This is a genomic window from Xanthomonas sacchari (assembly GCF_024266585.1).
Classification (GTDB): domain Bacteria; phylum Pseudomonadota; class Gammaproteobacteria; order Xanthomonadales; family Xanthomonadaceae; genus Xanthomonas_A; species Xanthomonas_A sacchari_C.
This window is the reverse complement of sequence record NZ_CP100647.1, coordinates 4,484,546-4,594,369: the sequence shown is the minus strand read 5'-3', so window position 1 is coordinate 4,594,369 and position 109,824 is coordinate 4,484,546. Positions and strand designations below refer to the sequence as shown.

General features: G+C 70.9%; 109 protein-coding genes (2 of these 109 only partly in view). 66 read left to right on the top strand and 43 right to left on the bottom strand.

The features are described 5' to 3' along the window. The 3 genes from NKJ47_RS19365 to NKJ47_RS19355 form a co-directional block, all read right to left on the bottom strand. On the bottom strand, positions 1-600 hold the 5' portion of the coding sequence (locus NKJ47_RS19365; protein ID WP_254459354.1) for a M16 family metallopeptidase. It extends 2,274 nt beyond the left edge of the window; only the first 600 of its 2,874 coding nucleotides appear in the window; the start codon lies at positions 598-600; its stop codon lies beyond the left edge, outside the window. 163 nt (positions 601-763) lie between these two features. Next, positions 764-2,215, bottom strand: coding sequence for a cellulase family glycosylhydrolase (locus NKJ47_RS19360; protein WP_254459353.1), 1,452 nt, complete (start codon positions 2,213-2,215; stop codon positions 764-766). A 269-nt stretch (positions 2,216-2,484) separates the two neighbouring features. Next, entirely contained in the window at positions 2,485-3,942 is a 1,458-nt protein-coding gene (locus NKJ47_RS19355; RefSeq protein ID WP_254459352.1) for a cellulase family glycosylhydrolase, read from the bottom strand. A gap of 312 nt (positions 3,943-4,254) precedes the next feature. On the opposite strand from NKJ47_RS19355, the gene NKJ47_RS19350 reads away from it, so the two are divergent. Continuing rightward, a complete protein-coding gene (locus NKJ47_RS19350) occupies positions 4,255-5,928 on the top strand; it encodes a M28 family metallopeptidase (RefSeq protein WP_254459351.1) in 1,674 nt (557 codons plus the stop codon). Next, positions 5,925-6,473: a hypothetical protein gene (locus NKJ47_RS19345; protein ID WP_254459350.1), complete on the top strand. Its 549-nt coding sequence runs from the start codon at positions 5,925-5,927 to the stop codon at positions 6,471-6,473. Before NKJ47_RS19350 ends, NKJ47_RS19345 begins: the two co-directional genes overlap by 4 nt. Positions 6,474-6,486: 13 nt before the next feature. Here NKJ47_RS19345 and NKJ47_RS19340 read toward each other — a convergent pair whose 3' ends face one another. Next, positions 6,487-8,079 carry an APC family permease gene (locus tag NKJ47_RS19340; RefSeq protein ID WP_254459349.1) on the bottom strand — a complete coding sequence of 531 codons (1,593 nt, stop codon included), beginning with the start codon at positions 8,077-8,079 and terminating at the stop codon, positions 6,487-6,489. A 249-nt stretch (positions 8,080-8,328) separates the two neighbouring features. Between NKJ47_RS19340 and NKJ47_RS19335 the strand changes: the two genes are divergently transcribed. From NKJ47_RS19335 to NKJ47_RS19260, 16 genes are all read left to right on the top strand, one after another. Continuing rightward, positions 8,329-8,751 carry a hypothetical protein gene (locus NKJ47_RS19335; RefSeq protein ID WP_254459348.1) on the top strand — a complete coding sequence of 141 codons (423 nt, stop codon included), beginning with the start codon at positions 8,329-8,331 and terminating at the stop codon, positions 8,749-8,751. Positions 8,752-8,761: 10 nt separating this feature from the next. Further along, the gene (locus NKJ47_RS19330; RefSeq protein WP_017908518.1) at positions 8,762-9,211 is read left to right on the top strand and encodes a type II 3-dehydroquinate dehydratase; all 450 of its coding nucleotides are present in this window, start codon (positions 8,762-8,764) and stop codon (positions 9,209-9,211) included. After that, positions 9,192-9,410, top strand: coding sequence for a hypothetical protein (locus tag NKJ47_RS19325; protein ID WP_152235729.1), 219 nt, complete (start codon positions 9,192-9,194; stop codon positions 9,408-9,410). Before NKJ47_RS19330 ends, NKJ47_RS19325 begins: the two co-directional genes overlap by 20 nt. Before the next feature lie 277 nt (positions 9,411-9,687). Further along, a complete protein-coding gene (locus tag NKJ47_RS19320; RefSeq protein WP_254459347.1) occupies positions 9,688-10,155 on the top strand; it encodes a lasso peptide biosynthesis B2 protein in 468 nt (155 codons plus the stop codon). Beyond that, on the top strand, positions 10,152-11,903 hold the full coding sequence (locus NKJ47_RS19315; protein WP_254459346.1) for an ABC transporter ATP-binding protein: 1,752 nt from the start codon (positions 10,152-10,154) through the stop codon (positions 11,901-11,903). Before NKJ47_RS19320 ends, NKJ47_RS19315 begins: the two co-directional genes overlap by 4 nt. Positions 11,904-11,973: 70 nt before the next feature. After that, the gene (locus tag NKJ47_RS19310; RefSeq protein WP_254459345.1) at positions 11,974-13,161 is read left to right on the top strand and encodes a lipopolysaccharide biosynthesis protein; all 1,188 of its coding nucleotides are present in this window, start codon (positions 11,974-11,976) and stop codon (positions 13,159-13,161) included. A gap of 165 nt (positions 13,162-13,326) precedes the next feature. After that, positions 13,327-14,586 carry a hypothetical protein gene (locus tag NKJ47_RS19305; protein WP_254459344.1) on the top strand — a complete coding sequence of 420 codons (1,260 nt, stop codon included), beginning with the start codon at positions 13,327-13,329 and terminating at the stop codon, positions 14,584-14,586. Next, positions 14,583-15,575, top strand: coding sequence for an NAD-dependent epimerase/dehydratase family protein (locus NKJ47_RS19300; RefSeq protein ID WP_254459343.1), 993 nt, complete (start codon positions 14,583-14,585; stop codon positions 15,573-15,575). Before NKJ47_RS19305 ends, NKJ47_RS19300 begins: the two co-directional genes overlap by 4 nt. Further along, on the top strand, positions 15,572-16,918 hold the full coding sequence (locus NKJ47_RS19295; RefSeq protein WP_254459342.1) for a hypothetical protein: 1,347 nt from the start codon (positions 15,572-15,574) through the stop codon (positions 16,916-16,918). Before NKJ47_RS19300 ends, NKJ47_RS19295 begins: the two co-directional genes overlap by 4 nt. A 58-nt stretch (positions 16,919-16,976) precedes the next feature. Continuing rightward, a complete protein-coding gene (gene asnB, locus NKJ47_RS19290; RefSeq protein WP_254459341.1) occupies positions 16,977-18,818 on the top strand; it encodes an asparagine synthase (glutamine-hydrolyzing) in 1,842 nt (613 codons plus the stop codon). Then, positions 18,811-19,824, top strand: coding sequence for a class I SAM-dependent methyltransferase (locus tag NKJ47_RS19285; protein ID WP_254459340.1), 1,014 nt, complete (start codon positions 18,811-18,813; stop codon positions 19,822-19,824). Before asnB ends, NKJ47_RS19285 begins: the two co-directional genes overlap by 8 nt. After that, positions 19,811-21,088: a hypothetical protein gene (locus NKJ47_RS19280; protein WP_254459339.1), complete on the top strand. Its 1,278-nt coding sequence runs from the start codon at positions 19,811-19,813 to the stop codon at positions 21,086-21,088. The genes NKJ47_RS19285 and NKJ47_RS19280 overlap by 14 nt, the downstream gene beginning before the upstream one ends. After that, positions 21,085-22,404, top strand: a complete 1,320-nt coding sequence (locus NKJ47_RS19275; RefSeq protein WP_254459338.1) for an O-antigen ligase family protein — start codon at positions 21,085-21,087, stop codon at positions 22,402-22,404. The genes NKJ47_RS19280 and NKJ47_RS19275 overlap by 4 nt, the downstream gene beginning before the upstream one ends. A 3-nt stretch (positions 22,405-22,407) precedes the next feature. Further along, positions 22,408-23,484, top strand: coding sequence for a glycosyltransferase family 4 protein (locus tag NKJ47_RS19270; protein ID WP_254459337.1), 1,077 nt, complete (start codon positions 22,408-22,410; stop codon positions 23,482-23,484). Next, positions 23,481-24,263 (top strand): WecB/TagA/CpsF family glycosyltransferase, encoded by a 783-nt coding sequence (locus NKJ47_RS19265; protein WP_254459336.1) that lies wholly within the window; start codon positions 23,481-23,483, stop codon positions 24,261-24,263. The genes NKJ47_RS19270 and NKJ47_RS19265 overlap by 4 nt, the downstream gene beginning before the upstream one ends. Next, positions 24,260-25,567: an O-antigen ligase family protein gene (locus tag NKJ47_RS19260; protein WP_254459335.1), complete on the top strand. Its 1,308-nt coding sequence runs from the start codon at positions 24,260-24,262 to the stop codon at positions 25,565-25,567. The genes NKJ47_RS19265 and NKJ47_RS19260 overlap by 4 nt, the downstream gene beginning before the upstream one ends. Positions 25,568-25,666: 99 nt before the next feature. Here NKJ47_RS19260 and wecB read toward each other — a convergent pair whose 3' ends face one another. The 4 genes from wecB to NKJ47_RS19240 form a co-directional block, all read right to left on the bottom strand. Beyond that, entirely contained in the window at positions 25,667-26,782 is a 1,116-nt protein-coding gene (wecB, locus tag NKJ47_RS19255) for a non-hydrolyzing UDP-N-acetylglucosamine 2-epimerase (protein WP_254459334.1), read from the bottom strand. A gap of 27 nt (positions 26,783-26,809) precedes the next feature. Continuing rightward, on the bottom strand, positions 26,810-28,216 hold the full coding sequence (locus NKJ47_RS19250; protein ID WP_254459333.1) for an undecaprenyl-phosphate glucose phosphotransferase: 1,407 nt from the start codon (positions 28,214-28,216) through the stop codon (positions 26,810-26,812). Between the two features lie 70 nt (positions 28,217-28,286). Continuing rightward, on the bottom strand, positions 28,287-29,423 hold the full coding sequence (locus NKJ47_RS19245; RefSeq protein ID WP_254459332.1) for a glycosyltransferase: 1,137 nt from the start codon (positions 29,421-29,423) through the stop codon (positions 28,287-28,289). A 19-nt stretch (positions 29,424-29,442) separates the two neighbouring features. Then, positions 29,443-30,585: a glycosyltransferase family 4 protein gene (locus NKJ47_RS19240; RefSeq protein WP_254459331.1), complete on the bottom strand. Its 1,143-nt coding sequence runs from the start codon at positions 30,583-30,585 to the stop codon at positions 29,443-29,445. Positions 30,586-31,085: 500 nt separating this feature from the next. Here NKJ47_RS19240 and NKJ47_RS19235 point away from each other — a divergent pair, with 500 nt between their 5' ends. The 3 genes from NKJ47_RS19235 to NKJ47_RS19225 are packed head-to-tail and all read left to right on the top strand — an operon-like array spanning position 31,086 to position 33,586. Beyond that, on the top strand, positions 31,086-32,384 hold the full coding sequence (locus NKJ47_RS19235) for a sensor histidine kinase (protein WP_254459330.1): 1,299 nt from the start codon (positions 31,086-31,088) through the stop codon (positions 32,382-32,384). Continuing rightward, positions 32,377-33,144, top strand: a complete 768-nt coding sequence (locus tag NKJ47_RS19230) for a LytR/AlgR family response regulator transcription factor (RefSeq protein WP_254459329.1) — start codon at positions 32,377-32,379, stop codon at positions 33,142-33,144. Before NKJ47_RS19235 ends, NKJ47_RS19230 begins: the two co-directional genes overlap by 8 nt. Before the next feature lie 46 nt (positions 33,145-33,190). Next, positions 33,191-33,586, top strand: coding sequence for a hypothetical protein (locus tag NKJ47_RS19225; protein ID WP_254459328.1), 396 nt, complete (start codon positions 33,191-33,193; stop codon positions 33,584-33,586). 642 nt (positions 33,587-34,228) lie between these two features. Here NKJ47_RS19225 and NKJ47_RS19220 read toward each other — a convergent pair. After that, a complete protein-coding gene (locus tag NKJ47_RS19220) occupies positions 34,229-34,846 on the bottom strand; it encodes a hypothetical protein (protein WP_343237520.1) in 618 nt (205 codons plus the stop codon). A 292-nt stretch (positions 34,847-35,138) separates the two neighbouring features. On the opposite strand from NKJ47_RS19220, the gene NKJ47_RS19215 reads away from it, so the two are divergent. Further along, complete coding sequence (locus NKJ47_RS19215) at positions 35,139-38,114, top strand: bifunctional diguanylate cyclase/phosphodiesterase (protein ID WP_254459327.1); 2,976 nt, start codon at positions 35,139-35,141, stop codon at positions 38,112-38,114. On the opposite strand, the gene NKJ47_RS19210 is transcribed toward NKJ47_RS19215, so the two are convergent. From NKJ47_RS19210 to NKJ47_RS19160, 11 genes are all read right to left on the bottom strand, one after another. Next, positions 38,104-39,117 (bottom strand): Rieske 2Fe-2S domain-containing protein, encoded by a 1,014-nt coding sequence (locus NKJ47_RS19210; protein ID WP_254459326.1) that lies wholly within the window; start codon positions 39,115-39,117, stop codon positions 38,104-38,106. The two genes, NKJ47_RS19215 and NKJ47_RS19210, sit on opposite strands and share 11 nt — an antisense overlap. A 43-nt stretch (positions 39,118-39,160) precedes the next feature. Further along, complete coding sequence (locus tag NKJ47_RS19205; RefSeq protein WP_254459325.1) at positions 39,161-40,348, bottom strand: GGDEF domain-containing protein; 1,188 nt, start codon at positions 40,346-40,348, stop codon at positions 39,161-39,163. 143 nt (positions 40,349-40,491) lie between these two features. Continuing rightward, on the bottom strand, positions 40,492-41,604 hold the full coding sequence (locus NKJ47_RS19200) for a hypothetical protein (protein ID WP_254459324.1): 1,113 nt from the start codon (positions 41,602-41,604) through the stop codon (positions 40,492-40,494). After that, entirely contained in the window at positions 41,601-42,782 is a 1,182-nt protein-coding gene (locus NKJ47_RS19195; RefSeq protein WP_254459323.1) for an ATP-grasp domain-containing protein, read from the bottom strand. Before NKJ47_RS19195 ends, NKJ47_RS19200 begins: the two co-directional genes overlap by 4 nt. Next, positions 42,775-43,623: an MBL fold metallo-hydrolase gene (locus tag NKJ47_RS19190; protein ID WP_254459322.1), complete on the bottom strand. Its 849-nt coding sequence runs from the start codon at positions 43,621-43,623 to the stop codon at positions 42,775-42,777. The genes NKJ47_RS19195 and NKJ47_RS19190 overlap by 8 nt, the downstream gene beginning before the upstream one ends. Then, the gene (locus NKJ47_RS19185) at positions 43,620-44,597 is read right to left on the bottom strand and encodes an NAD-dependent epimerase/dehydratase family protein (protein WP_254459321.1); all 978 of its coding nucleotides are present in this window, start codon (positions 44,595-44,597) and stop codon (positions 43,620-43,622) included. Before NKJ47_RS19185 ends, NKJ47_RS19190 begins: the two co-directional genes overlap by 4 nt. Position 44,598: 1 nt before the next feature. Next, positions 44,599-45,621 carry a 3-oxoacyl-[acyl-carrier-protein] synthase III C-terminal domain-containing protein gene (locus tag NKJ47_RS19180; RefSeq protein ID WP_254459320.1) on the bottom strand — a complete coding sequence of 341 codons (1,023 nt, stop codon included), beginning with the start codon at positions 45,619-45,621 and terminating at the stop codon, positions 44,599-44,601. A gap of 70 nt (positions 45,622-45,691) precedes the next feature. After that, positions 45,692-46,393 carry a glycosyltransferase gene (locus tag NKJ47_RS19175; protein ID WP_254459319.1) on the bottom strand — a complete coding sequence of 234 codons (702 nt, stop codon included), beginning with the start codon at positions 46,391-46,393 and terminating at the stop codon, positions 45,692-45,694. Positions 46,394-46,457: 64 nt separating this feature from the next. Beyond that, positions 46,458-47,453 carry an aldo/keto reductase gene (locus NKJ47_RS19170; RefSeq protein ID WP_254459318.1) on the bottom strand — a complete coding sequence of 332 codons (996 nt, stop codon included), beginning with the start codon at positions 47,451-47,453 and terminating at the stop codon, positions 46,458-46,460. Positions 47,454-47,508: 55 nt separating this feature from the next. Next, entirely contained in the window at positions 47,509-48,030 is a 522-nt protein-coding gene (locus tag NKJ47_RS19165; RefSeq protein ID WP_254459317.1) for a carboxymuconolactone decarboxylase family protein, read from the bottom strand. Positions 48,031-48,061: 31 nt separating this feature from the next. After that, on the bottom strand, positions 48,062-49,129 hold the full coding sequence (locus NKJ47_RS19160; RefSeq protein ID WP_254459316.1) for an aldo/keto reductase: 1,068 nt from the start codon (positions 49,127-49,129) through the stop codon (positions 48,062-48,064). A gap of 144 nt (positions 49,130-49,273) precedes the next feature. Here NKJ47_RS19160 and NKJ47_RS19155 point away from each other — a divergent pair, with 144 nt between their 5' ends. Continuing rightward, positions 49,274-50,194 (top strand): LysR family transcriptional regulator, encoded by a 921-nt coding sequence (locus NKJ47_RS19155; RefSeq protein WP_254459315.1) that lies wholly within the window; start codon positions 49,274-49,276, stop codon positions 50,192-50,194. A gap of 45 nt (positions 50,195-50,239) precedes the next feature. Here the strand turns inward: NKJ47_RS19155 and NKJ47_RS19150 are convergent, their stop codons facing one another. The 4 genes from NKJ47_RS19150 to NKJ47_RS19135 all read right to left on the bottom strand — a co-directional run bounded on the left by NKJ47_RS19150 (position 50,240) and on the right by NKJ47_RS19135 (position 53,809). Then, positions 50,240-51,082 carry a DJ-1/PfpI family protein gene (locus NKJ47_RS19150; protein WP_254459314.1) on the bottom strand — a complete coding sequence of 281 codons (843 nt, stop codon included), beginning with the start codon at positions 51,080-51,082 and terminating at the stop codon, positions 50,240-50,242. A gap of 110 nt (positions 51,083-51,192) precedes the next feature. Further along, the gene (locus NKJ47_RS19145; protein ID WP_254459313.1) at positions 51,193-51,741 is read right to left on the bottom strand and encodes a 5' nucleotidase, NT5C type; all 549 of its coding nucleotides are present in this window, start codon (positions 51,739-51,741) and stop codon (positions 51,193-51,195) included. A 485-nt stretch (positions 51,742-52,226) separates the two neighbouring features. Continuing rightward, positions 52,227-52,796 carry a flavodoxin family protein gene (locus tag NKJ47_RS19140; protein ID WP_254459312.1) on the bottom strand — a complete coding sequence of 190 codons (570 nt, stop codon included), beginning with the start codon at positions 52,794-52,796 and terminating at the stop codon, positions 52,227-52,229. A 107-nt stretch (positions 52,797-52,903) separates the two neighbouring features. Continuing rightward, positions 52,904-53,809 carry a LysR family transcriptional regulator gene (locus NKJ47_RS19135; RefSeq protein ID WP_254459311.1) on the bottom strand — a complete coding sequence of 302 codons (906 nt, stop codon included), beginning with the start codon at positions 53,807-53,809 and terminating at the stop codon, positions 52,904-52,906. Positions 53,810-53,918: 109 nt separating this feature from the next. Here NKJ47_RS19135 and NKJ47_RS19130 point away from each other — a divergent pair, with 109 nt between their 5' ends. The 4 genes from NKJ47_RS19130 to NKJ47_RS19115 all read left to right on the top strand — a co-directional run bounded on the left by NKJ47_RS19130 (position 53,919) and on the right by NKJ47_RS19115 (position 58,128). Then, positions 53,919-54,320 carry a DoxX family protein gene (locus tag NKJ47_RS19130; RefSeq protein ID WP_254459310.1) on the top strand — a complete coding sequence of 134 codons (402 nt, stop codon included), beginning with the start codon at positions 53,919-53,921 and terminating at the stop codon, positions 54,318-54,320. A 34-nt stretch (positions 54,321-54,354) separates the two neighbouring features. After that, a complete protein-coding gene (locus NKJ47_RS19125; RefSeq protein WP_254459309.1) occupies positions 54,355-55,161 on the top strand; it encodes a DODA-type extradiol aromatic ring-opening family dioxygenase in 807 nt (268 codons plus the stop codon). A 109-nt stretch (positions 55,162-55,270) separates the two neighbouring features. Continuing rightward, positions 55,271-56,515 (top strand): putative DNA modification/repair radical SAM protein, encoded by a 1,245-nt coding sequence (locus NKJ47_RS19120; protein ID WP_254459308.1) that lies wholly within the window; start codon positions 55,271-55,273, stop codon positions 56,513-56,515. A 170-nt stretch (positions 56,516-56,685) separates the two neighbouring features. Further along, positions 56,686-58,128: a UdgX family uracil-DNA binding protein gene (locus tag NKJ47_RS19115; protein WP_254459307.1), complete on the top strand. Its 1,443-nt coding sequence runs from the start codon at positions 56,686-56,688 to the stop codon at positions 58,126-58,128. Positions 58,129-58,249: 121 nt separating this feature from the next. Here NKJ47_RS19115 and NKJ47_RS19110 read toward each other — a convergent pair whose 3' ends face one another. Further along, on the bottom strand, positions 58,250-58,786 hold the full coding sequence (locus tag NKJ47_RS19110; RefSeq protein WP_429002552.1) for a fasciclin domain-containing protein: 537 nt from the start codon (positions 58,784-58,786) through the stop codon (positions 58,250-58,252). Between the two features lie 395 nt (positions 58,787-59,181). Next, a complete protein-coding gene (locus NKJ47_RS19105; RefSeq protein WP_254459305.1) occupies positions 59,182-59,508 on the bottom strand; it encodes a hypothetical protein in 327 nt (108 codons plus the stop codon). Between the two features lie 39 nt (positions 59,509-59,547). Here NKJ47_RS19105 and NKJ47_RS19100 point away from each other — a divergent pair, with 39 nt between their 5' ends. Then, positions 59,548-61,185: a Na+/H+ antiporter gene (locus NKJ47_RS19100; protein WP_254459304.1), complete on the top strand. Its 1,638-nt coding sequence runs from the start codon at positions 59,548-59,550 to the stop codon at positions 61,183-61,185. Between the two features lie 206 nt (positions 61,186-61,391). Here NKJ47_RS19100 and NKJ47_RS19095 read toward each other — a convergent pair whose 3' ends face one another. Next, on the bottom strand, positions 61,392-61,871 hold the full coding sequence (locus tag NKJ47_RS19095) for an Lrp/AsnC family transcriptional regulator (RefSeq protein WP_254459303.1): 480 nt from the start codon (positions 61,869-61,871) through the stop codon (positions 61,392-61,394). 111 nt (positions 61,872-61,982) lie between these two features. On the opposite strand from NKJ47_RS19095, the gene NKJ47_RS19090 reads away from it, so the two are divergent. The 3 genes from NKJ47_RS19090 to NKJ47_RS19080 all read left to right on the top strand — a co-directional run bounded on the left by NKJ47_RS19090 (position 61,983) and on the right by NKJ47_RS19080 (position 64,786). Beyond that, positions 61,983-62,912, top strand: coding sequence for a DMT family transporter (locus NKJ47_RS19090; protein WP_254459302.1), 930 nt, complete (start codon positions 61,983-61,985; stop codon positions 62,910-62,912). Positions 62,913-63,089: 177 nt separating this feature from the next. Next, positions 63,090-64,028 carry an ABC transporter ATP-binding protein gene (locus NKJ47_RS19085; RefSeq protein ID WP_254459301.1) on the top strand — a complete coding sequence of 313 codons (939 nt, stop codon included), beginning with the start codon at positions 63,090-63,092 and terminating at the stop codon, positions 64,026-64,028. Next, positions 64,025-64,786 (top strand): ABC transporter permease, encoded by a 762-nt coding sequence (locus NKJ47_RS19080; RefSeq protein ID WP_254459300.1) that lies wholly within the window; start codon positions 64,025-64,027, stop codon positions 64,784-64,786. Before NKJ47_RS19085 ends, NKJ47_RS19080 begins: the two co-directional genes overlap by 4 nt. Before the next feature lie 76 nt (positions 64,787-64,862). Here NKJ47_RS19080 and NKJ47_RS19075 read toward each other — a convergent pair whose 3' ends face one another. Continuing rightward, positions 64,863-65,105, bottom strand: a complete 243-nt coding sequence (locus NKJ47_RS19075; RefSeq protein ID WP_048492240.1) for a DUF3297 family protein — start codon at positions 65,103-65,105, stop codon at positions 64,863-64,865. 148 nt (positions 65,106-65,253) lie between these two features. On the opposite strand from NKJ47_RS19075, the gene NKJ47_RS19070 reads away from it, so the two are divergent. After that, positions 65,254-65,790, top strand: a complete 537-nt coding sequence (locus NKJ47_RS19070; RefSeq protein ID WP_254459299.1) for a DUF6630 family protein — start codon at positions 65,254-65,256, stop codon at positions 65,788-65,790. 640 nt (positions 65,791-66,430) lie between these two features. Here NKJ47_RS19070 and NKJ47_RS19065 read toward each other — a convergent pair. From NKJ47_RS19065 to msrB, 6 genes are all read right to left on the bottom strand, one after another. Beyond that, a complete protein-coding gene (locus tag NKJ47_RS19065) occupies positions 66,431-66,715 on the bottom strand; it encodes a DUF4031 domain-containing protein (protein ID WP_254459298.1) in 285 nt (94 codons plus the stop codon). A gap of 9 nt (positions 66,716-66,724) precedes the next feature. Next, the gene (locus NKJ47_RS19060) at positions 66,725-67,237 is read right to left on the bottom strand and encodes a hypothetical protein (protein WP_254459297.1); all 513 of its coding nucleotides are present in this window, start codon (positions 67,235-67,237) and stop codon (positions 66,725-66,727) included. 107 nt (positions 67,238-67,344) lie between these two features. Next, the gene (gene motB / locus NKJ47_RS19055; protein WP_254459296.1) at positions 67,345-68,538 is read right to left on the bottom strand and encodes a flagellar motor protein MotB; all 1,194 of its coding nucleotides are present in this window, start codon (positions 68,536-68,538) and stop codon (positions 67,345-67,347) included. Between the two features lie 7 nt (positions 68,539-68,545). After that, entirely contained in the window at positions 68,546-69,400 is an 855-nt protein-coding gene (motA, locus tag NKJ47_RS19050) for a flagellar motor stator protein MotA (RefSeq protein ID WP_254459295.1), read from the bottom strand. A 115-nt stretch (positions 69,401-69,515) separates the two neighbouring features. Continuing rightward, the gene (locus NKJ47_RS19045; protein WP_254459294.1) at positions 69,516-69,914 is read right to left on the bottom strand and encodes an MliC family protein; all 399 of its coding nucleotides are present in this window, start codon (positions 69,912-69,914) and stop codon (positions 69,516-69,518) included. 37 nt (positions 69,915-69,951) lie between these two features. Next, a complete protein-coding gene (gene msrB / locus NKJ47_RS19040) occupies positions 69,952-70,416 on the bottom strand; it encodes a peptide-methionine (R)-S-oxide reductase MsrB (RefSeq protein ID WP_254459293.1) in 465 nt (154 codons plus the stop codon). Between the two features lie 137 nt (positions 70,417-70,553). On the opposite strand from msrB, the gene NKJ47_RS19035 reads away from it, so the two are divergent. Beyond that, a complete protein-coding gene (locus NKJ47_RS19035; RefSeq protein ID WP_254459292.1) occupies positions 70,554-71,003 on the top strand; it encodes a hypothetical protein in 450 nt (149 codons plus the stop codon). A 122-nt stretch (positions 71,004-71,125) separates the two neighbouring features. Further along, complete coding sequence (locus tag NKJ47_RS19030; protein WP_048492458.1) at positions 71,126-71,506, top strand: host attachment protein; 381 nt, start codon at positions 71,126-71,128, stop codon at positions 71,504-71,506. 21 nt (positions 71,507-71,527) lie between these two features. Here the strand turns inward: NKJ47_RS19030 and NKJ47_RS19025 are convergent, their stop codons facing one another. Beyond that, positions 71,528-72,007, bottom strand: a complete 480-nt coding sequence (locus tag NKJ47_RS19025) for an Lrp/AsnC ligand binding domain-containing protein (protein ID WP_017908762.1) — start codon at positions 72,005-72,007, stop codon at positions 71,528-71,530. A 136-nt stretch (positions 72,008-72,143) separates the two neighbouring features. Between NKJ47_RS19025 and NKJ47_RS19020 the strand changes: the two genes are divergently transcribed. Further along, positions 72,144-73,451, top strand: coding sequence for a D-amino acid dehydrogenase (locus NKJ47_RS19020; protein ID WP_254459291.1), 1,308 nt, complete (start codon positions 72,144-72,146; stop codon positions 73,449-73,451). Beyond that, positions 73,430-74,503, top strand: coding sequence for an alanine racemase (alr, locus tag NKJ47_RS19015; protein ID WP_254459290.1), 1,074 nt, complete (start codon positions 73,430-73,432; stop codon positions 74,501-74,503). The genes NKJ47_RS19020 and alr overlap by 22 nt, the downstream gene beginning before the upstream one ends. A 47-nt stretch (positions 74,504-74,550) precedes the next feature. On the opposite strand, the gene NKJ47_RS19010 is transcribed toward alr, so the two are convergent. Further along, complete coding sequence (locus NKJ47_RS19010; protein WP_254459289.1) at positions 74,551-75,120, bottom strand: DUF3016 domain-containing protein; 570 nt, start codon at positions 75,118-75,120, stop codon at positions 74,551-74,553. 191 nt (positions 75,121-75,311) lie between these two features. On the opposite strand from NKJ47_RS19010, the gene NKJ47_RS19005 reads away from it, so the two are divergent. The 5 genes from NKJ47_RS19005 (at position 75,312) to NKJ47_RS18985 (ending at position 80,027) form a co-directional block, all read left to right on the top strand. Continuing rightward, positions 75,312-75,782 carry a hypothetical protein gene (locus NKJ47_RS19005; protein WP_254459288.1) on the top strand — a complete coding sequence of 157 codons (471 nt, stop codon included), beginning with the start codon at positions 75,312-75,314 and terminating at the stop codon, positions 75,780-75,782. 19 nt (positions 75,783-75,801) lie between these two features. Then, on the top strand, positions 75,802-76,050 hold the full coding sequence (locus tag NKJ47_RS19000) for a hypothetical protein (RefSeq protein WP_254459287.1): 249 nt from the start codon (positions 75,802-75,804) through the stop codon (positions 76,048-76,050). 166 nt (positions 76,051-76,216) lie between these two features. After that, positions 76,217-78,220, top strand: a complete 2,004-nt coding sequence (locus NKJ47_RS18995) for a hybrid sensor histidine kinase/response regulator (protein WP_254459286.1) — start codon at positions 76,217-76,219, stop codon at positions 78,218-78,220. A gap of 76 nt (positions 78,221-78,296) precedes the next feature. Continuing rightward, a complete protein-coding gene (locus NKJ47_RS18990; RefSeq protein WP_254459285.1) occupies positions 78,297-78,617 on the top strand; it encodes a DUF3247 family protein in 321 nt (106 codons plus the stop codon). A gap of 75 nt (positions 78,618-78,692) precedes the next feature. Then, positions 78,693-80,027: a PQQ-dependent sugar dehydrogenase gene (locus NKJ47_RS18985; protein WP_254459284.1), complete on the top strand. Its 1,335-nt coding sequence runs from the start codon at positions 78,693-78,695 to the stop codon at positions 80,025-80,027. 438 nt (positions 80,028-80,465) lie between these two features. On the opposite strand, the gene NKJ47_RS18980 is transcribed toward NKJ47_RS18985, so the two are convergent. Then, positions 80,466-80,729, bottom strand: a complete 264-nt coding sequence (locus NKJ47_RS18980; RefSeq protein ID WP_017908770.1) for a hypothetical protein — start codon at positions 80,727-80,729, stop codon at positions 80,466-80,468. Positions 80,730-80,872: 143 nt separating this feature from the next. Between NKJ47_RS18980 and NKJ47_RS18975 the strand changes: the two genes are divergently transcribed. After that, a complete protein-coding gene (locus tag NKJ47_RS18975) occupies positions 80,873-81,946 on the top strand; it encodes a class I SAM-dependent methyltransferase (RefSeq protein ID WP_254459283.1) in 1,074 nt (357 codons plus the stop codon). Then, positions 81,943-82,650 carry a pseudouridine synthase gene (locus NKJ47_RS18970; RefSeq protein WP_254459282.1) on the top strand — a complete coding sequence of 236 codons (708 nt, stop codon included), beginning with the start codon at positions 81,943-81,945 and terminating at the stop codon, positions 82,648-82,650. The genes NKJ47_RS18975 and NKJ47_RS18970 overlap by 4 nt, the downstream gene beginning before the upstream one ends. A 130-nt stretch (positions 82,651-82,780) precedes the next feature. On the opposite strand, the gene NKJ47_RS18965 is transcribed toward NKJ47_RS18970, so the two are convergent. After that, positions 82,781-83,347 carry a DUF1415 domain-containing protein gene (locus NKJ47_RS18965; RefSeq protein WP_254459281.1) on the bottom strand — a complete coding sequence of 189 codons (567 nt, stop codon included), beginning with the start codon at positions 83,345-83,347 and terminating at the stop codon, positions 82,781-82,783. 16 nt (positions 83,348-83,363) lie between these two features. Further along, on the bottom strand, positions 83,364-84,293 hold the full coding sequence (locus NKJ47_RS18960) for a LysR family transcriptional regulator (protein WP_254459280.1): 930 nt from the start codon (positions 84,291-84,293) through the stop codon (positions 83,364-83,366). 143 nt (positions 84,294-84,436) lie between these two features. Here NKJ47_RS18960 and NKJ47_RS18955 point away from each other — a divergent pair, with 143 nt between their 5' ends. The 6 genes from NKJ47_RS18955 (at position 84,437) to salA (ending at position 90,333) form a co-directional block, all read left to right on the top strand. Continuing rightward, on the top strand, positions 84,437-85,621 hold the full coding sequence (locus tag NKJ47_RS18955) for a muconate/chloromuconate family cycloisomerase (RefSeq protein ID WP_254459279.1): 1,185 nt from the start codon (positions 84,437-84,439) through the stop codon (positions 85,619-85,621). A 3-nt stretch (positions 85,622-85,624) separates the two neighbouring features. After that, positions 85,625-85,915, top strand: a complete 291-nt coding sequence (gene catC, locus NKJ47_RS18950; protein ID WP_254459278.1) for a muconolactone Delta-isomerase — start codon at positions 85,625-85,627, stop codon at positions 85,913-85,915. Positions 85,916-85,991: 76 nt separating this feature from the next. Then, positions 85,992-86,930 carry a catechol 1,2-dioxygenase gene (gene catA, locus NKJ47_RS18945; protein WP_254459277.1) on the top strand — a complete coding sequence of 313 codons (939 nt, stop codon included), beginning with the start codon at positions 85,992-85,994 and terminating at the stop codon, positions 86,928-86,930. A 162-nt stretch (positions 86,931-87,092) separates the two neighbouring features. Next, the gene (locus tag NKJ47_RS18940; protein WP_254459276.1) at positions 87,093-88,286 is read left to right on the top strand and encodes an OmpP1/FadL family transporter; all 1,194 of its coding nucleotides are present in this window, start codon (positions 87,093-87,095) and stop codon (positions 88,284-88,286) included. Positions 88,287-88,304: 18 nt separating this feature from the next. Further along, the gene (locus NKJ47_RS18935) at positions 88,305-89,024 is read left to right on the top strand and encodes an alpha/beta fold hydrolase (protein ID WP_254459275.1); all 720 of its coding nucleotides are present in this window, start codon (positions 88,305-88,307) and stop codon (positions 89,022-89,024) included. A 22-nt stretch (positions 89,025-89,046) separates the two neighbouring features. Next, complete coding sequence (salA, locus tag NKJ47_RS18930) at positions 89,047-90,333, top strand: salicylate 1-monooxygenase (protein ID WP_254459274.1); 1,287 nt, start codon at positions 89,047-89,049, stop codon at positions 90,331-90,333. A gap of 345 nt (positions 90,334-90,678) precedes the next feature. On the opposite strand, the gene NKJ47_RS18925 is transcribed toward salA, so the two are convergent. Then, entirely contained in the window at positions 90,679-91,161 is a 483-nt protein-coding gene (locus NKJ47_RS18925; protein WP_254459273.1) for a YajQ family cyclic di-GMP-binding protein, read from the bottom strand. 556 nt (positions 91,162-91,717) lie between these two features. Between NKJ47_RS18925 and NKJ47_RS18920 the strand changes: the two genes are divergently transcribed. The 5 genes from NKJ47_RS18920 to NKJ47_RS18900 all read left to right on the top strand — a co-directional run bounded on the left by NKJ47_RS18920 (position 91,718) and on the right by NKJ47_RS18900 (position 96,008). After that, positions 91,718-92,614 (top strand): DMT family transporter, encoded by an 897-nt coding sequence (locus tag NKJ47_RS18920; RefSeq protein WP_254459272.1) that lies wholly within the window; start codon positions 91,718-91,720, stop codon positions 92,612-92,614. A 99-nt stretch (positions 92,615-92,713) separates the two neighbouring features. Further along, the gene (locus tag NKJ47_RS18915; protein ID WP_254459271.1) at positions 92,714-93,721 is read left to right on the top strand and encodes a methionine ABC transporter ATP-binding protein; all 1,008 of its coding nucleotides are present in this window, start codon (positions 92,714-92,716) and stop codon (positions 93,719-93,721) included. Further along, entirely contained in the window at positions 93,718-94,413 is a 696-nt protein-coding gene (locus tag NKJ47_RS18910) for a methionine ABC transporter permease (protein WP_254459270.1), read from the top strand. The genes NKJ47_RS18915 and NKJ47_RS18910 overlap by 4 nt, the downstream gene beginning before the upstream one ends. Positions 94,414-94,627: 214 nt before the next feature. After that, complete coding sequence (locus NKJ47_RS18905) at positions 94,628-95,431, top strand: MetQ/NlpA family ABC transporter substrate-binding protein (protein WP_254459269.1); 804 nt, start codon at positions 94,628-94,630, stop codon at positions 95,429-95,431. A 13-nt stretch (positions 95,432-95,444) separates the two neighbouring features. Further along, positions 95,445-96,008: a DUF1453 domain-containing protein gene (locus tag NKJ47_RS18900; RefSeq protein ID WP_254459268.1), complete on the top strand. Its 564-nt coding sequence runs from the start codon at positions 95,445-95,447 to the stop codon at positions 96,006-96,008. Positions 96,009-96,155: 147 nt separating this feature from the next. Here NKJ47_RS18900 and NKJ47_RS18895 read toward each other — a convergent pair whose 3' ends face one another. Then, complete coding sequence (locus NKJ47_RS18895) at positions 96,156-96,785, bottom strand: OmpW/AlkL family protein (protein WP_254459267.1); 630 nt, start codon at positions 96,783-96,785, stop codon at positions 96,156-96,158. 182 nt (positions 96,786-96,967) lie between these two features. On the opposite strand from NKJ47_RS18895, the gene NKJ47_RS18890 reads away from it, so the two are divergent. Next, on the top strand, positions 96,968-97,507 hold the full coding sequence (locus NKJ47_RS18890; protein WP_254459266.1) for a DNA-deoxyinosine glycosylase: 540 nt from the start codon (positions 96,968-96,970) through the stop codon (positions 97,505-97,507). 15 nt (positions 97,508-97,522) lie between these two features. Here NKJ47_RS18890 and NKJ47_RS18885 read toward each other — a convergent pair whose 3' ends face one another. Beyond that, complete coding sequence (locus NKJ47_RS18885) at positions 97,523-98,266, bottom strand: hypothetical protein (RefSeq protein ID WP_254459265.1); 744 nt, start codon at positions 98,264-98,266, stop codon at positions 97,523-97,525. A 220-nt stretch (positions 98,267-98,486) separates the two neighbouring features. Between NKJ47_RS18885 and aceF the strand changes: the two genes are divergently transcribed. The 3 genes from aceF (at position 98,487) to NKJ47_RS18870 (ending at position 102,507) form a co-directional block, all read left to right on the top strand. Then, the gene (gene aceF / locus NKJ47_RS18880) at positions 98,487-100,226 is read left to right on the top strand and encodes a dihydrolipoyllysine-residue acetyltransferase (RefSeq protein WP_254459264.1); all 1,740 of its coding nucleotides are present in this window, start codon (positions 98,487-98,489) and stop codon (positions 100,224-100,226) included. Positions 100,227-100,358: 132 nt separating this feature from the next. Then, positions 100,359-102,158, top strand: a complete 1,800-nt coding sequence (lpdA, locus tag NKJ47_RS18875; RefSeq protein ID WP_254459263.1) for a dihydrolipoyl dehydrogenase — start codon at positions 100,359-100,361, stop codon at positions 102,156-102,158. Positions 102,159-102,219: 61 nt separating this feature from the next. Then, the gene (locus NKJ47_RS18870; RefSeq protein ID WP_254461475.1) at positions 102,220-102,507 is read left to right on the top strand and encodes a hypothetical protein; all 288 of its coding nucleotides are present in this window, start codon (positions 102,220-102,222) and stop codon (positions 102,505-102,507) included. 120 nt (positions 102,508-102,627) lie between these two features. Here NKJ47_RS18870 and NKJ47_RS18865 read toward each other — a convergent pair whose 3' ends face one another. Further along, positions 102,628-103,440 (bottom strand): hypothetical protein, encoded by an 813-nt coding sequence (locus NKJ47_RS18865; RefSeq protein WP_254459262.1) that lies wholly within the window; start codon positions 103,438-103,440, stop codon positions 102,628-102,630. Positions 103,441-103,886: 446 nt separating this feature from the next. On the opposite strand from NKJ47_RS18865, the gene NKJ47_RS18860 reads away from it, so the two are divergent. The 8 genes from NKJ47_RS18860 to atpD all read left to right on the top strand — a co-directional run. After that, the gene (locus NKJ47_RS18860; RefSeq protein ID WP_026143249.1) at positions 103,887-104,252 is read left to right on the top strand and encodes an ATP synthase subunit I; all 366 of its coding nucleotides are present in this window, start codon (positions 103,887-103,889) and stop codon (positions 104,250-104,252) included. Positions 104,253-104,278: 26 nt separating this feature from the next. Next, positions 104,279-105,073, top strand: coding sequence for a F0F1 ATP synthase subunit A (atpB, locus tag NKJ47_RS18855; protein WP_254459261.1), 795 nt, complete (start codon positions 104,279-104,281; stop codon positions 105,071-105,073). 77 nt (positions 105,074-105,150) lie between these two features. Continuing rightward, on the top strand, positions 105,151-105,450 hold the full coding sequence (gene atpE / locus NKJ47_RS18850; RefSeq protein WP_010340497.1) for a F0F1 ATP synthase subunit C: 300 nt from the start codon (positions 105,151-105,153) through the stop codon (positions 105,448-105,450). Between the two features lie 114 nt (positions 105,451-105,564). Beyond that, a complete protein-coding gene (locus NKJ47_RS18845; protein WP_017910291.1) occupies positions 105,565-106,035 on the top strand; it encodes a F0F1 ATP synthase subunit B in 471 nt (156 codons plus the stop codon). 1 nt (position 106,036) lies between these two features. Continuing rightward, positions 106,037-106,564, top strand: coding sequence for a F0F1 ATP synthase subunit delta (locus NKJ47_RS18840; protein ID WP_254459260.1), 528 nt, complete (start codon positions 106,037-106,039; stop codon positions 106,562-106,564). A gap of 147 nt (positions 106,565-106,711) precedes the next feature. Continuing rightward, positions 106,712-108,259 carry a F0F1 ATP synthase subunit alpha gene (gene atpA / locus NKJ47_RS18835; protein WP_254459259.1) on the top strand — a complete coding sequence of 516 codons (1,548 nt, stop codon included), beginning with the start codon at positions 106,712-106,714 and terminating at the stop codon, positions 108,257-108,259. 117 nt (positions 108,260-108,376) lie between these two features. Continuing rightward, positions 108,377-109,240 carry a F0F1 ATP synthase subunit gamma gene (gene atpG, locus NKJ47_RS18830; RefSeq protein ID WP_254459258.1) on the top strand — a complete coding sequence of 288 codons (864 nt, stop codon included), beginning with the start codon at positions 108,377-108,379 and terminating at the stop codon, positions 109,238-109,240. Between the two features lie 119 nt (positions 109,241-109,359). Then, on the top strand, positions 109,360-109,824 hold the beginning of the coding sequence (gene atpD, locus NKJ47_RS18825) for a F0F1 ATP synthase subunit beta (RefSeq protein ID WP_254459257.1). It continues 942 nt past the right edge of the window; the window shows 465 of its 1,407 coding nt (coding positions 1-465); the start codon lies at positions 109,360-109,362; its stop codon lies beyond the right edge, outside the window.

Here is a 109,824-nt window from a genome sequence, read left to right as displayed (position 1 = left end):
GGTGTCGTGCTGGTAGGGATGGTTGGCCGGGAAGATGTTGGCCAGGATGTTTTCGTCGACGCGGCCGTAGGGGCGGTTCTGGCCCTGGCGCTTCTCGTTCTGGACCACGCCGCGCTGGGTGTCCAGTTCCTTCTGGCCGATCGCGCCGAGCAGGTGGCCCATGCGGTCGGACTCCATCCACAGCGCGGTGTCCAGCGCGGTGGTCGGCACGGTCTCGAAGTAGTTGGTGCGGTCGAACCAGGTGGTGCCGTTCATGTCGGTGGCGCCGACCTTCTCGAACGGCTGGAAGTAGGTGCCCTTGTGGTTCTCCGAGCCGGAGAACATCAGGTGCTCGAACAGGTGCGCGAAGCCGGTCTTGCCGGCCGGCTCGTCGCCCGAGCCGATGTGGTACCAGATGCTCACCGCCACCACCGGCGCCTTGTGGTCCTCGTGCACCACCACGGTCAGGCCGTTGGGCAGGGTGAAGCGGGTGTAGGCGATCTCCGGCGCGGTCGCCTGGCTCGGCGCGGCCGCGGCCAGGGCCGGCGGCGCGGCCACCAGGGCGGCGCCGGTGCCGAGGGTGAGGATGCTGGAGATCAACAGCGACAAGGGTCGGAGCATGGGCCGGGCCTGAGTGTGGGACAGTGCGCCAGCATAGAGGCGCGGCGGCGGCCGCGGGAACGTGACTGATGGCACACCGTGGGGCGTGCCGGGTGGGCGGCATGGCGCGCGGCCATTCCCGGGAAATGGCCGCGCGCGTGACGTCAGCGCCGCAGCGGAGCGCTCAGCGTGCGGCGCAGAAGCCGAACTCGGCGGTCGCGCCGGGGGCCAGGGTCTTGTTCCAGTCCACGCCGCTGGCGCTGAGGGTGGTGCCCGATTGGGTCCAGGTGGCGTTCCACAGGTTGCTGACGGTGCCGCTGATCGACAGGGTGGCGCTCCAGTCGCCGCTGCTGCCGCCGGTGTTGGTCACCTGCACGCGGTTGCAGTAGCCGGCGCTCCAGTCGCTGTCCACCAGCACCTTGGTGCTGAAGCTGCTGCCGGACGGCGGCGGCGTGGGCGTTCCGCCGCCACCGTTGTCACCGCCACCGCCACCGCCACCGCCAGCATTGCCGCTGCCGGCGCCGTCCCACAGCTGCTTCAGCAGGGTCACCTTGTCGGTGCGCACCGTGCTCCAGTCGTCGTTGAGGATGCCGCCGGTGTCGCCGCTGTTCGGGTTCCACGACCAGTAGAAGCCGCTGTGGATGCCCTTGCCGATCAGGTAGTCGACCAGCGCGTTCTGCCACTGCACGTCCAGCGGGTTGCCCTGGCCGTACTTGCCGCCGAACTCGCCCAGCAGCAGCGCATGGCCGGCCTGGACGAACCGGCCGAAGTGCTGCTCCCAGATCGCCGGCATGTTGGCCGGGAAGTTGGCCGCGCTGAAGTAGGACTGCATGGACACGTCCGGCCCGTATACGTGCGGGGCCAGCAGCAGGCGGTTGGCGGGGATGGCCAGCGGGGTGCAGGCCAGCGGCTCCAGGTTCTCGCCCCAGAAGTGCGCGGTGCCGCTGGAACAGGTCGACGTGTCGGCGATGCCCTCGACCACGATCAGCCAGTTCGGCGCCAGCTTCAGCACCGCCGCCGCCGCGCGTTCGGCGGCCTTGTTCCAGTCGGTGGCGGCGTTGCCGCTGCCCCAGGTGGCGGCGCCGTGCGGCTCGTTCTTCAGGTCCAGGCCGATCACCCCCGGGACCGACGCGTAGCGCTTGGCGACGAAGCTCAGATCGTCCAGCCATTGCTGTTCGCTGTAGCTGCCGGTGTACCAGAGTTCGGAGATGGCGTTGCAGTCCGGCGTGTGGTGGTCGAGCAGCACGTACATGCCGCGGCTGCTGAGTTCGTTGATCACCTTGTCGAGGATCTGCAGCGAGTTCAGGCCTTGCAGATCCGGGTTGCGGCTGTAGTCGATGCTGCCGGGCGACACCGCCCGCAGCGTCTGCGGGCAGAACGGCAGGCGCACGGCGTTGAAGCCCAGGCCCTGCATCTGCGTGATCATGTCCTTCCAGTTGCGCGCCCACAGGCCGTGCACGATGTGCTGGGAGGTTTCGAAACCGAACCAGTTGACGCCGCGCAGCTGCACCGCGTTGCCGGCGTCGTCCACCACCTTGCCCTGCTGGATGGCGTAGCTCCAGGCCGAGCCGCTGGCGAGCACGAGCGTCGCGGCCAGCAGGCAGCGGGTGAGGCGGGAATGCAGGGACCGATTCATCGCGTTGGCTCCGATGGCGGCCGGTGCGGAATGCGCCAGCCAAAGGGGGCGGATGCTGGCGGCCATGATCGGCAGTGGTGGCCGCGGCGATCGTGATCGCCATTTCAGAAGACGCGCTTGTCCACCGATTGCGTGCGGCAGGCGCGGCGCAGGCGCCGCCTTGGCCCGAGTTTGCGCGAGCGCGCGCGACAGAAACGCCAACGGCAGCGTCGCGGGACGCTGCCGTTGGCAGGGTCACGGCGCGAAGCGCGCCGTGCGCGGGTGCCGCCTCAGCGGGCCGCGCAGAACCCGAACTCGGCGGTGGCGCCGGGGGCCAGGGTCTTGTTCCAGTCCACGCCGCTGGCGCTGAGCGTGGTGCCCGACTGCGTCCAGGTGGCGTTCCACAGGTTGTTGACGGTGCCGCTGATGGACAGGGTGACCGCCCAGTTGCCGGTGGCGCTGCCGCTGTTGGTCACCTGCACGCGTTCGCAGTAGCCGGCGTTCCAGTCGCTGTCGACGATGATCTTGGTGCTGAAGCTGGCGCTGCCCGGGGCCGGCGTGGGCGTCGGGGTCGGCTCCGGCGTCGGCTCCGGGGTGGGCGACGGCGTCGGAGTGGGCGTCGGCGTGGTGCCGCTGGTGTCGCCCCACAGCCGCTTCAGCCCGACCATCTTCTCGGTGCGCACGGTGGTCCAGTCGTCGTCGAGCACGCCGCCGGTGTCGCGGCTGTTGGGGTTCCATGCCCAGTAGAAGCCGCTGCGGATGTTCTTCTTGATCAGGTAGTCGATCAGCGCCTTCTGCAGCACCGGATCCTGCGCCTGGTTGCGGCCTTCGTTGCCGCCGAACTCGCCGATCATCATGGCGTAGCCGCGCTGGGTCAGCTGGCCGAACTGGCGCTCCCAGATCGCCGGCATGTTGGCCGGGAAGCTGCCGTCGCCGAAGTAGGGCTGCCAGTTCACGTCTGGGCCATACACGTGCGGCGACAGCAGCAGGCGGTTGGCCGGCACGTTGAGCTTGGTGCAGGTCAGCGGTTCCAGGTTGCCGCCCCACCAGTAGCCGTAGCTGCTGGAGCAGGTCGGGTTGTCGGTGATGCCCTCGACCACGATCAGCCACTTCGGCGCCACCTTCAGCACCGCCGCCGAGGCGCGCTCGACCGCCTTGTTCCAGTCGGTCTTGAGGTTGCCGGTGCCCCAGGTGTTGCGCCCGTTCGGCTCGTTCTTCAGGTCGATGCCGATCACGCCCGGCACCGACGCGTAGCGCTTGGCCACGAACGTCAGGTCGCTGAGCCACTGCTGCTCGCTGTAGGAGTCGGTGTACCAGAGCTCGGAGATGCCCTGGCAATCGGGCGAGTGGTGGTCCAGCAGCACGTACATGCCGCGGCTGCTGAACTCGTTGACCACCTTGTCCAGCACCTGCAGCGAGCTCAGGCCCTGCAGGTCCGGGTTGCGGCCGTAGTCGATGCTGGTCGGGGCGACGCCGCGCAGGGTCTGCGGGCAGAACGGCAGGCGCACGGCGTTGAAGCCCAGGCCCTGCATCTGCGTGATCATGTCCTTCCAGTTGCGCGCCCACAGGCCGTGCACGGTGTGCGCGCTGCCTTCGAAGCCGAACCAGTTGACGCCGCGCAGCTGCACCGCGTTGCCGCGGTCGTCCACCACCGTGCCTTTGCTGACCGCGTAACTCCAGGCCGAACCGCTGGCGGCCAGCAGCGCGGCGGCCAGCGCGCAGCGGGTGATGCGGGTGAGGGGGGACATCGCCATTTCTGCAGGTCTCCGGAAGCGAGCCGGCCCCGCAGTCGGAGCGGCCCAGGATGAGGGTGGGGGCAACGGACTCCAGGCCCGGCTCGGGTGGAAGCCGGGGCGGGCACGCGGATCGGCGGGGGCCACCGGATCGGCTCGGCCCCGCGATACGCGAGCGCCGCATTAGAGCATGTTCAGCTTCATATTTGAGCGGTTTATCACAATAAATTTTTGCGACAGCGCACGCATGGGGGTCGTTCGACCCATCCCGGCCCGGTGTGGGCGCCGCTACACTCGGTCCTCTTTGTGTCTACCGAGGGGAACTCCGTGAAACACCCGACCGTGAGCCTGCTGGCCCTGGCGCTGTCCGGCGCCTGCCTGGCGGCGCCGCCGCCCGCACCGACCTTCGACACCCAGCGCCTGTCCAGCGACGTCAAGACGCTGGCCTCCGACGCCTACGAGGGCCGCGCCCCGGGCTCGGCGGGCGAGGAGAAGACCGTGGCCTACCTCAGCGCGCAGTTCCAGGCGGCCGGGCTGCAGCCCGGCGGCGACCTGCGCGACGGCAAGCGCCTGTGGACCCAGGCGGTGCCGCTGCGCCGCGCCGACATCGTCGGCACCCCGCAGCTGGCGATCGCCAGCGGCGACCAGCGCCAGGCCCTGACCCAGGGCCAGCAGATCGCCGTGCGCGCCGCGCTCGACGGCAGCAGCCAGGTGACCCTGGACGGCGCGCCGCTGGTGTTCGTCGGCTACGGCGTCAAGGCGCCCGAGCGCGGCTGGGACGACTTCAAGGGCGTGGACCTGAAGGGCAAGATCGCGGTGGTGCTGATCAACGATCCCGACTTCGAGACCGGCAAGGGCGCGTTCGACGGCAAGGGCATGACCTACTACGGCCGCTGGACCTACAAGTTCGAAGAGGGCGCGCGGCAGGGCGCGGCCGGCGTGCTGATCGTGCACGAGACCGCGCCGGCGTCCTACGGCTGGGCCACCGTCGCCAACTCCAACACCAACAGCATGTTCGACGTGGTCCGCGACGATCCCAAGGCCGTGCACCCGGAGCTGGAGGGCTGGATCCAGCGCGATCTGGCGGTGGAGCTGTTCAAGCGCGCCGGGCTGGATTTCGATGCGCTGAAGAAGCAGGCGCAGTCGCGCGACTTCAAGCCGGTGGAACTGAAGGGCGAGCGCCTGTACGCCGACTACGCGGTGAAGTCGGAAGTGATCACCTCGCACAACGTGGTCGCGCGGCTGCCCGGCAAGACCCGGCCGGACGAGACCCTCATCTACACCGCGCACTGGGATCACCTGGGCGTGGGCGCGCCCGACGCCAAGGGCGACCGCATCTTCAACGGCGCGCTGGACAACGCCAGCGGCGTCGCCGCGCTGCTGGAACTGGCCCGCGCCTTCGCCAAGGGGCCGGCGCCGCAGCGCTCGGTGGTGTTCATGGCGGTCACCGCCGAGGAGAAGGGCTTGCTCGGCTCGGAGTACTACGCCTCCAAGCCGCTGTATCCGCTGGCGCGCACGGTGGCGGTGATCAATATGGACGGCATGAGCCCGTTCGGGCCCTCGCGCGATTTCGGCATCTACGGCACCGCCAAGCTGGAACTGCTCGACGATCTCAAGCGCGTGGCCAAGGGCTGGGATCTGCGCTACACGCCCGATCCGAAGCCGGAAGCCGGCTACTTCTTCCGCTCCGACCACTTCTCCTTCGCCAAGCGCGGCGTGCCGGCGCTGTCCTTCGCCGCCGGCCAGGACTGGGTGGACGGCGGCGTGGCGGCCGGCAAGGCGGCCTCGGACGACTACACCGCCAAGCGCTACCACCAGCCCGGCGACGAATGGCAGCCGAACTGGACCTTCGCCGGTGCCGCGCGCGACATGCAGGTGCTGTATACGCTGGGCGAGGAACTGGCCAATTCGACGCAGTGGCCGAACTGGAGCCGCGACTCCGAGTTCCGCGCCACCCGCGACGCCAGCGCCACGCAGCGCCAAGCCGCGTCCGCCAAGTGAGCCACGGCCCGTTGCCGCCTGCCTCGCAGGCGGCCTCGGACCCGCTGCCGAGCGCGCTCGCGGAAGGGGCCGATCCGGTCGAGGCGGACGCCGGCAACGATCCGCTGCCGCGCTGGCTGGTCGGCGTTGGCGTGGCGGTGGCGTTCCCGCTTGTCGGGCCGCCGCTGGGGACCGTGGTGGTCTGCCTGCCGATGATGGCGGTCGCGTCGATCTGGGGTGGTGCCCACTCCGGAGACCTTGGCGTCGGGCTGCTGTTGCTCCTGGGGATCGCGCTGTATTCCTACCTGTTCGGCGTTTTGCCGGCCTTGCTGACCGGTCTGGTCGCCGTCCGCGCCTGGCCGCGCCTGCGCGGCTGGCGCGCGCATCTGCGCATCGGCCTGGTCGGCGCGGGGTTCTCGGCGGCGTGCATCGGGGTGGCGATCGCGCTGCTCGACGGTTACGCAGGCATGGCGGCGATCGCCGGTGCGATAGGCCTGTGTGCGCTGGCCGGCTTCAGCGGCGCGACGCTGCTGTCGCGGGCGCTGGAAGCCTTGCGCCGCGGCTGAGCGCCGCCGCGGCTCAGGCGGCGCTGGCCTGCTGCAGCGACGGGGTGCGCCAGCCGGCGCGCACGCCCCAGAAGTAGAAGCCCAGCGCGACCACGCCGACCACCACCAGGTCCGGCCCGTAGGACAGGTAGCCGTGGCCGCCGAAGGTGGTGCTGCCGGCCCATGACAGCAGGGCGATGGTCGGCAGGTAGGCGATCAGCCAGCTGGCGCCGCGCAGGTGCCGGCGGAAATCCTTCCAGCCGTCGCGCTGCTGGTAGTAGGCGTACACCGGCAAGGCCACCAGCATCAGCAGGATGATCTCGCCGGTCAGCGGCCAGCGCGCCCAGTACAGCAGTTCGGTGGCCAGCACGAAAGCCGCCGCGGCCAGCACCGGCAGGCCGGCGATGCGCAGCGGACGGTGCATGTCCGGCGCGTGCTTGCGCAGCGCCATCGCGCTGATCGGGCCGGTCAGGTAGGAAATGATGGTCGCCACCGAGATCACCGCCGCCAGCGTGCCCCAGCCGCGGAAGAAGAACAGGAACAGGTAGGACACCAGCAGGTTGAAGAACATCGCCGGGCGCGGCACGCCCCAGGTCGGATGCACCCGGCCCAGCACCTTGGGCATGGTGCCGTTGCGCTCCATGCCGTAGATCATCCGCGCGGTGGTGGCGGTGTAGGTGATGCCGGTGCCGCTGGGGCTGACGAAGGCGTCCACGTACAGCAGCATCGCCAGCCAGTGCAGGTTGACGATGATCGCCAGCTGCGCGAACGGCGAGCGGAAGTCGATACCGTGCCAGCCGGCCTTGGCCAGCAGGTCCGGGGGCACCGCGCCCAGGTAGGCGACCTGCAGCAGCACGTAGATCACCGTGGCCAGCGCGATCGAGCCGAGCACTGCGAACGGGATGCTGCGCCCGGGATTGCGCGCCTCGCCGGCCAGGTTCACCGGGCTCTGGAAGCCGTTGAAGCTGAACACGATGCCGGCGGTGGCCACCGCGGTGAGCACCGCGGCGAAGTCGATGGTGTGGCTGCCGCCGTGCAGGCCGACGCTGAAGTTCTCGCTGTGGAAGCCGCTGGCGATCAGCGCCACGCCGGTCAGCGCCGGCACCACCAGCTTGAACACGGTGATCAGGCTGTTGGAGCGCGCGAACAGCTTCACGCTCCAGAAGTTCAGCAGGAAGTACACCAGCACCAGCACCGCGGCGATGCACAGGCCGGGGACCGACAGCTCGCCGGCGCCGCCGGGCTGCTGCACGTACAGGTCCTGCGCCCACTGCCACGGCCAGGACGCCATGTACTGCACCGAGGCCTCGGCCTCCACCGGGATTACCGACACGATCGCGATCCAGTTGGCCCAGCCGGCGATGAAGCCGACCAGCGAGCCGTGCGAATAGTGGCTGTAGCGGACCATGCCGCCGGACTCGGGGAACATCGCGCCCAGTTCGGCATAGGCCAGGGCGATGGTGGTGACGATCGCCGCGCCCAGCACCCAGGCCCAGATCGCGCCCGGGCCGGCCAGCCCGGCGGCGCGCCAGGCGCCGAACAGCCAACCGGAGCCGATGATCGAGCCCAGGCCGGTCAGCATCAGGGCGAACGGGCCGACATCGCGGCGCAGGGCGGAGTGGGTCATGGGCGAGTCCGGGCGGCGGCGGGAAGCGGGGGATGATCGCATAAAGCCGGGAATCGGGATTGGGGAATGGGGAATCGGAAAAGCGGCGCACCGTTGGCCGAACCTTCCTGGCTTGCGCTCCTCGATTCTCCATTCCCGATTCCCGATTCCCCCTTACGCAAGCTTTACGCCCCAGGCCCACTTCTGCCATGGAACGCTTATGCGGCGCGCGCGCAGACTGCGCCCCGTCCTCTCCATTGGATGTGTTCCATGTCGATTCTGCTGATCCAGGGCCCGCATCGCGATGCGTCGGCCACCGCCGCGGCGCAGTGTCTGGCCGCGTCCCATGCCGCGCAGGTGGTCCCGGTGGCCTGCGCCGATGCCGCGCAGATCGTGGCGCGGCTGCGGCAAGGCGCGTGCGACGGCACCGAACTGGTGCTGCTGGATTCCGGCGAGTTGCCGGCGTCGGAGCTGGCCGATCACGGCGCGCAGCTGTGCGCGGCGCTGGAGGCGCTGGGCCACCCGTACATCGAGGTGCACGATGCCAGCGCGCAGGCGCTGGAGCCGCTGCTGCACCCGCGGCACGCGCCGTTGCTGACGGTGATCGCCAACGGCGCGCTCGCCGACAGCTACGCGATCGCCCTGGGCGTGGCGCAGCGCCGGCTCGGCGCGCGCGCGGCGCTGGCCAACTGAGGGCGCCGCCATGTCGATCCTGTTGCTCCGTGGTCCGGACTGCGTGGCCGGCCATCGCGGCCGCCCGGCGCGCATCGCTCCGCCGGTGATGCGGCAATTGCTCGCCCATGCCGGGCGCGCCGGCAAGACCCTGGCCGTGCGCGGCTGCGCCAGCGAGCGCGAACTGCTGCAGGCGCTGGCCCAGGCCGACCAGGCCGGCGTGGAGATGCTGCTGCTGGATCCGGGCGCGTGTTCGGACAGCGCCGTCACCGCCGACGCGGTGGCGCACCTGCGTCGGCCCTACGTGGAAGTGCACGACGATGCCAGCGATCGCCGCGAAGCCTGCCTGTGCGCCGCATCGGGGCAGCGCCTGGGCCAGGTCGGCGGCTACTGCGCGCAGGGCTACGCGCTGGCGCTGTCGATCGCGCTTGAACACCTGGGCTGCAACGGCTACGAAGGCGATGTCCACGTCGGCACCTGAGCGCGCGCGCCACTACCTGGCCGACTACGAGGCCTACAGCTTCGGCCAGCGCGTGGCCTGGGGCACCCTGGCCCACACCTGGGCCGAGCCGGCGCCGCTGGACCCGGAGCGGCTGCTGTGCCGCCTGCGCGCGCAGGCGGCGCAACGCCACGGCGTGGACAGCAGCGAGATCCGCATCCGCAGCGTGAGCCGGCTGTAGCGCAGGCCCCTCGCGCGCCACGGCGCCGGCGTGCCAGGCGCGGGACACATTTGCTAGGCTGGCGCGTCCGCGCTTGCGCCATGGCCGCTCGGCAACGCGCCGCGGCGTCGATTGCGCCGGTTCCCGCGGTCGTCCTCTCTGCGCAGGTATCGCCCATGTCCGTCGTGTCGCCGCTTCTGCGTTCGCGCCTGCCGACAGTACACCGCGTCGGTTCGGTGGGCGTCGCCGCGCAGGGCGCTGCTGTGCGCGCCGCGCGCCTGCGGCAGCGGGAAGATGCATGCCTGGCGGCCTGAGCGGCTTCCTGCGCCTGCCCCGGTTCGAACGCTGCCTGCTGCTGCCGGCCTGGGCGCTGTTGGGCGTGGCGCGTGCGGCGGTGCTGGCGCTGGGATTTCGCCGTCTGGCGCCATGGCTGGGACGCGCCGTGGCGGAGCCGCCGCCGGCGCCGACGCTGGACGCGCGCGCGCACCGCCGTGCCATCCAGATCGGGCGGACCTTGCGTCTGGCGGCGCGGCATACGCCGTGGCAGTCCAATTGCCTGGCGCAGGCGCTGAGCGCGCGTTGCCTGCTCGGCCTGTTCCGGGTGCCGCACATGCTGTGTTTCGGCGTGGCGCGGGCGTCGGGAACGGCGTCGCTGCAGGCGCATGCCTGGGTGCTGGCGGGGGCCGTGCGGGTCACCGGCGGTGGCGGCGTGGAACGCTTTGCCCGGGTCGGTTGCTTCGTGGTGCCGGCGGAGACGCGGCGATGACGGCATGGCGGGCCTTGTCGCGGCTGCTGGGATGGGCGCCGCGCGGTCGTCTGTTCGGCGTGTGCATGCTGATGCTGCTGGCCGGTGCCAGCGAAGGCATCGGCGTCTTGTTGCTGGTGCCCTTGCTCGGCGCGCTGCAGGGCGGGGAGGCGACCCGTGGCGGTCCGGTCGCGCATGCCGTCGGCGACGCCGTGGGCGCGCTCGGGTTGTCACCCGGTGCGCCGCTGCCGCTGCTGGCGCTGTTCTGCGCGCTGGTGCTGTTGCGCACTGCCATCCAGTACGCCCGCGAGCGCGCCGCCGCGCACTTGCAGCAGGACGTGGCCGAGCGCCTGCGCGAGGCCAGTTTCGCCGCATTGCTGGAGGCACAATGGCGCTGGCTGGTGGCCCAGCGCAGCAGCGACCATGCCAGCCTGATGTTGACCGAAGTGGAGCGGGTCGGGGTCGGGCTCGGCCATGCACTGCTCATGCTCGCATCCCTCGCCACGGCCGTCGTCTATCTGCTGGCGGCCTTCGTGTTGGCCGGGACGCTGGCGCTGGCGACGGTCGTCGCGGGTGCGCTGCTGCTGGTGCTGCTGCTCGGTCGCCGCCGCCGCGTGTTGCGGCTGGGAGGCGCGCTGACCCAGGCACGACAGCGCCTGCATGCCGGCCTGCACGACAGCCTGGCCGGACTGCGCCTGGCCAAGATCCTGGGGGCCGAGCCGCGTTATCGCGCTGTCGTGCAACGCGATGCGACGGCGGTGCGCGACCTGCAGGTGGGCTTCGCTTCGGGCCTGGCGCTGTCCAAGGCCCTGCTGCACAGTGCCGCCGCGGTCCTGCTGGCCGCTTACGTGCTGCTGGGTCTGCAGGTCTGGCATCTGCCGCTGACCGAGTTACTGATCCTGGTGGTGATGTTCGCGCGCTTGCTGCCATTGCTGAACGTGGTGCAGCAGCAGCACCAGTACTGGTTGCACACGGTGCCTGCGTTCCTGGAAGTGGAGCGGCAACTGGCGCAGGCGCGCGAGTGGTCCGAGCCGGCGCTGCCGCCGCGTGCCATCGACTGGCAGGTCCAGGTGCAGATCGCCTTGCGCGATGTGCAGGTGCGCTATGCCGGGCGCGAGGCGCCGGCCTTGCAGCAGATCTCGCTGGTCTTGCCGGCGCGCACCACCACCGCCATCGTCGGCGCCTCCGGCGCGGGCAAGAGTACGCTGGCCGATGTGCTGTGCGGTTTGCTTGGCCCGGACCAGGGCGCACTGGAGATCGACGGGGTGGCCCTGGATGCGCATGCGCGCCGCAGCTGGCGGCACGCGGTGGCGTACGTGTCGCAGGACACCTTCCTGTTCAACGACAGCATCCGCAACAACCTGCTGCTGGCCGCGCCGCACGCCGATGCGGCAGCGCTGCACCTGGCCCTGGAGCGGGCCTCGGCGCAGTTCGTGCACGCGCTGCCGCAGGGATGGGACACCGTGATCGGCGATCGCGGCACGCGCCTGTCCGGCGGCGAGCGGCAGCGCCTGGCGCTGGCGCGCGCGCTGTTGCAACGGCCGGCGTTGCTGATTCTGGACGAAGCCACCAGCGCGCTGGATCACGACAACGAAGCGCGCATCCGTGCCGCGATCGAGCGCTTGCACGGCGATCTGACCGTGGTGGTGATCGGTCATCGGCTCGCCTTGCTTGAACGCGCGGACCAGGTGGTGGTGCTCGAGCAGGGCCGGGTGCGTGCGCAAGGGCGCTGGCACGAGGTGGCCGCGGCATGGACCGGCGCGGCATGAGCGGCCACGCTGCCGGCCGCTGCGGATGAGCGGGCTCCGCCGGTCTGCCTGGCGCACGGGCGCCGGTGCGTTGTCCGCGCAATGGGGCGCGATCCTGTGCGTGGCGGCGGTCTCGCTGGGGCTGTCGGTGTGGCTGGCGCGCAGCATGCAACCGGACGGATTCGGCCGTTACGCCTATCTGCTCAACCTGGCGACCTTGCTGGCGCTGGCCCAGGATGCGGGCATGCGGACCCTGGTGCTGCGCGAGCGCGTGGCGCCCAGTGCGGCGCTGGCCGGGGCCGCGGCGGCGTTGCCGGGCCTGGCGCGCGGGCATCTGCTGCTGGCGACGCTGTCGCTGGTGGGCGCGGTGCTGCTGCTGCCGCGCGGCAGCGGCGATCCGGCATTGGGTTGGGCGGTGCTGTGCTTCGCCGCGGTGACCCTGTCGCAACTGGTCTCGGCGCAACTGAAGGGCGCCGGGCAGTGGCGCCGCGAGGCACGCTGGCAGGTCGGCGCCCGCGCGCTCAGCGCGCTGTCGATCGTCCTGGCGGTGCTGCTGCTGGGCGCCCGTCCCGAGGTGGTGTTCGCGGCCTGGACCGTGGGGCTGCTGCTGGCGTACGCGCTGCTGGGCCGGGACCTGCACGAGCGGCCGCGCTGGCGGCCGCAGGTTGCGGTGTATCGCGCCGCGGCCGGCTTCCTGTGGATCGATCTGGCGACCTGCCTGTATCGACGCAGCGACATCGTCATCCTGCACCGCGCGGTGTCGCCGGCCGAGGTCGGCCAGTATGCCGCGGCCTATCGCCTGTTCGATGGCGTGCTGTTGCTGGCTGCGCCGGTGGCGCTGCTGTTCTTCCGGCGCCTGCGCCTGACCCGTGCCGATCCCGCGGCCGCGCAGCGTCTGCAGCGCCGTAGCCTGGCCGCCGCGGCGCTGGCCGGTATCGTCCTGGCGATCGCCGGCGTCGCGCTCGGCAGCTGGGTGGTCGGGCTCCTGTACGGGCAGGCGTACCGGTCTACGGCCGGACCGCTGGTGGGGTGGCTGTTCGTCGCCTTCGTCTTCGTGTTGCCCAACTACGTGCTGACGCAAACGGCGATCGCGCTCGAGCGCCAGCGCGGCTACATGATCGGCGCCGGTCTGGCGGCCGCGACCAACCTGGCGCTCAACCTGCTGCTGACGCCGCACTACGGCGCGCGCGGCGCAGCGATGGCGACGATCGCCACCGAGGCGGTGCTGGCGGCGACGTTGTGGCTGGGACTGCGCCGCGGCTCGGCAGCGCAGGCCTGACGTGCGTGCGCATTGCCGCCATCGCGACCCGTGTGGCACAGTGCCTGCCCATCCAGCCGCAGGCCGACCGGGGAGGCCTTGCCATGTCGCTCGCGGCTCCGTGCCGGGCTGGTGCCCACCTTGTATCCGAACACGGCGATGGATCCGATGCCTGGCAGAGACGATGTGCGTGACCGTGGCGACGATGCGTCCCTGGGCGACCTGGTGCTGGAGTTGCTGCGGTTCTATCGGCAGTTCGGCCGCCTGCTGATTCCCGTGGCCGTGCTGCTGGCGTTGGCCGCCGCCGTGCTGGTCGCGCTGCGACCGCTCTACAGCGTCAGCGCGTTGCTGGACACGCCGCAAATGACCCTGGAACAGTGGCGGCGCCTGCAGCCGATGCTCTCGGACCGGCAACTGGTCGCCGATTCGGTGGCGGCTGCCGCATTGCCGGCGGAACTGCGCCAACGCGTGCAGCGGCAGTTCCAGCAGCCGCGCTACTGGCAGACGCACGTGCAGTACCGCAGCGCGGTCGAACGCGACGATATCCGCCAGCAGGTCAATATCGATCCGAAGACGGTCGGTGCGTTAGGCCTGGAAGTGACGCTGATTGCACGCGACGATGCGTCCGCCACGCGGCAGTTGCAGGCGATCGCCCAACACGTGCGCCAGGCGATGCTGTGGGGTGGCCTGCGCGATGCGCTGGACGGCATGCGCCAGCAAACCCGGGAAAAACGGCCGGAATTGCAGATCGCGCAGATCCAGCAACAGTTCGCCATCCAGCAGAGCACCCAACAGGCCGCGGACATGCAGGCCCTGCTGGAGCGCTATCCGGAACTGCGGCGCAGCGAGGTCAACACGGTCGTCTCGGTCGGCGATGGCGGCGGCAAGTATCTCTCGCCGCTGGCGCAGATCGTGGCGCTGCAGGCCACCATCACCGAAACCCGGGCCAATCTGCGGCAGGGGCAGCGCGAACTCGAGCAACTCGACTGGAAGCAGCGGTTCCTCGTGTGCGCCGATCGGCGCGCACCCACGCTGTATTCGGGCCAGGCGCTCGCGTCCTGGCTGCAGGCATGCCGCACGGCGGTCTTTGCCGATGGCGCGGAGACGGAGACGGACTCGGTACGCCGGCAGGTGGCGCGCGAGATCGACCTGACCCTGGCGCAGCAACTGGGCCGGTCGCAACAGGTGCGTTACCGGGCCCTGCCTGCGCTGTCGACGGTACCGGTGCCGGCGCGGCGACCGCTGCTGGTCGCCGCCGTGGTGTTCGCTGGTTCGTTGCTGGCGATGTCGTTGGGGCTTGGCATCTATGTCGCGGCCCGGCGCCTGCGCGATCCGTCCGCACCCTGGTCGGCGCAACGCGATCCGCTGTTTGCGTGGCTGCCGGCCGGAGTGCGCCGCCGCCTGCTGCCCGAGGATGCGCCGCCGCGCGTGCAGGAGCGGCTGTGAAACGGGTGCTGGTGACCGGTGCCGCCGGCATGATCGGTCGCCGGTTGGTCGCCGCGTTGTTACAGCGTGGCGATGCGGTGGCCGGACTGGACGATCTGTCCAGCGGGATGGCATTTCCCGACGGCTTGCACCTCGCCGCGGTCGCCGACGTCCGCGAGACCGCGGCGGTGCTGGCGTGCCTGCGCGACTTCCGCGCCGAGGCCGTGGTGCATCTGGCCGCGGTCCACCATATCCCGACCTGCGAACTGCAGCGCATGCATTGCCTGCAGGTGAACGTGGTCGGGACCGAAAGCGTGCTGCACGCTGCCGCCGAGGCCGAGGTGCAGCAGGTGCTGATCGCCTCCAGCGGGGCGGTGTACGCCTGGGGCCAGGAGGCGCTGGACGAAGCCGGCAGCCCCACCGAGGCGCGCGACAACTACGCGCTGTCCAAGCTCTGCAACGAAGGCCAGTTGCGCCTGTGGTGCGCGCGCGGCAGCGGGCGCCGCGGCCGGGTGGCGCGCCTGTTCAACTGCATCGCCCACGACGACCCGAACGCGCACCTGATTCCCGACATCCTGGCGCAACTGGCTGCCGATCCGTCGCCGGCGCCGCAGGTGCGGCTGGGCAACCTGCAGCCGCGGCGCGACTATCTGCATGCCGACGATGCCGCGGCGGGACTGCTGGCGCTGCTCGACGACGCGCGGGCGGAGCCGGCCTACGATGTCTTCAACCTGTGTTCCGGCGTGGAGCACTCGGTCGGCGAACTGGTGGCGGAACTCGGCACCTTGCTTGGCCGCGTCCCGCACGTGGAGGTGGATCCGCAACGGCAGCGTCCGCACGATCGTGCACACCAGCTCGGCAACCCGGCCAAGGCGGGAGCGGTGCTGGGCTGGCGCACGCGCTGGACCCTGCGCGAGGCGTTGCGACGGACCCTGGCAGCGGAGCAGGCCGTTGCCACCGGCGTCACTGCAGACCATGCGCCGGTTGCCGGATCGTCCGCCCTGCCATGAGCGCGGCCGCACGCATGCGCGCGGGCTTCGTCTCCGGCGCGCTGCTGTACGCGCTCGGGCAGGGCTGCGCGCTGCTGTTCCAATGGCTGCTGTTGCGCCAGTTCGGCCTGCACGGCTATGGCGAGGTGGGACTGGCGCATCTGGGATTGACGACGGTGCTGTTCCTGGCCGATCTGGGATATGCCTCGCTGTTCCTGCGCGAGGATCCGGCGACGCCGGGCTGGGAAACGCGGTGGCGGCAGGCGCTGCGCCACCGGCTGCTGGCCACCGTGGTGCTGGACCTGGCCTGGGTCGTCGCGGCCGGCTGGTCCTGGCAGTGGCATGGCCCAGGCTTCGGCTATGTGCTGGCGGTGCTGCCGGCCACCGTCTTCGGCCTGGTCGGCTACTCGGCGCCGTTGCTGGCGCAGGGGCGGCGGCTGGCGGGATTCGCCGTGCAGCAGGTGGCGATGCCGGTGGCGATCCTGGCCTGGCTGCTGCTGCGGCCATTGCCGGGCGGTGGCGGCGCCGCCGGTGCCGGCATCGCCGTAAGCATCGGCTATCTGGCGCAGGCGCTGCTCAACCTGGCGGTGTTCGCCGCGTCGCTGCGCCTGCTGTGGCCGCAGCGCGGCCAGGGCCGCCACCTGCTGGGCACGGCGGTGCAGCTGTCGCTGATGGGGATCGTCGGCATCCTGCACGATCGCCTGACGCCGCTGCTGCTGGCAGCGGTGGCGCCGGGGTTCCTGCCGGTGTATCTGTTCCTGGGGTATCTGCTGAACGGGGCCAGCGGCGTGTTCAACCAGTTCAACCGCCTGCTCCTGGCCGAGGCCGCCAGCGAGGCCGGCCAGCGCTGGGCGCAGTCGCTGATCTCGCTGGTGCTGGGCGGCGCGGCGCTGGGCGCGCTGCTGCTGCCGCTGGCGACCGCGGCATGGGGCACCGCCGCGCAACGCGCCTGGTTGCCGTGGGCGACGCCGGTGTTGGCCGGCGGCGCCACCGTGCTGCTCAGCAGCGTGCTGGCGGCGCTGCTGATCGGGCGCCATCGCGAACGTGCGCTGTTGCGCCTGCTGCTGATCGGGGTGCTGTGCAGCGTCTTGCTGCAATTGGCCGCTGCGGCATGGCCGGCACCGCAGCTGCTGTTGTGGGGGCGGTTGCTGTGCCTGCTGGGCATCGCTGCCGCGAGCCTGCATCTGTGCGGCCTGCGTCTCAACGGCGGCGGCGTTGCGGCGCTGCTCGCGGCCTTGCTGGCGGCCTCGCTCTGCGGCGGACGCAGCGGCTGGACGTTGGCGGCGGCGCTGCTGCTGCCGGCGCTGTGGACGGCGTGGCGCCAGCGCAGCCTGTTCGCGCCCGCGCCGGAGCGTGCGGCGTGACGCCGTCATCGAGGGACGCTGTCGTGCCGCGCCGCGGCGTACGTTCAAGGAGCTGCGCATGTGCGGGATAGTCGCGTTGCGCCGCTTCGGCGACGGCGCAGCGCTGCAGGCGCAGGCCGAACGCGCGCTGGCCGCCTTGGCCCGGCGTGGGCCGGATGCGCAGGGATTGGTCTGCGCGCTGCAGCCGGTACCGACCGCGCTGGGGCACCGCCGCCTGGCCATCCTCGACCTGAGCGAAGCGGCGACGCAGCCGATGCGCTGCGCCGAGACCGGCAACGTGGTGGTGTTCAACGGCGAGATCTACAACTTCCTGGAACTGCGCTGCGAGCTGGAAGCGCTCGGCCATCGCTTCCGCACCGACAGCGACACCGAGGTGCTCCTGCATGGCTGGCGCGCCTGGGGCGAAGACCTGTTCGCGCGCTGCAACGGCATGTGGGCGATCGTGCTGCTGGAGCAGGCGAGCGGCGAGCTGATCTACTGCCGCGACCGGCTCGGGGTGAAGCCGCTGTACCTGCACCACGACGGCCGGCAACTGCTGCTGGCCAGCGAGATCCGCGCCATCGCCGCGGCGCTGGGCGGTTACCCGCCGCCCAATCCCGGCGCGATCTTCGATTTCCTGGTCGCCGGCCTGTCCGATCACCGCGGCGAGACGTTCTATGCCGGCATCCGCGCGGTGCCGCCCGGCTGGGTGTACCGCGTCTCCGCGGACGGGCACAGCCGCCGCCATCGCTACCACCGCTGGCCGCTGCCGGGCGAGGTGGCGTCGCTCGATGCCGAGGCGACGCAGGCGCTGCTCGAGGACGCCACGCGGCTGCGCCTGCGCTCGGACGTGCCCACGGTGACGCTGCTGTCGGGCGGGCTGGACAGCGCGATCCTGACCCGGCTCAGCCTGAGCGCCGCCGATGCGCCGCGCACCTGCTTCGCCGGCGCCTACACCTACGGCTACCGCGATGCCGAGCAGGCGCGCTTCGACGAGGTCGTGGCCGCGTCGGGGCTGATGGCCGAGTGGGGCGAGGCGGCGCGCCACCGCGTGCACCGCGCGCACGCGATCCCGGCGGAAGACGAGTTGCTGGAGCTGGTACGCGCGCAGGAGGAGCCGTTCTGCACCCCGTCGATCCTGGCCAGCTTCCGCATGTACCGGGCGATCCGCGACGCCGGCTACACGGTCGTGCTCAATGGCGAGGGCGCCGACGAGCTGTTCGGCGGCTACGTCCGCCTGTACCTGGCGTTGAGCGCGCGCAGCGCGCTGCGCGGCCTGCGCCTGCCGACCCTGGCGCGCCTGCTCGGCAGCGGCGCGGTGGATCCGCGGTTGCTGCTCAATCGCCTGGCCTGGGATCTGCCGGCGGGTCCGCTCGGGGCGCTGCTGCGCCGGCACCGGCCCAGCGTGGCCAGCATGTCGGCGGCGCTGTGGCACGACCAGGCGCCACGCTTGCGGGCGCTGCAGACCGATCGCCGCGGCGACGTGCAGGCGCGCCTGCGCGCCGACGTGCTGGCGACCAATCTGCCGATGATCCTGCGCATGACCGATCGCAACAGCATGCATTCGGGGGTGGAGGTGCGCGCGCCGTTCCTGGACTACCGCGTGGTGGAGCGCGCACTGGCCACGCCGGCGGACCGGCGCATGGGCGATTACCACGGCAAGGCGCTGCTGCGGCAGGCCTTCGCCGGCGTCCTGCCGCAACGCCTGGTCGGCCAGCGCAAGAGCACCGGGTTCGGCCATGCCGAGCAGTTCCTGGTCGACCGCATGCCGCTGCAGCCGATCCTGGCGGCCTTGCCGCCGGAACTGGGCGAATTCCTCGACCTGGCGGCGTTGCGCCGCCAGTGGCAGCGTGGCGAGGCGCACAGCACGCTGTGGTTCGCCGTGTCGGTCGCGCTGTGGTATCGGAGCATCTATGGCTAGGCTCGGACCTGCGCCGATGGAGCTGGCGGCCGACGATGGCGCCTGCCGCTGCTGCGGCGCCACCACGCGGCAGCGCGCGGTGTGGCCGGAGGTCTATGCCGGCACCGGCCAGGAATTGCGTCGCTGCGGCCATTGCGCGGCGGCCTATCTGGCACCGGATTTCACCGAGGAGACGCTGGCGCGGTTCTATGCGCACGATTACCGTCGGTTGTTCCCGGCCGAAGCGCCATGGCGCAGCGAAGCGCGCTTCTTCGCCTGGCGCGGCGACCTGCCGATCGCGCAGCGGCGGCTGCAGTGGATTTCGCCGCAGCTGGCGACCGGCGCCCGGCTGCTGGAAATGGGCTCGGGCTTCGGCGCCTTCCTCGGCGCCGCCGCGGCGGCGCGTCCGGACCTGGACCTGTGGGCGATCGAACCCGATCTCGACCACCGTGCGCGGCTGCTCGGCGACGCGCGCGTGACGTTCGTGCCGGACCTGCAGGCGGTGCCCGATGCCAGCGTCGATGCGGTGGTGGCGTTCCACGTGCTGGAGCATCTGCCCGATCCGCGCGGTTTCCTGCAGACCCTGGTGCGGATCCTGGCGCCCGGCGGCCGCGCCTGGATCGAGGTGCCCGACGTGATGAGCGACTGGCGCTCGCGCAACTACGTGCAACCGGCGCATCTGAGCTATTTCTCCGATTCGGTGCTGCAGCGGCTGGCGCTGAGCGCCGGGCTGGAGGCGGTGCAGTGCGGTGCGCATCCGGCCGGCGGCGTGCTGGCCGACAATCTGTGGATGGAGGTGCGGCGTCCCGCGCAGCCCTGCGTCAGCCCACTGGCGATCGCCAGCACCGAGGACGTGAGGCGGCTCGATGCGCGGCTGGACAGCGTGCGCTGGGGCCTGCGCGATCGGCTGCGGCGCGCGCTCAAGCGTGCGATCGTGCGCGCGTTCGGTCCCGGCCTGCCTGGCGAGGTGCAACGCTGGCGCGGACGCCGGCAGGTGCGGGAGGCGATGCGCGATGCGCTTCGCTGAGTTCCAACAGGCGCTGCAAGCGCACTACGGCGAAGAGGCCGCGGCGGCGCGCCACGAGCTCTACTTCCTGGCCCGGCGTGGGCGTGGCGCGTTGCTGCGGGGATTCCTGGCCGCGCTGCGCGACGCCTGGCTGTGCTGGCGCCTGCCACGCGCGCCGGCACCGCTGGCCGCCTGGGTGGCGCTGGCGACGCTGCCCGGCGCCAACGGCTGGGGGGCGCTGGCGCCGTGCGTGGCCGATCTGGCGCAGCGCGGGATCGCCTGCAGCGTGCTGATCCATCCGCGCCTGCGCGGCCGCGTCGCCGGCGACCTGCCCGCACGCCCGGCCGCGGTCGCCTGGCGCCACGCCGCCGGCGCCTGGCGATTGCGGCGGGCATCGGCAGGCACGGCGCCGCTGTCGCCCTGGCTGGTGCGCTGCTGCGTGTTCCGGCAGCGCCTGTGGCGCGGCGCCTGGGCGCGCACGCTGGCCGCGCATGGGCAGGCCACGTTGCTGCTGCACAACGACTTCGATCTGTACGCGGTGGCCGCGCAACAGGCGGCAGGGCCCGGCTGGCGTCGCGTGTGCGTGCAGCATGGCCTGCCCACCGACGAGTTCTTCCCGGTGCGCGCGCAGCGGCATCTGGTGTGGGGGCCGAGCAGCGCACAGGCGTTCGCGCGGCATGGGGTGGCGCCGCAGGCGCTGGCCTATGGCCCCGCGCAGGCGCAGGCCGATGCGGCCGCAGCGGCCGGGACCGACACCGAGGTACCGGTGCCGGCGGCGCTGTACCTGGTCTCGCAGACGCACACGCCGATCTACGGCCGCGCGCTGGCGGCGGACTTCCTGGCATTGGCGCAGGCGCTGGCCGGTCGCGACCGGCCGGCGCTGCAGATCCTGCTGCATCCGGAAGAAGTGCGTGGCGGCCATCCCTATGCCGTGCCCGGTTTGGCCGGCTGTTGCCGGCATCCGCCGCATGCGCTGCTGGACGCGGCCGCGGCCGCGGCGCCGACGATCGTGGTCGGTTTCTGTTCCACCGCGCTGCTGCAGGCCGCCTGCCGCGGCCATTACGTGATCGGCCTGGCCTGGCCGGCGACGGCCTCGCTGGACGCGTTGGCGGTCGGGCGTCCACCAACGCAGGTGGACGATGCGTCTGCACTATGTGCGTTGATCGACCAGTTGTGCACGGATTCGTCGGCGCGCCGCCGCCTGCTGGCGGCGCAGGCGCAGTGGCTGCGCCAGACCTTCGCCAGCGACCCGCACTGGCCGCAGCGCGTGGAGGAGGCCGCATGAGGCGGCTGGGACTGCTGCTGCTGATCCTGTGGATCCATCTCGGCGACCTGTTGGTGGCCTGGCTGTACGCCGGCGGCGCGGTGCCGCAGGCGACCTGGCTGCGGCCGCTGCGCGATGCCACGGTGCTGGGGCTGGCCGCGCTGTGCCTGCTGACCGTGCGCATGCCGCGGCCGATGCTGCTGTCGGTGCTGGCCTTCGGCGCGTTGGCGGCGGCCTATGCGCCGCTCGGCTACATGCACGGATTGCCCGCCGGCATCGTGCTCGGATCGTTCGGTGTCGTGCTGGTGCCGGTGCTGTTCGTGCTGGCCGGGTATGGCGGCATGCCGCGGCCGCGCGACCTGCGCACCGCCACCCGCACCCTGGTCTGGCTGGGCGTGGCCAGTGCGTTGTTCGGCGCCTGGGATCTGACCCATACCGACTTCTGGGTGCGGCAGGTGCGTTTGCCGGACTACATGCAGCAGGTCAAGGGCGTGCTGCCGCAGGACACCGAACCGGACACCGGCCTGCCGTGGAATTTCTTCGGTGGCGAAGACTATGCGCGCCGCGCTGGCGGGCTGCTCGCCGCGCCATTGGCGCAGGGCCAGTTCCTGGTGACCGCCGCGCTGGCGGCGCTGGCGCTGTGGCAGCGCCGCTGGCCGTGGCGGGCGGCGCTGGCCTGTGTCGGGTTGTTCGTGGCGATCTGGATGTCCGGCACCCGCGGGGCGATGCTGGCCGGCATCGTCGCGGTGCTCGGCTATCTGCTGACCGCACGCGGCGTGGTGCGTTCGGCGCCGGCGCGGATCGCGCTGGCTGGCGTCGTGCTGCTGGCCATCGTCGCCGCCTCCTACGGCATCGTGGTGCAGTCGATCCAGTTCCGCGACGGCTCCACCATCGGCCATTGGTGGGCGCTGCAGCGCAATCTGGCCGACCTGCATCAGGTCGCGCTGTTCGGCGGCGGCCTGGGGCGCCAGGGCGCGTTCGCCGCGCGGCAGGGGCTGACCGATCTCGGCGGCGGCGAAGGCGCCGTGTTCAGCATCGCCTACCAGATGGGCGTGCCGGCAGCGCTGCTGTTCCTGGGCTTCATCGGCTGGTGCCTGCGCACCCTGTGGCGCGCCTACCGCCAGCACGACGACCGCCTGGCGCTGGCCACGTTCTGGTTGCTGTGCGGCATGACCACCACGCTGGTGTCCTCGGACAACGCCCTGACCGTGTCCGGCGCGGGCGGCTTCTGGCTGTTGCTCGGCGGCGTGCTGCGGCAGTGCCAGGCGCGGGCGCGTCGGCCGCAGGCACAGGGCGCCGTGCTGCGTCCGCTGCCGGGCGTGCCGGCGGAGGCCTGAGCCGTGCGCATCCTGCACGTGTACAAGGATTTCGCGCCGCACCGCGGCGGCGGCGGGGTGGCCCGGCACATCCATGGCCTGGCGGTGCTGGCCGCGCAGGCCGGGCACGCGGTGCGGGTGGCGGCGCCGGCGGCGCAAGACCCGGGCAGGTCCGACTATGCCGCGGTCGCGGTCGCCGCGTCCGGGTTGTGGCCGCACGTCGGGTGGGCCGACGTGGTGCACGTGCACGGCGCGCGCACCCCGATCGCGGCGCTGGCGGCGCTGCTGGCGCGCTGCCGCGGCAAGCGCGTGGTGTATACGCCGCACTGCTACTACGACGATGCCCGCGGCCTCGGCAAGCGGCTGCGCAAGCGCGTCTGGGATGCGCTGGTGGAGCGCCCGCTGCTGCGCGGCGCCGCGCGCGTGGTGCTGTTGTCGGCCTACTGGCGCGACTACCTGCAGGCGCGGCGAATGCCGGCCACGCGCGCGCTGCTGTTGCCCAACGCGGTGCTGGCGGCGGAGCTGGCGCCGGCCCCGGCTACCGCGGCGGCGCTGGACGGGGCGCCGGCGCTGCTCTCGGTGGGCCGGCTGGATGCGGTGAAGCGCCTGCATGACGCGATCGCGCTGCTGGCGTTGCCGGGCATGGAGCAGGCCGTGCTGCACCTGGTCGGGCGCGGGCCGGACCGTGCGCGTCTGGAGGCGTTCGCGCAGACGCACGGCGTGGCCGCACGCGTGCGCTTCCATGGTTTCGTCGGCGATGCCGAGGTCGCGGCGATGGCCGCAGGTGCCGAGGCGTTCGTGCTGCCCTCGGCGGTGGAAGGCATGCCGACGGTGCTGATCGAGATGCTGCTGCTCGGCTGCCCGGTGGTGGCCAGCGACATCCCCGGCAATCGCGCGGTCCTGCAGCCGTTGGGGTTGCATGCGGCGCTGTACCCGTTGGGCGACACCACGGCGTTGGCCGCGCGCGTGGCGGCGTTGCGGCAGCAGCGCGTCGCGCCGCAGGTGGTGGCAGCGGTGCAGGCCGGCTTCACCTGGGAGGGCATTCGGCCGCAGGTGCTGGCGCTGTACGATGCGCTGATCGTCCAGGAGCCTGCCCCTTGAATCCCACGCCCCCGCGTCTGCGCTTCTTCGATTGCCCGCTGGATCTGCTCGCGCCTGCCGACCTGCTGCAACGGGCGCAGGCCGCGGCCGCCGGCGGCACGCCGCTGCGGATCGAGGGCCTGAACGTGGCCAAGCTGATCGATGCGCGCGCGCAGGCGTCGCTGCGCGCGGCGCTGGACGAGGCCGAGCTGGTGCATATCGACGGCAGCGGCATCAGCATCGGCCTGCGCTGGATGGGCGTGGCGCCGCCGCCGCGGCGCGCCGGCATCGACCTGATGCAGGACCTGTGCGCGCAGGCCGCGCAGTCCGGGGATGGGGTGTATCTGCTGGGCGCGCGGCCGGCGGTGGTGGCGGGCGCGGCCGAGCGCCTGCGTGCGGCCGCGCCGGGGCTGCGCATCGTCGGCGCCCGCGACGGCTATTTCGGCGAGGCCGAGGTACCGCAGGTGGTGGCGGCGATTCGCGCCTCCGGCGCGCGCTACCTGTTCGTCGGCATCAGCTCGCCGAAGAAGGAACTGTTCCTGCAGCGGCACTGGTCCGAGCTGGGCGTGGCGGTGGCGATGGGTGTCGGCGGATCGTTCGATGTGCTCTCCGGCATGCTGCCGCGCGCGCCGCTGCTGATGCAGCGCTTCGGCATGGAATGGCTGTTCCGGCTGGCGCTGGAGCCGCGGCGCCTGGGCTGGCGCTACGTCCGCACCAACTTCCTGTATCTGCTCCTGCTGCTGCGTGCGCGGCTGAGCCGCCGCTATCGCGCGCGCGCGGCGATCCGCGAACCGGCATGAGCCCACCGGCGACGGGCGCGTCCGCCGCCGGCGCGCGCGCGCCGCAGCCGCTGGCGGTCGCGGCGTGCCTATGCGTGTACCTGCTGTTCTGCCTGCAGCAGGTGGTGCTGACCGGCCGCTACTTCGGCGGGGGCCTGTCGCTGGGCTCGATGGCGATCCGCGCGTTCGCGCTGGGCGTGTCGCTGTGGGCGCTGTGGCGGCACGGGCTGCCGCCGATCCTGCGTCGGCCATTGCTGGCGATCCTGGCATGCCTGGCGGCGCTGGGCGTGTCGGTGCTGGCGTCCGCACACCCCGCGCTGGCCTTCAGGTTCGCCGTGCGCTACGCCACCGCCTTGCTGGCGCTGTGGGCGATGCTCAATCTCGCGTTCGCCTGCCCGCGCTGGCCGCGCGCGGCGACGCTGGCGGCGCTGATCGCGCTGTGGTGGAACCTGGCGCTGGGAGTTGCGGTGCGCCTGCACTGGCCGCCGGCGCTGCGCGGGTCGCTGGTCTTCCATGCCGAGGACAGCTTCAAGTACCTGCCGCGGATCTCCGGCATGTACGAACATCCGGCGCTGCTGGCGGCGAGCGCGGTACTGGTGGCCGCGCTGGTGCTGCAGGGCTGGCGCAACGGCGCGTTGGGGCGCTTTGCGCTGGGCTTGGCCCTGCTGGGCGCGGTGCTGGCGCTGGCGCTGACCCAGGTCCGCAACCCGCTGTTGCCGGTCGGCGCACTGCTGCTGTGGTGGGCGTGGCCATGGCGCGGCGCCACGCGGCCGCGCCGCCGCGCGGCTGCCGGCGCGCTGCTGGTGCTGCTGGCGCTGGTCGGATTCGTGCTGTGGCAGCGCTACGCGGACATGACCAGCGCGGTGCACGAAAGCACGCTCACCGCGGTGTCGCTGGGGCGCACCTACCTGTGGGCCGGCGCGCTCGAGGCCTGGCGCAGCCACCCCTGGTTCGGGCTGGGGCCGGGCGTGTTCCAGTTCCTGGTGCCGGACTACACCGGCGGCCGCTTCGATCGCGGCGAACTGCATGCGCACAATGCGCTGCTGGCGGTGCTGTCGGAAACCGGGCTGTGCGGGCTGCTGGCGTGCCTGGGCCTGCTGTATGCGCTGTGGGCGCCGTTGCTGCGCAGTACCAGCGTGCGTGGCTGGGCGTCGATGTGGCTGCTGTTGCTGTTGGGCCTGGGCGTGTTCGACTTCTACCTGCCGTTCTACGCGTTCTCGCTGCACGCGGCACTGGCGATGGCCGCGCTGTATGCCGGCTTGCCCGCGCGCGACGCCACGCTGCCCGCATCGCTCCGCGACGCACCGCGCTCCGCGATTGGGTAAGCCCGCACAGGCGCTCGCCGACGAGCGTGTTGTCCGCGAGTGCTGAGCGAGCGTGAATCGGTGTAGTGGCCTGTGCGCGCAGTCCTTTGGATGTGCCGATCAGGCCTGGCGCAGGCGCTGCGGCGCGTGCTGCTCGACCGCAGTGCCCAGCAGCGCTCCCAGGATGTCGCGGTAGGCATGGCCGTCGCCGAACGGATTGTGCCAGGCCACCGCGCGCGCCAGCAGCGTGTCGGCCGCCGTGCGCAAGCCGCGCATGTCCAGGCTCAGCGGCAACTCCGCGCCGCCGACCTGCAGGGTTTCCGGCCGCTCGGTATTGGTGCGCAGCACCAGGCACTTGCGCTGCAGGATGCACGCTTCCTCCTGGATGCCGCCGCTGTCGGTCATGATCAGCGACGCGCCTTGCTGCAGCGCCAGCATGTCCAGGTAGCCGACCGGCCCGATCGCGCGCAGGCAGCGATGCCGCGCGGATGCGGCATTGCCCATGCTCGCCAGGCGCGGATGCATCGGGAAGATCAACGGCACGCCGGCGTCCTCGGAGATCGCGGCCACCGCCTGCATCAGCGCGGCGAAATGCTGCGGGTCGTCGGTGTTGGAGCGGCGGTGGCAGGTCAGCAGGTGATAGCCGCCCTGGTGCAGTCCCAGCCGCTGCAGGATGTCCGAACGCCGCAGCGCGGTGCGCGCATGCGCCAGCGTCGCATCCGCCACGGTGTTGCCGGTGATGCGGATGCTGGCCGGCGCCAGGCCTTCCTCGCGCAGGATCTGCGCCTGCAGTGCGGTCGGGCAGAACAGGTGATCGGACATGTGGTCGATCAGCACCCGGTTCACTTCCTCCGGCATGCTGCGGTCGCGGCTGCGCAGGCCCGCCTCCACGTGGGCGACCGCGATGCCGCGCTTGTTGGCGGCCATGGCGCCGGCCAGTGCGCTGTTGGTATCGCCCTGCACCACCACCACGTCCGGCTGGGTGCGTTCCAGCACCGGCTCGATGCCGCACAGCATGCGGCCGATCTGGGTGGCGTGCGGCGCCGAGCCGACTCCGAGGTTGTAGTGCGCGCGCGGCAACTCCAGTTCGTCGAAGAAGATGCGGTCCATCGTCTCGGCATAGTGCTGATTGGTATGCACGATCGAGAAGCGCAGGCCGTCGCGCATGCTGGCGGCGATCAGCGAGGCCAGTTTGATGATTTCCGGGCGGGTGCCGAGAACGTAGCTGATGTGCATCGGATTCGGACTCCCCAAGCCCTGCGGTCAATACGCGTCGCGGTCGAACAGCACGATCGCGGCGGTCTGCGCGATGATGCTCAGGTCCAGCCACAGCGACCAGTGCTGGATGTAGTACAGGTCGTAGTCGATGCGCTTGCGCATCTTCTCCACCGTGTCGGTCTCGCCGCGCAGTCCGTTCACCTGCGCCCAGCCGGTGATGCCGGGCTTGACCCGGTGGCGTTGCAGGTAGTTCGGCACCAGATCCTGGTATTGCGCGTTGTGCGCCAGCGCGTGCGGACGCGGCCCGACAATGGACATGCGCCCCTGCAGCACGTTGAAGAACTGCGGCAGCTCGTCCAGGCTGGTGCGGCGCATGAAGGCGCCGAAGCGGGTCACCCGCGGGTCGCCGCGCGGCGTCTGCGGCGCGGCATCGCCACTGTCGTGCAGGCGCATGCTGCGGAATTTCCACAGTTCGAATGGCTGCCCATCCCAGCCGTGGCGGATCTGCCGGAACAATACCGGCCCCGGCCCGGACAGCCTGACGCCCAGCGCCAGCGCCAGCAGCAAGGGGCTGCTCAGCAGCAGGATCAGCGCGGCCAGCAACTTGTCGGTGACATCCTTGAGCCAGTGCGCGGTGCGCGACAGCGGCCGCACCGACAGTTCCAGCAGCGGCATCCCCGCCACCTCGGCGATGCCGTGGTGGATCATGCCGAAGGCGAAAATGTCCGGGACCCAGCGCACGTCGACGCTGCTGGCGTCGAGGCGGCGCATGCTCTCGCGGATCAGCGCCTCCTCGCGCATCGGCCAGGTCAACCAGACTTCGGCGATGCCGTGCAGGTCCAGCCACTGCGGCAGGGCGGCGAGGTCGCCGCCGCGGATCGCCGCCGGCGCCGGCACCCACTGCAGCCCCGACCACGGGCCCTGGCAGATCCGCGCGCCGACCTGCTCGACCCGCTCCGGCGGTCCCAGCACCGCGATCCGGCGCGTGCCCACGCCATGCCGGTGCAGCCAGCGCAGCAACCGGTCCGCGGCCACGCGCACGCCCACCAGGCCGAACGCACCGATCACCGCCCAGTACAGGAACCACAGGCGCGAGAAGCTGGGGCCGGTCTTGCTGAGGAAACTCAGCGAGGCGAGCACGCCCAGCACCACGCCCCAGCCCAGCAGCAGCCGGCCCAGCATCATCGTCGGCAGCGCCAGGCGCCAGCTGCGGTACAGCGCCAGTTGCGAGAACACCAGCAGTGCCAGCGCGGCACCGGCCAGCAGCGCGTACGGATAGCGCGGCGCGTCGGGCAGGCTCGCCTGGCCCGCGCGCACGGCATAGGCGAGCAGGCCGCTGCCCGCCACCACTGCGGCATCGGCCACCTTCAGCAGCGTCGCCGCCAGTGCCATCGCATCGCCGACCCGGCCCGATGCCGCTGCCCGTGGCAGCGGTCCGCCCAGCAGTCTCATGCGCGTTCGCTCCGCGCGCGGCGCGCTCGCCGTGCGTTGCTCCCGTGCGTCCCCAAGCTGCCCCTCATCCCTATTCCCCGTCTGCCGTCCCTCGCGTGCCGCAGATCCTGCGATACAGCGCAAGATAGGCGTCGACCATGCCATCGGCGGCGAACAACCGTCGGTAGCGCGCTTCCGCGTGCCCCCCGAAGGCCGCGGCGATGGGGGGATGGTCCCACAGATAGCGCATCGCGTCGCGCAGGGCCGCCGGATCGGCCGGCGGCACCACCAGGCCGGTCTCGCCGTCGACGTTGACGAAGCTGGTCCCGGTGCCGAGCTCGCAGGAGATCATCGGCTTGGCATGCATCGCCGCCTCCAGCAGGGAAATGCCGAACGCCTCGGCGCGCAGATGGGACGGGAGCACCAGCGCTTCGCAGGCAGCGAGCAGGGCGTGCTTGTCGGTCTCGTCCACGCGGCCGAGGAAGTGCACGTGGGACAGGCCCAGCGCCTGCGCCTGCGCGCGCAAGGCGGCCGCCTCCGGGCCGTCGCCGGCGATCGCGATCGGGATCTGCAGCCCTTGCGCGGCCTGCAGCAGGAAGCGCACTCCCTTGTAGTAGCGCAGCACGCCGACGAACAGCAGGAAGCGCGGGCCCAGCCGCGCGCGCCAGGCCGCGACCCGCTGCGGCGACGCCGCGTGCTGCGGGGCCGCATCCAGGCCGATCGGGATGACGCTGACCTTGGCGCGGTGTTCCGCCAGGACCGGGCTTGTGGCCAGGTAGTTCGGCGAGGTGGCGACGATGCGGTCGACGCTGCGCAGGAAGCGCCGCTGCAGCGGCCGGTACAGGCGCAGCAACTGGCGTTGCCGCACGATGTCCGAGTGGTAGGTCAGCACCGAGGGCATCCCCGCCGAGGCGGCGAAGTGCAGGGCGTCCATGAACGGCCACGGGAAGTGGTAATGGATCAGGTCGGCGCGGCGCGCCAGTTGCGCGTAGCGCCGCACCAGGCCGAGCGAGACCGGCATCGAGGCAACCTCGGCGATGCGCTGCAGCCGATGCAGCGTATAGCCGGCATGGATCCGGGTGCCGGCCTGCGCGGCATCGCCGCACAGCGCCAGCACTTCGCTGTGCACCCCGCGTGCCTGGGCATGCTGCGCCAGCGTATGCACCACCTGCTCGATCCCGCCGATGGAGTCGGGCAGGGCGGTCTTGTAGACATGCAGCACGCGCATCAGGCGGACAATCCGGGGTTCATGCGCGCATCGCGTCGCGGTAGGCCGCGGCGGTACGCTCGGCGCAGGTGCGCCAATCGAACTCCGCCGCGCGACGGCGCCCGGCCGCGCTCAGCGCCGCGCGCCACGCCGCATCCTCAAGGCCGCGCGCGAGCAGGCCGACCAGGGCATCCATGTCGCCGGGATCGAACAGGGCGGCCGCGTCGCCGGCGACCTCGGGCAGCGCCGCGGCATTGGAACACAGCACCGGCGTGCCGCTGCCCATCGCTTCCAGCACCGGCAGGCCGAACCCCTCGTAGCGCGACGGGAACACGAACAGCCGCGCCCCGGCGACCAGCGCCGGCAGCCGCGTCTCGTCCACGTAGCCCAGGTAGCGCAGCCAGCCGTCGCCTTGCGCCTGCGCCATGCGCTGGTGCAGCGCCTCGCTGTGCCAGCCGGGGTGGCCGGCCACCACCAGCGGCCAGCGCGTGCGCAGCGCCGCCGGCAACGCGGCATAGGCCTGCAGCAGCGTCTGCAGGTTCTTGCGCGGCTCGATCGTGCCCAGGAACAGCGTATAGCCATCGGCCTGCAGGCCCAGCGCCTGCAGCGGCGCCTGCAGCTCCTGCGCGCGGTGCGGGCGGAAGGCCGCATTGCCGGCCAGCGGGATGGCGCGGATGCGTGCCAGCGGCCAGTCGAACTGCGCGGCGATCTCGCGCCGCGAGAATTCCGAAACCGTCAGGATCAGCTGCGCGCGGCGCAGCGACAGCGCCAGTTCCTTGCGCATGTAGCGCACCCGGTCGGCGCGATGGCACTCGGCCCAGCGATAGATCGAGACGTCGTGGAAGGTGGCGACGCAGGGACCGTCGAATGCCGGCAGATAGTAGTTGCAGCCATGGAACAGCGCCGGGGCCTGGCCGCGCAGCGCACGCGATCTGGCCGCGTTGTGCAACCGTCGGTACACGTCGACGGCCGGCTGCACGCCCGACAGCCGCTCGCGCAGCCACGGCACCAGCGTCGGCGCCGGTCCCGGCGCCGGCAGGTCCTGGCGCAGGCGCCGGCCGTGCAGGAAGCGCAGCGACTGGATCTGCGGCAACGCCGCCAGCTGCGTGGCCAGTTCCTGCGTGTAGCGGCCGACGCCGGTCAGCGGATACCGGATCGACTCGGTCGCCAGGATCACATGCATCGGCGCACCGCTCGCGCACGCAGTGCGCCGTGCCTCGCAACGCCGTGCATTTCCTGCGCGCGTGCGGCGTGGTGGCAGGGCGTCGCCGGGGAGGATGCCGCGCATGGGGCATGCGTCGGCGCGGCGCTGCATGGGAAGAGGGGCCGGCGCATTCTGGTTCCCGCTGATCGAGGTCAGAGTCTAGAGCGTGCGCTGCCCGGCGGCGAGCCGTCCTGGCCGGCGGCGCAGAGCCACGGGACGATGCGCCCGTGGCGGGCGGCGCGGCACCCGGTCGCTGGCGCCGACGCCACCGCGAAGCGCGCGCCATTGCCGCTGCGGGTGCGGCGTCACGGCACGCCATGCCGGCGTTGCGCGGGCAGCGGCCGCGTCGCCCGCGCCGCCGTCGGTTTGCACCGCCGATCCCGGTGCCCGCTCCGCGATTTCCCGGTTTCGTCGCAACCGGCTGGCAGCGCAGGCCGCGGCCGCTATGCTCGCCGGCATCTCCTCCAGCCCCGGCCGCCATGCTCGCCAGCCTGTTCTTCCTCGTCCGTCTGTTGTGCGCCTGGGCCGCGGCGGTGGTCGTGTCGGCCTTTGTCTGGGCCGGGCTGTTCTACGGCATGGAGTCCGGGCCGGGCTGGTTCTTCGGCCTGCTGGCGATGCTGCTGATGCTGTCGGCGCTGATCGCCGGCATCACCCACCTGCGCAAGGTCTGGCTGATCGCCGGGCGCCTGGACTGGGGCACCCTGGCCAGCCGCCAGCGGCGCCAGATCGAGATCCCGCTGGACACCCGCGAGGCGTTCGCGCTGCTGGATGCGGCGGTGCGGGAACTGCCGCGGGTGGAAGAGGTCGAGAGTACGCTGGACAGCCTGCAGGTACGCGCCAAGGTGCGCCGCATCGATCCGTACAACGGCCGCCCGCCGTCGCGCTGGAACCTGGCCGCGCGTTTTGCGGTCAAGCGCAACCAGGTGCTGGCGACGGTGACCCCGGGCACCGGCACCAGCAGCCTGACCCTGTTGCTGGAGCCGGACGCCAGCGCCTGGATCGACCTGTTCGCGGTCGACGAAGGCAGCAACTACGAGAACGCCGAGGCGCTGGGCCGGGCGCTGGCGCGGCGCGTGGCCGAGCTGCGCCGCGACGAACAGGCCGCCGCCGCGCAGGCCGCCACCGAGCAGGAACTGACCGTGGCGCGGCTGAACCTGCTGCACGCGCAGGTCGAACCGCATTTCCTCTACAACACGCTGGCCAGCGCGCAGGTACTGGCGCGCACCGACCCGCCGCGCGCCGACCTGATGCTCGGCTATCTGATCCAGTACCTGCGGCGCTCGCTGCCCAGTGCCGAGGATGCGATGAGTTCGCTCGGCGACGAACTGGAGCGGACCCAGGCGTACCTGGAGATCCTGCGCATCCGCATGGGCGCACGCCTGCAGCTGCAGGTGCAGGTGCCGGAGACGATGAAGACGCTGCCGTTGCCGTCGATGATGCTGCAGACGCTGGTGGAGAACGCGATCAAGCATGGCCTGGAACCCAAGCCCGGCGGCGGCACCATCTGGATCCTGGCGCGTGCGGTCGACGACCACGTCACCCTGACCGTGGCCGACGACGGCCTTGGCTTCAACAGCCAGTCCAGCGGCACCGGCATCGGCCTGAAGAACCTGCGCGAGCGGCTGCGCCTGACCTATGCGGGCGCGGCGAGCTTCGCCATCGTCTCCAACTTCCCCAGCGGCGTGGCCGCCACCATTACCCTGCCGTTGCCGGCGGGGATGCCGCCGTCGCCGCCACCGCTGCCGGCGGCAGTGCCCACGGGAGCGCAGCATGACTGACGCGATCGTCGCCGAAGACGAGACCCTGCTGCGCGACGCGCTGGTCGCGCTGCTCGGCGAAGTGTGGCCGCAGCTGCGCATCGTCGCCGAGTGCGAGGACGGCGCCAGCGCGCTGGAGCGGCTGGCCGAGCTGCGCCCGGAGGTGGCGTTCCTGGACATCCGCATGCCCGGCCTGAGCGGCATCGAGGTGGCACGCGCGCTGGGCGAACTGAGCCCGCGCACGCAGGTGGTGTTCGTCACCGCGTACGACCAGTACGCCATCGACGCCTTCGAGCACGGTGCGGTGGACTACCTGCTCAAGCCGATCGTGCGCGAGCGTCTGCAGGCCACGGTGCAGCGGCTGCAGGCGCGCGCGGCGCAAGGGCCGGACCCGGCGGTGCTCGACGCGCTGCTGCAGCACCTGCAGCAGCGACCGGCCGCGCCGTCGGCACCGCCGCCGCTGGCCTGGGTCACCGCCAGCAGCGGCCGCGAGACGCGGCTGATCCTGCTCGACGACGTGCTGTATTTCCAGGCCGACAGCAAGTACACCACGGTGCTCACCCGCGATGGCGAGGCGGTGCTGCGCACCTCCCTGCGCGAGCTGCTGGACGTACTCGACCCGGCCGCGTTCCGGCAGATCCACCGCTCCACCATCGTCAACCTCAAGGCGGTGGCCTCGGTGGTGCGAGACGACACCGGCAAGGGCCGGCTGAAGTTGCGCCACCGCGACGAGGTCCTGACCGTCAGCCAGCCGTACATGAGCCTGTTCCGCGGCATGTAGCCGCGCCAGGTCCGTTCGCTTCGCACTGGAACAAGGAATCTCCGCCATGCGCCTGCTCTCCTTGCTGTGGTCGTGCCTGCTCGGCCTGCTCGGCTGCCAGGGACACGCCGATCTCGACCTGTCCGTCGGCGCCAGCCGCGAGACCGTGGTGCAGGCCAGCGAACGCGGCGTGCCCCTGCTCCTCAGTCGGACCACGTATCGCCGCGGCCTGGCCACGTTCCGCTGCATCGACAGCCGCAGCGGGCGCTGCCATTACCAGGTCTATGCCGACTGCGCGGCATCGCCGGCGGCGCGCGGCGGCGCCGGCGCCGCCTGTGCCCCGCGCCTGCTGCAGGCGTTCGACCTGCCGGTCGGCCAACGCCGCGCGATCGCCGGGCTGCCGCGCGATTTCCGGCAGTGCGTGGTGTCGGATGCGTCGGCCTCGGCATGCGGGCGCGAGTGAGTGGCGATGGCCAACGGCTGGCTGCAGCGATCCTCCACCGTGTCTAAGACCTCGCCATGATCGCGGCCGTTGTGGGAGGGACTTCAGTCCCGACAGCATGTGCAGCGAAGCTGCCGGACGACGCCCCTCGTCGCGACTGAAGTCGCTCCCACAGGAGGCGTTGCCGCGATCCGGCGCGCGAGATGTAGGAGCGGCTTCAGCCGCCACCATGCATACGACGTCTACGGATGCGGCGCATCGCACCGTCCACTCCGTCTTCGCATCCGAAATGTCGCGATCTGATCGCGGCTATTGTGGGAGGGACTTCAGTCCCGACAGCGTGTGCAACGAGCTGCCGGATGACGCGTCGCGATTAAAGAGCACCTTTAATAACCTGCTTCTGCCGCGCATGACGTTGTCGCGTAGGAGCGGCTTCAGCCGCGACGGGCTTACCGGTAACGCCCGTCGCGGCTGAAGCCGCTCCTACAGGAAGCTCTACTGCGACATCATCGCCTCGACGGGAACAGCCGCGTGCGCGCAATCGCCGGTGGCGATCGTGCGCTGCCGGTCGCCGGCAAGGCCGCTGTGGTCGAAGGCGTTGTTCCGGTGACGCGCTGGCCGCCGTCGTCGGTGACCAACGCGTCGGTGCGGGCGTCGCGCTGCTCAGCCGGCGACGCGGAACACGCCGGGCTGGCCTCCCGGCGGCGTGCCTTCGAACTGGATCAGCGAGGCGACCAGTTCGGCATGCAGGCGGATGCGGCCCATCTCGCGCATGATCCGGATGTCCTCGTGGCGCAGTTCGCGATTGGCCACCACCTCGCGCTTGTAGGCGAGGATCTCCGGGTACTTGCGCGCCATGTTCAGCGCGTCGGCCACGCATTCCACAGTGTCGGCATCGGCCGAGAGCGGCTCGCGGCTGTTGAACGCGGTGAGCCAGCGCTCGAAGCCGGCGGTGCGGTCGAACATGTTGGCGATGAACCAGATCACGAACAGGATCGCCACCCACGAGGTGACCACGATGACGATGCGCGAGAACGTCAGGTGGTAGTCGTGCTGCCACAACTGCGCGGTGATCACGCCGAGCAGGATCAGCGAGATCGCCTGCCAGCCGATGATCGAGGCCACCAGCCACTGCTGCTTGGCCTTGGCCAGCAACGCCACCTCGTCGCGGATCTGCGCCTCGCTCTTGTGCTGCCAGTGCGCGACCTGTTCGGGAAACGAGCGCTGGTGCAGCGCGTTGTCCTCGAGCAGCAATCCCAACCCCTTGAACAAAGCGATCATGACGGGCTCCTTGCAGATGCGGTGACGAACGCGGAACGTCGGCGGGCGATCTTGAGGCAGCTTCTTTCTAGCACAGCGGCCGCAAAGTGCACGCTGCAGTCGCACATGCCGCGCGGCCCGCGTCCGCCATCGCACGGCGCGCTTGGGCCTGACGACGCAGCAACTGGCGCAATGGCCGGTACTGGACTGAATCGTTTATCCGGATCGCTGAACGCAACAACGCGTCACGGATGGTCAAGATCGCCGGTCTCGGGCCGCTGTATCCAGCACCTCCGCCGCACTCCCCCTCTCGATGTCGCTGAACCCGCTCGCCGACAGGAAGCGTGACCGTCGCTTCCGGCACAGCCTGCGGCGCGTCACGCGCGCGCCGCTGCGGGCGATCGCGACCTGGGGCCTGGCCTTGGCGGTGCTGCTGGCCGCCGGCCTGGTGCTGGTGCTGGCGCAGGACCGCCACACCCGCCTGGCCGCGGCGCAGCGGCAGAGCCTGGCGCTGGCCACCGGCGTCGACCGCCTGCTGCAGTTGCAACTGGACAATCTTGGCCATGCCCTGCATGGCGAAGGACAGGGCGCGCAGGCGCTGCTGGCGCAGACGCCGGCGCGTGCGCCCGAGCTGATCGCCGCCTCGCTGCGCGGCCTGCAGGCGCGGCGCCCGGAATTGCGCGAGGTGGCCTTGCTGGATGCGCAGGGCCAACGCCGTTTCGGCGGCGCCGGCGATCCGCAACTGCGCGCGTGGCTGCCGCGGGCGCGCTGCAGCGGGCGGGTGTGCGTGAGCCCGCCGCTGCGCCTGGCCGACGGCGAGGCGGTGGTGCGCGTGGCCGTGCCCTGGGGGACGGACGGCTGGGTCGAGGCGCAGTGGCGGGTGGCCGCCCTGCAGCGCATCGTGCGGGGCACCGACAGCGGGCGCGACGGCATCGTCGCCCTGACCGATGCGCAGGGCGTGCTGCTGGCCGCCAGCCGCCCGCTCGTGGCCGGCCAGCCGCGTCTGCCGATGGCGCTGGCGCAGCCGATGCCGCACGGTGGCGCGCTGGGCCTGCGCCGCGACGTCTTCGACGGCACGCCGCGGATCCTGGCGTTGAGCGGCGGCGGCGCGGATCCGTTGCTGGTGGTGGCCGGCGTGGGGCTGCGCGAGACGCTGTCGGGCTGGTGGTGGTTCGCCACGGCGGCGGCGCTGGTGTACATGCTGTACCTGCTCGGCCTGGCCTATCTGCTCGGCAGCCTGCGCCGCGCCGAGCGTCGCCAGCGCCACCTGCTGCAACGGCTGCGCCGCGGCGACGAGGACCTGCGCCTGGCCCACGGCATGGGCGGCATCGGCACCTGGCGCATCGACATCGCGCAGCGCGTGCTGCGCCTGTCCGAGCCGACCGGGGCGATGTTCGGCCTGCAGCGCATGCAGATGCCGATCGAGGCCTTCCTGGGGCGGATCGACGAGGCCGATCGCGCGCGGGTGGCGCAGCTGTACGAGGACGCCGCGCAGGGGCGCGCGGACTACAACACCGTCTACCGCATGCACCTGCCCGACGGGCGCCTGCGCTGGCTGGCCGCGCGCGGCGCGCTGGTGCGCACGCGTGAGGGCATGTGCATGACCGGCGCGGTGCAGGACGTCAGCGACCGGGTGATGGCGCAGGCGCGCCTGCTCGACGCCGAGCGGCAGTTCCGGCTGATGTTCGACCGCAATCCGCTGCCGTATTGGGTGTTCGCCGTCGACAGCCTGCGCTTTCTGGAAGTGAACCAGGCCGCGATGCGCCAGTACGGCTACAGCCGCGAGGAATTCCTGGCGATGGACCTGCGCGATCTGCGCCCGTCGGAGGATGCCGAGCGCTTGCTGCAGGACGTGCGCAAACCGCGCGAGGGCTTCGACCTGCCGAGCGTGTTGACCCACCGGCGCAAGGACGGCAGCCTGCTGTCGGTGTGCGTCCACAGTGCCGACCTGGAATTCGGCGGCGTACCGGCGCGGTTGATCCTGGCCGAGGACGTCACCGAGCGGCTGGCCCACGAACGCGAACTGGCGTACCTGGCGCGCCACGAGTTCAGCACCGGCCTGCTCAAGCCGCGGGCCCTGGCCGACGCCCTGCGCGCGCAGCGCGGTGGCTATGCCATCGCCTACGTGCAGGTGCGCGGCCTGGCCCTGATCGGCGACACCCTGGGCCGCGCCGCCGGCGACGCGGTGCGCGGCGCGGTGGCCGGGCGCATCCGCGTGCTCGGCGAGCGCTTCGGCCTGAGCGCGCACCAGCCGGCGCAGGATTTCGTGCTGGCGATCCTGGATCCGCAGGCGTTGCCGCAGGCCTTGCAGGCGCTGCAGGAGGCGCTGTATGCGCCGGTGCAGGGCGGCGGGTTCGCCCAGCAATTGCAGGCGCACATCGGCGTGGCGCTGTGTCCGGACGATGCCGCCGACGCCGACGAGGCCATCGGCAGCGCCGCACAGGCCGCGCACGCGGCGCAGGCCGAGGGCCGCAGCCTGGTGCGCTTCGACCGCGCCATGGCGGCGCGGACCGGAGAGCGCCTGCGCCTGGCCGGACGCATCCAGCAGGCGATCGCGCGGCAGGAGTTCGAATTGCATTTCCAGCCGATCATGGACGCCGCCAGCGGCGCCCCGCGCGAACTGGAAGCGCTGATCCGCTGGCCGCAGGCCGATGGCAGTTTCATTGCGCCCGATGCGTTCATCCAGTTGTGCGAGGACACCGGGCTGATCCTGTCGCTGGGACGCTGGGTGATGCGCGCGGCGGCGCACGCGCGCCGCGCATTGGCCGACCACGGGTGGCCGGACCTGGCGGTGGCGGTGAATGTGTCGGCGCTGCAGTTCTTCGATGGCGATCTGGTCGCCGACCTGGTGCAGGCCTGCGCCGAGGCCGGGCTGCCCGCCGACGGCCTGCACCTGGAACTGACCGAGAGCAGCCTGATGCGGCAGCCGCAGCAGGCCGGCGACGTGCTGCGGCAACTGCGCGCGCTGGGCGTGCGGGTGGCGCTGGACGACGTCGGGACCGGCTTCTCGAGCATGGCGTATCTGCGCGACCTGCCGCTGGATGCGCTGAAGATCGACCGCAGCTTCGTCGCCGAGGTGGACCGCGATCCGCGCAACGCTTCGATCTGCCAGGCGCTGCTGACCCTGGGCCATTGCCTGGGGCTGGAGGTGGTCGCCGAGGGCGTGGAAACCGAGGCGCAGTTGCGCTGGCTGCGCGCGCACGGCTGCGGCCGGGTGCAGGGCTATCTGCTCGGGCGTCCGCTGCCGCTGGCGGAGGTGCTGCAGCAGCTCGGCGCGGTCACAGCATGAGGTCCACGTCGTGGCCGCTGCCGGGTGTCGGCAGCGCCTCGCCTTCCCAGTAGCGGCGCAGCGGGTCGCGCACCAGGTCCAGCGCGGTGGAGGCGCCGCGCGCGCCCGGGTAGCGTTGCAGGTTGCGCGACTGCAGGGCGAGCATGCGCCGGTCCTGCTCGCCGACCCGGCGCAGCAGCGGCCACACCAGCAGGCGCACCGCCCACGCCGGCGCCCAGCGTCCCTCCACGTGCAGGCTGGCGAAGACATCGGTGCTGCGCACATCGCGCGGGGTGAAGTGCAGGCTGATCCGCACGCGGCCGCCGCGCGCGTAGCGGTATTCGATCTGCGCGCTGCCGGGAGCGGCGAAATGCGCGCGTTCCAGGATGCGCGGCGACTCGAACAGCCGGTACAGCCAGCCGCTCTGCGCCGCGGTGCCGCGGTAGTCCACGTGGAAGCCCTCGTCGGTGTGGCGCAGTTCGGCGCGCATGGCGGTGCGCGCGCCGCCGCGCCGCACCAGCCCCGGATGCAGCAGGTGGGTGTGCAGCGGGTCCAGGAAGTTTTCCAGCGCATCGACCACGTGCGCGTCCCAGCGCGTGCGCCACAGGAACCGCCGCGCCGACGGCTGCAACGCCTGCACCAGCTGCGACGGCGCGTCCGCGCCCTCGGGATCGGGACGCAGCCAGATCAGCCCGTCGCGCTCGCGCGCGGCGAAGGCGCGCACCCGGACCGCCGGCGGCGCCTGTCCGGGCGGCAGGCCGGGAATCTCGCGCAGCGCGCCGGTGCGGTCGAAGCGCCAGCCGTGGTACGGACAGGACAGGCCGTCGCCGGTGGCGCAGCCGGCCGACAGCGGCGCATGCCGGTGCGGGCACCGGTCTTCCAGCGCCAGCAGGCCGCCGTCGGCGCAGCGCGCGATCGCCGCATGCCGGTCCATCACCGACACCGCCAGCGGCCGCCGTCGCAGCGCCGCCGCGGGGGCGACGGCGAACCATTGCCGGTATAGGGACGGATGCCAGGCGTTCATGTCGCCCGCATCGCGCGCATGGCGTGTCGCCGGCCGCGGGCGATCATGCGACGGTGGTGCCGGCGATCCGGTTGCGGCCGGCACGCTTGGCCGCGTACAGCGCCTGGTCGGCGGCCAGCACCAGGGTCTGCCAGGACGCCTGCGCGCCTGGTGACAGGCAGTAGCCGATGCTCACCGTGCATACCAGCGGCGCCTCCGCCGCGGCGTCGATCTGCTGTTGCGCGATGCGCCGGCGCAGGCGCTCGGCGAGGTCGCGCACGCCCGCTTCGTCGCCCTGCGGCACCAGCACCATGAACTCCTCGCCGCCGATGCGTGCCAACAGGTCGGGCAGGCGGACGTCCTGCGCCAGCGTCTGCGCGATGGCGACCAGCACCTGGTCGCCGATCGCATGGCCGAAGCGGTCGTTGATCGCCTTGAAATGGTCCACGTCGATCATCAGCACCGCGATCGACGCCTGCTTGCGCCCGGCATCGAGCATCGCCGCCTCGCCGCGCTCCCACATCACCCGGCGGTTGGTCACCCCGGTGAGCGGATCCTGCGACGCGTGCCGCGCCAGTTCCGCGTTCATTTCGCGGCTCAGCATCCACAGGATGCCGGGAGCGATGCTGGCGGTCAGCACGATGCGCGAGAGCAGGCCGAAGGTGGTGGTCGGGTCGTAGTTGAAACCGATGTCGGGATGGAAGGCCCACCAGGCGATCCGCAGCCCGATCATGCCAGCCCACAGGAAGTGGAGGACGGCGGTGAAGCGCGCCGCCGTGCGCATCACGCTGGCGGCATGGCGCCACAGCGCCACCGCCGTGGCCACGGTCAGCATGCCGCGCACCAGGCCGCCGAAGATCACCATGATCCGGTGATCGTGGCCGGCGTAGTGCAGGCTGTACAGTTCCAGCGCGCAGAGCAGCGCGACCGGCACCAACAGCGTCCATTGCAGCAGCGGGCGTTGCAGGTAGGCGTTCACCGCCACCAGCGTCAACGCGGTGGCCACGTCCAGGGTGACGTTGCCGGTGTGGTTGACCCAGGGCGCGGTGACGTTCCAGACCGGCGCCAGCAGGATGCCGAAGCCCAGGGCGAAGACGCCGTAGCTCAGCGCCAGCAGCAACAGGCTGCGCGCGTGCCGTTCCTTGCGGCCGGTGATGGACAGCGCCAGGAACATCGCCGAGGACAGCGCCGCGAGCAACGCATTGACGATCAGCAAGGTGCCGGCATGGGTCAGATGCGCAATCCATTCCACAGATGTCCCGGGCCGCAGCGGCGATAGGATGTTGCAGGTGCGGAAAAGTATAAGGCAGCGGCATTGCCCGCGACCTTGCGCGCACCTCAGGATCGGTGCTGGAAACGGTTACGGAGCGTGTCCCGGCGTGGCGCGGGCGCCATTCACAGCCGATACCTGCGCATCAGCGGCACGCCGATGCGCCGGGTCAGTGCGCCGAGTGCGGCGATCGGCTGGCGCCGCCGCAACGGCAGGTGCCGCGCATCGACCGCACTGTATTCGATGACCGGCATGCCGCCGCGTTGGCGCTTGAAGCTGGCCGCGCCGGCGCTCTGGTTGAGGCGCTGGCCATGCCGCCGCGCATGGTCGATGCCGCAGGCGGTGAGGGTGCGGTACAGCGCCAGCCGCTGCGGCAGGCGCAGGTCGTAGCCGACGATCGGCGCGGTGACGGTACCGCCGATGCCGAACAGGCCGGTGATGCACACCAGCTGCCCGGCGTCGTCGCGGAAGCCGTCCAAGCGCAGCAGCCCGGCGCGGTGCCAGGCACGCAGGAAGCCGGCGTGGTAGGCCGGATTGCAGCGCGAATATTTTTCCAGATACAGCTGCGCATACAGCGCGGCGATGCGCGGGTAGTCGGCCTCGCCGATGGCGTCGTTGCCGCAGCGCTGCAGGTCGCGCCGATCGACCAGCTTGAGGTCGCGGGCCAGGTCGCGGTGGCGCAGCAACCGCGGCCAGTCCTCGTACAGGTACACCTGGCGGCTGGCGATCAGGGTGAAGCCTTCGGCCTGCAGCGCCTGCAGCCACTGCGGCGTGTCCACCGCATTGAGCGAACGGAACCACAGCGCGTGGTCGGGCCAGCGCGCACGCGCGGCGTCCAGCAGCGCGCGCAGCCCGGTCGGCGGCAGCGGCGGGTACAGGTTGGTGGACAGCAGCCAGTTGTTGAGGGTGACCGCGCGGTCGATCCGCGCCCAGTCCAGCCACGCGCCGATGCCACCGCACAGGCCGCGCACCGGCGCGGCCAGCGCGCCCGGCAGCAGCCGCGTGGCCTCCTCGGCGGCGTAGTCGGCATAGGTGGTGCGCGGCGAGCACACCCAGGCATTGCCCGGGTGGCGCTCGGCCACTGTCACCGGCAGCGCCAGTGCGTCGGCCTGCAGCACTTCGATGCGCGCATGCGCGTTGTCGGCCAGCTGCTGCGCGTCGCCGCCGGCATGCAGCGCGGCGAATCGCTGGAGTTGCGCGGCGAAGTCGGCGGCCGCGGCGTCGGCGTCGGCGCTCATGGCGGCGGCAGCGCCTCGCCGTCCCATTCGGTATCGCGGGTGGCGGCCTCGCGCACGCTGCAGCGCCGCGCCAGCGCCAGCCGCGCATGGCTGCCCAGGTCGCGCAGCGCGCCGGCCAACGGCCAGCGGTCGCCGCGCGGCGCCAGCACGTCCTCGGCGCGCGCATAGTCCTGGCGCCACTGTCGCAGCCGGCCATGGCCCAGTGCCGCCGGCAGCGCCACGCTCAGCATCAGCACGCCCAGCATCGCCGCGCGGTCCGCGGCCGGGCGCAGCGGCGCCTGTGCCGCGCCCGCGTCGCCGCACAGCAACGGCACCAGCGGATCGGTCGCGGCGAACAGGTGCAGGCCGCTGGTCGCACGCGGATTGCATTCGATCACGCTGCAGCGCCCTTGCGCGGACACCATCCAGTCGAAGGAGATCTGCCCGCTGAAGCGCAGCGCCTGCACCAGCTGCGCGGTGAAGCGTTCGATCCGCGGGTCCGGCGCGGCGTCGAAGTAGTAGCTGGAACTGCGCCGCAGCCGGTAGCGCGGGCGGTACACCGCATGCGCCAGCAGCACGCCGTCGCGCGCCAGCGCGTACGAGCAGCGCTCTTCGCCGGGGCAGTAGCGCTGCGCGACCCAGTCGCCCTGATTGGACAGCGGCGTGGCATCGGCAGGCACGCCGTGCGGGTACAGCCGCACATGCACGCCGAAGCGGGAGAACTCCGGCTTCAGCACAAGCGATCCGGCACCGGCCCAGGCGCGCGCCTGTTCCAGGCTGCGCACGCGCACGCTGGCGGGGACCTCGATCCCGCTGTCCAGCCCGCGCGCCAGTTCCATGAAGTGGTACTTGCTGTGCAAGCTGCGCAGCGTGTCGAAGTCGTGCAGCGGCATTTGCAACTGCGTGGGCAGCGCGCTGCGGTAGCGGGCCAGGTAGAACACCTCCTCGCAGGTCGGCACCAGCAGGTCGATCCGTTCGCGCAGCAGCAGCGCGTTCAGATCGGCCAGCCAGGCGCGCGCGGCATCGCGCGCCGGCGCGATGCGGTGATGCGCGGCGACCGCGCGCGACCAGCCGGAGATGCGGCTGGCGACGCTGTCGGCCAGGTGCACGCGCCAGCCCTGCGCGGCGAAGCGGCGCGCCAGGTCCAGCGCGACCGGCGCGCGCGCGCCGGTGATCAGCACGCCGGGCGCCTCAGCCATCGGCGTGCGCCTGCGGCGCCGGCCGCCATTGCCGGCAATGCGAGGGCACCAGGCGCAATCCTGGCTCGGCCTGGCGCAGCGCATGCAGCCGCGCCAGCGTGTCGCGGTACACACGATGCTCGCCGAGCAGGCGGGTGACCAGCGCCGGCGGCGGCGTGCCGTCGGCGAGCGCGGCGCTGGACCAGGCCGCATCGGCGATCAGGAACACCGGACCCTGCGCGTCCTCGAACCACAGCCCGTACTGGCCCGGCGCATGTCCGGGCAGCGGCACCAGCAGCACGCTGCCGTCGCCGAACAGGTCGCGCGGCGTGCCGAAGTCGTGCAGTGCGGTGGGGCGCGGCGCCGCCGGCAGCGACTCGATCCAGTGCATGCGCGGGCGCGCGCCGTGCAGCAGCGCCGGCAGGAAGCCTTCGCGCAGCGCGCCCAGCCGGCCGCGGCGCTGCAGGTCGTCCCAGGCCTGTTGCGCGCAGGCCAGGCGTGCGTGCGGAAACTCGGCGACGCCGCCGACGTGATCGCCATGGAAGTGCGACAGCACGATCCAGCCGATGCCATCCGGCTCCACGCCGTCGCGGACCAGCTGTTCGCGCAGCGATTGTCCGGCTGCCAGCCGCACCGGGGTCAGCCAGCGGTACAGGCGTTCGGGAAAGCGCGCGGTCGCGTCGAAGAAGGGGCGGGCATAGCCGGTGTCGAACAGCAGCTCGCCGTGCTGCGGATGCTGCAGCAGTGCCGCCAGCGCCGGGAACGGGCAGGGCGCCAGTGGCGCGCCGCGGCGCGTGGCGCGCTCCGGATGTGTGCAGTGGCCGGCCTCGTACAGCCGCCAGCGCAGCCGCGGCGCGCTCATGGCCGCCCCAGCGCGGCCAGCCCGGCCTCGGTCGACAGCACCGGCGCATAGCCGAGTTCGCGGCGCGCGCGGCCGATGTCCAGCGTCTGCGAATAACCGAGCACGCCGATGCCGTAGCGGCTGAGCCGCGGCTCCGGCTGGCCGCGCCGGCGCAGCGCGATCTGTTCGCCGAGCGCGGCCAAGGCCAGCGCCGGCCCGCGTGGCACCGGCAGCAGCCGCACGCGCAGGCGCAGCGCCGCGAACAGCTGGGTCAGCAGGTCGCGCACCGCGATCGGCGTGCCGTTGCTGATGTTGTAGGCGCGGCCGTCGCCGATGTGCTCGGCGCGCAGCGCGGCCAGCGCCGCGGCCACCGCGTTCTCCACGCAGCACACGTCGATCATCGCGCGGCCGCCATGGACCAGCGGGAACCAGCCGCGCTGCGCCACCGCCAGCAACCGCGGCACGATCGCGTTGTCGCCATGGCCGAACACCGCGCGCGGGCGCAGCACCACCGCCGGCAGCCCGGCCGCCGCGGCCGCGCGCACCTTCTCCTCGGCTTCCCACTTGGTCTGCGGATAGCCGCCGATCCAGCGCGCCGGCGGGGTGAATTCCTCGCGCACCTGGTACTGGTCGGCGAAGCGGAAGTAGATGCTGGGCGAACTGAAGTGCACGAAGCGGCGCACGCGCGTGGCCAACGCGGCGGCGAGCAGGCGTTCGGTGGCGACCACGTTGGCCAGGTGGAAGGTTTCGGCGCTGGCCCACGGTACCGACAGCGCGGCGCAGTGGATCGCCGCGTCGCAGCCGTGCAGCAGCGGCGCCAGGTCGTCGCGGCAGAGGTCGGCGCGCAGCACCTCGATGCGCGGATCGCCGGCGAAGGCCGCCAGCTTGGCGGCGTCGCGGCCGCTGGCGCGCACCGGCACGCCGGCGTCGGCCAGGGCGCGCACGAGGTAGGCGCCGATGAAGCCGGACGCACCGGTGACGAGAACGCGCGCCATGTCAGTAGCGCAGCACCGCGCCGCCGAACGCCAGCCCGGCGCCGGAGCCGACCAGGCCGATCAGGTCGCCGCGGACGATGCGGCCGCTGTGGATCGCCTGGTGCAGCGCACTGGGAATCGACGCGGCCATCTGGTTGCCGTGGTCGCCGATGATCTCAACCAGCGCGTCTGGTGCCAGCCCCAGCGCGACGCGCAGGTGGCGCAGCGCCTTGGCGCTGGCCTGGTGGGGCACGATCCGCCGCACCTGCGCCAGCTCGACCCCGGCCTGCGCCAGCAGCCGCTGCAGGAAGCCGGGCAGCTTCGCCGCGGCGAGGCGGTAGGTGGCGCGGCCGTTCATTTCGAACTGCGAGCCGGCGCGCAGCGCCTCGACGCCGTGATCCAGGCGCAGGCGGGTGCCGCCGGCACGCACGCGGCAGTGGTCGATGCCTTCGGAATAGGTTTCCAGGCGCGCGCTCAGCAACTGCGAGCCGCTGTCGGCGTCGCCGGCGCCGAGCACCACGGCGGCGGCGCCGTCGCCGAACAGCGGTGCGGTATCCGCATCGTCCGGGTTGAGGCCGACGCTGGCGATCTCGCTGGAGACGATCAGCACGCGCTGGTAACGGCCGGCGGCGATCGCGCAGGCGGCCAGGTCGAGCGCGGCGATGAAGCTCAGGCAGGTGGCGTTGACGTCGAAGGCCGGCACGCCGCTGCCCTGCAGCCCCAGCCGCGCGTGCAGCAGCGCCGCGCTGCACGGAATCGCCTGTTCCATCAGGCTGCAGGCGCTGATCACGCAGTCGATGTGCGATGCCTGCAGTTGCGCCGCGTCCAGCGCCGCGCGCGCGGCGCGTTCGCCCATCGCCGTGGCCGGTTCGTCGGCGCCGGCATAGTGCCGCGTGGCGACGCCGGTATGGCGCAGGGTCCAGCCGGCGGGCTTGCCCCAGCGCCGGTCGAACGTTTCCGCCGGCACCTGCTGCGCGGGCAGATACTCGCCCGTGCCGAGGATGCGCAGTGCGATGGGCCTGCTCCTGCTGGTGTGGACGCTCATCCGTAAAGCTCGCACAAGGGGGGCGCAGCGTACTGCCAGCGCGTCGGCGCCGGCAACCGCGCCGGCGCGCTCAGCGCCCGCGGCGCTGCCCGTACCAGAAGCCCAGCCCGTCGCGCGAACGCAGCAGGCCGCGGCCGCGGCGCAGCAGGCGCAGCAACAACCCCAGGTGCTCGCGCTTGCTGAAGCTGCGCAGCTTGCGGTCGGAGGTGTGCACCGCCTCGCGCAGGATCACGAAGCGTCCCTGCCGCGCCAGCGCACGGCTCAGCGCCACGTCCTCGCCGGCGTAGTAGCGCTCGTCGAAACCGCCGGCGGCGAGGAAGGCGCTGCGCGTGCAGAACAGGAAGCAGCCGGGGGCGATGCCGGTCCAGCGGAACAGCCAGCCGAACAACGCCTGGGCTAGGCGTTCGTACCAGGCGACGTCGCCGAGCAGGCGCACCTGCGCGCCGCCGCCGACTGCGCCGGTGCCCAGCGCGCGCAGCGCCGCGGCCAGCAGCGGCGTATTGACCCGGGTGTCGGCATCGACGAACAGCAGGTGGCGGCCGCGGCTGGCGGCGGCGCCGGCATTGCGCACGGCGGCGATGTGCCGCAGCTCCACCTCCAGCACCTGCGCGCCGTGCCGGCGCGCGATCTCGGCGGTGGCATCGTGGCAGGCATCGGCCACCACCAGCGTCTCGCAGTCCAGCCGCAGCGCCTGCGCGGCGACGTGCAGCGAGGCCAGCGTGTCGCCGATCAGGGCGGCTTCGTCGTGCGCGGGGACGATGAAGGAGATCACCCCCGCATCATGCGGTGCCGGTGCGGCGCGGGCAATCGGCCCGCGCCCCGGCCGGGGACGCGATTCAGCCCTGCAGGACGCCGCGCGAGGCGGCCGGGTAGCGATGGCCGGCGGCGGCGTCGGCGGGGAAGATCGCCTCGATCTGCGCCAATTCCTCGGCGCTCAGCTTCACCTGCAGCGCGCCCAGGTTCTCCTCCAGGTAGGCCAGGCGCTTGGTGCCCGGGATCGGCACCAGGTCCTCGCCCTGCGCCAGCACCCAGGCCAGCGCCAGCTGGCCCGGGGTCACGCCCTTGGCCTGGGCCAGTGCGCGCACCCGCTCCACCAACTGCAGGTTGCGGGCGAAGTTCTCGCCCTGGAAGCGCGGCGAATGGCGCCGGTAGTCGTCGGCCTCGAAATCCTCCGGCGAGCGGATCGCCCCGGTCAGGAAGCCGCGGCCCAGCGGCGAGTACGGCACGAAGCCGATGCCCAGCTCGCGCACCGTCTCCAGCACGCCGTCGTGTTCCGGGTCGCGCGACCACAGCGAGTACTCGCTCTGCAGCGCGGTGATCGGATGCACCGCGTGGGCGCGGCGGATGGTGGCGGCGGCGGCTTCGGACAGGCCCAGGAAACGCACCTTGCCCTGTTCCACCAGCCGCGCCATCGCCCCGACCGTGTCCTCGATCGGCACGTTCGGATCCACCCGGTGCTGGTAGTACAGGTCGATGTGGTCCACGCCGAGCCGGCGCAGGCTGGCCTCGCAGGCGGACTGCACGTATTCCGGGCGGCCGTCGATGCCGCGCGCGGCTGGGTCGTTGGGGTCGAGCTTGATGCCGAACTTGGTCGCCAGCACGACCTGGTCGCGGCGCCCGGCCAGCGCCTTGCCGACCAGCACTTCGTTGGTGTGCGGGCCGTACATGTCGGCGGTGTCGATGAGGCTGACGCCGTGCTCGATCGCGGCATGGATGACCGCGATCGACGCCGCGTCGTCGCTGCGGCCGCCGTAGAACGCGCTCATGCCCATGCAGCCGAGGCCGAGGGCGGAGACGCGGGGGCCGTTGCGGCCGAGGGTGCGGGTTTGCATGGAGGATGCTCCTGAGGGGGGAGGGGAGGGAGAGCGTGGCCGGTGTCCGGTTCGCTCAGGGTGAGGGGGCATCCAGCACCTCGCGGGCGATGGCCAGGGCGTTGAGCGCGGTCGGGAAGCCGACGTAGGCATGCAACTGATCCAGCACCGCGAAGATCTCGGCGCGGCTGGCGCCGGCGGCGCGCGCCGCACGCAGGTGCAGGCGCAGTTGCGGCTCGGCGTGGCCGAGGCTGGCCAGCACCGCGACGGTGACCAGTTCGCGGGTCTTCAGGTCCAGCGCGGTGCCGGGCCGATAGATCTCGCCGAACGCGATGGCCGCGCCGCGGCCGGTGAGCGCGGTGTCCGGGGCGTCGGCCAACGCGCGGATCGCCTGCGCCTGCGCCGGCCCCATCAAGGCGTCGATCTGCGCGATGCCGGCGGCCTCGGCCTCGGCAAGCGTGGTCTGGCCGGGCAGGGCGGCGGGCGCGCTGGGCCGGGGCGGGGACGGCGGTTGCGCCGCGCTGGCGGCCTCGGCGCCGCCGACGGCCAGGCTGGCGGCCAGGGCCGCCTTCAGCAGGGAACGATGGGGAGTGGACATGCGCTGCACCTCGCGATGAGAGACATGGGGGTCAACGGGGCTGGATCCGGGTGCCGCCGCTCAGCAGTGCCTGCGGATTGGGCGAGGCCAGGAAATCGTGCGGGAAGCCCAGTTCGATCGCGCTGACGGCATCCAGCCGCTGCAGGGCTTCGGCATCCAGGCGCAGGGTCAGCGCACCCAGATTGTCCTGCAACTGCGCCACGCTGCGCGCGCCGACGATCGGCATCGCCCCGCGCGCCAGCAGCCAGGCCAGCGCCACCTGCGCCGGCGAGCGCTGCAACTCGGCGGCCAGCGCCACCACCGTTTCGGCCACCGCCAGCGCGTGCTCGTTGAAGGTACGCTGTGAATGCGCGACCTCGGCACGGCCCACGCCGTCGACCTGCGCGCCGCCGGAGGCGGCCGCGCGCACCCGCGCCAGATCGGCGGCGCCGTACTTGCCGGTGAGCACGCCCATCGCCAGCGGCGACCAGGCCAGCACCGCCATGCCCAGCGCCTCGGCCATCGGCACCAGTTCGCGCTCGACCGTGCGCTGCGCCAGCGAGTATTCGATCTGCAGGGCGACGAACGGCGTCCAGCCGCGCAGGTCGGCCAGGGTCTGCATCCGCGCCACCTGCCAGGCGGGGGTGTCGGAGATGCCGGCGTAGAGGATCTTGCCGGCGCGGACCAGGTCGTCGAAACCGCGCATGACCTCGTCGATGCCGGTGGTGCCGTCCCAGGCGTGCAGGTACAGCAGGTCCAGGTAGTCGGTGCCCAGCCGCGCCAGGCTGGCGTCGACCGAGCGCAGCAGCGCCTTGCGGTGGTTGCCGCCGCCGTTGGGGTCGCCGGGGAAGGGATTGAGCGCGAACTTGCTGGCGATCACCAGGCGGTCGCGGCGGCCGGCGACGAAGCGGCCGAGCAGGGTCTCGGCGCTGCCGTTGGTGTAGATGTTGGCGGTGTCGAGGAAGTTGCCGCCGGCATCGACGTACAGGTCGAACAGCCGGCGCGCCTCGTCGGCGTCCGCGCCCCAGCCCCAGTCGGCGCCGAAGGTCATGGTGCCCAGGCACAGCGGGCTGACGCGCAGGCCGGAACGGCCGAGCAGGCGGTAGTGATCGAGGGCCATCGCAGCGGTCTCCAGGTGGGGTGCGGGCACTGTAGGCGCCGCGTCGCCATGGATAAATCCGGGTAATCCGCATGTGCTTTGAAGGTGTGCTAAATAATGGCTGGCGCACCTGATGCGTCCGTCCTTCGCTGCTGCCCGCTCGCCATGCACCGTCCACCGCCGCTGTCCGCCGTCGTCGCCTTCGTCCGCGTCGCCCACCATGGCAGCTTCACCCGCGCCGCCGCCGAGCTGGGCGTCTCGCCCTCGGCGCTGTCGCAGACGCTGCGCGCGCTGGAGGCACAGCTGGGCGCGCGCCTGCTCAACCGCACCACGCGCCGGGTCGGCCTGAGCGAGCATGGCGAGCGCTTCCTGCAGCGCGTGGCGCCGGGCCTGGCGCAGATCGATGCGGCGTTCGCCGACCTGGATTTCCTGCGCGACCGCCCGGCCGGCACGCTGCGCATCAACCTGCCGCTGGTGGCCGCCGAGCAACTGGTGTGTCCGCACCTGCCGGCGTTCCTGACGCGCTATCCCGAGGTCAGCGTGGAGCTGTATTCGGACCGGACCCTGGCCGACATCGTCGCCGGTGGCTTCGACGCCGGCATCCGCCTGGGCGAGAGCCTGGCGCGCGACATGATCGCGGTGCCGGTGGGCCCGCCGCAGCGGCAGACCGTGGTGGCCGCACCGGCGTATTTCGCCGCACACGGGACGCCGCGCACGCCGGCCGAATTGGCCGACCACGACTGCATCCGCTGGCGGCGCACCGACGGCCGCCTGCAGGCTTGGGAATTCACCCGCGACGGCCACGATTTCCTGGTCGAAGTCACCGGGCGGCTGGTGGTCAACGACACCCTGGTCGGCCTGGACGCCGCGCGCCGCGGACTGGGCCTGGCCCAGGCGTTCGAATGGCAGGTCGCCGCCGACGTCGCCGCCGGCCACCTGCAGCGGGTGCTGGACGACTGGCACGCGCCGTTCGCCGGCTGGCACATCTACTACCCGGCGCGCGAGCACCTGCCGCCGAAGCTGCGGGTGTTCATCGATCACTTGCGCGCGGCGCATGCGGCTGGCGCCGCGCCGCCCGGCGCGTGACGGCGCGGCCGCCTGGCGACCGCGCAGCGGTTCTGTCCGGCGCCCTTAGTCCGGCAGCGCCGGCAGCGGCTGCAAGGTCTTGGCCGCGGCCACGAACGGCGCGAACATCGCCGCCATCGGCGTGGCGACCGCGGCCGGCGTGGTCGCCACGGTGCCGCCGGCGAACGGCGGTTGCGGGTGGTACTCGGCGGTCAGCATCGCGGCGGCGGCATAGGGCTGGCCGCGCAGGTGGGCGACCACGGACAGGCCGAAATCCAGCCCGGCCGAAACCCCGGCGCCGGTGATCAGCTTGCCGTCCTCGACCACCCGCGCATCCACCGGGGTCGCGCCGAAGCGCGCGAGCAGTGGGCGCACCGACCAGTGCGAGGTGGCGCGGCGCCCGCGCAGCAATCCGGCCGCGCCGAGGATCAGCGCGCCGGTGCACACGCTGGTGACGTAGTCGGCGTGCGGCGCGGTCTCGCGCAGGAACGCCAGGGTGCGCGGGTCGCGCGCCGCCGCGAGGGTGCCGTCGGTACCGCCGGGCACGAACACCAGGGTGAGCATGCGCGGGCAATCGGCGTAGGTGACGGTCGGCGCGATCGCCAGGCCCATGTCGCTGCGGACCGGCGTCAGGTCCTCGCCGTTGCTGACCAGGTGCACCGTGGCGCCCATCATCCCGGCCAGGAAGTGATAGGGGCCGACCAGATCCAGCGCGGTGAAACCGGGATAGAGCAGCATCGCGATCTGCTCGTCGCCTTGCAGGCGCACCCCCGGCAGGCGCGCGAAGCGCTCGGCCCAGGCCGCGTCGGCTTGCGCGTCGCCGTGCGTGGGGTCGTGCGCCGCGGCGGCGCCGGGCAGCAGGCCGGCGGCAGTGCCGGCGAGCAGGCCGAGTACGGTACGTCTGTCCATGGCGATCTCCTTTGCCGCCGGGCGGCATGCGAAAACGGCGCGGGCCGCGGCGGGGCGGCCTGGCGCGTCGGCGATGGCGGCTGGCGTGCGCGAACGCGCGGCTGGCGTCTTCAGCGCTGCTGCGCCAGGCGTTGCAGCAGCGCGTCGGCCTCGTCCCAGCCGCGCAGCCGCGGGTAGCGCTGCTCGGCGGCGTTGTGGGGCGCGGAAAACAGCACGCCCTGGCCGCGGAAATGGGCGAAATGGCGGGCGTTGTCGTCGATCATGATATCCGCGGCGACGATGCGCTTGTCGCCGCAGAACACGATGTTCAGCGGATCCAGGAAATCGAAGTGGGTGCGCAGCCAGGTCCATTTGAACGGCATCGACGCCGGATATTCCATCGCCGCGGTGGTGACGAACACCTCGTGGCGGCGCGACAGCCGGCGCAGCGCGTCCTGGCTGCCGGGCATGCAGCGCAGCGTGCCGAAGAACTCGCCCAGTTGCAGATGCGCTTCCAGCGCCTCGGCGTGCTCGGCGGCGAGCAAGTGCCGCAGGCGTTTGCCGTGCAGTTGCGGCGCTTCCCAGACGTAGCCGAAGCGCTGCTGCAGCCACGCCAACTGTGCCGACAGCGCGTCGGCGATCACTTCGTCCATGTCCACTGCGATGCGCAGTCGCTGCATTGTCGGTCCTCCGTCGTGGCCACGCGCCGGCGCGCGTTGCGGGCGATGCCGGCGCCAGCGTAGCGCGGCGATGCCCAGGCGGATCTGAATGCCGCCGCGTGCCGGAGTCGCCGCGCAGCAGGCGTACGCTTGCGCGCACCGCTGCCTGGATGGCGCGTCGCGATGCGCGCAGTGTCTGCAGGCTGGTTCGTCCTCGCAGCGGCCTTGCCGCTGGCGGCCTTCCGGCCCTGGCTGGGCCAGGACGGCTGCTTGAACGCGGCCCCATGCCCGAGATGCCGGAGTGCGTCGCCACCCCTGCCGCGTGATCGCCGGAGCGTGTCGATTCCCTTGAGCCGGGGGCGAAACGGGGTGTGGCGCGTCGAGACAAGGCGCATGCGCCACGCGCGCGCTGGCAACGCCGCGCGCATGGCGCGTGCCTAGGAGTGTGGCTTGGCCGTCGAGCGCAGCGGCGCCGTGCGTGGCCGACGCACGGCGCCGCCTGCGGTTTAGCCCTTGAGCTTGGCCGCGAACTCGGCCACGCGCTTGCCGAGCAGGCGCGCGGTTTCCAGGTCGCCGCTGCGCGGCGCCTCGTCCGGCGAGGCGTCGGACGGCGAGATCGCCAGCGCGCCGCCGGAGCCGGCGGTCCAGTTCACGTCGTTGGGACCGTGCGCCTTGGTGTTGGACGGCAGCAGGCCGGTGCCGACCCAGATCTGGCCGTGCTGCTGGGCCAGGGTCCAGAAGTATTCGATGGTGGCGAACTTGTCGCCGTTGACCGAGGCCGAGTTGGTGAAGCCGGCGGCGATCTTGTCCTTCCAGGCCTGGGCGAACCAGGGCTTGGAGCTGGCGTCGGCGAACTTCTTGAACTGCCAGGCCGGGCCGCCCATGTAGGTCGGGCTGCCGTAGATGACGGCGTCGGCCTGACCGATCGCCTCCCAGGCGCCGTCGGGCAGGTTGCCGTCCTGGTCGATGCGGTACAGCGTGGCCTCGCCGACGCTGGCGGCGCCGGCGTGCACGGCCTCGGCCTGTTTGACGGTGTGGCCGTAGCCGCTGAAGTAGACGATCGCGATCTTGCTCATAAGCGGACTCCTGAGAGTGAGGGGAAAAGCGCGGGCATTGTGCGCATGCGCGGCCGCCGCGATCAGCGCCATCGGCAGGATGTTGTGTCCGGTCCGCGCGCCGGGGTTCAGTGCTCGGCCGGGGAGCGCATCGTGCGGTCGATGCCGACCTCGACCAGGTAGTCGATGAAGCTGCGCACCTTCGGCGCCAGGTGGCTGCGGCTGGCGTAGACCGCGTACACGCCGATCGGGCCGAGTTCGTGGTCGGGCAGCACCCGCACCAGGCGGCCGTCCTCCAGCGCCGCCTCGGCCATGAAGTCCGGCTGGACGGTGATGCCCATGCCGGCGATGGCCGCCTCGCGCAGCACGTCGCCGCAGTTGGCGCGCAGGGTGCCGGCCACCCGCACCTGGGTCGCGCCGTCTGGGCCGTGCAGGGTCAGGTCGTCCTGCACGTAGCTGTAGCTGAGGAAGGCGTGGCCGGCCAGGTCGGCCGCCAACTGCGGCGTACCGGCGCGCGCCAGGTAGGCCGGCGCCGCGCACAGGAAGGCCTGCACTTCGCCGAGCTTGCGCGCGATCAAGGTCGGCGCCACCTGGCGGGTGATGCGGATCGCCAGGTCGTAGCCTTCCTCGACGATGTCCACCAGGCGGTCGGACAGGGTCAGGTCCAGTGCCACCTGCGGATAGCGCGCGCTGTAGCCGGCCAGGCGCGGCCCGAGCCGGGCGATGCTGAAACTGAACGGGGCGTTGATCCGCAGCGTGCCGGAGGGCGTCAGTGCCTGCTCGCCGACCGCCGCCTCCATGTCGTCGAACTCGGCCAGCAGCAACTGGCAGCGCTGGTAGTAGGCGGCGCCGACGCTGCTTGGGCTGACCCGGCGGGTGGTGCGGTTGAGCAGGCGCGAACCCAGGCGCTGTTCCAGGAACGCCACCTGGCGGGTGACGCTGGCCGTGGACATGCCCAGCGCCTCGGCGGCGGCGTTGAAGCCGTTGCGGTCGACCACGGCGACGAACACCCGCATCGCATCAAGCGTATCCATTGTTGCGGATCCCGAAATGAATTCTCGAAATAACGATAATTTATTCGTGGCGGCGACGGGAATAGCCTGTACAGCATTCCCCATCCCACGGCCCGTCATAAGGTCTCCCATGTCCGCTCCCGTCTCCCGCCTGGCGCCCTACGGTGCCACCCTGCTGCGCCTGGCCATGGGCGCGCTGTTCCTGGTGCATGCACTGACCAAGCTGCTGGTGTTCACCCCGGCCGGCACCGCCGCCTACTTCGTGTCGCTCGGGTTGCCGGGCGCGCTGGGCTATGTGGCGATGGCGTTGGAGTTCACCATCGCCGCGGCATTGCTGCTCGGCGTGTACGCGCGTTGGGTCGGACTGCTCGGCATCCCGCTGCTGCTCGGCACCATCGTCAGCGTGCACGGCGCCAACGGCTTCGGCTTCGCCAATCCTGGCGGCGGCTGGGAGTACCCGGCGTTCTGGGCGCTGGCGCTGGCGGTGCTGTTCCTGATCGGCGACGGCCGCTTCGTGTTGCGCACGCGCTGAGCGTGGTGTTGCCTGTCCTTTCTGGAGACCTGACATGTCCCGTCTGCCTTCCCTGTACATCTCGCACGGTTCGCCGATGACCGCGCTGCAGCCCGGCCTGGTCGGCATCCGTCTGGCGCAGTTGGCGGCGACGCTGCCGCGGCCGCGCGCCATCGTGCTGGCCTCGGCGCACTGGCTGGGCCGGCGGCCGCTGGTCGGCGCCGCGGCGCAGCCGCCGACCATCCACGACTTCGGCGGCTTCCCGCAGGCGCTGTATGCGATGCAATACCCGGCACCGGGCGCGCCGGCACTGGCGCACGAAGTTGCCGACCTGCTGGCGCAGGCCGGGCTGGCGCCGGTGCTGGACGAGCGCCGCGGCCTGGACCACGGCGCGTGGGTGCCGCTGTCGCTGCTGTATCCGCAGGCCGACATCCCGGTGGTGCCGCTGTCGATCCAGCCGGAGCTGGGGCCGGAGCACCACCTGGCGCTGGGCCGGGCGCTGGCGCCGCTGCGCGAGGACGGGGTGCTGGTGATCGGCTCGGGCAGCATCACCCACAACCTGCACGACTTCGGTCGCTACGCCGAGGGCAAGGAGGGGCCCTACGTGCGTCCGTTCATCGAATGGATCGAGCAGGCGTTGTACCGCGACGACGTGCCGGCGATGCTCGACTACCGCCGGCAGGCGCCGTTCGCCGCGCGCGCGCATCCCACCGACGAGCACTGGCTGCCGATCTACGTGGCGATGGGCGCGGCCGGGGCCGGCGGGCTCGGCGCGCAGCGCATCGACGCCGGCATCGACGCCGGGATGCTGGCGATGGACATCTATCGCTTCGACGGCGCCACGGCGCCGGTCCCGGCCTGAGCGCCGCGGCGGCGTTTCGGGGTGCTCCGACCTGAGCGATTCATGGCGGTGAAGGCCGCACCGCATCCGCGTCTCACCGTTTGAGACGCGGGCCCGGCATCGTCGGCCGGTGAATACCCTCGAAAAACTCGCCGTGCTCGCCGACGCGGCCAAGTACGACGCGTCCTGCGCCTCCAGCGGCGCCGACAAGCGCCATTCGCTGCGCAGCGGCGGCATCGGCAGCACCGAGGGCATGGGCATCTGCCATTCGTACACGCCCGACGGGCGTTGCGTGTCGCTGCTGAAGATCCTGCTGACCAACTTCTGCGTGTTCGACTGCGCCTACTGCGTCAACCGCGTGTCCAGCAACGTGCGCCGCGCGCGCTTCACGCCGGCGGAAGTGGTCAAGCTGACCCTGGATTTCTACAAGCGCAACTACATCGAAGGGCTGTTTCTCTCCAGCGGCATCATCCGCAACAGCGACTACACCATGGAGCAGCTGGTGGAGGTGGCGCGGCAGCTGCGCGAGGAGCACCGCTTCGCCGGCTACATCCATCTCAAGACCATTCCCGATGCGGCGCCGGAACTGCTCGCCGCCGCCGGCCGCTACGCCGACCGGCTCAGCATCAACGTGGAGTTGCCGACCGAAGGCGGCCTGGCGCAACTGGCGCCGGAGAAGAACGTCGGCGGCATCCGTGCGGCGATGGGCGAGTTGCGCTGGCGCATCGAGGAAAGCAAGGAAGCGCGCAAGGCCGAGACGCGGGTGCGGGCCAAGCCGCCGCGCTTCGCCCCGGCCGGGCAGAGCACGCAGATGATCGTCGGTGCCGACGGCGCCGACGACCGCGCGATCCTGCACACCAGCCACAATCTCTACGGCAACTATCGCCTGCGCCGGGTCTACTACTCCGCGTTCAGCCCGATTCCCGACGCCTCCAGCAAGCTGCCGCTGCTGGCGCCGCCGCTGCAGCGCGAGCACCGGCTGTACCAGGCCGACTGGCTGTTGCGGTTCTACGATTTCTCGGTGGAGGAGATCGCCCCGCCCGCGGCCAGCGGCATGCTCGATCTGGACGTGGATCCCAAGCTGGCCTGGGCGCTGCGCAACCCCGAACGGTTCCCGGTGGATCTCAATACCGCTGCGCGCGAACTGTTGCTGCGGGTACCGGGGCTGGGCACGCGCAACGTCGAGCGGTTGCTGCTGGCGCGGCGGCATGCGCGGCTGCGGGTCGGGGACCTGGCGCGGCTGCGGGTGCCGCTGAAGAAGCTGCTGCCGTTCGTCAGCGTGCTCGACCACCATCCGCGGCAGCGGCTGGACGATCCGCAGCGGCTGCGCGCGCAATTGGCGCCGGCGCCGCGGCAGGGTGGCCTGTTTGATTGACGCGATGCGGTGGTGTGGGTTTGGGCGGTGCAATGGTTGCTGCAACTGCAACTGCAACTGCAACTGCAACAGCGGCATCTGCGGACAGCGCGGTGGTTGCGGTCGCTGTGGTGGCGGGTGTGCTGTGGCGGTTTGCGGTCGCTGCGGTGAGCCGATGAGGAGGGCGGGCCGTGTTTCAGGCTGAGGTGGTGCCGCCATGGAGCCTGGAGGCCTGGCGGGCGGTGGCGCGGGCGGCGTGGTGCGCGCAGGTGGCGCCGGAGACGCTGGCCTGGGATGGCGATGCGCAGGGCGGTCTGCTGGTCGGCACCGACGTCGCGACGCTGCCCGCGCAGGTGCCACCGCCGCGGGTGTCGGCGGCGTTCCTGGCGCTGGCCGGCGCGGTGCTGTGCCATCGCGATCCGAAGCGGCATGCGCTGCTGTACCGCCTGCTGTGGCGCATCGCCGGCGGCGAGCGCGCGCTGTTGCAGCGGGTCACCGATATCGATGTGCACCGCGCGCAGCAATGGGCGCAGGCGGTGCGCCGCGACAGCCACAAGATGAAGGCATTCGTGCGCTTCCGCGAAGTGCCGGGCGAGCAGGAGGTCTACATCGCCTGGTTCGAGCCGGAGCACCACATCGTCGATCGCGTGGCACCGTTCTTCGCACGCCGTTTCGCCGGCATGCGCTGGGCGATCCTCACCCCGTACCGCAGCGTGCGCTGGGATGGCGAGACGCTGCAGTTCGGCGCCGGCGCGCAGCGCGCCGATGCGCCGGCCGACGATGCGCAGGACACGCTGTGGCGCACCTACTACGCCAACATCTTCAATCCGGCGCGGCTCAACCCGACGATGATGCGCCAGGAGATGCCGCAGAAATACTGGAAGCACCTGCCGGAGGCGCAACTGCTGCCCACGCTGATCCGCGACGCCGGGCAGCGCGTGCGCGAGATGGCCGAGCGCGCGCCGGCGCCGGTGCGCCGGCGCATTCCCGCGCCGGCCCCGGCGCCGGCGGTGGCCGCCGACGACAGCCTCGAGGCGCTGCGCGCGGCGGCGCGCGACTGCCGCCGCTGTCCGCTGTGGCAGCCGGCCACCCAGACCGTGTTCGGCGAAGGCCCGCAGGACGCCGCGGTGATGGTGGTCGGCGAGCAGCCCGGCGACGAGGAGGACCTGAGCGGGCGTCCCTTCGTCGGCCCGGCCGGGCGCCTGTTCGACCGCGCGCTGAAGGAGCTGGGGGTCGAACGTGCGGGCATGTACGTCACCAACGCGGTCAAGCATTTCCGCTTCGAGCAACGCGGCAAGGCGCGGCTGCATCGCAATCCGGAGCGCGCGCACGTGGAGGCGTGTCGGATGTGGCTGGCCGGTGAACTGGCGCGGGTGCGCCCGCGCATCGTGCTGTGCCTGGGCGCGACCGCTGCGCGCGCGGTGCTGGGGAGCGGCTTTGCGCTGATGGCCCAGCGCGGGCAGTGGCAGGCGCTGGACGACGGCACCCGCGCGCTGGCCACCGTGCATCCGTCGTGGGTGCTGCGCCAGCGTGGCGGCGAGGCGGGCGAGGTGGCTTATCGCGGCTTCGTGCGCGACTTGCAGATGCTGGCAGAGCAGGTGCCGATGCCGCGCGGCGGCAGTGCCGGCGGCTGAGCGCCGGTGCGCGTGGCTCGGTCCTCGGCGGCGGAGCGCTGCCGCGGTCGGCCGCATGGACGCGCAAAACGGGGACGGCCGTAGCCGTCCCCGCGATGCCAATGCACCCCCCGAAGTGTGCTTACGGCATCAAAACCTTGTCCACCACATGGATCACGCCATTGCGCTGCATCACGTCGGCGGTGGTGACGTGCGCGGTATTGCCCTTGCTGTCGGTGAGGGTGACCTTGCCGCCGCGGGTCTTAGCGATCAGCGTTTCGCCCTGCACGGTGGTCAGCTTGGCGCTGCCGCCGCCGGCCTTGATCTGCGCCAGCAGCGTCGCCGCATCGAGCTTGCCGGGGACCACGTGGTAGGTCAGCACCTGGGTCAGCTTTTCCTTGTTCTCCGGCTTGAGCAGCGTGTCCACCGTGCCTGCCGGCAAGGCGGCGAAGGCGGCATTGGTCGGCGCGAACACGGTGAACGGGCCGGCGCCCTTCAGCGTGTCCACCAGGCCGGCAGCCTTGACCGCGGCGACCAGGGTGGTGTGATCCTTGGAGTTGACCGCGTTGTCGATGATGTCCTTGGTGGCGTACATCGGCGCGCCGCCGACCATCGGATTCGGTTTGGCCGCGCTCATCGCCGCGTGGTCGTGCGCCGCGGCTTGGCCGGTGTCGGCCATGGCGGGCAGGGAGACGAGGCCGGCGAGGGCCAGGGCCAGCAATTGGAGTTTCATGGGCTGCTCCTTTAAAGGGATGCACGGCCAGTCGACCGTGCATAGGCCTTTACGCGTGCAGCGCCGGCGCGGTTGCATCACGCCCTCCAGATAATGATGAACGGGTGTCGCCGGCGGATGGTGGCGGCCGCGCGAGGCGCGGTCCGGGCGAGTGCCTTCGCGCAACGGCGGCGCAGGCAGTGCAGCAGGCAGCCGCCGCGCGGCGATGGACGCATACGCGATGCGCAGCGCAGGCGTTGCGTCGTCGGTCGCGCACGCAGCGACGCGCGCCTGCCGGCGCTGGCGTGCGCTGCGCGGGCCGGTGCCATGGACTCAGCGGTGTTGCAGCCAGTCGCTGTGCTCTAGGTCGTGGACGCCGCCGAGCGCGTGGACGTCGCCGAAGTGGCCGGCAGCGGGCAGCAGGTCCGCTCCATCGCGTGCGTGGCCGGCAGGCTGGCCTGGGCCTGGAGGACGTGGCCGCCGCGCAGGTCGCGGATCCGCGACATGTTGCCTTCCGCCGGGTGTTCGCCGATGAAGCGCTCAAGTTCCTGGCGGGTGAGGCATGCGCTCTCCAGCGCAAGGCGCCGGTGTCCGTCACCGGCTCTGCCGCCGGACAGCCGCCTGGACGCCCTTGTGCCACTGGACATCGTCGCCGCGGTGCGCTTTGCTTGCAGGCTCCCCCCATTCATGGGCGGCGCCGCCGGCGTGGCGCCGCCGTCCCCACGAGCATGCATTCGATCGAAGTGGTCTTGGCGATGTTGCTGGCGGTGGTGGCCAGCGGCTACCTGGTGCGCGTGTTGCCGTTCTCGTTGCCGTTGCCGCTGGTACAGATCGGCCTGGGCGCGATCATCGCCGGCGTGTTCAAGAAGGGCTACGCGCTGGAGCCGGAGCTGTTCTTCCTGCTGTTCCTGCCGCCGCTGCTGTTCCTGGACGGCTGGCGCATCCCCAAGCAGGGCCTGTTCCGCGACAAGGGCGTGATCCTGGAGCTGGCGCTGGGCCTGGTGGTGTTCACGGTGCTCGGCGCCGGCTTCCTGATCCACTGGATGATCCCGACCATGCCGCTGGCGGTGGCGTTCGCGCTGGCCGCGGTGGTGTCGCCGACCGATCCGATCGCGGTGTCCTCGATCGCGGCGCGCGCGCCGATCCCCAAGCGGCTGATGCACATCCTGGAAGGCGAGTCGCTACTCAACGACGCGTCCGGCCTGGTCTGCTTCCAGTTCGCAGTGGCCGCGGCGATCACCGGCACGTTCTCGCTGGCTGACGCCTCGCTGACCTTCCTGTGGGTGGCGCTGGTCGGCGTGGCCGCCGGCATCGCGGTGGTGGTCGGCACCAGCCTGGCGCAGCGCTGGGTGTGGCGCCAGGTCGGCGAGGAGCCGGGCGCGGCGATCCTGGTCAACCTGCTGCTGCCGTTCGCCGCCTACCTGCTGGCCGAGGCGATCAACGCCTCGGGCATCCTCGCCGCGGTCGCCGCCGGCATCGCCATGAGCTACGTGGAGCTGAGCGGCCGCGCCCCGGGCAGCATGCGCGTGCAGCGCTCGGCGGTGTGGGACATGGTGCAGTTCACCCTCAACGGCATCATGTTCGTGCTGCTCGGCGAGCAGTTGCCGGGCATCGTGCAGGGCGCCATGCACAACATGGACGAAGCCGGGCACCTGGATCCGTGGTGGCTGCCCGCCTACGCGCTGGCGATCTACGTCGGCCTGCTGCTGCTGCGCTTCCTGTGGGTGTGGCTGTCGCTGCGCTGGACCCTGCTCAAGGCGCGCCGCCGCGGCGAGAACCGGCAGAGCCCGCCGTGGCGGATCGTGGTGGCGACCTCGCTGGCCGGCGTGCGCGGCGCCATCACCCTGGCCGGCGTGCTGACCCTGCCGCTGGTCCTGCCCAGCGGCGCCGCGTTCCCGGCGCGCGACCTGGCGATCTTCCTGGCCAGCGCGGTGATCGTCACCTCGCTGCTGGTCGCCAGCATCGCGCTGCCGCGGCTGCTGCGCGGGCTGGAACTGCCGGAGGAGCCGAGCGACCGCCTGGAGGAGGACCTGGCGCGGCGCGAGTCCTCGCGCGCGGCGCTGGCGGCGGTGGAGAAGCTGCGCCAGCGGCTGGTGCAGGACAGCGAGCACGCCGACCTGTACAACGAGGCGGCCAACCGGGTCAGCGCGCTGTACCAGCGCCATCTCGACCAAGGCGAGGCGATGGAGAGCGACCCGGAGGAAGCGCGGCGCCTGGACGCGGTGCTGCGCCAGCTGCGCCACGCCGGCCTGCAGGCCGAACGCCAGGAGCTGTTCAAGCTGACCCGCCAGCGCAAGATCTCCGACGAGATCGCCCGGCGCCTGATCCGCAATCTGGATTTGCTGGAGGCGCGGCGGAAGAGTTGAGGGCTGGGAATGGGGAATCGGGAATGGGGATTCGTAAAAGCGGGTTCCTGGCGCCGTTCCGGGCAGGGCGGCCTGTGTCTTCCCGCTGGCAGCCGGTTCGAGGGTCTTCGTCTCTGCCTGCAATGGGCGGCACACCGCCGCCGCTCGCCTACGCCGCTGGCGCTGCGAGGCCTGCCCACGCGGCAGCGCACGGCTAGCACCCCGCGCTAGGCATCCTCGGCCAGCGGCGGCAGCCGCCTGGGCACCGGGGTCGACTTCACGATCGCGGTATTGGTTTCGGCGCGTTCGCTGACTTTCGCCAGGATGCTGTCCAGATGCTGGATGGTGCGCAGGTACAGCCGGCAGACGAAGCAGTCTTCGCCGGTCACCTTGTCGCATTCGACGACCTCCGGAATGCGTTGCAGCAGTTCCTCCACCAGATGCAGCTGCCCCGGCAGCGGCTTCACCCGCACGATCGCCTGCAAGGTGTAGCCGAGCGTGCATGGGTCGAGCTCGACCGCGAACCCGGCGATCACGCCCTGGTGCTGCAGCCGGCGCATGCGGTCGGCGGTGGCAGGCGCCGACAGGCCGATCTGCCGGGCCAGTTCGCTGGTCGCCATGCGCGCATCCTGCGCCAGCGCGGCAAGGATGGCGCGATCGGTCGCATCGAGCGTGGCGGCGGCTGGAGGGGAAAGGCGATTTTGCATGATGGCTTTCCTTTCGTAGGTAGATTTTGCGATATGCCTAATTTAAAGCATGTTCTCGTGCGGTGGCGGTTTCTACAATGACTGCCATTCGTCGCTTTGAAAGGAACCGGGATGGCCTCCAACGAGATTCGCCGTGGCGCGGCCGAGATGGTCGTGGCCATGCTCATGTCCGGCACGATCGGCTGGCTGGTGGTGTCCTCGCGGCAGTCGCCGGTCAATGTGGTGTTCTTCCGCTGCCTGTTCGGCGCCGCCACCCTGGCCATCGTCTGTGCAGCCATGGGGCTGCTGCGCCGCAAGGCGTTCTCGCCGCGGATGCTGGCGCTGGTGCTGCTCGGCGGGGTCGCGATCGTGGCGAACTGGCTGCTGCTGTTCGCCGCCTACGAGCGCGCCTCGATCTCGATGGCCACCGCCGTCTACAACACGCAGCCGTTCATGCTGGTCGGCCTGGGCGCGATCGTGTTCCGCGAGCGCATCAGCGCCTCGACCGTGGCGTGGCTGGCGGTGGCGTTCGTCGGGCTGGTGGGGGTGGTGCGCATCGCGCCGGCTGTGCTCGCGGTGCCCGGCGAGTACCTGCAGGGCGTCGCGCTGGCGCTGGGCGCGGCGTTTCTGTACGCGGTGTCCTCGATCGTCACCAAGCACCTGAAAGGCACGCCGCCGCACCTGCTGGCGCTGCTGCAACTGGGGATCGGCATCGTGCTGCTGGCGCCGTTCACGCACTTCGATGCCTTGCCGTCCCGTCCTGGCGAGTGGCTGGATCTGGTTGTGCTCGGCGTGGTCAACACCGGGGGGATGTATGTGCTGCTGTACGGCGCCATCCAGAAGTTGCCGACCGCGATGATCGGGGCGCTGTCGTTCATCTATCCGGTGGTGGCGATCGCCGTCGATCGCATCGCCTTCGGCCAGTCGCTGGCGTGGACGCAGGTGCTCGGGGCGCTGCTGATCCTGCTGGCGGCGGCCGGGGTCAACTTCGGCTGGCGCGTGCTGCCGTGGCCGCGCCCGGCGCGACCGAGCACCGGCAGGCTCGACGCCGGCAACCGCTAGCCGGCGTTCGCCACCGCCACGGGGGCGCTGGCGCTGGCGCTCGGCGCGTGCAGGCACTGGTTCGCGCACTGTCCCGCGTCCGGGAGAGTGCTTCCGCCGGATCGGGATTTATCCATCACGATCCGGCTTCTACCCTGGGGGCCGTTTCCGCGCCCGCCGCGCGTCCAGGGAGTTCCCGTGTCGCCGATCATTTCCGTGCAACAGCTCACCAAGACCTACGCCGGGGGCTTCCAGGCGCTCAAGGGCATCGACCTGGAGATCCGCCGCGGCGAGATCTTCGCCCTGCTCGGCCCCAACGGCGCCGGCAAGACCACGCTGATCAGCATCATCTGCGGGCTGGTCAATCCCAGCAGCGGCCGGGTGCTGGCCGACGGCCACGACATCGTGCGCGACTACCGCGCCGCGCGCGGCAAGATCGGCCTGGTGCCGCAGGAACTGGCCACCGATGCGTTCGAGACGGTGTGGGCGACGGTGCGCTTCAGCCGCGGCCTGTTCGGCAAGCCGCGCGACGACGCGCACCTGGAGCGGGTGCTGCGCGAGCTGTCGCTGTGGGACAAGCGCGGCAGCCGCATCTCCACCCTGTCCGGCGGCATGAAGCGGCGCGTGCTGATCGCCAAGGCGCTGGCGCACGAACCCGCCATCCTGTTCCTGGACGAACCCACCGCCGGCGTCGACGTGGAGCTGCGCCACGACATGTGGCAGATGGTGCGGCGCCTGCGCGAGCAGGGCACCACCATCATCCTGACCACGCACTACATCGAGGAGGCCGAGGACATGGCCGACCGTGTCGGCGTGGTCAACCGCGGCGAACTGGTGCTGGTGGAGGACAAGCGCACGCTGATGCGCAAGCTCGGCAAGAAGCAACTGGCGCTGACCCTGCAGGCGCCGCTGCCGGCGTTGCCGCCGGCGCTGGCGGCGCAGCCGCTGGAGCTGTCCGCCGACGGCGCGACGCTGACCTACACCTACGATGCGCAGGCCGAGCAGAGCGGCATCGGCCCGCTGCTGCGGCAACTGGAGGAGCAGGGCGTGGCGATCAAGGACCTGCGCTCCAGCGAGAGTTCGCTGGAGGAGATTTTCGTCAACCTGGTGCGGCCGGCCACGGAGGTGCGCGCATGAACCTGCACGCGATCGCCGCGATCTACCGTTTCGAGATGGCGCGCACCTTCCGCACGTTGACCCAGTCCATCGCCTCGCCGGTGCTGTCGACCTCGCTGTACTTCGTGGTGTTCGGCGCGGCGATCGGCTCGCGCATGGGCGCCATCGACGGCATCAGCTATGGCGCCTACATCATCCCCGGGCTGGTGATGCTGTCGCTGCTCAGCGAAAGCATCTCCAACGCCTCGTTCGGCATCTACATGCCGCGCTGGGCCGGCACCATCTACGAGGTGCTGTCGGCGCCGGTGGCGTGGTGGGAGGTGGTGGTTGGCTACGTCGGCGCGGCGGCGAGCAAGTCGGTGCTGCTGGGCCTGCTGATCCTGCTCACCGCGCGCGCCTTCGTGCCGTACGAGATCGCCCATCCGCTGTGGATGTTCGGCTTCCTGGTGCTGACCGCGCTGACCTTCAGCCTGTTCGGTTTCATCATCGGCGTGTGGGCCGACGGCTTCGAGAAGCTGCAGGTGATCCCGCTGATGGTGATCACGCCGCTGACCTTCCTCGGCGGCAGCTTCTACTCGATCAACATGCTGCCGCCGCTGTGGCAGAAGATCAGCCTGTTCAACCCGGTGGTGTACCTGGTCAGCGGCTTCCGCTGGGCGTTCTACGGCAAGGCCGACGTGCACATCGCGGTCAGTCTGGGCATGACCCTGGGGTTCCTGGCGCTGTGCCTGGGCGTGGTCTGGGCGATCTTCCGCAGCGGCTATCGGCTCAAGCCCTGAGGCGCGGCGCCGAGGGCCGTGGCCTGCGGCCCAGCGCCGTCGCGCCGGCAGGCGTTGCGCCTGCCGGCGGCCGCGCCTACTTGGCGTCGAGCCAGAACGCTTCGACCTGGCCCTTGACCTTCATGGTCATCGGGTTGCCGCGGCGGTCGCGCGCCTTGCCGACCTGCACGCGGATCCAGCCTTCGCTGATCGAGTACTCCTCGACGTTGTCGCGCTCCACGCCGTTGAAGCGGATGCCGACACCGCGCGACAGCGTCTCGGCATCGTGGAACGGGCTCTGCGGGCTGACCGCCAGGCGGTCGGGGGGCGTGTCGGACATCGTGGTGGCTTCGCGTGACGGCGGACAGCGCCGTCTTCCGGGCTGCGAAGGATAAACGCCCGCGGCGCCGTTGCCGAGTTCGGCGCTTCCGTCGCCGCGCCCGGCGCGGCACACTGGCAACCCCCGTGATGCCTGATGCGCCGCCGCCATGCCCGACAACAGCGCCGACTACGACGATCCCGACGACCTGTTCGACGACGACGATCCGGACACCCAGCAGGGCCTGATCTGGAACCTGCTGCTGCTGATCAATCCGGGCGACGAGGAAAGCGCACTGCGCCAGTTCGATGCCTACCGCGAGGCCGCCGGCGAGGCCGAGCGCGAGGACGCGGACTGGTTGTGGACGCTGAAGGACGCGATCGACTGGCGCGCGGGCTTCTACGTCGACGGCCACGACCGCGAGGCGCTGATCGGCGCGATCGACGAACTGGCCGCGCGCTGGAACCTGCGCATCGACTGGGGCGGCGACGTCGACGACGCCGATTTCCTCGAGGACCACGACAGCGCCGCGCTGCTGGCCGTGGCCTACGACCGCCTGCGCGAGCACGGCTACAGCATCTGGTGCTGGGACGCCGGCAGCGAGATCCGCGCCGGCTGGATGGCGCTCAGCCGCGACGACCAGGACATGCAGCGCCTGGCCGCGATCCTGGGCATCGACCTGCGCCCGGGCAGCGATCCGTTCTAGGCGCGCGTCAGTCGGCGCCCCGCCGTGCAGCAATGATTGGTGTTGTGGCCTTGTGTGCCAGGCATCCGCAGCATCCTGTGGGAGCGATTCCAGTTGGGATGAATGCAGCGGTCTGATTTTCTGGCGTCGGATGCAGTCGGGACTGAAGTCCCTCCCACAGTGGACCCAGCAGCCTGTCGCAAGCGCCTGCAGGAGCGGCTTCAGCCGCGACGAACGAAGTCGGGATCGCACCGTTAGCGGCGAATGTCGGAGCTAAAAACACTACCGCGGAGCACCAGCACGCATCCGCAGCTCCCTGTGGGAGCGACGTCAGCCGCGATGAGTGGAGCGTTCGAATTTTCTGGCGTCGGATGCAGTCGGGAGTGAAGTGCCTCCCACAGTGCACCCAGGAGCTTGCCGCGAGCGGCTTCAGCGGCGACGAACGAAGCAGGGAGCGCATCGCCCGTGGTGAATGTCGGGGCTGAAGCGCCTTCCTGCCGTGCACCGGCAAGCTTCGGCAGCTCCCTGTGGGAGCGACTTCAGTCGCGACGCGTGGAGTCGTCAGACGCAGCCGTGTCGGCCGCTGCCGGAAGCGCTGGCCCAGTGCCTCCGCATGCCCGCGCCGCAGCAAGGCGTCGGACGCCGCTGCCGCCATCACGTTTCAATCGGCCTCCCCACGCGCCTGCGCGCGGGCATGGCGGATCAGGGTTTTCAGCAGCGCGCGATCGCTGTGCCGCGAGACCGGCACCGCGCCCAGGCGGATCGCTTCCTCGCGCAGGGCGGCCGGCACGTCGTAGTGGGCACCGCTGAGTTTGTTCTGGAAGGCGCGGCGGGGGATGCCCAGCCGCGCCGCCATGGCGTGCAGTTCGTCCAGGGTGTCGGCGAGCAGGTGGCCCCAGCGCTGGCCGCGCCAGGGATGCACCGCATCGTCGATGTAGACCGCCATCGCGCCCGGTCAGGCCGGCTTGTGCGTGCCGTCGGCATCCGCCGCGGTGTCCGCCGCCGCGCTGCTGTCGGCTTGCGCCGGCGCGGCATCGGTCGTCTCCGGCGCGTCGTCCGCGTCGGTCTGGTCCTCGGCGGCGCCGTCGCCAGCCGCGAACTCGGCGACCAGCGCGTCCAGGTACTCGGCCGGGGTCTGGCCGGCCTCGGCCGCCAGCGCATCGATCATCTGCTGCAGCTGCGCCGAGTATTCGAGGGTGATGGTGTTGCCTTCCTGCTCCTGCAGGTTGGCCAGGTGCTTGAGCATCGCCAGCATCGGCACCGGATTGTCGGCATTGCCCATGGTCTGGCCGCCGACCGCCAACAGCCACTGGCGGCCCTGCAGGCCGATCGCGGCCAGCACGCGGCCGCTCTGGTCCTGCAGCACGGCGTGGTTGGCGATGGGCTGCTCGCGGCCCAGGCGGGCGAAGGGGCGCGGCGACTGCTGCTTCTTGCGCTTGTCGCGCTTGGCTTTGGATTGCTTGGACACGGCGGTCTCGTTAACGAAGTGGCAGCCATTGTAAGCGCCGCACCGTGTGCGGTCCCGCCGCGGCGATCGTAATCCGTGTGGGCGGCCTGGGGGCGCGCCGCGCGAGGTCAGCGCGCGACGGCTGCCTCGGCGCCGGCGGGGGCGGCATTGCTCGCCACCGGTGCGCTGCCGTTGATGCTGCGCAAGGCCTCGCGTGCGGCGGCGGCCGCCGCTTCCGGCGAGGTGGTGCGCGGTTCGGCGATCTGCACCGAGGCCTTGGCCGGCGCGGCGGCCGGCGCCGCCGGGGCTGCGCCGTTCGCGGCGGCCGGCGCGGCCGCGGGCGCACCCTTGCCGGCGGCCGGCGTGGCGGCCGCGTCCGTCGCCGCCGCGCTCAGGTCCGGCACCTTGGTGTCGGCATCGGGCTGCACCGTGCCCAGGGCGACGCTGTGGTCGCCGTCGGCCGTGGCGGCTTCCTCGGCATCCTTGGTCATCACCACGATGCTGATGCGGCGGTTGATCGGATTGTTCGGCACCAGCTTGTCGAACAGCACCGACGAGGACAGCCCGACCACGCGCGAGACCTTGTCCTCGCCCATGCCGCCGGCGACCAGTTCGCGGCGCGCGGCATTGGCGCGGTCCGCGCTCAGTTCCCAGTTGCTGTAGCCGTTCTTGGCGCTGTACTGGGTGACGTCGGTGTGGCCGGTGATGCTGATGTGGTTGGGTACCTGGTTGATGAAGCCGGACAGCTCATGGAGGATGCCGCGGGTATAGGGCTTGAGCACCGCGCTGCCGAGGTCGAACATCGGCCGGTTCTCCTTGTCCACGATCTGGATGCGCAGGCCGTCCGGGGTCAGGTCCAGCAGCAGTTGGTCCTTGAACGGTTCCAGCGCCTGACTCTTGTCGATGGCCTGCTTCAGCTCCTGCATCAGCGTTTCCAGGCGCTCCTTCTCCTTCTCGCGTTGGCTGGACTTGCTGTTGTCGCCCTTCAGGCTCTTGCTGCCGAACGGATCCTTGTTGTTGCCGCGCTGCATCTCGCCGGCGCCGCCGAGCTTGATCATCGAGGTGCTGGCGCCGCCGGGGCCGGCCATGCCGGGACTCGGCGCCGGGCTCTTGCCGGCCAGCGGGCTCGGATTGCGGAAGTATTCGGCGATCGCCGCGCGCTGTTCCTTGGTGGTGGCCGCCACCAGCCACAGCACCAGGAAGAACGCCATCATCGCGGTCACGAAGTCGGCATAGGCCACCTTCCACGCGCCGCCATGGTGGCCGCCGCCCTGGACCTTCTTGACCCGGCGGATGACGACGGTGGATTTGGTCTCGGCCATGACCGCGTTACTTGATCGTCTTCAGATGCGATTCGAAGTCGGCGAAGCTCGGCCGCACGTCGGTCGGCAGGGTCTTGCGCGCGAATTCGAGGGCGATCTTCGGGTTGTAGCCGCGCAGGCAGGCCAGCAGCGCGGTCTTCACCGATTCGAAGATGCGGCTGTCCTGCTCGGCGCGCGCTTCCATCGCCGCCGACAGCGGCGCGACGAAACCGTAGGCCAGCAGGATGCCGAGGAAGGTGCCGACCAGCGCGGCGCCGACGTGGTGGCCGATCTCTTCGATCGGGCCGCCGATCGAGCCCATGGTGATGACGATGCCCAGCACCGCGGCGACGATGCCGAAGCCGGGCAGGCCGTCGGACACCTTGCTCAGCGCATGCGCCGGCGCCATCGCCTCGTGGTGGTGCTTCTCCAGCTCCAGTTCCAGCAGCGGCTCCAGTTCGTGCGGCTCGATGTTGCTGCCGATCATCAGGCGCAGGCAGTCGGTGATGAAGTCGAGCAGGTGGTGGTCGGCCAGCACTTTCGGATAGTTGCCGAAGATGGCGCTGTCGGCCGGGCGCTCGACGTGGTCTTCCAGCGCCATGAAGCCGTCGCGGCGCGCCTTGTTCAGCAGTTCGTAGATCAGGGTCAGGGTGCTGCGGTAGTCGTCGGCCTTGTACTGCGGGCCCTTGAACACGCCCAGCACGCCGGTCAGCGTCGCCTTGACGATCTTGCCCGGGGTGCTAACCAGGAACGCGCCCAGCGCCGCGCCACCGATGATCATCAGCTCGTAGGGCTGCCACAGCGCGCCCAGTTTGCCGTGCGACAGCACGTAGCCGCCGACCACGCTGATGATGACGACGATGAAGCCAACGATGATGAGCATGGCGGGGGCAGCCTGCGGGCCGGAGCGGGGACGCTCTAGATGTCGGCCCCGCGGCGCCATTCTGAAGGTGTGAACTGTGCCGGGTTTTTGGCGGCCCGGGCGGCCGACCGGCGGCTCAGCCGGTCATGCCGCTGTCGTGGCGAACGCATTTGAGCGTCTTGCCCACGCCCGCCAGGGTCAGCGTGGCCTGGTCCGGCTGCGACTGCAGGAAGACATTGCCCAGCGCATCGGTGTAGCGCGCGCCGGTGCCGGCATCGGTGCGCTGCATGTCCAGGCGGGTGCCGCGCACCTGCAGGGCCAGGCGCTCGCGGGCCGGATCGGCGGCCGCCCGCACCAACTCCTCGCCGCAGCGCCACTGCATGGGCAGGGCATCGGCCTGCAGGCCGGGCGCGGCGGTCGGCGAGGACGCGGCCGCCGCGGGGGCGGCCGGCGGCGGCGGGCCGGGGCTGCGCTGGCAGGCGCCCAGGCCCAGGAGTAGCGGCAGGAGCAGAACGGGACGCAACGGGGTACGCATACCGGTGTCTCCCTGTGGCGGCGCGGCGGCGCCGGAATCAGGCCGGTTCGGTCTCGCCACCGCCGCGGTGCAGCGGGTTGGGCAGCGCCTGGCCCTGTTCGGTGAAGTGCAGCGAGACCGAATTCAGGCAGTGGCGCTCGCCGCTCGGCGGCGGGCCGTCCGGGAACACGTGGCCGAGATGGCTGTCGCAGCGGGCGCAGACGATCTCGGTGCGGATCATGCCGTGGCTGGTGTCGCGCAGTTCGCGCACGTGGTCGGGGTGGTAGGGCGCGAAGAAGCTCGGCCAGCCGGTGCCGGAATCGAACTTGGCGCTGGAGCGGAACAGCGGCAGTCCGCACAGCCGGCAGGTGTAGACGCCCTCCAGCTTGTTGTCCAGGAACACGCCGCAGAACGGCGCCTCGGTGCCGTGCTGCAGCAGCACCCGGCGTTCCTCCAGGTTCAGTCCGGCCACCAGCTGCTCGCGTTCGGCGGCGGTGGGGGGCGTGAGGTCGAATCGGCGCATGGCGGGGCCCGTGGCTGGAAGAGGGAAAACAACATGAGGGCTGTACGGGGCGGATCAAGCGCGCCGGCGCGGCGTCGACGCGCCGCCGCCGATGCGCTAGCGTGGAATCCTCTTCCCGGTCCGTCGATGGAGCCCTCGTGAACCGCTTGCTGCCATGTGCTGCCGCCGTCGTCCTGCTCGTGCCGGCGCTCGCCGCCGCGCAGGCGCTCAAGCCGGTGCCCGGCGCACCGGCCGGCAATCGCGACGCCAATACCCTGCAGTCCGCGCCACCGCCGCCGCCCTCGGTGGCCAGCCGTCTCGACGCGCGGCCGCCGGCGTCGGCCACCGCGCCCAAGGCCACACCGGTGTCGTCCAGCCTGGACGAGCGGCCGCAAGGAAAGACCCGGCACCGACGCGCGGCCAGCCCCGCAACACAGGCCGCCGCGGTCGCCGACCCGTCCGGGCGCCGTCCGGTCCGCCTGTACGACCGCAGCGGCCAGGTGATCCCCGGGGCGATGCAGGTGGGGCCGAACCGCGCGCTGGACACGCGCACCGGCCGCTACTACAACACCGTGCCCAGCGGCGACGGGGTCCGCATCCAGGACTGATGCGGCGGCGTCAGGGCGGCCAACGCGCGGCGAACGCTGCGTGGCCGCCATCCTCACAAATCGGTTCCTAGACTGCCCCGACGGCCGCGATTCGCGCGGCGCCACGTTCGCCAGGAGAACCGATGAGCAAGCTTCCCGACAACACTCTGATCGTCGTCGCCGATCGCACCAGCGCGCGCCTGTTCCGGGTCAATCTGGCCGGCGAGACCGCGCTGCTGGAGCAGACCGAGGTGCTGAACCCGACGCCGATCGAGGGTGTGGAGGACGGCGACCGGCCGATGACCATGGACGAGGCCGGGTTCGTGCGCCAGGTGGCCGAGCGCCTGTACCAGGACGCGCTGCGCGGGCAGGTGGAGCACCTGATGCTGGTCGCCGACCCGCATACGCTGGGGCAGTTGCGGCCGCTGCTGCACAAGGAGGTCCAGAAGCGGGTGGTGGCCGAACTGGCCAAGAACCACGCCAATTCCTCGCGCGACGACTTGGAGAAGCTGCTGGTTTCCTGACCTGCGCCCAGCGCGAAACGCTCAGTCGGCGATCGGCAGGCTGAGCGTTTCCTTCACTTCCTCCATCACGATGTAGCTCTTGGACTCGCGCACGTGCGGCAGGGTCAGCAGGGTGCTGCCCAGCAGCTTGCGGTAGGACGCCATCTCGCTGATGCGCGCCTTGAGCAGGTAGTCGAAGTCGCCCGAGACCAGGTGGCATTCGAGCACGTTGGGCAGCTTCAGCGCGGCGCGGCGGAATTCCTCGAAGATGTCGCCGGACTTGTAGGCCAGGCTGATCTCCACGAACACCAGCAGGCTGGCCTTGAGGTAGTGCGGGTCCAGCCGCGCGTAGTAGCCGGTGATGGCGCCGTCGCGTTCCAGCCGCCGCACCCGCTCGGTGCACGGCGTGGTCGACAGGCCGACCCGCTCGCCCAGTTCGGTGAAGGAAATGCGCCCTTCCTGCTGCAGGATGCGCAGGATCTTGCGGTCGATCTTGTCCAGTTCGCGGAGGCGTGCGGCCATGCGGGCGGGTCTCAGGGGTTTGGCCTGCCGGGCCGGCAGAAATCAGGAGAAAATCCTGGGTTGTGCTGCCTATACTGCACCGAACTTCTGCCCTGGCGCCATCCAGCCAGGGAATTGATCCGAACGGAGTAAGCGCATGCGGGTTCTGGTTCTCGGCAGCGGTGTGATCGGCACGGCCACGGCGTGGTATCTGGCCCGCAACGGCTGCGAGGTGACGGTGGTCGACCGCCAGCCGGCGGCCGGCCTGGAGACCAGTTATGCCAATGCCGGGCAGGTCTCGCCCGGCTACGCCTCGCCCTGGGCGGCGCCCGGGGTGCCGCTGAAGGCGCTGAAATGGCTGTTCCAGCGGCATGCGCCGCTGGCGATCACCCCCACCGCCGACCTGCAGCAGTACCTGTGGCTGGCGCAGATGCTGCGCAACTGCACCGCCGAGCGTTATGCGATCAACAAGGCGCGCATGGTGCGCCTGTCCGAGTACAGCCGCGACTGCCTGGACCAGTTGCGCGCCGAGACCGGCATCGCCTACGAAGGCCGCCAGCTCGGCACCACCCAGTTGTTCCGCACCCAGCAGCAGCTGGACGGCGCGGCCAAGGACATCGAGGTGCTGCGCGAGTACGGCGTGCCCTACGAACTGCTGGACCGCGCCGGCATCGCCCGGGTCGAGCCGGCCCTGGCCAGCGCGCCGGCCAGCCTGGTCGGCGCGCTGCGCCTGCCCAACGACCAGACCGGCGATTGCCGCCTGTTCACCCAGCGCCTGGCGGCGATGGCCGCCGCGGCCGGCGTGCAGTTCCGCCAGGGCGAGACCATCGAGGCCCTGCAGGCCGATGGCGACCGCATCGACGGCGTGCGCATCGGCGGCCGGCTGGAACGCGCCGACCGCTACGTGGTCGCGCTGGGCAGCTATTCGCCCGGCCTGCTGGCGCCCCTGGGCATCCGCCTGCCGGTGTATCCGCTGAAGGGCTATTCGCTGACCCTGCCGATCCGCGACGCGGCGCTGGCGCCCACCTCCACCATTCTCGACGAGAGCTACAAGGTGGCGATCACCCGCTTCGACGAACGCATCCGCGTCGGCGGCATGGCCGAACTGGCCGGCTTCGACCTGTCGCGGCCGGCGCGGCGCCGCGCCACCCTGGAGAAGGTGGTCAACGACCTGTACCCGCGCGGCGGCGACCTGGCCGCGGCCGAGTTCTGGACCGGGCTGCGCCCGGCCACGCCGGACGGCACGCCGGTGGTCGGCGCCACCGGCTACCGCAACCTGTTCCTCAACACCGGCCACGGCACGCTGGGCTGGACCATGGCCTGCGGTTCGGGCCGTTACCTGGCCGACCTGATGGTCTCGCGGCAGCCGCAGATCAGCGGCGAGGGCCTGGACATCTTCCGTTATTCCCGCGGTTCCGCCGCGTCCGTCGCCGAGGCCGTCGCGTGCGCCCAGCCCGTGCATTGATCGACCTCGACGCGCTGCGCCACAACTACCGCCTGGCCCGCCGGCTGAGCGGCGGCAAGGCGCTGGCGGTGGTCAAGGCCGATGCCTATGGGCACGGCGCGGTGGCCTGCGCGCGCGCGCTGGACGGCGAGGCCGACGGCTTCGCGGTGGCCTGCATCGAGGAGGCGCTGGAGCTGCGCCAGGCCGGCATCGCCGCGCCGATCCTGTTGCTGGAAGGCATCTTCGACGCCGAGGAACTGCCGCTGGTCGCCGAACACCGGCTGTGGTGCGCGGTCGCCTCGCCCTGGCAGGTGGAGGCGATCGCCGCCTTCGCCGCGCCGCAGCCGCTGTGCCTGTGGCTGAAGCTGGACAGCGGCATGCACCGGCTCGGCCTGGCGCCGGCGGAATTCCGTGCCGCGCACGCGCGGCTGAGTGCGTTGCCGCAGGTCGAGCGGCTGGTGCTGATGAGTCACTTCGCCCGCGCCGACGAGCTGGACAGCGCGCGCACGCAGGAGCAGGTGGAGGTGTTCCGCCAGGCCAGCGCCGGCCTGGCCGGCGAGACCAGCCTGTGCAACTCGCCGGCGCTGCTCGGCTGGCCGGGCCTGCGCAACGACTGGGGACGCCCGGGCCTGATGCTGTACGGCGCCGATCCGTTCGCCGCGGCGGCCACGCTGCCCGGCGAACTGCGCCCGGTGATGACCCTGCAGTCCCGCATCATCTCCGTGCGCGAACTGGCACCGGGCGAGCCGGTCGGCTATGGCGCGCGTTTCGTCGCGGCGCGGCCGACCCGGGTCGGCGTGGTGGCGATCGGCTATGCCGACGGCTATCCGCAGTTCGCGCCCAATGGCACGCCGGTGCTGATCGACGGCGTGCCCGGCGAGCTGATCGGGCGCGTGTCGATGGACATGCTGACCGTGGACCTGACCGACCACCCGCAGGCCGGCCTCGGCAGCGAGGTGCAGTTGTGGGGCGAGCAGCCGCGCATCGACGCGCTGGCGGGGCGTTGCGCGTCCAGCGCCTACCGGCTGCTGTGCGGCCTCAAGCGCGCCCCGCGCGTCTACCTCGGCGCGTGAGCCATGGCTGACGGCGCCGGCGCGCTGCCGGCGCCGCGCGTGCGGTCTCAGCGCTCGGCGACCGCGCTGTCCTTGCGGAACTGGCGGCGCAGCCAGTCGTCGAGCATGCGCTTTTCGTAGCGCAGCGGGTCGGTACTCAGGCCGACCGAGCTGTTGTACAGATAGCTGGGGTCCATCAGCTTGGGCTGGCCCTGCGCCAGCACCTGGCCGTCGGCGCCGTACAGGGTGAAGTCCAGGCTGATCCGCGGCGGGTACAGGTCGCGCATCACCCGCACGTCGTTCCAGTTCGGGCCGTGCCACGGCTCGAAGTCGCCGGCGCGCTTGATGTCGGTGAGCTTGATGTCCAGGCGCTGGCCGGGCTGCAGTTGCTTGGCGGCCTGCTTCTGCAGATAGGCGGCCAGGTCCTGTACCCAGTCGCCGCGTTCGGCTTCCCAGCGGTTGCGGCTCTGCCGCAGTTCGCTGAAGGTGGCCGGATCGGCCCAGCTCACCTGCACCGGGCCGTCGCTGCTGAGGCTGCGCGGGGCCTGCGGGTCGGTGACGTTGCGGATCTCGGCGGAGGCGCCGCCTGCCCACAGGCAGGCAACAGCCAGCGCCGTCCAGGCATAGCGGATCTTCATGACGGATCTCCAGGAGGCGTACGCCCAGTGTGTGCCTGTGCCGGCGCGCCCGCAATCGCGGCGACGCGCGCGGCGGCGGCCGTTGGCCGCCGATTCATCCGTGCGGCATGACGGGCGGATCACGCCGCCTCGCCGCCTGCTTCACGGCGCGCGCGCCAGCATGGAGACCATTGGAGTGATGCGGGGATCGCATGAAGACGCCGTTGTTCCACCAGGCCCACACCGGCAGCGATGTGCGCCTGCAGTTCATCGACTGGGCCAAGCGCCACGGGCACAGCCCGGCCAGCGGCGCGGCCGCGTTCGTCGAGCATCAGGCCAACCTGGACGATGCGGCACGCCAGTTGCGGCTCAATCCTGGCGACGACGTGCGCCAGCTGTTGCGGCGCTACCTGGCCTCGCTCGGCGAGGCGCGGGACGTGGCCGTGCAGTTCCCGCCCAGCTACCACTATCGCAGCCCGCAGGGGCAGAGCTTCCGCTACACCCTGACCCTGGTGCTGGCCGAGGACGGCGTGGAGTGGAAGGCGCGGGTGTGGACCGGCCTGGAGTACCTGGGCCTGATCGTCGGCCGCGGCGCCGGCCCGCGCGCCAACTACTCGCGCCTGGCGCGGATGGCGGTGGAGCACGAACTGGCCGGCGACGCGCCGCGTTTCACGCTGGGTTGAGCAATTCAGGAACGTTGTCATGTCCGTCGTCAGTGCACCCGAGCGCGCCGTGGTCCCCGAAGAATGCCGTCGGCACTGCCGGCAGCTGGGACCGGCGCGCGTGCAGCAGTTGCTGGCCGCGTCGCCGCCGCCGCCTTGGCGCGAAGAGGCAGAGCGCTGGCTGGAAGAGCAGGCGCTGCGCAATGCGCGCCTGACCCAGTGGATGGTGCTGGCCGGCATCGGCCTGTCGCTGCTGGGCATCGTGCTGGTGGTCGCCTTCCTCTGGTGACGGGGTCGGGTGAGCGCGAGCGCCGCGGACCCGGCGGCTTGACGGCGGCAGAGTGGCTTAACAAGATGGGGGGTCCGTCTCGCGATTCTCGGCGCGCCGCTGTCGGCGCCACGGATGCGCGGCGATTTCATCCGTGGTCGCAGGCCGCTTCCAGAGCTACTCCGTCATGCATGCCAGTCCAGACTCCACCGCGTCTTCGTTCGCGCAGGCGACGAACCTGCATTACCGCGAAATCTTCGACAAGATCGACTCCGGCTTCTGCGTGATCCAGGTGCTGTTCGACGATGCCCAGCGTGCGGTGGACTACGTTTTCCTGGAGGTCAATCGGGCGTTCGAGCGCGAAACCGGCATACGCGACGCGGTCGGCCGACGCATGCGCGAACTGGCGCCGACCCATGAGGAGCACTGGTTCCAGCTGTATGGCGAGGTCGCGCTGAGCGGACGCTCGGCCAAGTTCGAGAATTTCTCCACGCCGCTGGGACGCTGGTGGACCGTGGATGCGTTCCGGATCGGCGCGCCCGAGCAGCGCCTGGTCGCCGTGCAGTTCCTCGACGTCACCGAGCGCAAGCGGGTGGAGCGCGACCTGGCCGAGAGCGAGGCGCGCTTCAGCGCGCTGGCCGAGGGCCTGCCGATGCCGGTGTGGGTGCTGGACGCCCAGGGCGAACTGCGCTTCACCAATACCGCCTATGCCGAATTCTTCGGCATCGATCTGGATACCGACACGGCGCGCCCGGGCTGGGGCGACGTGCTGCATCCGGAGGACGTGGGCGTGTTCGCCTACGAACTGCGCAACGCGCTGCACGACCAGCGCAACCTGCGCGCGCTGGTGCGCGCGCGCCGCCACGACGGCGAATGGCGCTGGGTGGAGATGACCGCTGTGCCGCGCTATTCCGCCGAGGGCCAGTTCATCGGCCTGGCCGGCAGCAGCCCGGACGTGACCGAGCGCCGCGACATCGAACTGGCGCGCGAGCAGCTGCTGGAGTCCGAGCGCAGCGCACGCAACGCCGCCGAGAGCATGGCGCGGCTGAAGGACGAGTTCCTGGCCACGCTCTCGCACGAACTGCGCACGCCGCTGACCACCATCCTCGGCTGGAGCGACCTGCTGCTGCAGCGGCTGCCGCCGGGCGACCCCAGCAGCAAGGGCCTGTCGGTCATCGCCAGCAGCGCGCGCGCGCAGCAGCGGCTGATTTCCGACATGCTCGATCTCAGCAGCATGCTGCTGGGCAAGGTGCAGCTGGAAGTGGAGGCGCTGGACCTGGCCGAGCAGGTGCGCGAGGCGATGCGCGCGCAGGAGCCGGTGGCCGAAGGCAAGGACCAGGCGCTGAGCCTGCAGGCGCCGTCGCAGCCGTGCAGGGTGCTGGGCGACGCCACGCGCCTGCAGCAGGTGTTCTGGAACCTGCTGTCCAATGCGATCAAGTTCACGCCCGCGCACGGGCGCATCGCGCTGGCGATCGAGCTGGAGGACGACGGCCAGCACGTCAGCGTGGCGGTGCGCGATTCCGGCGACGGCATCCCGCCGGAATTCCTGCCGCATCTGTTCGGCCGCTTCCGCCAGGCCGACAGCACCACCACGCGCCTGCACGGCGGCCTCGGCCTGGGCCTGGCGATCGTGCAGCAGCTGGTGGAGATGCACGGCGGCCAGATCAGCGCGGCCAGCGAAGGCCGCGGCTGCGGTTCGGTGTTCACCGTGCGCCTGCCGCTGCACCGCGACGCGCCGGGCTCGCGCCCGCTGCGCGAGGTGCGCGCGTTCGCGATGGCCGAGCAGGTGGTCGAGGCGTATTCGCTCAAGGGCGTGCGCTTGCTGGCGGTGGAGGACCAGCCGGACATGCTCGACTACCTGCGGCGCCTGCTCGAGGAGCAGGGCGCGGAGGTGGTGGCGGTGGGATCGGCCAGCGAGGCGCTGGGGGTGCTCGACGGCGGCGGCCATGCCACGATCGACGTGATGGTGACCGACATCGGCATGCCGGGCATGGACGGCTACGGCCTGATCCGCACCGTGCGCGAGAACATGGGCCTGGACGCGGACGAACTGCCGGCGGTGGCGGTGACCGCGCTGGCGCGCGCCGACGATCGCCAGCGTGCGTTGCAGTCCGGCTTCCAGGAGCACCTGGCCAAGCCGTACAGCGTGGCGCAACTGGTCTCGGCGGTGCGCTTCGCGCGGCAGCGCTAGGGCCGGCCCTGCGCTCTTGCCCGCCGGCTCACGCCGACGGCGCTAGGCTGCCGCGGTCCCTCCACGGAGTCCGCCGATGACCCAGTATGCCGAGCGTATCCACACCGACCAGGCGCAGATCCAGGCGCTGGAAGCGTTGATCCTGCAACTGCCCGGCCAGGCGCATGTGCGTATCGAGTTGAACGACGGCAGCGTGTGCTTCGGCACCGTGTCGGTGCGCCCCAGCATCCAGCAGTTCCGCGACGCCGACGGCAACGAGGGCAGCAATGCGCAGGTGCGCATCGACGACCTCGACGATCCGGCCCAGCATCGCTACCTGTGGCTGGACCAGATCCGCAGCGTGCGCCCGCTGCCGCCGCGGCCCTGGGACGTCGACCCGCGCAGCGAGGGCTCTTGACGCGTCTTTCACTCTTTCCGCGCCGGGGCTGTGCATCATCGGCGTTCCCCCCGAGCTTCCGGATATCCAAGACACATGGTCATGTCTTCGCCGATTCGCGCCCGTTGGGTGTTGTGTGCGCTCAGTGCCGCCTTGCTCGCCGCCTGCGGCGACACTGCCAAGCACTCCATCGAGGAGGGCATGGGACCGGATCCGGTGCTGCCCGACCCGGTCAAGCGCATGATCCCCACGGTCAAGGTCGCCGAGGTCAAGCGCTGGGCCGATGGCGCCGCGCCGGTGCCGGCCGCCGACCTGGCGGTGCAGGCGTTCGCCCGCGACCTGGACCATCCGCGCTGGCTGTACGTGCTGCCCAATGGCGACGTGCTGGTCGCCGAGACCGCCGAGCCGCCGGCGCCGGAAAAGGACAGCGGTGGCCTGCGCGACAAGATCCAGGGCGCGATGATGGCCAAGGCCGGCGCCAGCGTGCCCAGCGCCAACCGCATCACCCTGCTGCGCGATGCCGACGGCGACGGCGTGGCCGAGGTACGCACGCAGTTCCTCAAGGGCCTGTATTCGCCGTTCGGCATGGCCCTGGTCGGCGACCGCCTGTACGTGGCCAACGCCGATGCGCTGGTCAGCTTCCCGTACAAGGACGGCGATACCCAGATCACCGCCGCGCCCAGCTTCGTCGCCAACCTGCCCGGCGGCATCAACCACCACTGGACCAAGAGCCTGCTCGCCAGCCGCGACGGCAAGAAGCTGTACGTGGGTGTCGGTTCCAACAGCAACGTCGCCGAGAACGGCATGGAGCAGGAACTCAACCGCGCCGCGATCCTGGAAGTGGACGCGGCCAGCGGCGCCACCCGCGTGTTCGCCAGCGGCCTGCGCAATCCGGTCGGCCTGGCCTGGCAGCCCGGCACCGACACGTTGTGGACCGTGGTCAACGAACGCGACGAGCTCGGCAGCGACCTGGTGCCCGATTATCTGACCTCGGTGCGCGAGGGTGGTTTCTACGGCTGGCCGTACAGCTACTACGGCCAGCACGTGGACGAGCGCGTGCAGCCGCAGAACGCGGAAATGGTGGCCAGCGCGATCAAGCCGGACTATGCGCTGGGCGCGCATACCGCCTCGCTGGGCCTTGCCTTCTACGAAGGCGCGCTGCTGCCGCCGACCTACCGCGGCGGCGCCTTCATCGGCCAGCACGGTTCCTGGAACCGCGACCCGCCGTCGGGCTACAAGGTGATCTACGTCCCCTTCGTCAACGGCAAGCCCAGCGGCAAGCCGCAGGACGTGCTGACCGGCTTCCTCGACGCCGAAGGCCGCGCGCAGGGCCGCCCGGTCGGCGTGGCCGTGGACAAGCCCGGTGCCTTGCTGGTGGCCGACGACGTCGGCAACATCGTGTGGCGGGTGACGCCGAAGCCGGGCAAGTGAGCGGCGGGCGCGCTGCACGCGCCTGCCTGCACTATCCGTAGGAGCGGCGACGCGGACGTCGTGGTGATGAAGTCCGGTCCCGGCTGCAGCCGCTCCTACGAATGCCTTGGCCGACACGGTGCGGCCTAGGGTCCGAGCGATCGCGCATCGCGCTGTTCGCGGTTGCGCCGTGCAACGCCGATGCAGATGCGCCCGTAGGGGCGGCTTCAGCCGCGACGGGCGTGATCGGTAATGCCCGTCGCGGCTGAAGCCGCTCCTACATTGGGAAAAGGTGACCGCATTTGCGGTCGGAAAGAGAGAACAGAGGCGTCGGGCACAGCAAAACGCCCTGCAATCGCCCTCGTAGGACCGGCTTCAGCCGCGACCGACGCATTCACAGGAACGCCTGGCTCGCGGTTAAACCCACCCTGCAACGGTTCCTACATCGACTGCCTGCCGTCAATGCTCCACCGGCGCCGGCTCCACACCGAAACGGCGGGCGTAACCGCGTTCGTTGAACACCCGTTCGACTTCGGTGTCGCCCAGTTCCGGGGCGGCGTAGACGGCATAGACCACGCTGCCGTCGTCGCGCGCGCCGCGCTGGTGCAGGCGGTAGCGCGGACGCCCGGTGCCGGTGTTCTCCGGGTAGTGCAACGGCGGCTGGCTGCCATCCAGGTCCACTTCGCTGTTGTCGACGACGCCGCCGATGAACACTGCGCGCATGCTGCCTCTCCAGTCGTTGGGTGCCTTGCAGCCTAGGCGCGCCGATGTTGCCGGAACATCAATGATGCGTTGGATTCGCGCAAAATCCGGACGGTGGCGCGCTGCCGGTAGAATGCGCGTCCCTGTCCCGACGACCACGCCCGATGCCGGCTGCGCAAGACGCCCCCCTCGACACCCTGTTCCTGCCGTTCGCCCAGGGCGTGCTGCGCTGGCCTGCGGGCAAGGTGCTGTTCCTGCGCGCCCGCGACGGCTGGGCGCTGCGCCAGCACGCGCAGCCGCCGGCGCAGTTGGTCTGCGAACAGGACTACCGGCCGTTCGCCACGGCGCTGCAGCAGGGCGGCTGGACGGTGCGCGCCGAGCAGGACGGCGATGCCGATGCCGGCGGCTACGCACTGGTGCTGGTGCTGCCGCCGCGCCAGCGCGAGGAAGCGCGGGCGCTGCTGGCGCGCGCGGTGGCGCTGGCCGCGCCGGGCGGCGTGGTGGTGGCCTGCCAGGCCAACAACGAGGGCGCGCGCTCCGGCGAGGACGACCTGCAGCAGCTGGCCGGCCTCGGCGGCAAGCTGACCAAGCACCACTGCCGGGTGTACTGGACCGCGCCGCTGCAGGGCGGCCACGACGCCGCGCTGCAGCAGCGCTGGGCGACGCTGGATGCGGTGCGGCCGATCCTGGACGGGCGCTTCCGCAGCCGTCCCGGCGTGTTTGCCTGGAACCGCGTCGACCCGGCCTCGGCGCTGCTGGCCGAGCATCTGCCCGCCGACCTGCGCGGCCGCGCCGCCGATCTCGGCGCCGGCTATGGCTACCTGTCGGCGGAACTGCTGGCGCGCTGCCCGCAGCTGACCGCGCTGGACCTGTTCGAGGCCGACGCGCGTGCGCTGGCGCTGGCGCGCGCCAACCTGGCGCAGGCGCCGGCCGGCGTGGCGCTGGGCTTCCACTGGCACGACGTGACCGCGGGGCTGCCAGGGCAGTACGACGTCATCGTCAGCAATCCGCCGTTCCACGCCCCGGGGCGGATGGAACGGCCGGACATCGGCCGGCGTTTCATCGCGGTGGCGGCGCAGGCGCTGGCGCCCGGCGGGCGCCTGTTCCTGGTCGCCAACCGCCATCTGCCCTACGAGGCGGTACTCGATGCCAGCTTCGGCCAGACCGAGGTGCTCGCCACCCGCGACGGCTTCAAGCTGATCCACGCGGTGCGCAGCCGCGGCGGAGCGCGCCGATGAAACTGGTCAAGCATCTGGCCAACCTGGGCTACGGCAGCCGCAAGCAGGTGGCGCTGATGTTCCGCGAAGGCCGCATCACCGATGCCGAGGGCGAGGTGCTGTACGCCGACGACCAGGTGCCGCACGCGACGATCCGGGTCGACGGCGAAGCGCTGGATCCGCCGCCCGGGCTGATCCTGGCGCTGCACAAGCCGGTCGGCTACACCTGCTCGACCAAGGACCCGGGGCGCATCGTCTACGACCTGCTGCCGCCGCGTTTCCGCCTGCGCTCGCCGCTGCTGTCCACGGTCGGGCGGCTGGACCGCGACACCAGCGGCCTGCTGCTGATGACCGACGACGGCGCGCTGCTGCATCGCATCGTCTCGCCGAAGGCGCGGCTGGCCAAGGTCTACGAGGCCAGCCTGGCCGAGGACCTGCGCGGCGACGAAGCGGCGCAGTTCGCCAGCGGCACGCTGCTGCTCGACGGCGAGACCACGCCGCTGCTGCCGGTGGAGCTGGAGACGCTGGGGCCGCGCCAGGTGCGCGTGGCCCTGCACGAAGGCCGCTATCACCAGGTACGGCGCATGTTCGCCGCGGTCGGCAACCACGTCACCGCGCTGCATCGCAGCCGCATCGGCGGTTTCGGCCTGGGGGATCTGCCGGCCGGGCAGTGGCGGGTGCTGCAGGCGGCGGACGTGGCGGTGCTGTTTGAGGGCCGGGATTAGGGATTCGGGATTGGGGATTTGTAAAAGCGCATGGCGTCTGGAACGACGTGCGCGGCTCGCGTAGGAGCGGCTTCAGCCGCGACCGCGCCCCGCCTTTGCCAATCCCCAATCCCGACTCCCCAATCCCCAATCACGAATCCCGACCCTCAACCGCCCGCTTCCAGCCCTCCAGGCCCAGCGTCTCCAGCGTCCGCAGATTGCGCTCCACGATCACGTCCGCGTCCGGGAAGGCGGCCACGGCGCGCTCCACGCTGTCCTCGCGCAACAGGTGCAGGGTGGGGTAGGGCGCGCGGTTGGTGTAGTTGCCGATGTCGTCCGGGGCGGTGCCGGCGAACTGGTACTGCGGGTGGAAGCTGGCCACCTGCAGGATGCCCTGCAGGTCCAGCGCCTCGACCGCGGCGTCGGCGTTGTCGAGGAAGTCGTTGTAGTCCAGGAAGTCCTGCAGCACGTCCGGGTGCACGATCAGCGTGGTGTCGATCTGCTCGGCCGGGGTGTCGCGCAGCAGCACCAGTTCCTCGGCCAATTGTTCGAGCAGCGCCTCGGGCGTGCTCGCGTCGCTGAGCACGTAGCGGATCTGCTGCTTGACGTGCACCGCCTTGGCGAAGGGGCACAGGTTCAAACCGATCACCGCGCGTTCCAGCCAGCGGCGGGTGTCGCCCAGGTAATCGGGCGCGTCGCCAGGAATCTCGTCGTGCATCGGTCGCGGAAATGGCCTAGGGAAGGTGCAGGCGATTGTAGGCGGTGTCCAGCCACGCCGGCGTTTCCGTGTACATCTCGCGGATCAGCCGCTTGATCAGCGGCAGCAACTCGGAGCTGTCGTTGCGGCGGTGGCTGAGGATGATCGGTGAGGTGGCGTGGGCGTCGTCGAGCAGGCGGTAGTGCAGGTCGCGGCGCAGCACCCGCACCGACGCGGGAATCACGCACACGCCCATCTCCGCGGCGACCAGGCCCAGCGCGGTCTGCAGTTCGCGCACCTCCTGCACCGCCAGCGGGCGGATGCCGTGGTCGTGCAGCAGCGACAGCACCTGGTCGGCGAAGCTCGGCCGCGGCTGGTTGGGGTAGACGATCAGGCGCTGCGCGTTCAGCGCCTCCGGTGCCAGCGGCGCGTCGGAGGCGGCCAGCGGATGTTCCATCGGCAGCGCGACCACCAGGCGTTCCTCGCGCAGCACGAACCGCTCCACCCTCTCGTCGTCGTGGCGGATGCGGCCCACGCCCAGGTCGATGCGGCCGGTCTTCAACGCCTCGATCTGCTCGCCGGACATCAGTTCCAGCAGACGGATGTCCAGCGCCGGACGCTGCTGGCGCAGGCGCCGCACCAGCATCGGCAGGCCGCCGTAGAGCGCGGAGGCGACGAAGCCGATCGCGAACACGCGTTGCTCGCTGCGGCCGATCCGGCGCGCGGCGTCCTGCATCTGCTCGACCCGGCCCAGCACCTGCAGCGCTTCCTCGTAGAACAGCTTGCCGGCGTCGGTCAGCCGCAGCGGGCGGCTGCTGCGCACGATCAGGCGCGTGCCCAGTTGCTCCTCCAGGTGCTGGATCTGCCGGCTCAGCGGCGGCTGGGCGATATGCAGCAGTTCGGCGGCGCGGGTGAAATTGCGCTCGCGGGCGACCGCGACGAAGTAGCGAAGTTGGCGCAGGTCCATCGGAAGTCGTATTCGTTCGAGGTATGTTGCGCTGCAATAAAGCCAGCAATCATGCGGGTTGCGCCAACAACATACCAAAAAGGTATGCAACGAGACCGACAGAGTCTTGGACGTGGCTGCGCGGCCGGCGCAGTGTGGCGCGCATGGACCCGTTGCCGACCCCCACCCGCCGCACCGCCCCCACCGTCGAGCGCGTCGAGACCCTGCTGCTCGACCTGCCGACCATCCGTCCGCACCGCCTGTCGGTGGCGACCATGCAGGGGCAGACCCTGATGCTGGTGCGCCTGCACTGCTCCGACGGCGTGGTCGGCCTCGGCGAAGGCACCACCATCGGCGGCCTGGCCTACGGCGCGGAGAGCCCGGAAGGCATGAAGCTGGCGATCGACCGCTACCTGGCGCCGCTGCTGGTCGGCGCCGACGCCAGCGGCGTGCAGGCGCTGATGCAGCGCATCGGCAAGCAGGTCAAGGGCAATCATTTCGCCAAGTGCGCGGTGGAGACCGCGCTACTGGACGCGCAGGGCAAGCGCGTCGGGCTGCCGCTGTCCGAGCTGCTGGGCGGGCGCCTGCGCGAGCGCCTGCCGGTGGCCTGGACGCTGGCCTCGGGCGACACCGCGCGCGACATCGCCGAGGCCGAGCAGATGTTGGACCTGCGCCGCCACCAGGTGTTCAAGTTGAAGATCGGCGCGCGGCCGCCGGCCGAGGACATCGCCCACGTGGCCGCGATCAAGCGTGCGCTGGGCGCGCGCGGCGCGGTGCGGGTCGACGTCAACATGGCCTGGAGCGAGGCCGAGGCGGTGCGCGCGCTGCCCGCGCTGGCCGATGCCGGCTGCGAACTGGTGGAGCAGCCGGTGGCCTCGCGCGAGGCGATGCAGCGGCTGATGCAGCGCTTCCCGCTGGCGTTGATGGCCGACGAGATCCTGGCCGGGCCGGAGAGCGCGTTCCTGGCCGCGCGCGCGCCGGCGGCCGACGTGTTCGCGGTGAAGATCGAGCCGTCCGGCGGGCCGATCGCCGCGCAGAAGGTCGCCGCCATCGCCGAGGCGGCCGGCATCGGCCTGTACGGCGGCACCATGCTGGAAGGGCCGATCGGCACCGTCGCCTCGGCGCAGGTGTTCGCCACCTTCCCGCAACTGCAGTGGGGCACCGAACTGTTCGGGCCGCTGCTGCTGACCGAGCAACTGCTGACCGAGCCGCTGCGCTACGCCGACTTCCACCTGCACCTGCCCGCCGGCCCCGGCCTGGGCATCGCCCTGGACGAGGCGCGCGTGCAGGCCTTCCGCCGCGATCGCGGCCGCAGCGTGGTGGCGGTCAGCGCCACCGCGGAGGACTGAACCATGCTGTTCCACGTGACCATGGACGTAAATCTTCCCGCCGACATGCCGCCCGAACGGGCCGAGCAGCTCAAGCGCGAGGAGAAGGCGCGCTTCCAGGCGCTGCAGCGCGACGGTCGCTGGCGGCACATCTGGCGGGTGGTCGGGCAGTACGCCAACGTCAGCATCTTCGACGTGGCCGACAACGCCGAACTGCACGCGTTGCTGCTGTCGCTGCCGCTGTTCCCCTACATGCGCATCGCGGTCACCCCGCTGTGCCGCCACCCCTCGTCGCTGTACGAGGACGATCGCTAGTTCCGCTGCGGACGCTCCCTCGGGAGGGGACGTGTCTCGGCCGCCATCGCCACCACGAGAAAGGAAGGGCATCACCATGAGCGTCAAGATCTTCGCCACCCCCGACGTGCAGGCGTTCCTGCGCCAGGTCAGCGGGTTGGACATGCCGGGCGGCACGCCGCGGGTGAAGCAGATCGTGCACCGCGTGCTGTCGGATCTGTTCCGCAGCATCGACGAGTTGGAGATCACCCCGGACGAGTACTGGGCGGCGATCGCCTGGCTCAACGACCTGGGCGCGGCCGGGCAGGCCGGGCTGATCTCGCCCGGGCTGGGCCTGGACCACTTCCTGGACCTGCGCCTGGACGCCATCGATGCCGAACTGGGCATCGACAACCCCACCCCGCGCACCATCGAAGGGCCGCTGTACGTGGCCGGCGCGCCGGTGGCGCACGGCGTCGCCCGGCTCGACGACGGCAGCGACGAGAACGGCCACACCCTGATCATGCACGGCACCGTGTACGGCGCCGACGGCCGCCCGCTGCCCGGCGCGACGGTCGAGGTCTGGCACTGCGACACGCGCGGCTTCTATTCGCACTTCGATCCCACCGGCAAGCAGGCGCCGTTCAACATGCGCCGCACCATCGTCGCCGACGACAACGGCCGGTACCGCTTCCGCAGCATCGTGCCCAAGGGCTACGGCGTGCCGCCGGGCAGCCCGACCGAACGCCTGCTGTTCGCGCTCGGCCGGCATGGCCAGCGGCCGGCGCACATCCACTTCTTCATCGGCGCCGACGGCCACCGCAAGCTGACCACGCAGATCAACATCGCCGGCGACCCGCTGGTCGACGACGACTTCGCCTACGCCACCCGCGACGGCCTGGTGCCGGCGATCGTGGAGCACCACGACCCGGCCAGCATCGCCGCCAACGGCGTGGACGGCCCGTTCGCCGAGATCGCCTTCGATTTCCACCTGACCCCGCTGGTCGACGGCGTCGACAACCAGGCCAATCCGGCGCGCCGCCGCGCGGCCGCCTAGCCGACGCGCACCGCGGCCACCTTGCGGCCGCGGCGCAGCACCCAACGCCGTTTTCAGTTCCTGGCACCCGTTGCCGCCGCCGCTTTCGGTGGCGGTACGGACCCCTGCGCGCCGCCGGCTGGCGGCCGCATCCACGCATCGGCTCGGAGGGAGGGCCCGATCATGCAGCAGTTTCCACATCCAACGCGCCGCAGGGCGCAACGCCACGGCACGCCGCGCTGGACCACGCTGCTGTGGACCATGGCGGCGGTCTCCGGCGGCGCCGCCGCCAACAACGGCGTGGCGCTGCCCGGCTATGGCGCGCAGACCCAGGGCCTGGCCGGCACCTCGATCGCCTTGCCGCTGGATGCGGCGGCCTCGGCCAACAACCCGGCCGGCATGGGCGCGGTCGGCGACCGCGTCGATGCCGACCTCACCCTGATCTCGGCGCCGGTGCGCAGCCAGGTCGGCACGACGCGCTACAAGGACGACGCGCTGATCCCGGTACCGACCGCCGGCTACAACCGCCAGCTCAACGACGACCTGAGCCTGGGCGTATCGGTGTTCGGCCATGGCGTGGCGCTGGACTACGGCACGCCGGTCTACGGCACGCACGACACCCTGTCCAAGCTGCAGCAGGTGGTGCTGGCGCCGACCCTGGCCTGGCGCGTGGGCGAGCATCAGTACCTGGGCCTGTCGCCGCGGCTGGCCTACCAGCGCCTGCACATCGCCGGCCTGGAGGGCATCGGTTTCCAGTCGGCCGGTGCCGACTCCGCGTACGGCTACGGCGTCGCGCTGGGCTGGTACGGCCAACTGGCGCCGGGCCTGAGCGCCGGCGTCACCTGGTCCAGCCGCATCCGCTTCGGCCGCCTGCAGCGCTACCGCGGGCTGTTGCCGGAAGGCCGCCTGGACCTGCCGCAGCAGGCCGGCGCCGGCCTGGCCTGGCAGGCCAGCGACGCGCTGACCCTGGCCGCCGACTGGCTGTGGATCGACTGGTCCGGCGAACGCGCCTACGGCAACCGCATCGACCAGGGCGGGGCGCTCGGCGCTGCGGACGGCCCGGGTTTCGGCTGGCGCAGCCAGCGCGTGCTCCGGTTCGGTGCCGAGTATCGCCTGGACGATGCGTGGTCGCTGCGGCTGGGCTATTCCCGCGCCAGTCGCCTGATTCCCGACAGCCAGGCGCAGCTGGCGGTGCTGGCGCCGCTGGCGCAGTACCGCCACTACGCGCTGGGCGCGACCTGGCGGCTGTCGCCGCAGTTGTCATTGACCGGCAGCGTCACCCATGCGCCGGGCGGCGCGGTCGCCAGCGGCGGCGTGCAGGCCGGCACCCGCGATCTCACCTATTTCAATCTCGGCCTCGGCTGGACCTTCCGCTGAGCCGCACGGAGACGACCCATGCAAACCTATCTGTTGCTGCACGGTTCCTGGCACGACGGCCACGCCTGGGACGGCGTCGCCGACCACTTGCGCGCGCACGGCGTGCAGGTGCATGCGCCGACCATCGCCGGGCATGGCGCCGGCGCCGACAAGCGCGTCTCCCACGCCGACTGCGTGGCCTCGGTGGTGGACTACGTGCGCCGCCACGACCTGCGCGACCTGGTCGTGCTCGGCCACAGCTGGGGCGGCAGCATCGTGCAGCGCCTGGCCGAGGAGGAGCCGGAGCGCTGCAAACGCCTGGTGTTCCACAACGCCTTCGTGCTGCGCGACGGCGAGGCGCTGTTCGACCTGCTGCCGCCGCATTACCAGGCGCTGTGGAAGAACGCGGTCGATGCCGACGGCGGCATCATGCTGCCGTTCCCGATCTGGCGCGACGGTTTCATCGGCGACGCCGACCTGGCCCAGGCGCAGCAGGCCTACGCGCGGCTGAGCCCGACGCCCGCGCGCAGCCATTTCGATGCGGTGCCGCTCAAGCGCTTCCACGACCTGCAGATCCCGCGCAGCTGGCTCTACGCCACCGACGACGTGGCGTTGCCGCCAGGCGAGTACGGCTGGCATCCGCGGCTGAGCGCGCGCCTGGGCGCCTACCGCCTGGTCAGCCTGCCGGGCAGCCACGAAGTGTGTTTCAGCGCGCCCGCGCGGCTGGCCGAGAAGATCCTGCTGGCCGGCCGCGACTGACGTTCCCCACCGGAGACTCCAGATGAATCCTGCATCCCCCCTGCGCATCGGCATCGTCGGCGGCGGCATCGCCGGCGTCGGCCTGGCCCTGGGCCTGTGCCGCCACCGCCATCTCGACGTGCAATTGTTCGAATCGGCGCCGGCGTTCGGCGAGATCGGCGCCGGCGTCTCGTTCGGACCCAATGCGGTGCGCGCGCTGGCCGGCCTGGGCATGGGCGAGCCCTATGCCGAGCTCGCCGACCGCACCCCCGCGCCGTGGCAGGACGTGTGGTTCGAATGGCGCCGCGGCGAGGACGCGCGGCTGCTCGGGCAGACCCTGGCGCCCGGCGTTGGCCAGTCGTCGGTGCATCGCGCCGACTTCCTCGACGCACTGGCCACGCGCCTGCCGTTCGGGCTGGCCCGCTTCGGCAAGCGCGCGGTCGCCGTGGAGCAGGACGCCGACGCGGTACGCGTGCGCTTCGCCGACGGCAGCCAGTACGAAGGCGACGTGCTGATCGCCGCCGACGGCATCAAGTCGGCCTTGCGCGGCGAGGTGCTGCGCGCGCTCGGCCACGCGCCGGCGGCGCCGCGCTTCACCGGCACCTGCGCCTATCGCGGCCTGATCGACGCGGCGCGCTTGCGTGCCGCCTTCGCCGCGCGCGGCGTGGACGCGCACCTGGTCGACGTGCCGCAGATGCTGCTGGGCCTGGACGCGCACATCCTCACCTTCCCGGTGAAGCAGGGCCGGCTGATCAACGTGGTCGCCTTCGTCTCCGACCGCAGCGACCCGTCACCGCAGTGGCGCACCGGCCAGGCCTGGGTACGCGAGGCCAGCCGTCGCGAGATGCTGGAGGCGTTCGCGCACTGGGGCGAGGCCGCGCGCACGCTGCTGGAGTGCATCGACACGCCCACCCACTGGGCGCTGCACGATCTGGCCGAACTGCCCGGCTACGTGCACGGGCGGCTGGCGCTGATCGGCGACGCCGCGCACGCCATGCTGCCGCACCAGGGCGCCGGCGCCGGGCAGGGCCTGGAAGACGCCTATTTCCTGGCGCAACTGCTGGCCACGCCTGGCCTGCGCCGCGGCGACCTGCCGGCGCTGTTGCAGGTCTACGAGCGCTTGCGCCTGCCGCGTGCTTGCCGCGTGCAGCGCACCTCTCGCGAGGCCGGCGAGCTGTACGAACTGCGCGATCCGCAGGCCGGTGCCGACGATGCGCGGCTGGCGCAGACCCTGGCGCAGCGCTTCGACTGGATCTGGGCGCACGACCTGGAAGCCGAGGTGGCGCAGGGGCGGCGGATGCTGGCCGCGGGCGTCGCCGCTGGCGCCTAGCCGGGGACAGTGGCGCGCGCGGCGAGCGTCCGCGGCGCGGAGGCGGTCGTGCGGTGGCGTGGTGCCGTCCGGTGTCGACGCGCCGCACGCGTTTTCGCACGTGCTGCAATGCTCAGGATGCGCCGCGCTTGCCATGCCGGGGTGCGCGCGCCTGCACAGGCCGGACGGCGTGCGCACGCCGCGACATGCAGCGCACGCCGTTCCGCCGCGCAGCCGTCGACGGTGAGGCGATGCGCATTCGCGTGCACCGGCGCACCATCGGTGAAAGCATCGTGCGGTCGAGTGCGAGACAAGCCGTCGCCACGCGGTGGTCGTCTCGCACCCGCGCACGGGCGTGGCCCGGCCTCAGTCGCGGAAGTTGTCGAACTGCAGCGGCAGCTCGAAATCGCTTTTCTTCAGCAGCGCGATCGCGTCCTGCAGGTCGTCGCGTTTCTTGCCGCTGACCCGCAGCTTGTCGCCGTTGATCTGCGCTTCCACCTTCAGCTTGGCCTCCTTGAGCGTGGCGACGATCTTCTTGCCCAGCTTCTGCTCGATGCCCTGCTTGACGGTGATCTTCTGCCGCGCGCCGGCGAGGTTGGTCTCCATGTCGCCGAACTCCAGGCAGCGCACGTCGATGCCGCGCGCCAGCAGGCGCGCGCGCAGGATGTCGGTCATCTGCTTGACCTGGAAGTCGCTGGGCGCCGACTGCGCGATGACCTGGTCGTCGAGTTCGAACTTGGCGTCCACGCCCTTGAAGTCGAAGCGGTTGGCCAGTTCGCGGTTGGCCTGGTCCACGGCATTGGTCAGCTCGTGCTTGTCGACCTCGGAAACGATATCGAAGGAAGGCATGGTGAGTCCTCGGCAAAGATGCCTATCGTAGAACGTGCGGGTCGTGCATGGGGCAGGCCCCGGGGGCGGGGATTGGGGATTGGGGATTTGGGATTGGGGATTGGGGATTCGTGCGGCGTCCTGCGTCGACCCGACAGTCCCCCCCACTGGCGCCATGTCGTAGGAGCGGCTTCAGCCGCGACCGCCGCCCATGTCAGGTCGCGGCCGATCCTTCGAGGGCATGGAGCCACGCCGACGTGCGGCTGGCTCATGTGGGAGGGGCCTTCAGGGCATCCCAATCACCTGCTTTCGCCGCATTCAAGCCGGATCCAGGGTGCCGTGTGGGAGCGGCTTCGGTCGCGACGGGGCGTTCCCGGCAACGCCTGTCGCGGCTGAAGCCGCTCCTGCGGCACAGTGCGATGCGCGGCAAAAGCAGGGGATGCGGGTGCCCTGCAGTCGCTCCCACAGGAGACGACAGTGGCCGATGCGCTGGTCGGCGCCTTGGGGGAGGGACTGCAGTCCCGACGCGATCTGCCCCGGCGCCACGCACGTCGCCGATCGCGGTGATAATGCGCCGATGCCCACCTCCCGTTCCAATGCCGTCGCCGCCGCGTGGATGATCGCCGCGGTCGCGTTCTTTTCGCTGATGGATGCGTCGATGAAGCAGCTCAGCGCGCACTACCCGGCGCTGCAGGTCGCGGCGCTGCGCGGTGGCGCCTCGCTGCCGTTCGTGCTGCTGTGGGTGCTGGCCAGCGCCGGGCCACGCGCGATCCTGCCGGTGCGCTGGGGGCTGCAGCTGCTGCGCGGCGTGCTGGGCATCGCCATGATCGGCTGCTTCGCCTGGGCCTTGCGCAGCCTGCCGCTGTCCACCGCCTACACCATCTACTTCGTCGCGCCGCTGCTGGTGGCGGCGCTGTCGGTGCCGCTGCTCGGCGAGTACGTGGGCCCGCGGCGCTGGGCGGCGATCGGCGTCGGCCTGGTCGGCGTGCTGGTGGTGCTGCGCCCCGGCATGGACGGGTTCGTCTCGCTGCCGGGGCTGATGGTGCTGCTGGCGGCCGTCGCCTATGCGGTGGCCTCGGTGCTGGTCAGCCTGTTGACGCGCACCGACACGCCGCAGTCGCTGGTGGTGTGGTTCCTGCTGATCATGGCGCTGGGCGCCGGTGCCCTGGCGTTGCCGGACTGGACGCCGCTGCGCGCGGCCGATGGCGGCTGGATCGCCGGCATGGGCCTGGCCGGGGCGCTGGGCCAGGTGGCGCTGACCCAGGCGTTCCGCCGCGGCGACGCCTCGCTGGTGGCGCCGCTGGAGTACAGCGGCCTGCTGTGGGTGATCCCCTGGGACTGGCTGCTGTGGCGCAAGCTGCCCGATGCCTGGACCTGGGTGGGTGGGGCGATCATCGTCGCCAGCGGCCTGTACCTGCTGCACCGCGAGCGGATCCGCGCGGTGGCGCATCCGCCGCCGCAGGCGCGGCCCTAGCCATCCCGCGATGCGCGCCGACGTTAGAATCGAATGGAATAACGCACGCCATCTCGGCCTGCTAGGCTTTGCGCCCCCCGTCGCTGCCGGTCCCGCGCGTTGATCCAGTTCGAGCGCCTGCACAAGTCCTATTCCGTCGCCGGCCAGCCGGTCGTGGCGCTGCATCCGCTCGATCTGCGCATCGACGCCGGCGAGGTGTTCGGCATCATCGGCCATTCCGGCGCCGGCAAGTCGACCCTGATCCGGCTGATCAACCGGCTCGAGGAGCCCAGCGGCGGCCGCCTGCTCATCGACGGCGAAGACGTCACCGCGCTGGACCGCGCCGGGCTGCGCACGCTGCGCCAGCGCGTGGGCATGATCTTCCAGCACTTCAACCTGCTGTCCTCGCGCACGGTCGCCGGCAACGTCGCCTTCCCGCTGGAACTGGCGGGCACGCCGCGCGCGGAGATCGACGCGCGGGTGGCCGAGCTGCTGGCGCGGGTCGGGCTGGCCGCGCACGCCGGCAAGTACCCGGCGCAGCTGTCGGGCGGGCAGAAGCAGCGCGTCGGCATCGCCCGCGCCCTGGCTACGCGCCCGCGCATCCTGCTGTGCGACGAGGCCACCAGTGCGCTGGACCCGCAGACCACCGCCTCGGTGCTGGCGCTACTGGCGCAGATCAACCGCGAGCTGGGCCTGACCATCGTGCTGATCACCCACGAGATGGAAGTGATCCGCCGCGTCTGCGACCGCGTGGCCGTGCTCGATGCCGGGCGCCTGGTCGAGAGCGGGCCGGTCACCGAGGTGTTCCTGCATCCGCGGCATCCGACCACCAAGCGCTTCGTCTCCGAGGCCGAGCATGTCGACGAGGGCGAATTGCACCGCGACCTCGCCGCGGTGGAGGGGCGCATCCTGCGGCTGACCTTCCTCGGCGTCGATACCTATGCGCCGCTGCTCGGGCGCATCGCTCGCGCCACCGCGGTGGACTACAACATCCTGTCCGGGCGCATCGACCGGATCAAGGACACCCCCTACGGCCAGCTCACCGTGGCCCTGGTCGGTGGCGACATGGATGCGGCGCAGGCCGAATTCGTCGCTGCCGGCGTGCATGTGCAGGAACTGCGCCGATGATGCCTTTCGCCACCGCCGCCACCGGCTTCTTCCGCAATCTCGATGCCGGCAAGTGGAGCGAGATCGGCCGCGCTACCGTCGATACGCTGCTGATGCTCGGCGGCTCGCTGCCGCTGACCCTGCTGATCGGCCTGCCGCTGGGCGTGCTGCTGTTCCTCACCGGTCCGCGCCAGACCCACCAGAAGCCGCTGCTGTACAGCGGCCTGGCGCTGGTCATCAACGTGCTGCGCTCGGTGCCCTTCATCATCCTGATGATCGCGATGATCCCGCTGACGCTGTGGGCGATGGGCACCTCGCTGGGCGTGCGCGGCGCGATCCTGCCGCTGGTGGTCGGCGCGGCGCCGTTCTACGCGCGGCTGGTGGAGACCGCGCTGCGCGAAGTCGACCGCGGCGTGGTCGAGGCCAGCCTGGCGATGGGCGCGACCACCTGGCAACTGGTGACGCGGGTGCTGCTGCCGGAGGCGCGGCCGGGCCTGATCGCCGGCGCCACGGTGACCACCATCGCCCTGATCGGCTTCACCGCGATGGGCGGCGCGATCGGCTCCGGCGGCCTCGGCGACCTGGCTTACCGCGACGGCTACCAGCGCTCGCATGCCGACGTGGCCCTGGTGACGGTGGTGATCCTGCTGCTGTTGGTGCAGGCGCTGCAGATGCTCGGCGACCGCCTGGTCGCGCACTACAGCCGGCGGTGAGCCGCATTGCCTCTTGTGCGCTCCCGTGCGCTTCCCCGCGCGTTTGCGTAGGGGGCGGCGTCAGCCGCGACCGCTGCACCGAGAAGACGTGGTCGCGGCCGATCCTGCGCGCGCGATCCCGGGCCTGTCGCCGCACGCCGCAGCCGGGTCTGCTAGCGTGCTGGCAGCGCCGCCGGTTGCCCTTCTCCTTCCCCACCTCTGCGGATTTCCTGCCATGACCAAACTCCCGTTCCGTCTCCTGCTCGCCGGCGCCGTGCTCGCCCTGGGCGCCTGCGGCAAGCCCGATGCCGGTGCCGCCAGCGACCACCTCAGCGTCGCCGCCACCGCGGTGCCGCATGCCGAGATCCTGGAGGTGGTCAAGCCGATGCTGGAGCAGCAGGGCGTGACCCTGGACGTGCGCGTGTTCAACGACTACGTGCAGCCCAACGACCAGGTGGTGCAGAAGCAGATCGACGTGAACTACTTCCAGACCGAGCCCTACCTGCAGGCCTACAACCGCGACCGCAAGAGCAACCTGGTCACCGTGGTCGGCGTGCACATCGAGCCGTTCGGCGCCTACTCGCGCCGCTACAAGTCGCTGGACGCGCTGCCGCAGGGCGCCGACGTGGTGATCCCCAACGACCCCAGCAACAACAGCCGCGCGCTGATCCTGCTCGACAAGGCGGGTGTCATCAAGCTCAAGGATCCGAGCAACGCGCTGTCCACCCAGCGCGACATCGTCGCCAACCCCAAGCAGCTGAAGTTCCGCGAACTGGATTCGGCGATGCTGCCGCGGGTGCTGGACCAGGTCGACCTGGCGCTGATCAACACCAACTACGCGCTGGACGCCGGGCTCAATCCGACCCGCGACGCGCTGGCGATCGAGAGCAAGGACTCGCCGTACGTGAACTTCCTGGTCGCGCGTCCCGACAACAAGGACGATCCGCGCGTGCAGAAGCTGGCCAAGGCGCTGACCAGCCCGGAAGTGAAGGCCTTCATCCAGCGCAAGTACCAGGGCGCGGTGCTGCCGGCGTTCTGACCGGCCCACACGCATGCCGCTGCTGCTGGCCATTCCGCTGGCGATCGTGATCGCGCTGGCGGTGACCGCGGTGCTGCTGCCGCTGTCGCTGCTGCAGCGGTTCCGCATGGGCACCACCCGGCGTCAGGCGCGTGGCTGGCTGGTCGCGGTGCAGCTGTGGTCGGCGCTGCTGTCCAGCGTGGTGCTGCTGGTCTTCGCCGTGATCGCCGGGCACTGGTGGCCGGGTGCGGCCACGTACGCGGCGGCAGGCTGGGGCATCGGACTGCTGCTGGGCCCGCTCGGCATCGTCGGCACCCGCTTCGAGCCGCTGCCGCACGGGCTGCACTACACGCCGAACCTGTGGTTGGTGCTGGGCATGACCGCGCTGGTGGCGGTGCGCATCGGGGCGGGACTGTGGCAGGGCTGGCGCAGCCTGGTCGATGGTGCGGCATGGCCGACCCAGGGCTGGATGAGCCACGCCAGCCTGCTGGGCGCCGCGGCGCTGCTGCTCGGCTACGCCTGCGCCTACGCCTGGCTGTTGCGGCGGCGCCTGCGCCGCTTCGCGCGCCACCGCGGTTTCGATCGCTCGCCGCGCTGAGCGCTGCCGTGCCTGCAGGCGGTGCGCGATGCCGCTTCGTTCGGGCGCGCCGCCGGAGGCGTTGGAGAGCAGGCGCGAGCGCAGCGCACGCACAAAAACAAACGGGCCCTTGCGGGCCCGTTTGCGTGTGCGCTGGAGACGGAACGCTTAGAAGCGCGCGCCGACGCCGAAGCTGAACAGCCACGGATCCAGCTTCAGGTCTTCGCCGGTGCCTTCGCCGGCCACCTTCAGCTCCGGACGCGAGTGCATGTAGCGCGCATCGGCACGGGCGAACCAGGTGGAGTTGATGTTCATGTCCACGCCGACGGTGCCGATGGCGCCCTTGGCGGTGTCCAGGCTGATGTGCTGATCCGGGTTCAGGCCGGCCAGCTTCTCGTTGCTGAAGTTGGACTCGTAGTAACCGACGCCGACGAACGGACGGAACACATTGTCCGCCTGGCCGAAGTGGTACTGGCCGCTCAGCGCGATCGGCTGCTGCTCGACGGTGCCGACCTTGCCGATGCCGTCGGCCTTGACGCGGTGGTTGAACTTGTCGGCAGCGCCCCACAGTTCGACCGCCCAGTTGTCGTCGATCAGCCAGCTGGCGCTGATGGTCGGCGCCGGGCCGCCATCGACGTCGAGGCCGGCGGCCGGCTTGGAGTGCGGGTCGAGCAGGGTCGCGCTGCCGACGACGGAGAAGTGCTTGCCGGACGCGGTATCGCCATCCTGCGCGAATGCGGCGGGCGCAAACGCAAGGGCGGAAACGACAGCCAGGCTCAGGATCTGAATGGACCGCATGGGGTATCTCCTCATCTTTTTCTTGTGGGGCCACGGGAGTGGGCGCGCACACCCTATCGATGAGAAGATGAATCGTCGCCGACCCTCGCCGGACGAATGCAGACGACGTTCAGGCACTTGCGCAGGATGCTTGAAATAACGAGGTTTTAAGACTTTTGGCCGTTCATCCAGATGCGCGCGACGTGACGACGCAGCCCCTGTTGCAGGGCCTGCCCGCGCAGATACGCGACGACTGCCGGGTGCTGCTGCTCGGCTCCATGCCCGGTGCGGCGTCGTTGCAGCAGGCGCGCTATTACGCGCATCCGCGCAACCGGTTCTGGCCGTTGATGGGAGCGTTGTGCGGCTTCGATCCGGCACTGGACGCCGCGGCGCGATTGCAGGCGCTGCACGCGGCCGGCGTCGGCCTGTGGGACGTGATCGGCCAGTGCCGGCGCCGCGGCAGCCTGGACGCGGCGATCGTGCGCGGCAGCGAAGTCCCCAATGCCCTGCCCGAACGCATCACGCAGTTGCCGCAGCTGCGCGCCATCGCCTGCAACGGCGCGGCGGCGGCGCAGGCGTTCGCGCGCTTCGTGCAGCCGCAGTTGCCGTTGCGCGATCCGCCGCTGGTGCTGCTGGCGCTGCCCTCCAGCAGTCCGGCCAATGCCGCCTTCGCCTGGCCGCGCCTGCTGCAGGCGTGGTCGCCGCTGCAGCAATGGCTGGGCGTGCCGGCGGCCGGCGATTGAAGTGGTGCCGCTGGGTCAGCGCCGGACGCGCAGGCGCAGCCACAGGGTCTGCAGCGCCAGCACGGCGGCCAGCAGCAAGGCCACCCATGCCGCGGTCTGCGCACCGGCGAGCGTGCTGCCGGCCTGTTTGACGTAGACCGCGGCCAACGCCCACAGCGCCGCCGCCACATAGGCGAGGTTGCCGCGCATCGCCCGGTTCATGCCCAGCAGCAGCGCCGCCGCCAGCGCGAACAGCACCAGGCTCCACGGCAGCATCCGCTCGGTCGAGAGCCAGCGGTAGGCCACGATCACCTGCGCGGTGTTCAGGAACGCCGCCAGCGACAGCCAGCCGGCGTGCAGCGACAGCGGCAGCCAGGCCCAGAGGGTCTGGCCGGGCTCGGCCGCCGGATCGCGCGACAGCCGCAGCGCGGCCAGCAGTGTCGCCGCCAGCGCGGTCCAGATCACTGCCAGCGCCAGCAGGAAGTGCTGCTGCGAGAACACCGGCATCCACGCCGCGGTCAGCGCAAAGCCTAGCGCCGCCGGCGCCCGCACCTGCGCCAGCGCGCTGCCGCGGCGGCGCCGCGCGCTGCATTGCCACAGGCCGAAGGCCAGATCGAGCAGGAAGATCACGCCCCAGATCGCGAAGGCGTAGCCGGCGGCGACGATCAGCGTGGGGTAGCGGTCGGAAATGGCGCCGTTGGTCGGGCCGAACGCGCCGCGTTGCGAGAACCAGGCGACCAGCGGCATCGCCAACGCCATCAACAGCAGCAGGATCCGCATGCGTGCCCTCCGGAAATCTCGGCGAGCCTAGCGGCGGCGCCGTGAAGGCGGCGCACCGGCGGTCAGGCGCGGCGGGCGCGCAACATGCGCCGGCGTACAGTCCGGCGGCCGCGCCGGCGCGCGGAGGCGATCGGGCTTTTTTGCCCTTCAAAGGTTGGCGCTGCGGCTGCGGGCCGCCACAATAGGGGTTTCCCCCTCATCAGTTGCCGGAGTTCCCCGCATGGCCGAAATCAAGGAAGCACTTGTCCCCGATATCGGTGACTACAGCGACGTCCCGGTAATCGAAGTGCTGGTGGCCGTCGGCGACACGGTGAAGAAGGATCAGAGTCTGGTCACGCTGGAGTCGGACAAGGCGACGATGGAAGTGCCGTCGCCGTTCGCCGGCGTGGTCAAGGAGGTCAAGGTCAAGGTCGGCGACAGCCTGTCCGAGGGCAAGGTGGTGGCGCTGATCGAGGTGGCCGAGGGCGGCGCCAGTGCCGCCGCGCCTGCGGCCGCCAAGGCCACGTCCGTGCCGGCCCAGCAGGCTGCCGCCCCGGCGGCCGCGCCCGCGCAGAACGCGGTCAAGCCGGCGCCGGCCGCTGGCGGCGTGGTCGAGGCGCGGGTGCCGGACATCGGCGACTACAGCGACGTCCCGGTGATCGAAGTGCTGGTCGCGGTCGGCGACACGGTCAAGAAGGACCAGGGCCTGGTCACCCTGGAGTCGGACAAGGCGACGATGGAAGTGCCCTCGTCGGTAGCCGGCGTGGTCAAGGAACTCAAGGTCAAGGTCGGCGACAGCCTGTCCGAGGGCAAGGTGGTGGCGCTGATCGAAGTGGCCGGCAGCGATGCCGACGCACCGGCCGCGTCCGCGGTCCAGCCCAGCGCCGAGACCGGCGGCGGCGTGGAGCCGGTGCCGGCCTCGGCGGCGCCGGACAAGCTGGCCCAGCGCGAGATCGCCCAGGTCCAGGCGACCGCGCCGGCCAAGGCCGCCGCGCCGTCGGCGACCCAGAGCAGCCCGCCGGTGGCGTTCGACGCCGATAGCGTGCTGCCGCAGAAGGTGCCCTACGCCAGCCCGGCGGTGCGCGTGTTCGCCCGCGAGCTGGGCGTGGACCTGTTCCAGGTCAGCGGCTCCGAGCGCGGCGGTCGCATCACCAAGGAAGACGTGCAGCGCTACGTCAAGGCGGCGCTGTCCGGCGCCGCCCCGGCCGCCGCCGGTACCGCGCCTGCCGCCGGCGGCAACGGCCTGAACCTGCTGCCGTGGCCGAAGGTGGACTTCGCCAAGTTCGGCGAGGTCGAGGTCAAGCCGCTGTCGCGGATCAAGAAGATCTCCGGCGCCAACCTGGCGCGCAACTGGGCGATGATCCCGCACGTCACCCAGTTCGAGCAGGCCGACATCACCGACCTGGAAGCCCTGCGCGTGGCCCTGAACAAGGAAAACGAGAAGGCCGGCATCAAGCTGACCATGCTCGCCTTCCTGCTCAAGGCCAGCGCCGCGGCGCTGAAGCGGTTCCCCGAGTTCAACGCCTCGCTCGACGCCAGCGGCGAGAACCTGACCCTGAAGAAGTACGTCCACATCGGCTTCGCCGCCGACACCCCGAACGGGCTGGTGGTGCCGGTGATCCGCGACGTGGACAAGAAGGGCGTGGTCGAGCTGGCGCGCGAGAGCGGCGAGCTGGCCAAGAAGGCGCGTGACGGCAAGCTGGGCCCGGCCGAGATGAGCGGCGGTTGCTTCTCGATCAGCTCGCTCGGCGGCATCGGCGGCACCGCCTTCACCCCGATCGTCAATGCGCCGGAAGTGGCGATCCTGGGCGTGTCCAAGTCGTCGATCCAGCCGGTCTGGAACGGCAAGGAATTCGCGCCGAAGCTGCTGCTGCCGTTGTCGCTGAGCTACGACCACCGGGTCATCGACGGCGCCGCCGCGGCGCGCTTCACCACCTACCTGAGCCAGGTGCTGGCGGACATGCGCCGCGTGCTGCTGTAAGCCCTGTCGTCACGGCGCCGCGTCCGTCGCGGCGCCGGTTTTCCCCCACCTGCGCGCGCCGCCTGTTTGCGCGGCCGCGCCGACGAACTGCAAACGCCCCTCGCCGCGGCGAGGGGCCACAGGAGAAGCTGCATGGCGGTCATTGAGGTCAAGGTCCCGGATATCGGCGACTACAGCGACGTTCCGGTCATCGAGGTGCTGGTCGCCGTCGGCGACACGGTGAAGAAGGACCAGGGCCTGGTGACGCTGGAGTCGGACAAGGCCACGCTGGAAGTGCCGTCCGCGGCTGCCGGCGTGATCAAGGAGCTGAAGGTCAAGCTCGGCGACACCCTGTCCGAGGGCGCGGTGATCGCGCTGCTGGAGACCGCCGACGGCGCCGCCGCAGGCGCGCCCGCCGCGGCGCCGGCCGAGGTGCCGGCCAGCAAGCCGCCGGTGGCGCCGTCGCACCGTGCGCCGGCCGAGCCGCCGGCGCCGAAGCCGGCCCTGGCCAGCGGCAAGCCCGCCGACATCGAATGCAAGATCGTGGTGCTCGGCGCCGGCCCCGGCGGCTACACCGCCGCGTTCCGCGCCGCCGACCTGGGCCTGGACACGGTGTTGATCGAGCGCTACGCCAGCCTCGGCGGCGTCTGCCTCAACGTCGGCTGCATCCCGTCCAAGGCGCTGCTGCACGCGGCCGCGGTGATCGACGAGGTCGCCCATGCCGGCGACTTCGGCGTGGACTTCGGCAAGCCGAAGATCACCCTGGACAAGCTGCGCGAGTACAAGGAGAAGGTGGTCGGCAAGCTCACCAGCGGTCTGGCCGGCATGGCCAAGCAGCGCAAGGTGCGCACCGTCACCGGCGTAGCCAGCTTCGTTTCGGCCAACGAACTAGAGGTCGTCGGCGCCGACGGCAAGACCCAGCTGCTGCGCTTCGAGCAGTGCATCGTCGCCGCCGGGTCGCAGGCGGTGAAGCTGCCGAACTTCCCGTGGGACGACCCGCGGGTGATGGACTCCACCGACGCGCTGGAGCTGCAGGAGATCCCCAAGACCCTGCTGGTGGTCGGCGGCGGCATCATCGGCCTGGAAATGGCCACCGTGTACGGCGCGCTGGGCAGCAAGGTGACCGTGGTCGAGTTCATGGACCAGCTGATGCCGGGCGCCGACAAGGACCTGGTCAAGCCGCTGGCCGACCGCCTGAAGAAGCAGGGCGTGGAGGTCCATCTCAAGACCAAGGCGGCCGAGGTCAGGGCCGACAAGAAGGGCATCACCGTGTCCTTCGAAGCCGCCACCGCGGGCGAAACGCCGGCGCTGGCCGCCACCACCTACGACCGCGTGCTGGTCGCGGTGGGCCGTGCGCCCAACGGCAAGAAGATCGGCGCCGACAAGGCCGGCATCAACGTCACCGAGCGCGGCTTCATTCCGGTCGACCGGCAGATGCGCACCAACGTGCCGCACATCTTCGCCATCGGCGACATCGTCGGGAACCCGATGCTGGCGCACAAGGCGACCCACGAGGGCAAGCTGGCCGCCGAAGTGGCGGCCGGCGAGAAGAAGGAGTGGGTGGCGCGGGTGATTCCGTCGGTGGCCTACACCAACCCGGAAATCGCCTGGGTCGGCGTCACCGAGACCGAGGCCAAGGCCAAGGGGCTGAAGGTCGGCGTGGCCAAGTTCCCGTGGGCGGCCAGCGGCCGCGCCATCGGCATCGGCCGCACCGAGGGCTTCACCAAGCTGATCTTCGACGAGCAGACGCACCGGGTCATCGGCGGCGCGATCGTCGGTGTGCACGCCGGCGACCTGCTGGCCGAGATCGGCCTGGCGATCGAGATGGGCGCGGAGGCCGAGGACATCGGCCACACCATCCACGCGCATCCGACCCTGAGCGAGTCGGTGGGCATGAGCGCCGAGATCTACGACGGCACCATCACCGACCTGTACATCCCCAAGAAGAAGTGACGCCGCCCGGCGCGACCGTGCCGCCGTGTGCGGTGCGGTCGCGGCCGTGGTGAACCGACGCATGGAGGTCGAGGTGGGGCAGGCCAGCCTGTGTCCCGAGCTGCAGGCGCTGCTGCAGCGCGAACTGGCCGGCGGCAACCGCATTGCCGAGCCGCCGCGCCGCACCGACTGGCCGCATCCGGGCTCGGTCTTCGTATCGCTGAAGCGCGACTTGCGCAGCGACGTGGCGTCGCTGCCGGCGGCGGTGCAGCACGCGATCTGCACCGATCCGCACTACGGCTGGCACGACGAGTGCTACTGCACCCTCCACCGGAATCTGCTGGTGGCCGGTGCGACCAAGCCGCCGTGAGCGCGTGCTGGCGTCGGTCGCGTCGTGCATCTACCACCTGCCCTAAAACGACAGAACCCCGCATCGCTGCGGGGTTCTGCATGAAGCCGCGCGGGTCCCGGGTCCCGGGACCCGAACGCATCAGAACGCGAAGGTCACGCCGGCGACCGGGCCCTTGAACTCCTGCTTCAGGCCGATGCTGGCGTTGTCGCGCTTGCGGTCCACGTCCAGCTTGAACCAGTCGTAGCCGGCGAAGATGCCGAAGTTGCGGGTAAAGCGGTACTCGACGATGGCGTTGGCGCGGCTCAGGTCGCCGTCGTAGTCGCCGAAATCGCCCCACTTGGTGTTCAGGTACTGGCCCTGGATGTTGAACAGCCAGTGCTCGCTCGGGTGCGCGGTGAAGCGCACGCCGACCACCGGCGCGGCGCCGTCCTCGCTCTCGTCCAGGAAGGTGCCGGTGTAGACCGGGCCCAGGTCGGCGTAGGCATTGGACTCCACCTTTGCCCACTCGGCACCGATCTGCAGGCCCATGCTGAACTGCGGGTTGTCGATCACCGAGTAGTCGTACACCAGGCTGGCCACCTGGTACTTCAGCTCGCCCTTGACGAAGCTGCCGGTCGGCACGGTCACGCCGCCGAAGCTGACGTCCTGGCCCAGTTCCTCGCGGCGGTCCTTGTCGAACTTGAAGTAGTCGAAGATCAGGCGCTGGCGGGTGCTCAGGCGGAACACGCCGTCCACGCGCGGCTCCCATTCCTTGCCGCCGAAGTTGAAGTCCTGCGCGCCGGACACGGCGTTGCCATTGATCACGGCGTTGCCGCGCAGGGTGTTGTCGTTGTCGACGTTCATCGCGCCCACGCGCAGGGTGAAGCGGTCGTCGCCGTCTTCGGCGTGCGCGGGCAGGGCGTAAGCGGCGGCGAGCGCGCACGGCAGCGCAAGGGCAAGCAGGTGTTTCATCGGGGACAAGCTCCGTCGTCTTGGGATTTTTTGGATGGGGCGTCGATGGCAATGCCAGCGCGTGCCGCCACTATCCTTAAATTTGCGTCCACCATTCGTGAAAGTATGGTGGTCCGGGCCGCCACGTCTGTCCCAAAACGCGCCACGAAAAAAGCCCCGGAAGGACCGGGGCTCGGTGGGGCTGCGCGATAGGCCGACGAGGATGGGCGCAGTCCCTGTCCAATCGGACAGCGTGCTGGACAAAAAGTTCCCACGCAAAGACGTGCTGCATTGCCGCATTCGAGGCCGGTGGCGGGGTGCGGCCGTGCTATCGTCTACGTGCGGACCGGGATCCGGACGCCCTCAGGACCCTTGGCGGTTGTCTCGCAAATTGTCCCATTGCTATAATTCCGCGGCTCGACGGACGCGAAGTCGTCCTCACTCCACCACCAATTGCAGGATTTTCTGTGCTGAACTCCGTTGATGCGGGTCGGCGGCTGATGCTGCGCGCAGCGATTTACCCGCTGGTGGCGGTGGCCGTGGTGTCCCTGCTGTTCCTGCTGCTGGGACCGAAGTACGCGATGGGCGCCGCCGCGACCGGGCTGGCGACCGTGGCAGGGGGATGGCTGGCCGCACGCACCGCGCTCAATGGCGGCGTGCAGGCGGCAGGTTCGGCGCTGGCGCGGTTGATCGTGGCCATGGTGCTGAAGTGGGTGTTGGTGTTCGCGGTACTGGCGCTGGGCTTTGCCTGGTGGCGGTTGCCTCCTCTGGCCCTGTTGGCGGGTATCGCCGTCGGGCTGATGTTCCAGGTTCTGGCTCTGGCCAGGCGTTGATCGAATCAAGAAAAGGCTCAGGACTCATGGCGGGCGAGGCACTAACCCCTACCTCCTACATCCAGCATCACCTCAAGAACCTCACTTTCCAGGTGCAGGAAGGCGGGTTCTGGCAATTGCACGTCGACACCCTGGTGATGTCGCTGCTGATGGGCCTGCTGATGGTGTTCGGCTTCTGGCTGGCCACGCGCAAGGCCACTGCCGGCGTGCCCGGCAAGTGGCAGGCGTTCGTGGAGATCCTGCTGGAGTTCGTCGACCGCCAGGCCAAGGACACCTACCACGGCACCAGCAAGCTGGTGACCCCGATCGCGATCACCCTGTTCTTCTGGATCCTGTTGATGAACCTCATCAAGATGATCCCGGCGGACTTCCTCGCGATCCCGCTGAGCTGGGTCGGCGTGCACTTCTGGAAGCCGGTGCCGACCGCCGACGTCAACGCCACCCTGGGCATGTCGATCAGCGTGTTCTTCCTGATGCTGTTCTTCTCGCTGCGCTCCAAGGGCGTGGGCGGGATGACCAAGGAATTCCTCACCGCGCCGTTCGGCAAGTGGATGCTGCCGTTCAACCTGATCCTCAATATCGTCGAATGGCTGAGCAAGCCGGTGTCGCTGGCGATGCGACTGTTCGGCAACATGTTCGGCGGCGAGATCGTGTTCCTGCTGATCTGGGTGCTGGGCGGTGCCGGCATCCTCGGTGCGCTGGCCGGCGGCGCGTTCGGCTTCGGCTGGATGCTGTTCCACCTGCTGGTGATTCCGCTGCAGGCGTTCATTTTCATGATGCTGTCCATCGTGTACCTGAGCCTGGCGGAAGACAGCCACTGACGTTTCTGTTTCACATGTTCTAAGCAACCCTTCGTTCGATTCACCATCCTCAAGCAACTTTGTTCCTGGAGAAAACCATGTACTTCGCCGTCCTGACCAACCTCGCCCAAGTCCAGAGCTCCACCGTCCTCGCCGTCGGCATCATGATCGGCCTGGCCGCGCTGGGCGCCGGCCTCGGTCTGGCCATCATGGCCGGCAAGTTCCTGGAATCGGCCGCGCGCCAGCCGGAACTGATCCCGGTGCTGCAGGTCCGCATGTTCATCACCGCCGGCCTGATCGACGCCGCGTTCATCATCAGCGTCGCGGTCGGCCTGCTGTTCGCGTTCGCCAACCCGATGATCGGCGAGTTCGTCGCGCGTCTGCCGCAGGGCGGTTGATCCCGTCGTACCGGCGTGCGGTCGCCGCAGGCGGCCGCCGCTACGGATGAAGGTTCGGACGTGCCGCCGTGCTGGCGGCGCGTCCACCCCGTCACCATTGGCTGAGCGTACCCCATGAATATCGGTCTCACCCTCTTTGCCCAGGCGCTGGCGTTCGCCGGTCTGATCTGGATCGTCGCGACCAAGATCTGGCCGCCGTTGATGCAGGCCATCGAAGAGCGCCAACAGAAGATCGCCGAAGGCCTGGCCGCGGCCGATCGCAGCCAGAAGGACCTGGCGCAGGCGCAGGAAAAGGTCAACGAAGCGTTGAAGGACGCCCGCATCAAGGCCAACGAGATCATCGACCAGGCCCATGCGCGCGCCAACCAGATCGTCGAGGCGGCCAAGCACGAGGCGATCGTCGAAGCCAACCGGCAGAAGGAACTGGCCCAGGCCGAGATCGATGCCGCGGCCAACCGCGCGCGCGAGGACCTGCGTCGCCAGGTGTCGCTGCTGGCGGTGAGCGGCGCCGAGAAGCTGCTCAAGCGCGAAATCGACGCCAACGCCCACAAGGCGCTGCTCGACGAGCTGGCGGCGGAGATCTGAGATGAGCCAGGCCCTCACACTGGCGCGTCCCTACGCTCGCGCCGCGTTCGCCGCGGCCAGCGACGCCGGCAAGCTCGCGCCCTGGTCGCAGGCGCTGGCGTTCTCCGCCCAGGTCGCCGCCGACCCGCGCGTGGCCGCGTTGCTGCACAACCCGCTGTTGCAGCGCGAGCAGGCGGTGGCGCTGTTGGCGCCGGAAGCGGCCGACGAGCAGTACCAGCGCTTCCTGAGCCTGCTGGCCGAAGGCCAGCGGCTGCCGCTGCTGCCGGAGATCGCCGGGCTGTACGACCAGCTGCGGGCCGAGGCCGAGCGCGTGGTGCAGGCCAACGTGACCTCCGCGACGGCGCTGAGCGATGCCGAGGTGGCCTCGCTGAAGGTGGCGCTGAAGCAGCGTTTCGGCCGCGAGGTCGAGATCACCACGGCGGTGGACGCTTCGCTGATCGGCGGCGCGGTGATCGACGCCGGCGACGTGGTCATCGACGGTTCGTTGAAAGGCAAGCTGTCGCGTCTGCAGTCCGCACTGGCCCACTAAGAAACGGGAATGGCGAATAGAGAGGAGAGAACCCGGCCCGGCGGCGACGCCACCCGCGATTCCCGATTCCCCATTCCCGATTCTCAAAGAAGCTAACCACACGTCGCCATCCGCCGTTGCGCGATGGACGATCCGAAGGAAACCAAGATGGCAACCACGCTCAACCCCTCCGAAATCAGCGAACTGATCAAGAACCGCATCGAGCAGGTCAAGCTGGCCGCGGAGTCGCGCAACGAAGGTACGGTCACCAGCGTGTCCGACGGCATCGTGCGCATCTTCGGCCTGGCCGACGTGATGCAGGGCGAAATGATCGAACTGCCCAACGACACCTACGCCCTGGCGCTGAACCTGGAGCGCGACTCGGTCGGCGCCGTGGTGCTCGGCGACTACGAGAACCTGCGCGAAGGCGACGTGGCCAAGACCACCGGCCGCATCCTGGAAGTGCCGGTCGGCAAGGAACTGCTGGGCCGCGTGGTCAACGCGCTGGGCGAGCCGATCGACGGCAAGGGCCCGCTGGGCACCAGCGCGACCGCGCCGGTGGAGCGCGTGGCGCCGGGCGTGATCTGGCGCAAGTCGGTCGACCAGCCGGTGCAGACCGGCTACAAGTCGGTCGACGCGATGATCCCGATCGGCCGCGGCCAGCGCGAGCTGGTCATCGGCGACCGCCAGACCGGCAAGACCGCGCTGGCCATCGACGCGGTGATCAACCAGAAGAACACCGGCATCAAGTGCGTGTACGTGGCGATCGGGCAGAAGGCCTCGACCGTCGCCAATATCGTGCGCAAGCTGGAAGAGAACGGCGCGCTGGCGCACACCATCGTGGTCGCCGCGACCGCCTCCGAATCGGCGGCGATGCAGTACATCAGCGCCTACGCCGGCTGCACCATGGGCGAGTACTTCATGGACCGCGGCGAAGACGCGCTGATCGTGTACGACGACCTGTCCAAGCAGGCCGTGGCCTACCGCCAGATCTCGCTGCTGCTGAAGCGCCCGCCGGGCCGCGAAGCCTACCCGGGCGACGTGTTCTACCTGCACAGCCGCCTGCTGGAGCGCGCCGCGCGCGTGTCCGAGGAGTACGTGGAGCAGTTCACCAAGGGCGAGGTCAAGGGCAAGACCGGTTCGCTGACCGCGCTGCCGATCATCGAGACCCAGGCCGGCGACGTCTCCGCGTTCGTGCCGACCAACGTCATCTCGATCACCGACGGCCAGATCTTCCTGGAAACCGACCTGTTCAACGCCGGCATCCGCCCGGCGGTGAACGCCGGCATCTCGGTCTCGCGCGTCGGCGGCGCGGCGCAGACCAAGATCATCAAGAAGCTCTCCGGCGGCATCCGCATCTCGCTGGCGCAGTACCGCGAGCTGGCGGCGTTCGCGCAGTTCGCCTCGGACCTGGACGAAGCCACCCGCAAGCAGCTCGAGCGCGGCCAGCGCGTCACCGAGCTGATGAAGCAGAAGCAGTACATGCCGATGTCCATCGCCAACCAGGCGCTGTCGATCTACGCGGTCAACGAGGGCTACCTCGACGACGTGCCGGTCAACAAGCTGCTGGCGTTCGAAGAGGGCCTGCACGCCCACTTCGCCAACACCCAGGGCGAGCTGATCGCCAAGGTCAACGACACCGGCGACTGGAACGGCGACATCGAGGCCGCGTTCAAGAAGGGCATCGGCGAGTTCAAGACCACGGGCAGCTGGTAATCCAGTTGCAGGGAATCGGGAATCGAGAATAGGGAATCGTAAGAGCGGGATTCTGGCTTCGACCATTCCCGATTCCCCTTTCCCCATTCCCACGAAGCGAGCAAAGCGAGCGAGAGCATGGCAGGCGGACGCGAAATCAAATCCAAGATCAAGAGCGTGCAGAACACCCGCAAGGTGACGCGCGCGCTCGAGATGGTCTCGGCCTCCAAGATCCGCAAGGCGCAGGATCGGATGAAGACCTCGCGTCCCTACGCGCAGGCGATGAAGCAGGTGATCGGGCATCTGGCGCAGGCCAGCACCGACTACACCCATCCGTTCCTGGTCCAGCGCGAGTCGGTCAAGCGCGTCGGCTACATCGTGATCTCCTCCGATCGTGGCCTGGCCGGCGGCCTGAACAACAACCTGTTCCGCAAGATGCTGGGCGAAGTGCGCCAGTGGCAGGACCAGGGTGCGGGCGTGGACGTGGTCACCGTCGGCCAGAAGGCCTCGGTGTTCTTCCGCCGGCTCAAGGTGGACATGGTCGGCAGCGTCAGCCACCTGGGCGACCAGCCGCGCGTGGAGCAGCTGATCGGCGTGATCAAGGTGATGCTGGACGCGTTCACCGAAGGCAAGCTGGACCGCGTGTACCTGGTCTACAACCGCTTCATCAACACGATGACGCAGAAGGCCAGCTTCGACCAGCTGCTGCCGCTGCCGGCGGCCGAGAGCCAGGTCGCGCACCACGACTGGGACTACCTGTACGAACCCGATGCCGCGAGCGTGCTCGAGCACGTGATGACGCGCTACATCGAGTCGCTGGTGTACCAGGCGGTGCTGGAGAACGTGGCGTCCGAGCACGCGGCGCGCATGGTCGCGATGAAGGCGGCCAGCGACAACGCCAGCAAGCTGATCAGCACCTTGCAATTGGTCTACAACAAGGCGCGTCAGGCTGCGATCACCCAGGAAATTTCCGAAATCGTCGGCGGCGCAGCCGCTGTGTAGCCGGGAATAGGGAATGGAGAAACGGGAATGGTCGCAGCATCGCTCGATCTTCCCATTCCCGATTCCCCGTTCCCCATTCCCGACACCAGTTTCGAATAGACATTAGTGGAGTTATCCAAATGAGTCAGGGCAAGATCGTTCAGATCATCGGCGCGGTCGTCGACGTCGAATTCGCGCGTGCCGATGTGCCGAAGATTTACGACGCACTGAAGGTCGACGGCACCGCCATCACGCTGGAAGTGCAGCAGCAGCTGGGCGACGGCATCGTGCGCACCATCGCCCTCGGTTCCACCGACGGCCTCAAGCGCAACCTGGTCGCCACCAACACCGGTCGCGCGATCTCGGTGCCGGTTGGTGCCGGTACGCTGGGCCGCATCATGGACGTGCTGGGCCGTCCGATCGACGAAGCCGGCGACGTGCAGGCCAGCGACCATTGGGAAATCCACCGTGCGGCGCCGACCTACGAAGATCAGTCCTCGGCCACCGAGCTGCTGGAAACCGGCATCAAGGTCATCGACCTGATGTGCCCGTTCGCCAAGGGCGGCAAGGTCGGCCTGTTCGGCGGCGCCGGCGTCGGCAAGACC

Excerpts from the sequence above, each read along its gene's own strand:
- NKJ47_RS19360 (WP_254459353.1), bottom strand. The coding sequence starts at position 2,215 with ATGAATCGGTCCCTGCATTCCCGCCTCACCCGCTGCCTGCTGGCCGCG.
- NKJ47_RS19355 (WP_254459352.1), bottom strand. The coding sequence starts at position 3,942 with ATGTCCCCCCTCACCCGCATCACCCGCTGCGCGCTGGCCGCCGCGCTG.
- NKJ47_RS19340 (WP_254459349.1), bottom strand. The coding sequence starts at position 8,079 with ATGACCCACTCCGCCCTGCGCCGCGATGTCGGCCCGTTCGCCCTGATG.
- NKJ47_RS19335 (WP_254459348.1), top strand. The coding sequence starts at position 8,329 with ATGTCGATTCTGCTGATCCAGGGCCCGCATCGCGATGCGTCGGCCACC.
- NKJ47_RS19330 (WP_017908518.1), top strand. The coding sequence starts at position 8,762 with ATGTCGATCCTGTTGCTCCGTGGTCCGGACTGCGTGGCCGGCCATCGC.
- NKJ47_RS19325 (WP_152235729.1), top strand. The coding sequence starts at position 9,192 with ATGTCCACGTCGGCACCTGAGCGCGCGCGCCACTACCTGGCCGACTAC.
- NKJ47_RS19320 (WP_254459347.1), top strand. The coding sequence starts at position 9,688 with ATGCCTGGCGGCCTGAGCGGCTTCCTGCGCCTGCCCCGGTTCGAACGC.
- NKJ47_RS19315 (WP_254459346.1), top strand. The coding sequence starts at position 10,152 with ATGACGGCATGGCGGGCCTTGTCGCGGCTGCTGGGATGGGCGCCGCGC.
- NKJ47_RS19295 (WP_254459342.1), top strand. The coding sequence starts at position 15,572 with ATGAGCGCGGCCGCACGCATGCGCGCGGGCTTCGTCTCCGGCGCGCTG.
- asnB (WP_254459341.1), top strand. The coding sequence starts at position 16,977 with ATGTGCGGGATAGTCGCGTTGCGCCGCTTCGGCGACGGCGCAGCGCTG.
- NKJ47_RS19285 (WP_254459340.1), top strand. The coding sequence starts at position 18,811 with ATGGCTAGGCTCGGACCTGCGCCGATGGAGCTGGCGGCCGACGATGGC.
- NKJ47_RS19280 (WP_254459339.1), top strand. The coding sequence starts at position 19,811 with ATGCGCTTCGCTGAGTTCCAACAGGCGCTGCAAGCGCACTACGGCGAA.
- NKJ47_RS19275 (WP_254459338.1), top strand. The coding sequence starts at position 21,085 with ATGAGGCGGCTGGGACTGCTGCTGCTGATCCTGTGGATCCATCTCGGC.
- NKJ47_RS19260 (WP_254459335.1), top strand. The coding sequence starts at position 24,260 with ATGAGCCCACCGGCGACGGGCGCGTCCGCCGCCGGCGCGCGCGCGCCG.
- wecB (WP_254459334.1), bottom strand. The coding sequence starts at position 26,782 with ATGCACATCAGCTACGTTCTCGGCACCCGCCCGGAAATCATCAAACTG.
- NKJ47_RS19250 (WP_254459333.1), bottom strand. The coding sequence starts at position 28,216 with ATGAGACTGCTGGGCGGACCGCTGCCACGGGCAGCGGCATCGGGCCGG.
- NKJ47_RS19245 (WP_254459332.1), bottom strand. The coding sequence starts at position 29,423 with ATGCGCGTGCTGCATGTCTACAAGACCGCCCTGCCCGACTCCATCGGC.
- NKJ47_RS19240 (WP_254459331.1), bottom strand. The coding sequence starts at position 30,585 with ATGCATGTGATCCTGGCGACCGAGTCGATCCGGTATCCGCTGACCGGC.
- NKJ47_RS19235 (WP_254459330.1), top strand. The coding sequence starts at position 31,086 with ATGCTCGCCAGCCTGTTCTTCCTCGTCCGTCTGTTGTGCGCCTGGGCC.
- NKJ47_RS19230 (WP_254459329.1), top strand. The coding sequence starts at position 32,377 with ATGACTGACGCGATCGTCGCCGAAGACGAGACCCTGCTGCGCGACGCG.
- NKJ47_RS19225 (WP_254459328.1), top strand. The coding sequence starts at position 33,191 with ATGCGCCTGCTCTCCTTGCTGTGGTCGTGCCTGCTCGGCCTGCTCGGC.
- NKJ47_RS19220 (WP_343237520.1), bottom strand. The coding sequence starts at position 34,846 with ATGATCGCTTTGTTCAAGGGGTTGGGATTGCTGCTCGAGGACAACGCG.
- NKJ47_RS19215 (WP_254459327.1), top strand. The coding sequence starts at position 35,139 with ATGTCGCTGAACCCGCTCGCCGACAGGAAGCGTGACCGTCGCTTCCGG.
- NKJ47_RS19210 (WP_254459326.1), bottom strand. The coding sequence starts at position 39,117 with ATGAACGCCTGGCATCCGTCCCTATACCGGCAATGGTTCGCCGTCGCC.
- NKJ47_RS19200 (WP_254459324.1), bottom strand. The coding sequence starts at position 41,604 with ATGAGCGCCGACGCCGACGCCGCGGCCGCCGACTTCGCCGCGCAACTC.
- NKJ47_RS19195 (WP_254459323.1), bottom strand. The coding sequence starts at position 42,782 with ATGGCTGAGGCGCCCGGCGTGCTGATCACCGGCGCGCGCGCGCCGGTC.
- NKJ47_RS19190 (WP_254459322.1), bottom strand. The coding sequence starts at position 43,623 with ATGAGCGCGCCGCGGCTGCGCTGGCGGCTGTACGAGGCCGGCCACTGC.
- NKJ47_RS19185 (WP_254459321.1), bottom strand. The coding sequence starts at position 44,597 with ATGGCGCGCGTTCTCGTCACCGGTGCGTCCGGCTTCATCGGCGCCTAC.
- NKJ47_RS19180 (WP_254459320.1), bottom strand. The coding sequence starts at position 45,621 with ATGAGCGTCCACACCAGCAGGAGCAGGCCCATCGCACTGCGCATCCTC.
- NKJ47_RS19170 (WP_254459318.1), bottom strand. The coding sequence starts at position 47,453 with ATGCAAACCCGCACCCTCGGCCGCAACGGCCCCCGCGTCTCCGCCCTC.
- NKJ47_RS19165 (WP_254459317.1), bottom strand. The coding sequence starts at position 48,030 with ATGTCCACTCCCCATCGTTCCCTGCTGAAGGCGGCCCTGGCCGCCAGC.
- NKJ47_RS19160 (WP_254459316.1), bottom strand. The coding sequence starts at position 49,129 with ATGGCCCTCGATCACTACCGCCTGCTCGGCCGTTCCGGCCTGCGCGTC.
- NKJ47_RS19155 (WP_254459315.1), top strand. The coding sequence starts at position 49,274 with ATGCACCGTCCACCGCCGCTGTCCGCCGTCGTCGCCTTCGTCCGCGTC.
- NKJ47_RS19150 (WP_254459314.1), bottom strand. The coding sequence starts at position 51,082 with ATGGACAGACGTACCGTACTCGGCCTGCTCGCCGGCACTGCCGCCGGC.
- NKJ47_RS19145 (WP_254459313.1), bottom strand. The coding sequence starts at position 51,741 with ATGCAGCGACTGCGCATCGCAGTGGACATGGACGAAGTGATCGCCGAC.
- NKJ47_RS19140 (WP_254459312.1), bottom strand. The coding sequence starts at position 52,796 with ATGAGCAAGATCGCGATCGTCTACTTCAGCGGCTACGGCCACACCGTC.
- NKJ47_RS19135 (WP_254459311.1), bottom strand. The coding sequence starts at position 53,809 with ATGGATACGCTTGATGCGATGCGGGTGTTCGTCGCCGTGGTCGACCGC.
- NKJ47_RS19130 (WP_254459310.1), top strand. The coding sequence starts at position 53,919 with ATGTCCGCTCCCGTCTCCCGCCTGGCGCCCTACGGTGCCACCCTGCTG.
- NKJ47_RS19125 (WP_254459309.1), top strand. The coding sequence starts at position 54,355 with ATGTCCCGTCTGCCTTCCCTGTACATCTCGCACGGTTCGCCGATGACC.
- NKJ47_RS19110 (WP_429002552.1), bottom strand. The coding sequence starts at position 58,786 with ATGGCCGACACCGGCCAAGCCGCGGCGCACGACCACGCGGCGATGAGC.
- NKJ47_RS19105 (WP_254459305.1), bottom strand. The coding sequence starts at position 59,508 with ATGAATGGGGGGAGCCTGCAAGCAAAGCGCACCGCGGCGACGATGTCC.
- NKJ47_RS19100 (WP_254459304.1), top strand. The coding sequence starts at position 59,548 with ATGCATTCGATCGAAGTGGTCTTGGCGATGTTGCTGGCGGTGGTGGCC.
- NKJ47_RS19095 (WP_254459303.1), bottom strand. The coding sequence starts at position 61,871 with ATGCAAAATCGCCTTTCCCCTCCAGCCGCCGCCACGCTCGATGCGACC.
- NKJ47_RS19090 (WP_254459302.1), top strand. The coding sequence starts at position 61,983 with ATGGCCTCCAACGAGATTCGCCGTGGCGCGGCCGAGATGGTCGTGGCC.
- NKJ47_RS19080 (WP_254459300.1), top strand. The coding sequence starts at position 64,025 with ATGAACCTGCACGCGATCGCCGCGATCTACCGTTTCGAGATGGCGCGC.
- NKJ47_RS19075 (WP_048492240.1), bottom strand. The coding sequence starts at position 65,105 with ATGTCCGACACGCCCCCCGACCGCCTGGCGGTCAGCCCGCAGAGCCCG.
- NKJ47_RS19070 (WP_254459299.1), top strand. The coding sequence starts at position 65,254 with ATGCCCGACAACAGCGCCGACTACGACGATCCCGACGACCTGTTCGAC.
- NKJ47_RS19065 (WP_254459298.1), bottom strand. The coding sequence starts at position 66,715 with ATGGCGGTCTACATCGACGATGCGGTGCATCCCTGGCGCGGCCAGCGC.
- motB (WP_254459296.1), bottom strand. The coding sequence starts at position 68,538 with ATGGCCGAGACCAAATCCACCGTCGTCATCCGCCGGGTCAAGAAGGTC.
- motA (WP_254459295.1), bottom strand. The coding sequence starts at position 69,400 with ATGCTCATCATCGTTGGCTTCATCGTCGTCATCATCAGCGTGGTCGGC.
- NKJ47_RS19045 (WP_254459294.1), bottom strand. The coding sequence starts at position 69,914 with ATGCGTACCCCGTTGCGTCCCGTTCTGCTCCTGCCGCTACTCCTGGGC.
- msrB (WP_254459293.1), bottom strand. The coding sequence starts at position 70,416 with ATGCGCCGATTCGACCTCACGCCCCCCACCGCCGCCGAACGCGAGCAG.
- NKJ47_RS19030 (WP_048492458.1), top strand. The coding sequence starts at position 71,126 with ATGAGCAAGCTTCCCGACAACACTCTGATCGTCGTCGCCGATCGCACC.
- NKJ47_RS19025 (WP_017908762.1), bottom strand. The coding sequence starts at position 72,007 with ATGGCCGCACGCCTCCGCGAACTGGACAAGATCGACCGCAAGATCCTG.
- NKJ47_RS19020 (WP_254459291.1), top strand. The coding sequence starts at position 72,144 with ATGCGGGTTCTGGTTCTCGGCAGCGGTGTGATCGGCACGGCCACGGCG.
- NKJ47_RS19010 (WP_254459289.1), bottom strand. The coding sequence starts at position 75,120 with ATGAAGATCCGCTATGCCTGGACGGCGCTGGCTGTTGCCTGCCTGTGG.
- NKJ47_RS19005 (WP_254459288.1), top strand. The coding sequence starts at position 75,312 with ATGAAGACGCCGTTGTTCCACCAGGCCCACACCGGCAGCGATGTGCGC.
- NKJ47_RS19000 (WP_254459287.1), top strand. The coding sequence starts at position 75,802 with ATGTCCGTCGTCAGTGCACCCGAGCGCGCCGTGGTCCCCGAAGAATGC.
- NKJ47_RS18995 (WP_254459286.1), top strand. The coding sequence starts at position 76,217 with ATGCATGCCAGTCCAGACTCCACCGCGTCTTCGTTCGCGCAGGCGACG.
- NKJ47_RS18990 (WP_254459285.1), top strand. The coding sequence starts at position 78,297 with ATGACCCAGTATGCCGAGCGTATCCACACCGACCAGGCGCAGATCCAG.
- NKJ47_RS18985 (WP_254459284.1), top strand. The coding sequence starts at position 78,693 with ATGGTCATGTCTTCGCCGATTCGCGCCCGTTGGGTGTTGTGTGCGCTC.
- NKJ47_RS18980 (WP_017908770.1), bottom strand. The coding sequence starts at position 80,729 with ATGCGCGCAGTGTTCATCGGCGGCGTCGTCGACAACAGCGAAGTGGAC.
- NKJ47_RS18975 (WP_254459283.1), top strand. The coding sequence starts at position 80,873 with ATGCCGGCTGCGCAAGACGCCCCCCTCGACACCCTGTTCCTGCCGTTC.
- NKJ47_RS18970 (WP_254459282.1), top strand. The coding sequence starts at position 81,943 with ATGAAACTGGTCAAGCATCTGGCCAACCTGGGCTACGGCAGCCGCAAG.
- NKJ47_RS18965 (WP_254459281.1), bottom strand. The coding sequence starts at position 83,347 with ATGCACGACGAGATTCCTGGCGACGCGCCCGATTACCTGGGCGACACC.
- NKJ47_RS18960 (WP_254459280.1), bottom strand. The coding sequence starts at position 84,293 with ATGGACCTGCGCCAACTTCGCTACTTCGTCGCGGTCGCCCGCGAGCGC.
- NKJ47_RS18955 (WP_254459279.1), top strand. The coding sequence starts at position 84,437 with ATGGACCCGTTGCCGACCCCCACCCGCCGCACCGCCCCCACCGTCGAG.
- catC (WP_254459278.1), top strand. The coding sequence starts at position 85,625 with ATGCTGTTCCACGTGACCATGGACGTAAATCTTCCCGCCGACATGCCG.
- catA (WP_254459277.1), top strand. The coding sequence starts at position 85,992 with ATGAGCGTCAAGATCTTCGCCACCCCCGACGTGCAGGCGTTCCTGCGC.
- NKJ47_RS18940 (WP_254459276.1), top strand. The coding sequence starts at position 87,093 with ATGCAGCAGTTTCCACATCCAACGCGCCGCAGGGCGCAACGCCACGGC.
- NKJ47_RS18935 (WP_254459275.1), top strand. The coding sequence starts at position 88,305 with ATGCAAACCTATCTGTTGCTGCACGGTTCCTGGCACGACGGCCACGCC.
- salA (WP_254459274.1), top strand. The coding sequence starts at position 89,047 with ATGAATCCTGCATCCCCCCTGCGCATCGGCATCGTCGGCGGCGGCATC.
- NKJ47_RS18925 (WP_254459273.1), bottom strand. The coding sequence starts at position 91,161 with ATGCCTTCCTTCGATATCGTTTCCGAGGTCGACAAGCACGAGCTGACC.
- NKJ47_RS18920 (WP_254459272.1), top strand. The coding sequence starts at position 91,718 with ATGCCCACCTCCCGTTCCAATGCCGTCGCCGCCGCGTGGATGATCGCC.
- NKJ47_RS18910 (WP_254459270.1), top strand. The coding sequence starts at position 93,718 with ATGATGCCTTTCGCCACCGCCGCCACCGGCTTCTTCCGCAATCTCGAT.
- NKJ47_RS18905 (WP_254459269.1), top strand. The coding sequence starts at position 94,628 with ATGACCAAACTCCCGTTCCGTCTCCTGCTCGCCGGCGCCGTGCTCGCC.
- NKJ47_RS18900 (WP_254459268.1), top strand. The coding sequence starts at position 95,445 with ATGCCGCTGCTGCTGGCCATTCCGCTGGCGATCGTGATCGCGCTGGCG.
- NKJ47_RS18895 (WP_254459267.1), bottom strand. The coding sequence starts at position 96,785 with ATGCGGTCCATTCAGATCCTGAGCCTGGCTGTCGTTTCCGCCCTTGCG.
- NKJ47_RS18885 (WP_254459265.1), bottom strand. The coding sequence starts at position 98,266 with ATGCGGATCCTGCTGCTGTTGATGGCGTTGGCGATGCCGCTGGTCGCC.
- aceF (WP_254459264.1), top strand. The coding sequence starts at position 98,487 with ATGGCCGAAATCAAGGAAGCACTTGTCCCCGATATCGGTGACTACAGC.
- lpdA (WP_254459263.1), top strand. The coding sequence starts at position 100,359 with ATGGCGGTCATTGAGGTCAAGGTCCCGGATATCGGCGACTACAGCGAC.
- NKJ47_RS18870 (WP_254461475.1), top strand. The coding sequence starts at position 102,220 with ATGGAGGTCGAGGTGGGGCAGGCCAGCCTGTGTCCCGAGCTGCAGGCG.
- NKJ47_RS18865 (WP_254459262.1), bottom strand. The coding sequence starts at position 103,440 with ATGAAACACCTGCTTGCCCTTGCGCTGCCGTGCGCGCTCGCCGCCGCT.
- atpB (WP_254459261.1), top strand. The coding sequence starts at position 104,279 with ATGGCGGGCGAGGCACTAACCCCTACCTCCTACATCCAGCATCACCTC.
- atpE (WP_010340497.1), top strand. The coding sequence starts at position 105,151 with ATGTACTTCGCCGTCCTGACCAACCTCGCCCAAGTCCAGAGCTCCACC.
- NKJ47_RS18845 (WP_017910291.1), top strand. The coding sequence starts at position 105,565 with ATGAATATCGGTCTCACCCTCTTTGCCCAGGCGCTGGCGTTCGCCGGT.
- NKJ47_RS18840 (WP_254459260.1), top strand. The coding sequence starts at position 106,037 with ATGAGCCAGGCCCTCACACTGGCGCGTCCCTACGCTCGCGCCGCGTTC.
- atpA (WP_254459259.1), top strand. The coding sequence starts at position 106,712 with ATGGCAACCACGCTCAACCCCTCCGAAATCAGCGAACTGATCAAGAAC.
- atpG (WP_254459258.1), top strand. The coding sequence starts at position 108,377 with ATGGCAGGCGGACGCGAAATCAAATCCAAGATCAAGAGCGTGCAGAAC.